Source organism: Streptomyces sp. NPDC053431, assembly GCF_044544925.1.
Classification (GTDB): domain Bacteria; phylum Actinomycetota; class Actinomycetes; order Streptomycetales; family Streptomycetaceae; genus Streptomyces.
In genome coordinates, this window is the sequence record NZ_JBITXX010000007.1 from 252,710 (window position 1) to 347,861 (window position 95,152).

General features: G+C 73.5%; 88 protein-coding genes and 1 pseudogene (1 of these 89 only partly in view). 46 read left to right on the forward strand and 43 right to left on the reverse strand.

Features of this window, described 5'->3' with window-relative positions; translation table 11 throughout:
* The 3 genes in view from ACIGXE_RS19475 to ACIGXE_RS19485 are tightly spaced (at most 53 nt apart) and all read right to left on the reverse strand, a layout consistent with a single transcriptional unit that may run on beyond the window.
* On the reverse strand, window positions 1–1,182 hold the 5' portion of the coding sequence (locus ACIGXE_RS19475) for a CpaE family protein (protein ID WP_399748935.1). It extends 72 nt beyond the left edge of the window; the window shows 1,182 of its 1,254 coding nt (coding positions 1–1,182); its start codon is at window positions 1,180–1,182; its stop codon lies off the left edge, out of view.
* A gap of 6 nt (window positions 1,183–1,188) precedes the next feature.
* Window positions 1,189–1,896: a Flp pilus assembly protein CpaB gene (cpaB, locus tag ACIGXE_RS19480; RefSeq protein WP_399748937.1), complete on the reverse strand. Its 708-nt coding sequence runs from the start codon at window positions 1,894–1,896 to the stop codon at window positions 1,189–1,191.
* Between the two features lie 53 nt (window positions 1,897–1,949).
* Window positions 1,950–2,807, reverse strand: a complete 858-nt coding sequence (locus ACIGXE_RS19485; protein WP_399748939.1) for a hypothetical protein — start codon at window positions 2,805–2,807, stop codon at window positions 1,950–1,952.
* A 273-nt stretch (window positions 2,808–3,080) separates the two neighbouring features.
* Between ACIGXE_RS19485 and ACIGXE_RS19490 the strand changes: the two genes are divergently transcribed.
* Together ACIGXE_RS19490 and ACIGXE_RS19495 are read left to right on the forward strand one after the other, a co-directional pair.
* On the forward strand, window positions 3,081–4,781 hold the full coding sequence (locus ACIGXE_RS19490) for a chitinase (protein WP_399748941.1): 1,701 nt from the start codon (window positions 3,081–3,083) through the stop codon (window positions 4,779–4,781).
* Window positions 4,782–4,998: 217 nt separating this feature from the next.
* Window positions 4,999–6,357, forward strand: a complete 1,359-nt coding sequence (locus tag ACIGXE_RS19495; protein WP_399748943.1) for a M14 family metallopeptidase — start codon at window positions 4,999–5,001, stop codon at window positions 6,355–6,357.
* 52 nt (window positions 6,358–6,409) lie between these two features.
* On the opposite strand, the gene ACIGXE_RS19500 is transcribed toward ACIGXE_RS19495, so the two are convergent.
* The 4 genes from ACIGXE_RS19500 to ACIGXE_RS19515 are packed head-to-tail and all read right to left on the reverse strand — an operon-like array spanning window position 6,410 to window position 9,265.
* Complete coding sequence (locus tag ACIGXE_RS19500) at window positions 6,410–6,973, reverse strand: hypothetical protein (protein WP_399748945.1); 564 nt, start codon at window positions 6,971–6,973, stop codon at window positions 6,410–6,412.
* Window positions 6,974–7,029: 56 nt separating this feature from the next.
* A complete protein-coding gene (locus ACIGXE_RS19505) occupies window positions 7,030–7,440 on the reverse strand; it encodes a RidA family protein (protein WP_399748947.1) in 411 nt (136 codons plus the stop codon).
* Entirely contained in the window at window positions 7,437–8,216 is a 780-nt protein-coding gene (locus tag ACIGXE_RS19510; protein ID WP_399748949.1) for an IclR family transcriptional regulator, read from the reverse strand. Before ACIGXE_RS19510 ends, ACIGXE_RS19505 begins: the two co-directional genes overlap by 4 nt.
* Window positions 8,213–9,265: a sugar kinase gene (locus tag ACIGXE_RS19515; RefSeq protein ID WP_399748951.1), complete on the reverse strand. Its 1,053-nt coding sequence runs from the start codon at window positions 9,263–9,265 to the stop codon at window positions 8,213–8,215. Before ACIGXE_RS19515 ends, ACIGXE_RS19510 begins: the two co-directional genes overlap by 4 nt.
* A 150-nt stretch (window positions 9,266–9,415) precedes the next feature.
* Between ACIGXE_RS19515 and ACIGXE_RS19520 the strand changes: the two genes are divergently transcribed.
* Both ACIGXE_RS19520 and ACIGXE_RS19525 read left to right on the forward strand, forming a co-directional pair.
* Window positions 9,416–10,702, forward strand: a complete 1,287-nt coding sequence (locus tag ACIGXE_RS19520; protein WP_399748953.1) for an amino acid deaminase — start codon at window positions 9,416–9,418, stop codon at window positions 10,700–10,702.
* A 20-nt stretch (window positions 10,703–10,722) separates the two neighbouring features.
* Window positions 10,723–12,330, forward strand: coding sequence for an amidohydrolase family protein (locus tag ACIGXE_RS19525; protein WP_399748955.1), 1,608 nt, complete (start codon window positions 10,723–10,725; stop codon window positions 12,328–12,330).
* Window positions 12,331–12,420: 90 nt separating this feature from the next.
* On the opposite strand, the gene mptB is transcribed toward ACIGXE_RS19525, so the two are convergent.
* Window positions 12,421–13,815 carry a polyprenol phosphomannose-dependent alpha 1,6 mannosyltransferase MptB gene (mptB, locus tag ACIGXE_RS19530; protein ID WP_399748957.1) on the reverse strand — a complete coding sequence of 465 codons (1,395 nt, stop codon included), beginning with the start codon at window positions 13,813–13,815 and terminating at the stop codon, window positions 12,421–12,423.
* A gap of 46 nt (window positions 13,816–13,861) precedes the next feature.
* Window positions 13,862–14,290: a hypothetical protein gene (locus tag ACIGXE_RS19535; RefSeq protein WP_399748959.1), complete on the reverse strand. Its 429-nt coding sequence runs from the start codon at window positions 14,288–14,290 to the stop codon at window positions 13,862–13,864.
* A gap of 114 nt (window positions 14,291–14,404) precedes the next feature.
* Between ACIGXE_RS19535 and ACIGXE_RS19540 the strand changes: the two genes are divergently transcribed.
* From ACIGXE_RS19540 to ACIGXE_RS19565, 6 genes are all read left to right on the forward strand, one after another.
* Window positions 14,405–15,616, forward strand: a complete 1,212-nt coding sequence (locus tag ACIGXE_RS19540; RefSeq protein WP_399748961.1) for a pyridoxal phosphate-dependent aminotransferase — start codon at window positions 14,405–14,407, stop codon at window positions 15,614–15,616.
* A gap of 124 nt (window positions 15,617–15,740) precedes the next feature.
* Entirely contained in the window at window positions 15,741–16,133 is a 393-nt protein-coding gene (locus ACIGXE_RS19545) for a hypothetical protein (protein WP_399748963.1), read from the forward strand.
* A 171-nt stretch (window positions 16,134–16,304) separates the two neighbouring features.
* The gene (locus ACIGXE_RS19550; RefSeq protein ID WP_399748965.1) at window positions 16,305–17,426 is read left to right on the forward strand and encodes a hypothetical protein; all 1,122 of its coding nucleotides are present in this window, start codon (window positions 16,305–16,307) and stop codon (window positions 17,424–17,426) included.
* The gene (locus ACIGXE_RS19555; protein ID WP_399748967.1) at window positions 17,423–18,646 is read left to right on the forward strand and encodes a toxic anion resistance protein; all 1,224 of its coding nucleotides are present in this window, start codon (window positions 17,423–17,425) and stop codon (window positions 18,644–18,646) included. Before ACIGXE_RS19550 ends, ACIGXE_RS19555 begins: the two co-directional genes overlap by 4 nt.
* Window positions 18,643–20,301, forward strand: a complete 1,659-nt coding sequence (locus ACIGXE_RS19560; protein WP_399748968.1) for a substrate-binding domain-containing protein — start codon at window positions 18,643–18,645, stop codon at window positions 20,299–20,301. The genes ACIGXE_RS19555 and ACIGXE_RS19560 overlap by 4 nt, the downstream gene beginning before the upstream one ends.
* Entirely contained in the window at window positions 20,288–20,878 is a 591-nt protein-coding gene (locus ACIGXE_RS19565) for a hypothetical protein (protein WP_399748970.1), read from the forward strand. Before ACIGXE_RS19560 ends, ACIGXE_RS19565 begins: the two co-directional genes overlap by 14 nt.
* A 168-nt stretch (window positions 20,879–21,046) precedes the next feature.
* Here ACIGXE_RS19565 and ACIGXE_RS19570 read toward each other — a convergent pair whose 3' ends face one another.
* Window positions 21,047–22,870 carry a phosphoenolpyruvate carboxykinase (GTP) gene (locus ACIGXE_RS19570; RefSeq protein ID WP_399748972.1) on the reverse strand — a complete coding sequence of 608 codons (1,824 nt, stop codon included), beginning with the start codon at window positions 22,868–22,870 and terminating at the stop codon, window positions 21,047–21,049.
* 197 nt (window positions 22,871–23,067) lie between these two features.
* Between ACIGXE_RS19570 and ACIGXE_RS19575 the strand changes: the two genes are divergently transcribed.
* On the forward strand, window positions 23,068–23,760 hold the full coding sequence (locus ACIGXE_RS19575; protein ID WP_399748974.1) for a hemolysin III family protein: 693 nt from the start codon (window positions 23,068–23,070) through the stop codon (window positions 23,758–23,760).
* A gap of 17 nt (window positions 23,761–23,777) precedes the next feature.
* A complete protein-coding gene (locus ACIGXE_RS19580; protein WP_399748976.1) occupies window positions 23,778–24,413 on the forward strand; it encodes a TetR family transcriptional regulator in 636 nt (211 codons plus the stop codon).
* Here ACIGXE_RS19580 and ACIGXE_RS19585 read toward each other — a convergent pair.
* From ACIGXE_RS19585 to ACIGXE_RS19595, 3 genes are read right to left on the reverse strand one after another with little or no spacing between them, the layout of a single operon-like run.
* Window positions 24,367–25,410: a glycoside hydrolase family 26 protein gene (locus ACIGXE_RS19585; protein ID WP_399748978.1), complete on the reverse strand. Its 1,044-nt coding sequence runs from the start codon at window positions 25,408–25,410 to the stop codon at window positions 24,367–24,369. The two genes, ACIGXE_RS19580 and ACIGXE_RS19585, sit on opposite strands and share 47 nt — an antisense overlap.
* 1 nt (window position 25,411) lies before the next feature.
* Entirely contained in the window at window positions 25,412–26,059 is a 648-nt protein-coding gene (locus ACIGXE_RS19590) for a vitamin K epoxide reductase family protein (RefSeq protein WP_399748980.1), read from the reverse strand.
* A gap of 17 nt (window positions 26,060–26,076) precedes the next feature.
* Window positions 26,077–26,580 (reverse strand): DUF5949 family protein, encoded by a 504-nt coding sequence (locus tag ACIGXE_RS19595; RefSeq protein ID WP_399748982.1) that lies wholly within the window; start codon window positions 26,578–26,580, stop codon window positions 26,077–26,079.
* A 149-nt stretch (window positions 26,581–26,729) separates the two neighbouring features.
* Here ACIGXE_RS19595 and ACIGXE_RS19600 point away from each other — a divergent pair, with 149 nt between their 5' ends.
* Together ACIGXE_RS19600 and ACIGXE_RS19605 are read left to right on the forward strand one after the other, a co-directional pair.
* On the forward strand, window positions 26,730–27,116 hold the full coding sequence (locus ACIGXE_RS19600; protein ID WP_399748983.1) for a tyrosinase family oxidase copper chaperone: 387 nt from the start codon (window positions 26,730–26,732) through the stop codon (window positions 27,114–27,116).
* Window positions 27,100–27,966, forward strand: coding sequence for a tyrosinase family protein (locus tag ACIGXE_RS19605; RefSeq protein ID WP_399748984.1), 867 nt, complete (start codon window positions 27,100–27,102; stop codon window positions 27,964–27,966). Before ACIGXE_RS19600 ends, ACIGXE_RS19605 begins: the two co-directional genes overlap by 17 nt.
* A 58-nt stretch (window positions 27,967–28,024) precedes the next feature.
* Here the strand turns inward: ACIGXE_RS19605 and ACIGXE_RS19610 are convergent, their stop codons facing one another.
* From ACIGXE_RS19610 to ACIGXE_RS19635, 6 genes are all read right to left on the reverse strand, one after another.
* Entirely contained in the window at window positions 28,025–28,297 is a 273-nt protein-coding gene (locus tag ACIGXE_RS19610; RefSeq protein WP_399748985.1) for a chaplin, read from the reverse strand.
* A 299-nt stretch (window positions 28,298–28,596) separates the two neighbouring features.
* Window positions 28,597–29,097 carry a hypothetical protein gene (locus tag ACIGXE_RS19615; protein WP_399748987.1) on the reverse strand — a complete coding sequence of 167 codons (501 nt, stop codon included), beginning with the start codon at window positions 29,095–29,097 and terminating at the stop codon, window positions 28,597–28,599.
* 136 nt (window positions 29,098–29,233) lie between these two features.
* Window positions 29,234–30,217, reverse strand: a complete 984-nt coding sequence (locus tag ACIGXE_RS19620; RefSeq protein WP_399748989.1) for an LPXTG cell wall anchor domain-containing protein — start codon at window positions 30,215–30,217, stop codon at window positions 29,234–29,236.
* Window positions 30,218–30,471: 254 nt separating this feature from the next.
* Entirely contained in the window at window positions 30,472–30,753 is a 282-nt protein-coding gene (locus ACIGXE_RS19625) for a hypothetical protein (RefSeq protein WP_399748991.1), read from the reverse strand.
* Window positions 30,754–31,009: 256 nt separating this feature from the next.
* Window positions 31,010–32,662 carry a hypothetical protein gene (locus ACIGXE_RS19630; protein ID WP_399748993.1) on the reverse strand — a complete coding sequence of 551 codons (1,653 nt, stop codon included), beginning with the start codon at window positions 32,660–32,662 and terminating at the stop codon, window positions 31,010–31,012.
* 276 nt (window positions 32,663–32,938) lie between these two features.
* The gene (locus ACIGXE_RS19635; protein WP_399748995.1) at window positions 32,939–33,184 is read right to left on the reverse strand and encodes a chaplin; all 246 of its coding nucleotides are present in this window, start codon (window positions 33,182–33,184) and stop codon (window positions 32,939–32,941) included.
* 379 nt (window positions 33,185–33,563) lie between these two features.
* On the opposite strand from ACIGXE_RS19635, the gene ACIGXE_RS19640 reads away from it, so the two are divergent.
* The 9 genes from ACIGXE_RS19640 to ACIGXE_RS19680 all read left to right on the forward strand — a co-directional run bounded on the left by ACIGXE_RS19640 (window position 33,564) and on the right by ACIGXE_RS19680 (window position 45,143).
* The gene (locus tag ACIGXE_RS19640) at window positions 33,564–34,664 is read left to right on the forward strand and encodes a DUF3344 domain-containing protein (RefSeq protein ID WP_399748996.1); all 1,101 of its coding nucleotides are present in this window, start codon (window positions 33,564–33,566) and stop codon (window positions 34,662–34,664) included.
* Between the two features lies 1 nt (window position 34,665).
* Window positions 34,666–35,949: a glycosyltransferase gene (locus tag ACIGXE_RS19645; RefSeq protein ID WP_399748998.1), complete on the forward strand. Its 1,284-nt coding sequence runs from the start codon at window positions 34,666–34,668 to the stop codon at window positions 35,947–35,949.
* A complete protein-coding gene (locus tag ACIGXE_RS19650) occupies window positions 35,946–37,379 on the forward strand; it encodes a sugar transferase (RefSeq protein WP_399748999.1) in 1,434 nt (477 codons plus the stop codon). The genes ACIGXE_RS19645 and ACIGXE_RS19650 overlap by 4 nt, the downstream gene beginning before the upstream one ends.
* A gap of 2 nt (window positions 37,380–37,381) precedes the next feature.
* Entirely contained in the window at window positions 37,382–38,707 is a 1,326-nt protein-coding gene (locus ACIGXE_RS19655; RefSeq protein WP_399749001.1) for an O-antigen ligase family protein, read from the forward strand.
* A gap of 967 nt (window positions 38,708–39,674) precedes the next feature.
* Complete coding sequence (locus tag ACIGXE_RS19660) at window positions 39,675–41,414, forward strand: lipid II flippase MurJ (RefSeq protein ID WP_399749100.1); 1,740 nt, start codon at window positions 39,675–39,677, stop codon at window positions 41,412–41,414.
* The gene (locus ACIGXE_RS19665) at window positions 41,326–42,111 is read left to right on the forward strand and encodes a polysaccharide deacetylase family protein (RefSeq protein WP_399749003.1); all 786 of its coding nucleotides are present in this window, start codon (window positions 41,326–41,328) and stop codon (window positions 42,109–42,111) included. Before ACIGXE_RS19660 ends, ACIGXE_RS19665 begins: the two co-directional genes overlap by 89 nt.
* Window positions 42,108–43,274 (forward strand): glycosyltransferase, encoded by a 1,167-nt coding sequence (locus tag ACIGXE_RS19670; RefSeq protein WP_399749005.1) that lies wholly within the window; start codon window positions 42,108–42,110, stop codon window positions 43,272–43,274. The genes ACIGXE_RS19665 and ACIGXE_RS19670 overlap by 4 nt, the downstream gene beginning before the upstream one ends.
* Before the next feature lie 10 nt (window positions 43,275–43,284).
* The gene (locus ACIGXE_RS19675; protein WP_399749007.1) at window positions 43,285–43,929 is read left to right on the forward strand and encodes a lipopolysaccharide biosynthesis protein; all 645 of its coding nucleotides are present in this window, start codon (window positions 43,285–43,287) and stop codon (window positions 43,927–43,929) included.
* On the forward strand, window positions 43,926–45,143 hold the full coding sequence (locus ACIGXE_RS19680) for a GNAT family N-acetyltransferase (RefSeq protein ID WP_399749008.1): 1,218 nt from the start codon (window positions 43,926–43,928) through the stop codon (window positions 45,141–45,143). The genes ACIGXE_RS19675 and ACIGXE_RS19680 overlap by 4 nt, the downstream gene beginning before the upstream one ends.
* 671 nt (window positions 45,144–45,814) lie before the next feature.
* On the opposite strand, the pseudogene ACIGXE_RS19685 reads toward ACIGXE_RS19680, so the two are convergent.
* Window positions 45,815–46,978: pseudogene (locus ACIGXE_RS19685) on the reverse strand (glycoside hydrolase family 26 protein); the annotation flags it as partial.
* A gap of 158 nt (window positions 46,979–47,136) precedes the next feature.
* Between ACIGXE_RS19685 and ACIGXE_RS19690 the strand changes: the two are divergent.
* Window positions 47,137–48,429, forward strand: coding sequence for an ATP-grasp domain-containing protein (locus ACIGXE_RS19690; protein ID WP_399749009.1), 1,293 nt, complete (start codon window positions 47,137–47,139; stop codon window positions 48,427–48,429).
* 83 nt (window positions 48,430–48,512) lie between these two features.
* Complete coding sequence (locus ACIGXE_RS19695) at window positions 48,513–49,778, forward strand: FAD-dependent oxidoreductase (RefSeq protein ID WP_399749011.1); 1,266 nt, start codon at window positions 48,513–48,515, stop codon at window positions 49,776–49,778.
* 82 nt (window positions 49,779–49,860) lie between these two features.
* Here ACIGXE_RS19695 and ACIGXE_RS19700 read toward each other — a convergent pair whose 3' ends face one another.
* Window positions 49,861–50,094 (reverse strand): chaplin, encoded by a 234-nt coding sequence (locus ACIGXE_RS19700; protein ID WP_399749014.1) that lies wholly within the window; start codon window positions 50,092–50,094, stop codon window positions 49,861–49,863.
* A gap of 169 nt (window positions 50,095–50,263) precedes the next feature.
* The gene (locus ACIGXE_RS19705; protein ID WP_399749015.1) at window positions 50,264–50,467 is read right to left on the reverse strand and encodes a hypothetical protein; all 204 of its coding nucleotides are present in this window, start codon (window positions 50,465–50,467) and stop codon (window positions 50,264–50,266) included.
* A gap of 118 nt (window positions 50,468–50,585) precedes the next feature.
* Between ACIGXE_RS19705 and ACIGXE_RS19710 the strand changes: the two genes are divergently transcribed.
* Window positions 50,586–51,659, forward strand: coding sequence for an LCP family protein (locus ACIGXE_RS19710; protein ID WP_399749017.1), 1,074 nt, complete (start codon window positions 50,586–50,588; stop codon window positions 51,657–51,659).
* Between the two features lie 103 nt (window positions 51,660–51,762).
* Here the strand turns inward: ACIGXE_RS19710 and ACIGXE_RS19715 are convergent, their stop codons facing one another.
* Window positions 51,763–53,790: a thioredoxin domain-containing protein gene (locus ACIGXE_RS19715; RefSeq protein ID WP_399749019.1), complete on the reverse strand. Its 2,028-nt coding sequence runs from the start codon at window positions 53,788–53,790 to the stop codon at window positions 51,763–51,765.
* A gap of 156 nt (window positions 53,791–53,946) precedes the next feature.
* Window positions 53,947–54,342, reverse strand: a complete 396-nt coding sequence (locus ACIGXE_RS19720) for a rodlin (protein ID WP_399749021.1) — start codon at window positions 54,340–54,342, stop codon at window positions 53,947–53,949.
* A 328-nt stretch (window positions 54,343–54,670) separates the two neighbouring features.
* Between ACIGXE_RS19720 and ACIGXE_RS19725 the strand changes: the two genes are divergently transcribed.
* Window positions 54,671–57,835, forward strand: coding sequence for a tetratricopeptide repeat protein (locus ACIGXE_RS19725; protein WP_399749023.1), 3,165 nt, complete (start codon window positions 54,671–54,673; stop codon window positions 57,833–57,835).
* Window positions 57,836–58,180: 345 nt separating this feature from the next.
* Here the strand turns inward: ACIGXE_RS19725 and ACIGXE_RS19730 are convergent, their stop codons facing one another.
* The gene (locus ACIGXE_RS19730; protein ID WP_399749024.1) at window positions 58,181–58,414 is read right to left on the reverse strand and encodes a hypothetical protein; all 234 of its coding nucleotides are present in this window, start codon (window positions 58,412–58,414) and stop codon (window positions 58,181–58,183) included.
* Window positions 58,407–59,288: a mycothiol conjugate amidase Mca gene (gene mca, locus ACIGXE_RS19735; protein ID WP_399749025.1), complete on the reverse strand. Its 882-nt coding sequence runs from the start codon at window positions 59,286–59,288 to the stop codon at window positions 58,407–58,409. The genes ACIGXE_RS19730 and mca overlap by 8 nt, the downstream gene beginning before the upstream one ends.
* Window positions 59,289–59,384: 96 nt before the next feature.
* Between mca and ACIGXE_RS19740 the strand changes: the two genes are divergently transcribed.
* The 4 genes from ACIGXE_RS19740 to ACIGXE_RS19755 all read left to right on the forward strand — a co-directional run bounded on the left by ACIGXE_RS19740 (window position 59,385) and on the right by ACIGXE_RS19755 (window position 65,309).
* Entirely contained in the window at window positions 59,385–59,786 is a 402-nt protein-coding gene (locus tag ACIGXE_RS19740) for a DUF4307 domain-containing protein (protein ID WP_399749026.1), read from the forward strand.
* A gap of 201 nt (window positions 59,787–59,987) precedes the next feature.
* Window positions 59,988–60,485 carry a transcription elongation factor GreA gene (gene greA / locus ACIGXE_RS19745; protein WP_365347918.1) on the forward strand — a complete coding sequence of 166 codons (498 nt, stop codon included), beginning with the start codon at window positions 59,988–59,990 and terminating at the stop codon, window positions 60,483–60,485.
* Window positions 60,486–60,606: 121 nt separating this feature from the next.
* Entirely contained in the window at window positions 60,607–63,000 is a 2,394-nt protein-coding gene (locus ACIGXE_RS19750) for a PQQ-binding-like beta-propeller repeat protein (protein ID WP_399749027.1), read from the forward strand.
* A 14-nt stretch (window positions 63,001–63,014) separates the two neighbouring features.
* A complete protein-coding gene (locus tag ACIGXE_RS19755) occupies window positions 63,015–65,309 on the forward strand; it encodes a protein kinase (protein ID WP_399749028.1) in 2,295 nt (764 codons plus the stop codon).
* Window positions 65,310–65,325: 16 nt separating this feature from the next.
* On the opposite strand, the gene ACIGXE_RS19760 is transcribed toward ACIGXE_RS19755, so the two are convergent.
* The 3 genes from ACIGXE_RS19760 to ilvA form a co-directional block, all read right to left on the reverse strand.
* A complete protein-coding gene (locus ACIGXE_RS19760; RefSeq protein ID WP_399749029.1) occupies window positions 65,326–66,183 on the reverse strand; it encodes an ABC transporter permease in 858 nt (285 codons plus the stop codon).
* A complete protein-coding gene (locus tag ACIGXE_RS19765; RefSeq protein WP_399749030.1) occupies window positions 66,180–67,286 on the reverse strand; it encodes an ATP-binding cassette domain-containing protein in 1,107 nt (368 codons plus the stop codon). Before ACIGXE_RS19765 ends, ACIGXE_RS19760 begins: the two co-directional genes overlap by 4 nt.
* Before the next feature lie 152 nt (window positions 67,287–67,438).
* Window positions 67,439–68,674 (reverse strand): threonine ammonia-lyase, encoded by a 1,236-nt coding sequence (gene ilvA, locus ACIGXE_RS19770; RefSeq protein WP_399749031.1) that lies wholly within the window; start codon window positions 68,672–68,674, stop codon window positions 67,439–67,441.
* 180 nt (window positions 68,675–68,854) lie between these two features.
* On the opposite strand from ilvA, the gene ACIGXE_RS19775 reads away from it, so the two are divergent.
* From ACIGXE_RS19775 to ACIGXE_RS19785, 3 genes are read left to right on the forward strand one after another with little or no spacing between them, the layout of a single operon-like run.
* Window positions 68,855–69,367 carry a MarR family winged helix-turn-helix transcriptional regulator gene (locus ACIGXE_RS19775; RefSeq protein WP_399749032.1) on the forward strand — a complete coding sequence of 171 codons (513 nt, stop codon included), beginning with the start codon at window positions 68,855–68,857 and terminating at the stop codon, window positions 69,365–69,367.
* A 57-nt stretch (window positions 69,368–69,424) separates the two neighbouring features.
* The gene (locus tag ACIGXE_RS19780) at window positions 69,425–69,871 is read left to right on the forward strand and encodes a sigma factor-like helix-turn-helix DNA-binding protein (protein ID WP_399749033.1); all 447 of its coding nucleotides are present in this window, start codon (window positions 69,425–69,427) and stop codon (window positions 69,869–69,871) included.
* Window positions 69,868–70,119 carry a hypothetical protein gene (locus ACIGXE_RS19785; protein WP_399749035.1) on the forward strand — a complete coding sequence of 84 codons (252 nt, stop codon included), beginning with the start codon at window positions 69,868–69,870 and terminating at the stop codon, window positions 70,117–70,119. Before ACIGXE_RS19780 ends, ACIGXE_RS19785 begins: the two co-directional genes overlap by 4 nt.
* A gap of 57 nt (window positions 70,120–70,176) precedes the next feature.
* On the opposite strand, the gene ACIGXE_RS19790 is transcribed toward ACIGXE_RS19785, so the two are convergent.
* On the reverse strand, window positions 70,177–71,331 hold the full coding sequence (locus tag ACIGXE_RS19790) for a cystathionine gamma-synthase (protein ID WP_399749037.1): 1,155 nt from the start codon (window positions 71,329–71,331) through the stop codon (window positions 70,177–70,179).
* Window positions 71,332–71,414: 83 nt separating this feature from the next.
* On the opposite strand from ACIGXE_RS19790, the gene ACIGXE_RS19795 reads away from it, so the two are divergent.
* Both ACIGXE_RS19795 and msrA read left to right on the forward strand, forming a co-directional pair.
* On the forward strand, window positions 71,415–72,521 hold the full coding sequence (locus ACIGXE_RS19795; protein WP_399749038.1) for a hypothetical protein: 1,107 nt from the start codon (window positions 71,415–71,417) through the stop codon (window positions 72,519–72,521).
* A gap of 61 nt (window positions 72,522–72,582) precedes the next feature.
* On the forward strand, window positions 72,583–73,242 hold the full coding sequence (gene msrA / locus ACIGXE_RS19800) for a peptide-methionine (S)-S-oxide reductase MsrA (RefSeq protein ID WP_399749040.1): 660 nt from the start codon (window positions 72,583–72,585) through the stop codon (window positions 73,240–73,242).
* A 5-nt stretch (window positions 73,243–73,247) separates the two neighbouring features.
* On the opposite strand, the gene ACIGXE_RS19805 is transcribed toward msrA, so the two are convergent.
* Window positions 73,248–73,784 (reverse strand): hypothetical protein, encoded by a 537-nt coding sequence (locus tag ACIGXE_RS19805; protein WP_399749042.1) that lies wholly within the window; start codon window positions 73,782–73,784, stop codon window positions 73,248–73,250.
* A 107-nt stretch (window positions 73,785–73,891) separates the two neighbouring features.
* Window positions 73,892–75,217, reverse strand: coding sequence for a BTAD domain-containing putative transcriptional regulator (locus tag ACIGXE_RS19810; protein WP_399749044.1), 1,326 nt, complete (start codon window positions 75,215–75,217; stop codon window positions 73,892–73,894).
* 220 nt (window positions 75,218–75,437) lie between these two features.
* Between ACIGXE_RS19810 and ACIGXE_RS19815 the strand changes: the two genes are divergently transcribed.
* Both ACIGXE_RS19815 and ACIGXE_RS19820 read left to right on the forward strand, forming a co-directional pair.
* Entirely contained in the window at window positions 75,438–76,409 is a 972-nt protein-coding gene (locus ACIGXE_RS19815; protein ID WP_399749046.1) for an RNA polymerase sigma-70 factor, read from the forward strand.
* Window positions 76,410–76,533: 124 nt separating this feature from the next.
* Window positions 76,534–77,043 carry a hypothetical protein gene (locus tag ACIGXE_RS19820; RefSeq protein WP_399749048.1) on the forward strand — a complete coding sequence of 170 codons (510 nt, stop codon included), beginning with the start codon at window positions 76,534–76,536 and terminating at the stop codon, window positions 77,041–77,043.
* 36 nt (window positions 77,044–77,079) lie between these two features.
* On the opposite strand, the gene ACIGXE_RS19825 is transcribed toward ACIGXE_RS19820, so the two are convergent.
* Together ACIGXE_RS19825 and ACIGXE_RS19830 are read right to left on the reverse strand one after the other, a co-directional pair.
* Entirely contained in the window at window positions 77,080–77,427 is a 348-nt protein-coding gene (locus ACIGXE_RS19825) for a DUF1330 domain-containing protein (protein ID WP_399749050.1), read from the reverse strand.
* 78 nt (window positions 77,428–77,505) lie between these two features.
* A complete protein-coding gene (locus ACIGXE_RS19830; RefSeq protein ID WP_399749051.1) occupies window positions 77,506–78,549 on the reverse strand; it encodes an NAD(P)-dependent alcohol dehydrogenase in 1,044 nt (347 codons plus the stop codon).
* 129 nt (window positions 78,550–78,678) lie between these two features.
* On the opposite strand from ACIGXE_RS19830, the gene ACIGXE_RS19835 reads away from it, so the two are divergent.
* Window positions 78,679–79,545 (forward strand): helix-turn-helix transcriptional regulator, encoded by an 867-nt coding sequence (locus ACIGXE_RS19835; RefSeq protein WP_399749053.1) that lies wholly within the window; start codon window positions 78,679–78,681, stop codon window positions 79,543–79,545.
* A gap of 100 nt (window positions 79,546–79,645) precedes the next feature.
* On the opposite strand, the gene ACIGXE_RS19840 is transcribed toward ACIGXE_RS19835, so the two are convergent.
* Window positions 79,646–80,908, reverse strand: a complete 1,263-nt coding sequence (locus ACIGXE_RS19840) for an Ig-like domain-containing protein (RefSeq protein ID WP_399749054.1) — start codon at window positions 80,906–80,908, stop codon at window positions 79,646–79,648.
* Window positions 80,909–81,100: 192 nt separating this feature from the next.
* Window positions 81,101–81,445, reverse strand: a complete 345-nt coding sequence (locus ACIGXE_RS19845) for a hypothetical protein (protein ID WP_399749056.1) — start codon at window positions 81,443–81,445, stop codon at window positions 81,101–81,103.
* Between the two features lie 109 nt (window positions 81,446–81,554).
* On the opposite strand from ACIGXE_RS19845, the gene ACIGXE_RS19850 reads away from it, so the two are divergent.
* Window positions 81,555–81,821, forward strand: coding sequence for a hypothetical protein (locus ACIGXE_RS19850; RefSeq protein WP_399749058.1), 267 nt, complete (start codon window positions 81,555–81,557; stop codon window positions 81,819–81,821).
* Window positions 81,822–81,992: 171 nt separating this feature from the next.
* On the opposite strand, the gene hutH is transcribed toward ACIGXE_RS19850, so the two are convergent.
* From hutH to ACIGXE_RS19875, 5 genes are all read right to left on the reverse strand, one after another.
* Entirely contained in the window at window positions 81,993–83,534 is a 1,542-nt protein-coding gene (gene hutH / locus ACIGXE_RS19855; protein WP_399749102.1) for a histidine ammonia-lyase, read from the reverse strand.
* A gap of 782 nt (window positions 83,535–84,316) precedes the next feature.
* Window positions 84,317–85,432: a diguanylate cyclase domain-containing protein gene (locus tag ACIGXE_RS19860; RefSeq protein ID WP_399749060.1), complete on the reverse strand. Its 1,116-nt coding sequence runs from the start codon at window positions 85,430–85,432 to the stop codon at window positions 84,317–84,319.
* 129 nt (window positions 85,433–85,561) lie between these two features.
* Complete coding sequence (locus tag ACIGXE_RS19865) at window positions 85,562–86,356, reverse strand: enoyl-CoA hydratase/isomerase family protein (RefSeq protein WP_399749062.1); 795 nt, start codon at window positions 86,354–86,356, stop codon at window positions 85,562–85,564.
* A gap of 60 nt (window positions 86,357–86,416) precedes the next feature.
* Complete coding sequence (locus ACIGXE_RS19870; protein WP_399749064.1) at window positions 86,417–87,568, reverse strand: adenylate/guanylate cyclase domain-containing protein; 1,152 nt, start codon at window positions 87,566–87,568, stop codon at window positions 86,417–86,419.
* Between the two features lie 172 nt (window positions 87,569–87,740).
* Window positions 87,741–88,592 (reverse strand): biotin--[acetyl-CoA-carboxylase] ligase, encoded by an 852-nt coding sequence (locus ACIGXE_RS19875; RefSeq protein ID WP_399749066.1) that lies wholly within the window; start codon window positions 88,590–88,592, stop codon window positions 87,741–87,743.
* A 134-nt stretch (window positions 88,593–88,726) separates the two neighbouring features.
* On the opposite strand from ACIGXE_RS19875, the gene ACIGXE_RS19880 reads away from it, so the two are divergent.
* The gene (locus ACIGXE_RS19880; protein ID WP_399749068.1) at window positions 88,727–90,331 is read left to right on the forward strand and encodes an acyl-CoA carboxylase subunit beta; all 1,605 of its coding nucleotides are present in this window, start codon (window positions 88,727–88,729) and stop codon (window positions 90,329–90,331) included.
* A 20-nt stretch (window positions 90,332–90,351) separates the two neighbouring features.
* Window positions 90,352–90,564, forward strand: coding sequence for an acyl-CoA carboxylase subunit epsilon (locus ACIGXE_RS19885; protein ID WP_399749070.1), 213 nt, complete (start codon window positions 90,352–90,354; stop codon window positions 90,562–90,564).
* Window positions 90,565–90,689: 125 nt separating this feature from the next.
* Here ACIGXE_RS19885 and ACIGXE_RS19890 read toward each other — a convergent pair whose 3' ends face one another.
* Entirely contained in the window at window positions 90,690–92,138 is a 1,449-nt protein-coding gene (locus tag ACIGXE_RS19890) for an MFS transporter (protein ID WP_399749072.1), read from the reverse strand.
* A 69-nt stretch (window positions 92,139–92,207) separates the two neighbouring features.
* Here ACIGXE_RS19890 and ACIGXE_RS19895 point away from each other — a divergent pair, with 69 nt between their 5' ends.
* The 3 genes from ACIGXE_RS19895 to ACIGXE_RS19905 all read left to right on the forward strand — a co-directional run bounded on the left by ACIGXE_RS19895 (window position 92,208) and on the right by ACIGXE_RS19905 (window position 93,700).
* Complete coding sequence (locus tag ACIGXE_RS19895; RefSeq protein ID WP_399749074.1) at window positions 92,208–92,855, forward strand: TetR/AcrR family transcriptional regulator C-terminal ligand-binding domain-containing protein; 648 nt, start codon at window positions 92,208–92,210, stop codon at window positions 92,853–92,855.
* A gap of 71 nt (window positions 92,856–92,926) precedes the next feature.
* On the forward strand, window positions 92,927–93,055 hold the full coding sequence (gene mmpB, locus ACIGXE_RS19900) for a morphogenic membrane protein MmpB (protein ID WP_399749076.1): 129 nt from the start codon (window positions 92,927–92,929) through the stop codon (window positions 93,053–93,055).
* Window positions 93,056–93,094: 39 nt separating this feature from the next.
* Complete coding sequence (locus tag ACIGXE_RS19905) at window positions 93,095–93,700, forward strand: Maf family protein (protein ID WP_399749078.1); 606 nt, start codon at window positions 93,095–93,097, stop codon at window positions 93,698–93,700.
* An 18-nt stretch (window positions 93,701–93,718) separates the two neighbouring features.
* Here the strand turns inward: ACIGXE_RS19905 and ACIGXE_RS19910 are convergent, their stop codons facing one another.
* Window positions 93,719–94,144, reverse strand: a complete 426-nt coding sequence (locus ACIGXE_RS19910; protein ID WP_399749080.1) for a hypothetical protein — start codon at window positions 94,142–94,144, stop codon at window positions 93,719–93,721.
* 385 nt (window positions 94,145–94,529) lie between these two features.
* Between ACIGXE_RS19910 and ACIGXE_RS19915 the strand changes: the two genes are divergently transcribed.
* A partial coding sequence (locus tag ACIGXE_RS19915) for a biotin carboxylase N-terminal domain-containing protein (RefSeq protein ID WP_399749082.1) occupies window positions 94,530–95,152 on the forward strand: 623 nt, incomplete at its 3' end.

Below are 95,152 nucleotides of genomic sequence, written 5' to 3' on the forward strand. Positions count from 1 at the left end.
GCCGCCCGCCGTGGCCTTGACCAGGCCGAGCTCTCCGGCGAGCGCCCACAGGGCCTGCTTGACCGTGGACCGGGCGTCCAGGTCGTGCAGCCGGCCGGCGTCGACGACGGCCGCGAGTTCCTTGAAGTTGGCGGGGACGGCGACCGCGGCCATCCGGGTGCCGGTGATCTTCTGGACGAGGCCCGGCTGGATCTCGGTGGAGCGGTGGTGGCGGTTGACGAGGACCGTGGTCTCCTCCGGCTTGCGGACCTGGAGCCGGTCCCACATCCGGACGACGCGCTTGGCGGCGCGTACCGCGACGACGTCGGGGGTCGTGACGAGCAGCGCCGCGTCCGCCATCTCGACGGCGGCGGCGCCGGCCGCGTCGAGGTGGGTGCCGCAGTCGACGACGACGACCTCGTGGCGGCTGCGCAGGGCGCTGACGATCTGGCGGGCGGAGCGGTCGGTGACCTCCTCGCCGCGTTCGCCCTCGCCGGGGGCGAGGAGCAGCGACAGGCCGGTCTCGTGGACGTACACGGCGTCCTGCAGGACGCGTGGCGTGATGTCGTTGATGGCGGCGAGGTCGGCGAGCGAGCGGCGGAACTGCACGTCGAGGTACGAGGCGATGTCGCCGCCCTGGAGGTCCATGTCGACGAGGGCCACGGTGCGGCCGGAGGCGCGGGCGGCGAGGGCGAGGTGGACGGCGGTGACGGTGGTGCCGACGCCGCCCTTGGCCCCGCTGACGGTGACGACGGTGCCGCCGGGCCCGGTGGGCGTCTCGGCCCCGGCGCCGAGGTGGCGGCGGACCCCGGCGGACCACTGGGCGGCGGCCTGGACGCGGCTGGCGAGCTCCTCGTAGCCGAGCGGGAGGGTGACCAGGCCGCGGGCGCCGGAGTCCATGGCGGCGGAGAACAGCACGGGGCTGGCGTCGGCGGTGATGAGGACGACGCCGACGGCGGGGAAGCGGAGGGCGACCTCGCGGACGAGTTCGAGGGCCGGCACCGGGCCGATCCGCTCGTGGACGAGGACGACCTCGGGGAGTTCGTCGAGGGACTCGGCGGCCAGCCGGGCGAGGGTGTCGAGGAGCTGGGTGGAGTCGGTGACGGGCCCGGCGGGTTCGGCGTCGGGCAGCTGGCCGATGAGGGTGGTGACGGCGCGGGCCGCGTCCGGGTCGCCGACCGCCGGCAGGATCCTGGTGGTCATACGGCCTCACTTGTCCTTGTCGAGCGTGTAGGTGCGGTCGCGCGGGTCGGGCGGGGTGGTGCTGCCGGGGGCGACGAGGGCGAGGCGGACGTGCTCGGCGAAGGACTCGGCGTAGGCGACGCGCTGGGCGTCGACCGTGGACAGCGCGAAGGTGATCGGGACGGCCTCGGTGGCGCGGCTGCCGCGTTCCTCGCGGCCGGCGCCGATGGGGGTCAGGGGGCCGACGTCGAGGACGCGGGCGCCGGCCACGATGAGCTTCGACTGGGCGGCCTGGCCGCCGCGTTCGCCGGCGAAGGTGGCGTACATGTTGACGGTCGAGCCGGGGGTGATCTTGCCGGCGACGCCGGTGGCGGCGTCGATCATGATGGCGATCTCCTGCTGGCCGGCGGCGAGCGCGGGCCGGTCGACGATCATGTCCTTCTGCAGGAGCGAGCCCTTCTTGAGGGTGGTCACCGCGATCTTGCCCTCGGTCTGGCCGAGGTCGGTGACGGCGGTGGCCGGGAGCCAGCGCTCGGGCATCGTGATCTTCTCGAACTGGCCGGGGCCGAGCGCCTTGTAGGGCGCGATGTCGCTCTTGATCCGGTACGCCGTCACCTCGGGCCCGACCTTGGAGTTCACGTCGCTGATCACCGAGAGGACGCCGGCGAAGGCGCCGAGCGCGCACAGGACGGAGAGCAGCAGCAGGATGACGCCGCGGCGCTGGCGGGAGTTCATGGCTGTACTACCTCGATCGTGGACGGGTGACGCGGCGGACGGGTGGGGCGGGGCTAGCCGGCCGCGGTGGCGGGCCGGGCCGTGGGCAGGGGCGCGGCGCAGAAGCCGCAGCGGTCGCCGATGAGCTCCATCCGGCACCAGTGGCAGGTCTCGCGCCGTACGGAGGAGACCAGGTGGTGCAGGACGGGCAGGTCGGGCAGGTAGGCGGCGAACTCGACGAGCCTGCCGGTGCCCCACCAGCGGGCCGACGACTCGGGCAGGGCGGCCTCCTGGACGGCGCGGACCTGCCAGCGGGGGGCCAGCGAGGCGGTGGGCCAGTCGGTCTGGAGCTGCCCGCGGGCGAGGACGAGGTCGGTGGTGAACTCGGGCCCGGCGAGCTCCTCCGGTCCGCCGGAACCGCCCGAGCCGATCCGTACGAGCTGGGGGGCGGGCCCCGCGAGCACGGCGAAGTGCGCCCCGGGCAGCCAGCCCTTGACATGGGAGGTGAGGCCGACGGGGACGTGGTCGAGCCTGGCCACGGAGCCGAGGACGGCGCCGGCGTACACGTAGTGGGTGAGCAGCCGGGCGGCGGAGGCGAGGACGCCGGGGCTGAAGTCGCAGGCGGAGAGCTGCCGCAGCTGCCGGACGAGCACGGCGGCGCCGAGCGGGGGCAGGGCGGTGCGGACGATCGCGATCCGGTCCGATTCGAGCAGGGACCGTACGGAATGCAGCCGTTGGGCGGTCGCGGGCGGTACGGAGCTCGGGCAGACGACGATCAGATGTCCGTGCTGGTCGAGCAGCCGGCGGACGTCGGCGAGGGCGGCGTCGAGCGGCCGGGTGTCGGGGCCGGGCAGGACGGCGGCGGGGGGCGTCTGCGGGTCGGTCGGCGGCAGCACCAGGTCGGCGCTGGTGACCGCAATCGCTGTCGGCACGTCGGGCTCCCCCGATCCCTCACTGATCACTAGCTGCGTTCGGAGCGTTACCGCGACTGCACCTTATCCAGGCCACTGGAGTGGTGAACACACAATCCTTCAAGCTCCGTCATTTTCGTGACGGGCTCGGTCGGCTCTGAACTGCGGTTCCTGTGACAGGTCTTGACAACCCAATTGGTCTGGACCAACTTGTTCCCCCAGCGGTGGGCCCCCTCCCCTCGTCGTACGAAGGCGTACGGCCTCCCCTTCCCCCACTCCTCCCGGAGGCATCACGTGGACCGCACCACCACCAGAGCCGCGAGCACCAGAGCGGCGCTCGCGCTCGCCCTGAGCACCGGGCTCGTCCTCGTCGGCGGCGCCGGCACCGCCCAGGCCGCGGACGTCAACGTCGCCAGGAACGCGGGATTCGAGAACGGCCTCGCCAACTGGTCCTGTTCCGCAGGCAGCGGCGCGGTCGTCTCCTCGCCGGTCCGCACCGGAGCGGGCGCCCTGCGGGCCACCCCGGCCGGCCTCGACAACGCCAAGTGCGTGCAGACCGTGGCCGTGAAGCCGAGTTCCACGTACACCCTGAGCGCCTGGGTGCAGGGCGGCTACGCGTACCTCGGCGCGAGCGGCACCGGCACCACCGACGTGTCCACCTGGACCCCGGACAGCGCGGGCTGGAAGCAGCTGACGACCACCTTCACCACCGGAGCGGGCACCACCTCGGTGCAGATCTACACCCACGGCTGGTACGGCACCGCCCCCTACTCCGTCGACGACGTGAACGTCTTCGGCCCCGACGGGGGCGGCGGCACCGACCCGGCCCCCACGGTCCCGGCCGCGCCGACCGGTCTCGCCGCGGGCACCGTCACCTCGTCCTCGGTCTCCCTCGGCTGGGGCGCGGTCTCCAACGCGACCGGCTACAAGGTCTACAAGGACGGGGCCCTCGCCGCCACGGTCAGCGGCACCTCGGCCACCGTCACCGGGCTGACCGCGAACACCACCTACCAGTTCCAGGTCGCGGCGACCAACGCCGCGGGCGAGTCGCCCAAGTCGGCCGCCGTCGCCGCGAAGACCGCCGAGGTCACCGACCCGGGCCCCGGTCCGGCCGTGCCCCGGCACGCGCTGACCGGCTACTGGCAGAACTTCGACAACGGCGCCACCGTGCAGAAGCTGCGGGACGTCCAGGCGCAGTACGACATCATCGCCGTCTCCTTCGCGGACGCCACCGCCACGCCCGGCCAGATCACCTTCACCCTCGACCCGGCCGTCGGCTACGCCTCCGTCGCCGACTTCAAGGCCGACATCGCGGCCAAGAAGGCGGCCGGCAAGTCCGTGATCCTCTCGGTCGGCGGCGAGAAGGGCAACGTCACCATCAACAGTGACGCCTCCGCCACGGCCTTCGCCGACAGCGCCTACGCGCTGATGCGGGACTACGGCTTCAGCGGTGTGGACATCGACCTGGAGCACGGCATCAACTTCACGTACCTGACCAAGGCGCTGCGCCAGCTCTCCGCCAAGGCAGGTTCGTCGCTGGTGCTGACGATGGCCCCGCAGACCATCGACATGCAGTCCACCGGGACCGAGTACTTCAAGACCGCGCTCGCCGTTAAGGACATCCTCACGGTGGTCAACATGCAGTACTACAACAGCGGTTCGATGCTGGGCTGCGACGGCAAGGTCTACAGCCAGGGCTCGGTGGACTTCCTCACCGCGCTCGCCTGCATCCAGCTCCAGGGCGGCCTGGACGCCTCCCAGATCGGCCTGGGCGTGCCCGCCTCGACGCGGGGCGCGGGCAGCGGCTACGTCGACCCGCAGATCGTGAAGAACGCGCTCGACTGCCTCGCCAGGGGCACCGGCTGCGGCACCTTCAAGCCCGCGCGGACGTACCCGGGCATCCGCGGCGCGATGACCTGGTCGACCAACTGGGACGCGACGGCCGGCAACGCCTGGTCGAACGCGGTCGGCCCGCACGTCCACAACCTGCCGTAACTACGCTCTTCGGGGGAATTCCGTACGCAGCGCCGCCGCTCCCCCGGCGGCGCTGCGCCGTTTCCGGGGTGCGGGGGCGTAAGAATGTGGCCGAACTTGACTGCTTGACCCGTTCATGTCACACCCCCACCATGTCAGCACCGTACGACGTCCGACGTCCGATGTCCGACGAACGACCGTCTGTCGCACTCCCCACACTCCCCACCCAGGAGACAGCATGCGACTTCGTACCCGAGGCACCCCCGGATCCCGGGGATCCCGCGGACGGAGGTCCGCCGTCCTGGCGGCCCTCCTGGCGCTCGCCCTCGCGGCGCCGATCACCGCCCTCACCACCCCCGCCGGGGCCGACCCGGCGCCGACCGCCGCCGCCGACGAGGTGATCCGGCAGTACGAGATCGCCGGACCCGCCACCGCCGCCGAACGCTCCGCCCTGACCGCCACCGGCGTCTCCATCGACGAGGTCGACGCCCGCGCGGTGGTCGTCAGCGCCAACGCGACCCAGATCGCGCACCTCAAGGCGCTCGGCTACAAGGTCAGCGCGCTGCCCGGCCCGCCGCAGCGCAACATCCCCGGCCTCACCACCGGCCCGCTCGACTTCCCCTCCGCCGACGCGAAGTACCACAACTACGCGGAGGCGAACGCGGAGATCGACCAGCGTCTCGCCGCCTACCCGTCCATCATGAACAAGCGGGTCATCGGCAAGACGTACCAGGGCCGCGACATCGTCGCCATCAAGATCAGCGACAACGTCGGTACCGACGAGAACGAGCCCGAGGTCCTCTTCACCCACCACCAGCACGCCCGCGAGCACCTCACCGTCGAGATGGCGCTCTACCTGCTGCGCGAGCTCGGCGCCGGCTACGGCACCGACTCACGGATCACCAACATGGTGAACGGCCGCGAGATCTGGATCGTGCCGGACCTCAACCCGGACGGCGGCGAGTACGACATCGCCAGCGGCTCCTACCGCAGCTGGCGCAAGAACCGCCAGCCCAACTCCGGCTCCTCGTACGTCGGCACGGACCTCAACCGAAACTGGGACTACAAGTGGGGCTGCTGCGGCGGCTCCTCCGGCTCCAAGAGCTCCGAGACCTACCGCGGCGCGGCTGCCGAGTCCGCTCCCGAGGTGAAGGTCGTCGCCGACTTCGTCCGCTCCCGCGTGGTGGGCGGCAAGCAGCAGATCAAGGCGGCCATCGACTTCCACACGTACAGCGAGCTGGTCCTGTGGCCCTTCGGCTGGACCAACGCCGACACCGCTCCCGGCATGACCCAGGACGACCGTGACGCGTTCGCCACGGTCGGCGGGAAGATGGCGTCGAGCAACGGCTACACCGCCGAGCAGTCCAGCGACCTCTACATCACCGACGGGTCGATCGACGACTACCTCTGGGGCGCCCAGAAGATCTTCGCGTACACCTTCGAGATGTACCCGACCTCGTCCTGGAACGGCGGCTTCTACCCGCCCGACGAGGTGATCGAGCGGGAGACCGCCCGCAACCGGGACGCCGTCCTGCAGCTCCTGGAGAACGCGGACTGCATGTACCGCTCGATCGGCAAGGCGGCGCAGTACTGCTAGGGCGTGTCGTCGAACTCCCGTCGTCACGGGACAGGCGGGTTGACGACAGGACCTAGGCGTTCTCGTCGAAGTACACGTCCAGCACCGCGTCCAGGAGTGACTCCCACTCCTGGACGCGGCCCCTGGCCGGCGCCTCGATCTCGATCGGGTACCAGCGCCGGTCAGGGGTGTGCACGACCACCCTGAGCCGCTTGCCGAAGCGCGGCGACGCGGTCTCCACCGCGCCGATCTCGTCCCAGCGGAACTCGCAGCTCTCCTCGTCGAGGCTCAACCGCACCCCCGCCGCGTCGGCCACGATCCGGGCGCGCCGGTCGGCGGCCTCGAAGACGGGCCCGCCGGACACCGCGTCCTCGGCGGCGTCCTGGACGTCGTCGCCCTCGGAGGTCTCGACGGAGTCCTCGGCGGAGTCCCCGACGGAGTGCTCGGCCACGGCGTCCTCGGCGACGGCCTTCCCGCGGCTCGCGGCCTGCTCGGCGGACGCGACGCGAGCGTCCTCCGGCGCCGCCGGTCCCTCCCCCGCTTCCGCGGGGCGGGGGCCCGTGATGCCCGGGACGGACGCCGGGTCGGTCGCGACACCGGGCACGGTCTGGATGCTGGGTCCTGTGCGCTGCTCCACACCGGGAGTATGGCCGACGATCCTGTGCGGGCGGCAGCCGCCCCGGTGTTCGGGGCTCAGCCCAGGACGGCGAGGGCGTCGATCTCGATGAGCAGCCCCTCGGGCAGGCCGACGTAGACCGTCGTCCGGGCCGACGCGGGCGCCTTGAGGCCCTGCTCGTCGAAGTACGCGTTGTAGATCTCGTTCATCTCGGCGAAGTGGTCGACGTCGGTGAGGTACACGCGCATCATCATCACGTCGTCCCAGGTGGCGCCGCCCTCCTCCAGGATCGCCTTGATGTTGGCGAAGGTCTGGAGGGTCTGCTCGCGCAGGGTCGGGCCGGCCGGCGTCGGGGGCCGGCCCTCGACGGCGGGGAGGAAGCCGACCTGGCCGGCGACCTGGAGGATGTTCCCCTTCTTCACGCCGTGGGAGAACCTCGCGGGCGGGGCGGCGTGAGTGGCGGGGGTGAGGGCGGTCTTCTCGGTCATGTGCGGTCCTCTTCCTCGGTGTCGGCGCGGGGAGTTCCCGAACCGGAGTATTCACGGCTGATGTCGTCGGCGGTGCGCCGCACCAGCGGGAGCAGGCCGAGGAGTTCCTCGGCGGTGACGACGACGTTGGGCGCGGACACCGACATGGCGGCGACCACCCGGCCGTCGGCACCGCGGATGGGCGCGGCGACACAGTTGATGGACTCCTCGTGGCCGCCGAGGTCGGTGGCCCAGCCCTGTTCGCGCACGGTCGCCAGCTCCTTGAGGAAGGCGGCGGCGTGGGGGGTCGAACGGGACGTGTAGAGGGGGTAGTCGAGCTTGGCGGCGAGGGCCCGGCGCTCGGGCTCGGGCAGGTCGGCGAGGAGCAGCTTGGCGACGGCGGCGACGGTGATGGCGACGGGCTTGCCGATCCGGGAGTACATGCGGACCGGGTAGCGGCTCTCGACCTTGTCGATGTAGAGCACCTCGCCCTCCTCGTGCACGGCGAGGTGGACGGTGTGCCCGATCCGCTCGTTGAGAGCGACGAGGTGGGGGTGGGCGATCTCGCGGACGTCGAGGTTCTCGACGGCCTCCTGCGCGAGGGCGAAGAGACGGGCGCCGAGGCGGTAACGCTGGTCCTGCTGGCGGTAGACGAGACCGTGCTCGTGCAGCGTGCGCAGCAGCCGCAGGGCGGTGGACTTGTGCACGCCGAGCCGCTCGGCGACCTGCCCGAGGTCGGCGGGGCCCTGTGCGAGCAGCGGCAGGATGCTGAGCGCCCGGTCGACGGTCTGGCTCATGGCGTGCGTACCTCCTGGTCGTCCCCCGTCCAGCCGGGGCCGAGGTGAAGTGTCCCCCAGGCCTCGTCGTCCAGTGCGACGAGCCGGTCCGTGCGGGCGCGTCCCGGTGGCACGGCGAGATCCCCGGGCACGGTGAGCGCGGCGGCCGCCATCAGATGCCCGTGCCGCACCCGCGCCCGGACGCCGAGCCCGCGCAGGGTCCCGACGAGGAAGCCGGCGGCGAAGGCGTCCCCGGCGCCGACGGGGGAGACGACGTCGACCCGGGGGGCTGGCACGTGGGTGACGGCGTCGCGCGGCACCGGCCCGTCGGCGCCGGTCGCGCGGCGCTCGAAGACCGTCGCGCCCTTCGCTCCGCCTTTCACCACCAGCAGCCCCGGCTCGGGCAGCGCCGCGCGGATCGCGTACGGGTCGCCGGTGCCCCAGGCCGCCTCCGCCTCGTCCGCGCCGACGAAGACGAGGTCCGCGCCGCGGGCGAGTTCGAGAAGGGTCCGGCCCCCGGCCGCCGCGTCGGCCCACAGGCGGGGGCGGAAGTTGACGTCGAAGGAGAGCAGCGGACGCCGGGGCCGGCCGTGTCGCGCGGTGAGGGCGCGCATGAGGGCGAGACACGAGTCGGACAGGGCGGCGGTGACGCCGGAGACGTGCAGGACGCGGGCGCCGGCGAACGTCCCGTGCGGCACCGTCTCGGGCGACATCGCGGAAGCCGCCGACCCCGCCCGGTAGTAGGCGACCTCGTGCGCCTCGGTGGCCCGGTCGGTCGCGGTGCGGAAGTAGACGCCGGTCGGCCGCGCGGGGTCGCGGACGACCGCGGACACGTCGACGCCGTACGCCCCGATCGCCTCCGTCAGGTGGTCCCCGAAGCCGTCGCACCCCACCCGGCCCACCCACTTCGCCCGGTAGCCCGCCGCGGCGAGCGCGCACGCCACGTTCGACTCGGCGCCGCCGATGGCCCGGTCGAAGGAGGGAACATCGGCGAGGCGGCCCGGCCGGGTGGGCAGGAAGGTGACCATGGACTCGCCGAGGCAGACGACGTCCGGCGGGGTTCCGGTCACCTTCGGGCTCCTTCGCGGCGTCGCGGTGCGCGGGGCCGTTGACCCCGCCTCGGGCCGGATGTTAGACAGCCGTAAGCGTCATACGCAATGAGCGTTGCACGATGCGCAACAAGCGGGCCGCGCATCGCGACCGCTCGACGAGGAGGAAGCATGTCCGCCGCCACCGCCCCCACCCCCGATCTGGCGCAGGAGCGCGTCGACCACCGCTTCAAGGCCCTCCCCCCGGACGCCGAGGGCCTCACCGTCGGCGAGCTCGCCGCCCAGCGCCGCAACCTCTTCACCGGCGGCTTCACCACCCCCGTCCTCGCCCTCTCCGCCGAGTCCGTCGAGCACAACCTCCGGCTCCTGGAGACCTACGCCGAACGCCACGGCCTCGCCTTCGCCCCGCACGGCAAGACCTCCATGGCCCCGCAGCTGTTCGACCGCCAGATCGCCTACGGGGCCTGGGGGATCACCGCCGCCGTCCCCCACCAGGCCCGCGTCTACCGCGCCCACGGCATCGCCCGGATCTTCCTCGCCAACGAACTCGTCGACCCCGTCGCGCTGCGCTGGCTCGCCGCCGAGCTCGACGCCGACCCGGACTTCCGCTTCGTCTGCTACGTCGACTCCGTCCGCGGCGTCGAGCTCATGGACGCGGCCCTGACCGAGGCGGGCGCCCGCCGCCCCGTCGACGTCGTCGTCGAGCTCGGCGCCGGCGAGGGCGCCCGGACCGGCGCCCGGACGGAGGCCGACTGCACCGCCGTCGCCGACGCCGTCGCCGCCACCCGCACGCTCCGGCTCGTCGGCGTCGCCGGCTACGAGGGCGAGGTGCCGCGGGCGGACGAGGAGCGGGTACGGGCCTGGCTGCGCCGGCTCACCGCGCTCGCCGCCGACTTCGACAAGGCGGGCCGGTTCGACCCGTCCGCCGGCGAGATCGTCGTCAGCGCGGGCGGCAGCGCCTGGTTCGACACCGTGGCCGAGGTCTTCGCCGAGCTCCCGGAGTTCTCGCTGCCCGTCCTGAAGCTGCTCCGCTCCGGCGCGTACGTGTCCCACGACAGCGGCCACTACCGCACGCTGACGCCCTTCAACCGGATCCCCGAGGAGGGCGCCCTGGAGCCCGCGTTCCGGCTCTGGACGCAGGTCGTCTCCCGTCCCACCCCCGAGCAGGCCTTCACCAACGCCGGCAAGCGCGACGCCGCCCACGACCTCCACCTCCCCGAGGCCCAGGTCGTGCGCGACGCCCGCACCGGCGAGATCCGGCCCGCCGACGGCATCACCGTCACCGGACTGTCCGACCAGCACACCTGGGTGCGCACCGAGGAGGGCGCCGACCTGGAGGTCGGCGACTGGCTCGGCATGGGCCTGTCCCACCCGTGCACGTCCTTCGACAAGTGGCAGCTGATCCCGCTGGTCGAGGCGGACGGCACGGTCGTCGACTACATCCGCACCTTCTTCTAGGAGAGGCAGGGCAGCAGCCCATGGACCTGGTCTTCCGCGACGCGGAGGTCGTCGACGGCAGCGGCGGCCCGTCCTACCGGGCCGACGTCGCCGTCCACGACGGCCGCATCGCCGCGATCGTCAAGGAGGGCGCGGCGGCCGGCTGCCAGCGCCCCACCGCACGGCGGGTCCTGGACGTCGAGGGCCTCGTCCTGTCGCCCGGCTTCATCGACATGCACGCCCACAGCGACCTCGCGCTGCTCCGCGACCCGGACCACAGCGCGAAGGCCGCGCAGGGCGTGACGCTGGAGGTCCTCGGCCAGGACGGCCTGTCGTACGCGCCGGTCGACGACCGCACCCTCGACGAGGTGCGCCGGGCGATCACCGGCTGGAACGGCGGCGGGCCCGGGGACACGACCGTCGATTTCGACTGGCGGACGGTCGGCGAGTACCTGGACCGCCTGGACGGCGCGCACGGCGGCCGGGGCATCGCCGTCAACGCGGCCTACCTGGTCCCGCAGGGCACGGTCCGGATGTACGCGACGGGCTGGGCGGACCGCCCCGCGACGGAGTCCGAGCTGGACCACATGCGGCGACTGGTCGCCGAGGGCCTGGAGCAGGGCGCGGTCGGCATGTCCTCGGGCCTGACCTACACCCCGGGGATGTACGCCACCGACGCCGAGCTCACCGAGCTGTGCCGGGTGGTGGCGCGCTACGGCGGCTACTACTGCCCGCACCACCGCTCGTACGGGGCGGGGGCGCTGGAGGCGTACGCGGAGATGGTGCGGCTCGCCCGGGACGCGGGCTGCGCGCTGCACCTGGCGCACGCCACGATGAACTTCGGCGTGAACGAGGGCAGGGCCCCGGACCTGCTGTCCCTCCTGGACGAGGCCCTGGCGGCCGGCGCCGACATCACCCTGGACACGTACCCCTACACCCCGGGCTGCACGACCCTGGCGGCCGTGCTGCCGGGCTGGGCGCACGAGGGCGGCCCGGAGGCGCTGCTGGCCCGGCTGCGGGACGCCGGCACGGCGGAGCGCATCCGGCACGACCTGGAGGAGACCGGCTCGGACGGCTGCCACGGGGTGCCGGTCGAGTGGCACACGATCGAGGTCTCGGGCGTGACGGCCCCGGCCCTGCGGGAGTGGGTCGGCCGCCGGGTCCCCGACTGGCCGACGGCCCGCCGCCTGCTCCTGGAGGACCGCCTCGGTCCGACGATCCTCCAGCACGTGGGCCACGAGGAGAACGTCCGCGCGATCATGCGCCACCGGGTCCACACGGGCGGCTCCGACGGCATCCTGCAGGGCGCGAAGCCGCACCCGCGCGCGTACGGCACGTTCCCGGAGTACCTGGGCCGCTACGTCCGCGAGGAGTCCGTGCTCGGTCTGGAGGAGTGCGTCGCCCACCTGACCTCCCGGCCCGCCCGCCGTCTCCGTCTCCCGGACCGCGGCCTGGTCCGCGAGGGGCATGTGGCGGACCTGGTGCTCTTCGACCCGGCGACGGTCGCGTCGGCGGCGACGTACGAGACCCCGAGGGCCCTCCCCGTGGGCATCCCGCACGTGCTGGTCGACGGCCGGTTCGTCATCGAGGACGGCCACCGCACACAGGCCCTCCCGGGCCGAACCGTCCGCCGAACCCCGGTCGCCTGACACCGGGGCCCGCTCCCCCTCCCCCGCCGCGAGCGCTCGCGCCGCCCGGGTCCCCGTCGTGGGCAGGAGGCGACGGAACACGCGCCTCGCCTAGGCCCCCACCGCCCTGACGCTCCCCACGGGGTCGCGCCACCGCAGCCACCCGGTCCCCGCCACCAGGACGACCCCCATCAGCGCGAAACCGTAGGCCGGCGTGTGCCCCGACGGAGCCGTCTCGTACGTCAGCGCCGCGCACAGCACGGCGAGGAACCACCCCAGGCGCCCGTCCCACGCCACCGCGGCCACCACGCACGCCCCCCACAGCACGTACCACGGCTGCACCATCGGCGACAGCGCGACCAGCACGAGCAGGGAGAGCCCGAGGCCCAGGACGGGGTCGACGCGGCCCTTCCAGGCGCGCCACCCCAGAAGCGCGATGATCCCCAGCGCGACCAGCAGGCCGGCCGTCCGGACCGCCCCCTTGACCGCCTCCGGGTCGTCCCCGGCCAGCAGCCCCAGCCCCAGCCCCAGGTCGCTCGTGAGCGACAGCGCCGTGTGGATGGTGCCGGCCACGCTCTGGGTACGGAGCCAGCCGAAGCCGGTGCCCGCGACGAGCGTCGCGGCCGCCGCGACAGCCGCCGCGACGGCGCCCGGCAGCAGGCCCCTGAGGACACCGCGGGCCCCGCCCGTCCGTCGGGCGACGAGGACGCCGACGAAGAGCAGCGCCACCGCCGCCGGCGACTTGACCATGACCGCGAGGCCGATGAGCACGCTCCCGGCCACCCACCGTCCCCGCACGGCGAGCAGCACGCCCGCGAGGACGAGGCCGATCATGAGGCCGTCGTTGTGCATGCCGCCGACGACGTGGACGAGGAGCAGCGGGTTCAGCGCCGCGAGCCACAGCGCGCCCGGCCGACCGCCGCTCAGTCCGTGGACCGCCCACACGATCAGGGCGAGCGCGGCGAGCGCGAGCAGCCTCATGCCGAGCACGGCCGGAACGACGGCTCCGCCCGTGAGCTTGACGACCGCCTGGGCCAGGACGAGGAAGACGGGCCCGTACGGCGCGGGGGTGTGCGTCCAGTGCCCGCCGACGCTCGCGGCCGCGTCGGCCCCGAGGTCGCCGGGACCGAGGACGGCCGGCCCCTCCCCGTACACGTCGTGGCCTTCGAGGACCATCGCGCCCTGGGCGATGTAGCTGTACACGTCGGCGCTGTAGAGGGGCGGGGCCAGGACGAGGGGCGCGACCCAGCAGGCGAGCGTGGTCCCGGCCCGGTCGGCCGCTCCGGCGGCCAGCAGCCGCCCGTACCGCCACCAGGCCGCGATCAGCAGCGTGAGGCCGAGGTACGCGAGCACCGCGCCGGCCGCCGTCAGGCCCGGGCCGCGCGGCTCCCACAGGCCCTGGCCGCCGCGCACGGGCAGGGTTCCGGCGGCCCAGCCGCCGACGGTGACGGCGAGCGATCCGATCGCGCCGAGCCACCGGCATCCGGCGGTGCTGAAAACCCACATGACGGGACAACCTATCCTGCGGCCCCGCCCGGCCCCGTTCCCCCGCTCACTCCCGCTTCTTCTTGCCGGGCGCGATGCCGGACTTCCCCGGACGCTCCGCGGACGGGGTGGCGGTGGCCGCGGTGGCGGTGGCCGAGGCGGACGCCGTGGCCGAGGTCGTGGCCGACGCGGTGCCCGTGGCGCCGGACGGCTGGGTGGAGGGCGCCGTCGGCCCGCCGGACTCCTCGGCTCCGGCCGAGTCCTGGTCGGACGACCCGTCGCGCTGGATCAGCGCGGGCATCCCCGGTTGCCCGCCGTCCACGGCGGGGGCCCGGCCGGCCGGTCCGGAGTCGAGGGCGGTCACGGCGGCGAGGACGCCGGCCAGGACGACGACACCGCTGCCGATCATCCAGAGCGGGCCGGGACCGCGCCGCTTCGGCGCGTGCCGGCGGCGGGCTCTGGGGGGCTCCGCGTCCCCTGTGTCGTAGTGGCTCACGAGCCGTGATTGTAGGGAGCACGACAGCGGGCGAGCGACGTGGGTCACACCGCGGGTGCCCGACGTGTCACAAAACACGAAGCGTCGGACACGTCACCGCCGTAAGCTCTCGTCATGCAGGTGATCCAGTCCACGAAGCTCGCCAACGTCTGTTACGAAATCCGGGGTCCGGTGCTCGAGGAGGCGATGCGGCTGGAGGCTGCCGGTCACCGCATCCTCAAGCTCAACACCGGCAACCCGGCCGCCTTCGGCTTCGAGTGTCCGCCGGCCATCCTCGAGGACGTGCTGCGCAATCTCGCCGAGGCCCACGGCTACGGCGACGCCAAGGGCCTGCTGTCGGCCCGGCGCGCGGTGATGAGCCACTACGAGACCAAGGGCATCCCCCTGTCGGTCGAGGACATCTACCTCGGCAACGGCGTCTCCGAGCTGATCCAGATGGCGATGCAGGCGCTGCTCGACGACGGCGACGAGGTGCTCGTCCCGGCGCCCGACTATCCGCTGTGGACGGCCTCGGTGTCGCTGGCGGGCGGTACGGCCGTGCACTACCGCTGCGACGAGCAGGCGGACTGGATGCCGGACCTGGCCGACATCGAGCGGAAGATCACCGATCGGACCAAGGCGATCGTGATCATCAACCCGAACAACCCCACCGGCGCCGTCTACGACGACGAGATGCTGCGCGCGCTGACGGAGATCGCCCGCCGGCACAATCTGGTGGTCTGCTCGGACGAGATCTACGACAAGATCCTCTACGACGGCACGACCCACACCCCCACCGCCGCCATCGCCCCCGATCTGCTCGTGCTCACCTTCAACGGGATGAGCAAGAACTACCGGGTCGCCGGCTTCCGCTCCGGCTGGCTCGCGGTCTGCGGCCCGAAGACGCACGCCTCCTCGTACATCGAGGGCCTGACGATCCTGGCCAACATGCGCCTGTGCGCGAACATGCCGGCCCAGCACGCGGTGGCCGCCGCCCTGCAGGGGCGCCAGTCGATCGAGGACCTGGTGCTGCCGGGCGGGCGGCTCCTGGAGCAGCGGGACGTGGCCTACGACCTGCTGACCCGGATCCCGGGCGTGACCTGCGTGAAGCCGAAGGGCGCGCTGTACCTCTTCCCGCGCCTCGACCCGAGCGTCTACAAGATCAAGGACGACCGGCAGATGGTCCTGGACCTGCTGCGGGCCGAAAAGATCATGGTCGTGCACGGCACGGGCTTCAACTGGCACGAGCCGGACCACTTCCGGATCGTGACCCTGCCCAACGCCACCGACCTGGCCGACGCGGTCACCCGGATCGGGACCTTCCTGGACGGCTACAGCCAGCACTGAGCCCGCCGAGTCGCCCCCCTCACGCCGTTCTGTCGAATTCTTGACCCGCACTTTCCGGACGGCGCACAAATTTAGATTGAATCCAAGCTAGGATGCCTCCAGAGCTACCGCAGGAGGCCATCCCATGTACGAACCGATCCGCACCAAGTCGGTCCACCGGATGGCCGACGACGACCAGCACTCGTTCCCGCACCGCTCCCGTGAGGAAGAGCTGGACATCCAGCTCGCCGGTCACCTCGCCGCCCTGCTCGCCGTCACCGACGAGCTCGGCGACACCGAGGCCGGCGAGCTCATCGCCCGGCAGGTCGCACGACTGCGTGGCGCGCCGCCGGCCCGCCACGCGGGGCTGAGCGGCTCCTCCGCCGAGGCACTGCACCGCAGGGCGCACGCGCTCGCGGGCCGCGCCCTGGTCGTCGCCGCCTCCCGGGCCGACACCGCCGCCGCGATCCTCGCCGCCGAGCGCATGGACGCCCACACGGCGGCCCTCTCCGGCGACTCGCTGGTCGGCACCCCCTGACGGCCCCGGTCCGCGCGGCCACGACACCGCGCGGACCGGGCGCCACCCACTGCTGATCCACCACGGCCCGGCCGTGGCCCCTCCGTGGCCGAGCCGGTGACGGTACCCCGCGCTCCGGTTCCCTACCGGGATCGCCGCTTCACCGTCCGTACACCCAACTCCCCCTGGAATGTGGGTTTCCGCGAGCACGCTGCCCGCGTGAGACGCATTCTGGGAATCGTCCTCGCCGTCCTGCTCCTGGGCGGCGTGGCCGCCGCCCTCGTGGTGGGCGGCGACCAGGACGACAGTGGCACGGCAACGAAGACCGTGCGAGGAGTGATCGGGTCGGAGAAGGCGGAGTTCTTCGCCGATCCCGAGGTCGTGAAGGCCCTGGCAGCCAGGGGCCTCACCGTACGGACGGAGACCTCCGGGTCCTGGGACATGGAGCAACTGCCCCTCAAGGGCTACGACTTCGCGTTCCCGTCCGCCAAGGCGCCCGCCGACGAGCTGAGGACCAGGACGAAGGTGACCGCCGCCCCGCTGCGGCCCTTCTACTCGCCGCTCGTGGTCGTCGCGCACAGCGCCGCCGCCAAGGTGCTCGCCGGCAACGGCCTGGCCACCCTCGGCGCCGGCGGCCGCACCGGCACCCTGCAGATGGGGGCCTATCTCGCGGCGGCCCGCGACGACCGCACCTGGCAGCAGCTCAAGGGATCCGCCGGGCACCCCGAGCTGAGCGGAACGCTCTTCATCACCTCGACCGACCCCGTCGCCTCCAACTCCGGCGCGCTCTACCTCGCCGCCGCGAGCTATGTCGCCGACGGCGGCCGGGTCGCCGGGGACCAGGCGGCCGTGGAGCGCACCGCACCGCTGCTGCGCAAGCTCATCCAGGTGCAGGGCGCCCAGCAGTCGAGCTCGGACGCGCCCTTCCGGGACTTCGTCAGCGGCGTGGGGAACCCGCTGGTCCTGGTGTACGAGTCGCAGGTCGCCGCGCAGCTCCTCGCCCGGCAGGAGATGGGTGACCTCGTGGTCCTCTACCCGGACACCACGGTCAACAGCGACCACACCCTCGTTCCGCTCACCGAGGCCGGCCGCACCCTCGGCGAACTCCTGTCCTCCGACCCGGAGCTGCGCAAGCTCGCGGTCCGGCACGGCTTCCGCCCGCAGGGCGCCGCCGCCGAGTTCACCGCCGCCACCGCCGGCCACACCGGCTACCTCAACCAGACGCTCGGCGGGGTCCGCCAGGCGCCCGTGCCCACCTCCAAGGTGCTGCACGCCATGGCGCTGAAGGCCCGCGACCAGGGGGGCACCGCATGACCACACCCACGAACACCCCGCTCGGCCCGGACAGCCCGCTCGTGCTCACCCCGCCCGAGCCGGTCGCCCCGGTCCGCGCCGAGCAGGCCGCCACGCTCGTCCCGCTCGACGACGCCGTCCGTACGGAGATGGCCCGGCGCGCCGCCGAATACGTCGCCTCGCTCGCCGGTCTCGACGCCCGCTCCCCCGAGTTCGCCGGGCGGGTCGGCGAGATCACGGCGCTCGGCGAGGGCGAGATGCGCACCGCCGCCCAGCAGTCCAACCGGATGCTGGACCGCACCGTCCGCTCGCTCGGCGACGCGGGCGGCGACGCGACCACCCGGGTCGGGGGCTCGCTCGTCGAGCTGCGCCGCACCGTCGAGGACCTCGACCCGCGCGACGCCCCCGCCAAGGGGATGCGCGGCCTGCTGTCCAGGCTGCCGGGCGGCAACAGGCTGCGCGACCACATCGCGAAGTACGCCTCCTCGCAGGCCACCATCAACCGGATCCTCGACGCGCTGCGCGGCGGCCAGGACGAACTCCGCCGCGACAACGCCGCCTTGCAGACCGAGCGGGCCCGGCTCTGGGACACCATGGGCAGGCTCCAGGAGTACGCCGTGCTGGCCGAGGCCCTCGACGCGGCCGTCGAGCGGCGGCTCGCCGGCACCGCGGACCCGGCGCAGGCCGACGCGCTGCGCGCCGACGTGCTCTTCCCGGTGCGGCAGAAGCACCAGGACCTGCTGACCCAGCTCGCCGTGTGCGCCCAGGGCTATCTGGCGATGGACGTGGTGCGCCGCAACAACGACGAGCTGATCAAGGGCGTCGACCGGGCCGCCACGACGACCGTGACCGCGCTGCGGATCGCGGTGATGCTGGCCTCCGCGCTCGACCACCAGAAGAAGGTCGTCGAGCAGGTCGAGGCCCTGCGCGGGACGACCGAGACCCTCGTCCAGGGCAACGCGGCCGCGCTCGCCGGCCAGTCCGGGGACATCCAGCGGCTCGCCGCCGAGCCAGCGGTGGGCCTGGAGACCGTGCGCACCGCCTTCCAGCAGATCTACACCACGCTCGACGCGATCGACACCTACAAGATCCGTGCGACCGAGTCGATGGCACAGACGGTCGACTCGCTCACCGCCGAACTGCGCACCGCGAGCGCCTACCTGGAGCGCACCCGGGAGGACCGCGGCGGCACCGGCGACGGCGCCCGGGGCCGGGGCCTCCTCGAAGGAGGCCGTGGATGAGCACCGTACGCGCCGCCCGATCCGTACGCGCCACCGGATCCGTACGCGCCACCCGATCCGTACGCGCCCGCCTGGCCGCGGCCGCCTTCGCCGCCCTGCTCGCCCTCACCGGCACGGCCTGCGACACCGCCGGCGACGGCGACGGCGGGACGAGGGACGACGACAGCGGCAGGAAGGCGCGGAGCCAGGAGTACCGCCCCGGCACCCTGCGGGTCCTCGCCTCCTCCGAGCTCGCCGACCTGGCGCCCGTCCTGGAGGAGGCCCGCAAGGCGACCGGCGTCACCGTGGCGCCGACCTACGCGGGGACCCTGGACGCCGTCGAGCGGATCGCCTCGGGCGAGGCCGACCAGCGGTTCGACGCGGTCTGGCTGTCGTCCAACGACTACCTGCGGCTGCGCCCGGACACCGCCCGGAAGATCACCGGCGAGACCCCGATCATGACCTCCCCGGTCGCGTTCGGCGTCCGGCCCGCCGTCGTGAGGGCGCTGAACTGGGACCCGGAGAAGGTCACCTGGGCCCAGATCCACCAGGCCGTCGCGTCGAAGAAGCTGAGGTACGGGATGACGGACCCGCTCCGCTCCCACTCCGGCTTCTCCGCGCTGGTCTCGGTCGCCTCGGGGCTGTCGGGCGCGCAGTCCGCGCTCACCGACCAGGACGTGCGGACGGCCACGCCGAAGCTGAAGGAGTTCTTCGCCGGCCAGACGCTGACCTCCGGTTCCTCGGGCTGGCTCGCCACCGCGTTCTCGCGCCGCTCCGACGTCGACGCGCTCGTCAACTACGAGTCGGTGCTGCTGTCGATACCGGGCGAGCTGACCGTGATCCGCCCGGCGGACGGGGTGGTCACGGCGGACTATCCGCTGACCTCGCTCACCGCCGCCCGCCCCGAGGCGAAGGACGCGGCCCGTCGGCTCGCCGCCCATCTGCGCACCCCGGACGTGCAGCGCCGCATCACCGACACGACCCTGCGGCGCCCGGTCGTGCCCGGGGTCGCCCCTGCGGCGCGGCTCGCGAAGGACCCCCGGCGCGAACTGCCCTTCCCCGGCAGCCGCTCCGTCGCCGACGGGCTGCTCGACTCGTACGACAACAAGCTGCGGCGTCCGTCCCGCACGGTCTACGTCCTCGACACCTCCGGTTCGATGGCGGGCGAGCGGCTCGACCGGCTGAAGGCGGCGCTCGTGCAGCTCACCGGGGACTTCCGGGACCGCGAGGAGGTGACGCTGATGCCGTTCGGCTCCTCGGTGAAGAGCGCCGAGGTCCGCACCCACACCGTCGATCCGGCCTCGCCGAAGGCCGCGCTCGACGCGATCCGGTCCGACGCGGCCGGGCTCTCCGCCTCCGGCGGCACCGCGATCTACTCCAGCCTCCAGGAGGCGTACGCGCGGCTCGGCGACGACCCCTCGGGCGGGACGTTCCGGTCGATCGTCCTGATGACGGACGGCGCGAACACCGACGGCGACCCGGCCTCCGCCTTCGACGACTTCCACGCCACGTCGCTGACCCCGGCCGGTCGGCGCATCCCGGTCTTCCCGATCCTCTTCGGGGACTCCGACCGGGCCGCGCTCGAGCACATCGCCCAGCTCACCGGCGGGCGCCTGTTCGACGCGACCCGGGGCTCGCTCGACGGGGCCTTCGAGGAGATCCGTGGCTACCAGTAACCCGGTCCTGAGGTACGTCGAGTCCCGCAAGAACCTCGCGGGCTGCGCCTGCGGCCTGGCCGGGGTGGGGATCGCCCTGACCGGCGCCGCGGGCTCGCTGTGGCCGGTGGTGGTCGCCGGCCTGTACGGGGCGGGGGCGCTGATCGCCCCGCCCGAGCGCACCGCGCCCCCGCCCTTCCCGGACCCGGCCGAGCAGCTGGACGCGCTGCGCGCCGACCTGGCGAGGCTGCGCGGCTATCTCGCCGAGGTGGAGCTGCCGCCGGCCGCGCGGGACCGGCTGACGGAGTGGGACGCCCTGGTGGAGGCGCTGCTCGAACCGGGCTGGGTGAGCGATCCCGAGCAGCTGCGGGTGCTGGCTCGGGCGGTGCGCCAGGACGTTCCGGAGGCGGTCGACGCGTTCGTACGGAGCCGCTGGTGGTCCCGGGTCGTACCCGGATCGGAGCCGCCGGAGCGCCATCTGGAGCGCCAGTTGACGGCCTTGTACGGGGAGGCCGCGGCGATCGCGGACGTGCTGCGCGAGGCGGAGGTGCGCCGGCAGGAGACGCACACGCGCTATCTGGAGGACCGGGGGCGGTGAGGGTCCCGGGGCCGTCCGGGGTTCCGGCGGGCGGGCGGACGTGCGCCGGCCCCCGGAGCCGTGAGGGGGCTCCGGGGGCCGGATGCGTCGTGGCGGGCCGTCGTGACCCCAGCTGGTCAGGGCGGAAATCGGGGCAACCCGCCACGAGTTCGTGGTGCTGTCAGGGGATCAGCCCAGGCGCTCGACCAGCGCGCGGTACTCGTCCCACAGCTCCTTCGGGGTGTGCTCGCCGAAGGTCTCCAGGTGCGCGGGGACCAGGGCGGCCTCCTCGCGCCAGACCTCCTTGTCGACGGTGAGCAGGAAGTCCAGGTCCGAGTCGGCCAGTTCCAGGCCGTCGGTGTCCAGGGCCTCCTTCGTCGGCAGGATGCCGATGGGGGTCTCGACGCCCTCGGCCTTGCCGTCGAGGCGCTCGACGATCCACTTCAGGACGCGGCTGTTCTCGCCGAAGCCGGGCCAGACGAACTTGCCCTCGTCGTTCTTGCGGAACCAGTTGACGTAGTAGATCTTCGGCAGCTTCGTGGCGTCCGCGGAGGCGCCGACCTTGACCCAGTGGGCCATGTAGTCGCCCATGTTGTAGCCGCAGAAGGGCAGCATGGCGAAGGGGTCGCGGCGCAGCTCGCCGACCTTCCCCTCGGCGGCGGCGGTCTTCTCGGAGGCCACGTTGGCGCCGAGGAAGACGCCGTGGTTCCAGTCGAAGGACTCGGTGACCAGCGGCACGGCGGAGGCGCGGCGGCCGCCGAAGAGGATCGCGGAGATCGGGACGCCCTTGGTGTCCTCCCACTCCGGGGCGATCGTCGGACACTGCGCGGCCGGCACGGTGAAGCGGGCGTTGGGGTGGGCGGCCGGGGTCTCGGACTCCGGCGTCCAGTCGTTGCCCTTCCAGTCGGTGAGGTGCGCGGGCGCCTTCTCGGTCATGCCCTCCCACCACACGTCGCCGTCGTCGGTGAGCGCGACGTTGGTGAAGACCGAGTTGCCCCAGAGGGTCTTCATGGCGTTGGCGTTGGTGTGCTCGCCGGTGCCGGGGGCGACGCCGAAGAAGCCGGCCTCGGGGTTGATCGCGTAGAGGCGGCCGTCCTCGCCGAAGCGCATCCAGGCGATGTCGTCACCGATGGTCTCGACCGTCCAGCCGGAGATCGTGGGCTCCAGCATGGCGAGGTTGGTCTTGCCACAGGCCGACGGGAAGGCGGCGGCGACGTACTTCGCCTCGCCCTGCGGCGGCGTCAGCTTGAGGATGAGCATGTGCTCGGCGAGCCAGCCCTCGTCCCGCGCCATGACGGAGGCGATGCGCAGGGCGTAGCACTTCTTGCCGAGCAGGGCGTTGCCGCCGTAGCCCGAGCCGTACGACCAGATCTCGCGGCTCTCGGGGAAGTGCGAGATGTACTTGGTGGAGTTGCACGGCCACGGAACGTCCTCCTGGCCCTCGTCCAGAGGGGCGCCCAGGGTGTGGACGGCCTTGACGAAGAAGCCGTCGGTGCCGAGCTCGTCGAGGACGGCCTGTCCCATGCGGGTCATGGTGCGCATGGAGACGGCGACGTACGCGGAGTCGGTGATCTCGACGCCGATGGCGGAGAGCGGGGAGCCGACCGGGCCCATGCAGAAGGGCACCACGTACATGGTGCGGCCCTTCATGGAGCCACGGAAGATGCCCTTCTCGCCGGCGAAGATCTCCTTCATCTCCGCGGGGGCCTTCCAGTGGTTGGTCGGGCCCGCGTCCTCCTCCTTCTCGGAGCAGATGAAGGTCCGGTCCTCGACCCGCGCGACATCGGTCGGGTCGGAGGCGGCGTAGTACGAGTTCGGGCGCTTGACCGGGTCGAGCTTCTTGAAGGTCCCCTTGGCGACGAGCTCCTCGCAGAGGCGCTCGTACTCGGCCTCGGACCCGTCGCACCAGACGATGCTGTCGGGCTGGGTGATCTCGGCGATCTCGTTGACCCAGGACACGAGTTCCTGGTGCTGGGTGGGGACGGTGGAGGGAGCCGCGTTGTCGCGCGCCACGATTGCTCCTTGAAGAGGGGTTTTTTAGATGTATGCCCCTTGGGGGCTGCGACCCGGATGCGTCGTAGGCGCTCATCCGGTGCCGACCGCACTCATTTGATCATCCGATGCTATCGCCCATCTGTCCAGAGGGCCTCACACGTGAGCATCGCCACTCATATCCGGTACTTACGATCGCGTAGGTAGCATGCGGGTCCATGACTGCAGCCACGCCGGACCTCATCGCCACGGAGCAGCGCGCGGCGCTGCCGCTCCCGCTGAAGCCCAGACTCAGAGGCTGGCTGCACGCCGGAATGTTCCCCGCGGTGATCGTCGCGGGGATTGTTCTGGTCGCCCTGGCGGACTCGCCCCGGGCCCGCATCGCCTGCGGGATCTACGCCCTCACCGCCTGCCTGCTGTTCGGCATCAGCGCGCTCTACCACCGCGGCGACTGGGGCCCGCGCGGCGAGGCGGTGCTGCGGCGCCTCGACCACGCCAACATCTTCCTGATCATCGCGGGCACCTACACCCCGCTGACCCTGCTGCTCCTCCCCGACTCCACCGGCCGACCGCTCATGTGGGCGGTGTGGGCGGCGGCGGTCGCGGGCATCGCCTTCCGGGTCTTCTGGGTCGGCGCCCCTCGCTGGCTGTACACCCCCTGCTACATCGCGATGGGCTGGGCCGCCGTCTTCTTCCTGCCCGACTTCATGCGGACCGGCGGCATCGCCGTCCTGGTCCTCGTGATCGTCGGCGGCCTGCTCTACAGCGCGGGCGGGGTCGTCTACGGCATCAAGCGCCCCAACCCCTCACCCCGCTGGTTCGGCTTCCACGAGGTCTTCCACTCCCTGACCCTCGCCGCGTTCACCGTTCACTACGTGGGCATCTCGATCGTCGCCTACCAGCACGCCTGACGGTCTGACCAGGCACAATGACGGGCATGCCCGTCCCGTCCGAGCGCCCCGGCCTGCGTGAGCGCAAGAAGCTGAAGACCCGCGCCGCGATCCGGAAGGCCACCTACCGGCTGGTGGCCGCCCAGGGCTACGAGGCGACCACGATCGAGCAGATCGCGGCGGCGGCCGAGGTCTCCCCCTCCACCGTGGTGCGCTACTTCCCGGCCAAGGAGGACATCCTCCTCACCGACGACCAGGACGAGCTGCTGCTCGCCCGGCTGCGGGCCCGCCCCGCCGGCGAGGAGCCGCTCGAATCGCTGCGGGCCGTCGTCCTCGACGCCGTCACCGCCTCCCTGGCCCGCGAGCCGGAGGAGACCCGGCTGCGCGCCCGCCTCGTCGTGGAGACCCCCGCAGTCCGCGCCCGCCTCACCGAGACCACCGCCGAGACCGGCCGGCTGCTCTCCGCCGCCGTCGCCGAGCGCACCGGCCGCGCCCCCGACGACCTGGAGGTGCGGGTCTTCACCGCGGCCGTCCTCGGCGCGCTGCGCGAGGCCACCGTGCACTGGGCCGAGCACGGCGGCGGCGACGACGCCCTCGTCCCGCTGCTCGACCGGACCGTCGACATCCTCAAGGCCGGTCTGACGCTCCGCTCCCCCGGCCCAGACCGGCCCTGACCACCTCGCTCGACCGCGGGTTCTCCACGCACCCCCACACGCCGTGCGGGCAGTAGTCGGTGAAGGTCTGGTACACCGGGCGGTGCCGCGCGAACCACTCCAGCATCCCGCGGACGTAGTCCGGGTTGTCCCCGTTGCGGAACAGCCCCCACTCCGGGAACGACACCGGCTTCCCGTGCGCCGCCGCGAACCGGGCGTGGAAGGCCAGCCCGTACGCCTCCGTCACCTGCTCCTCGAACGGGACGCCCGCGGGCTGGTCGTAGGCGTCGAGCCCGATGACGTCCACCACGTCGTCGCCCGGGTAACAGCGCGGCCAGGCGACGGCGTCGAGACCGCGGCTCGGCGTGAAGTCGAAGCGGAAGCGCTGCCCAGGCACCTCGCGCAGCACCGACACCACCCGCCGCCAGTACGCCTTCCAGGCCTCCGGGTCCGGCCCGCAGCGGTGGCTGTACGTGGTGCCGTTCATCTCCCAGCCGAGCACCAGGACCGCGTCCGCGAGCCGGTGCTCCACGAGCCGGGCGCCGAGCGTCCGGAAGTGCCGGTCGTACTCCCCGGCCGCCCCGCGCCGCAGCCCCGCCCGCACCCGGGCGTCGTCCAGGCCCTCCTCGTTGCGGTCGAGCAGCGGCACGTTGAGGACGAACAGCCGCCCCGGCCGCTGCTCCTTCCACCGCGCCCACGGCTCGAACAGGGCCCGGTGCCCCTCGATGTTGGACCAGCGGTCGCCCGGCAGATACGTGTGCCCGACGGTCAGCGGCTCCCCGCCGAGCCACTTCTCCACCTCGGCGATCCGCCGCACCCCCGCCTCGTCGGAGCCCGTGAAGAACCCCGACGGCACCCCCGGCACCGGTACCGGCGGCGACGGCGGACCGAACGGCGCCGTCGGCTCCTCGCCCTGCCCTCCGCCCGGCGCCAGCCGCTCGTACGCCAGCAGCAACACGAGAACGGCCGCGAGCAGCACGGCCAGTGCCACCCGCGGCCAGGTCAGGAAGGAGCGCACGTCAGCTGGTCCAGAACTCCCACCAACGGGTCAGGACGAGCATCCCGATGATCCCGATGTGGAGCACCGGCAGCGCGAAGGTGAAGTCGCCGAGGAAGGTCCGCACGCCGGCCGGCGCGGGCAGCAGCCCGTTCCGCACGTTGTGCGCGGTGACGTACCAGAACATGGTGATCGTGGCGGCCCAGGCCAGGCAGCACCACAGGCACAGCGCGTTGATCTCGTACAGCGACTGCTGCATCAGCCAGGTGCAGAAGCCCACGCCGAACAGCATCCCGGCGTTCAGCCCCAGCCAGAACCAGCCGCGGTAGCGGGCGCCGGCCAGGATTCCGGCGCCCACGGCGACGACGACGGCGTACGTCACGAGACCGAGCATCGGGTTCGGGAAGCCGAACACCGCGGCCTGCTCGCTCTTCATGACGCTGCCGCAGGAGACCACCGGGTTGAGACTGCACCCCGGCTGGAAGCCCGGGTCCTCCAGGAGCCTGAACTTGTCGATCGTGATGACCCAGCCGGCCAGCACACCGGCCGCTCCCGTCACGACCAGCATCCAGGCGAAGGCCCGGCTCGCGCCGGTCCCCGCTCCGCCCGCAGGCCCGTCCTCCTGCTGCCGCTGACCCGGCACTCCGCCCCGTACGTTGACCGTCGCCATGAGGCCGCCCCCGTCCGTCAGCCCTGGATCCGGCTCACCGGCACCGCGATGTGGCCCGTGTTCCGCACTACGTCGTCGGCGGAGATGAACGCCTTGAGGCGGTCCTCGTCGACCGGCGCCCCCGGCGCCGCGTCCGGCCACGGAACGACCGGGACCTTCACGATGACGTGGCCGGTCGCGTACGCCGCCTCCTGCCACTCCACCGGCACCTGGCACTGCGCGTTCATGAACGGCAGGGTGAGCACGGCCCGCTCCGCCTCGACGAGCAGGTGCGCGCCGATCCCCCGGTCCTGGCCGGCGTCGACGACGATGCCGCCGATCGGCACGCCCATGCCCTCCAGGGTCTCCCGGAGCTCCGCCTCGCCCGCCTCGGGGCCGTGCAGGCCGTCGCCGATCGAATACACCATCAGAAAGGGGGTGGCGGGCATGTCGTCGGTGGGCCCGAGGGTCCACGAGATGACGGTGAGCGTTCCCATCGAATGGGCGCTGTGCGCCGAGGACAGGACGTTGGAAGTGGTCATGGATCCGGATGCTAGGGGACGAACACCCGGCACCCTCCGCCGAATTCACTCGTTCGGCCGACATTCCGTCCGCCGGTATTTCCGCCGCAACGAACCGGGGCTTTCCTCGTTGTGCCCAGAGGGCATCAGTCGACCCCAGGAGATCACTCATGATCGTCCCTCGCCGCGTGGCCTTGCGTTCCCTTTTCGCCGCTGCCGTCGGCGCGTTCACGGGCGGCGCGCTGACCCGTATCGCGGCCGCACCGTCGGCTCCCGAGGACCCGTCGGTCTTCGACGAGATGTACGGCGGGCGACACGTCCGGGGCATGCGCGGGCCTTCCGGCGAGCCCGTCGTCCTCGTCGACGGCCGGCCCCTGCACCTGATGCGCTGCGCCGACGGCGGCTGGGTCAGCCCGATCGACCACTACGAGTCCTGTCCGACGCCGCTGGCGGCCGCCCGCGCGGCCGTGGACGGGCTGGGCCCCGCCCCGCTGAGCCGCTTCGCCGCCGGCCACGGCGTCCACCCGGGAGGGAGCCCCCGTGGCGTACACGCGTAAGAACCAGCGCGATCTGACCAGCGCGGAGAAGAAGCGCTTCGTCTCCGCCGTCCTCGAACTCAAACGGACCGGGACGTACGACGACTTCGTCCGCACCCACATCGACCACTACGTCGCCGACGGCGAGGGCAAGCTGCGGGTCGCCCACATGTGCCCCAGCTTCCTGCCCTGGCACCGCAAGTTCCTGCTGGAGTTCGAACGGGCGCTGCGCCGGATCGACCCGTCGGTGACCGTGCCGTACTGGGACTGGACCCTGGACAGAACCCCGGCCGCCTCGCTGTGGAGCGAGGACTTCATGGGCGGCAACGGCCGCCCCGGCGACTTCCAGGTCATGACCGGCCCCTTCGCGTACGCGAGCGGGCGCTGGACCCTGCGCTACGGCATGACGGAACAGCGGTTCCTGAGCCGGGACTTCGGACGCCCCCGCGATCCGCTCGACCTGCCGACGTCCGCCCAGGTCGACGAGGCCCTGCGGGAGCGGACCTACGACTCGGCGCCGTGGAACTCCACCAGCCGCTCCGGCTTCCGCAACCGACTGGAGGGCTGGGCGCAGGGGCAGGGCAACACCCGCTTCCAGCTGCACAACCGGGTGCACCGCTGGGTCGGCGGCCTGATGCTCGGCGGCGGCTCCGTCAACGACCCCGTCTTCTGGCTGCACCACGCCTACGTCGACCTGCTGTGGTCGCGCTGGCAGGCCCGCAACCCGGGCGCCGGCTATCTCCCCAAGGACCCGCCGCCGCTCGGCGACCCGCAGTACCGCAAGGTCGCCGCGCTGCACGAGCGGATGGGTCCGTGGAACGTGACCCCGGCGGAGCTGCTCGACCACAGCGGCATCTACCGCTACGCATGAGAGCGTCCCCCCGGCCCGCGCGGGCCGGGGGGACGCTCCGTTCAGCGGGGGCCGAGGATCAGCCGCCGTAGCCGCCGTCGTCGTGGCCACCGTCGACGTTCGCGCACTGGTTGCCGAAGGCCGGGTTGATCAGGCCGACGAGGTTGACGGTGTTGCCGCAGAGGTTGATCGGCACGTGGACCGGAACCTGCACGACGTTGCCGGAACCGACGCCGGGCGAGTGGGCGGCGACGGCCTCGGCGCCCGAGTCGGCGACGGCCAGGCCGGCTCCGCTGAGGGCAACGGCACCGGTGCCGGCGATGACAGCGGCAGCCTTCGCGATGCGAGACATCAGGAACTCCTTGAACGTGGAAAGCGACCGCGAGCATCACGGTCACATGTGTCCTTCAACGGCGCGGCGGCCCAGGGGTCACGGCCGTTGCGCCGAACGGGACGGAGAAATGGGAAAAGGAGAGGGAATGGCCCGCGGACCACCCGTTCCACCCGCCGTCGGATACGACGGAGCGGTCGGGGATCCGCGGGCCGCGGCCATGCGACAAGCCTTCTGTTGCAACGAGCCGTGACCCTGCGAGTGGCGGGAAGAATCGTGTCTTCACCCGCCGGCTCATTGGTCGTACAAAAGCTCGTACGTTACGGGGCCAGGCCCAGCTGCGGGTCGAGCGCACCGGTTACCGCGGGCGTGAGGACACCGACCTCCGGCACAGCGAGCTTCGGCAGGCCGGCCAGCCCGTCGCCCTGCGGGGTGAGCAGCGCGTTGCCCACGGTGGCGCCCGGGGTGACGGCCTTCATCTCCGAACGGGGGCTGGTCACCTCGGCCGTGCCCGGCTCGCTGCCCTTGAGCAGCTCGGGGAGCGGGGCCGCGATGTCGGTCTCCGAGAGGGTGCTGTCGAGCGGGACGCGGGGGAGGGTGAGGTCGGGCAGCGCGCCGGCGCCCTCGTGGAAGCCGGTGGGCGCGCCGGGGACCGGCGTGGGGACGCCGGTCTCGATCGACGGGGCGTCCATCGGGAGGACCGGCTCGAGACCCTGCAGCGGAACGACCACCGGGGCGTCCGCGGCGGCGGAGGGCGCCAGGGCCGCGGAGGCGAGGGCGGCGGCGAGGAGACCCAGGCCGGCGTGAGATCGCAGATTCATGTCCTGCAAACGAGTTGCGGCCCGGTTTCGTGACGGGTTTCGCCTGAGTGCAGCAACGCGAGGCCCCCACCGGTGAGGGCGGGGGCCTTGGTTGACGCGGCATCAGTGCGGGGCGCCGGTGGGCGCTTCCGCGGCGTCAGTGGTTGCGGTTGCGCACCACGCGTCCACCGCGCAGGTACATCACGGAACCGCCGATGAGGAGCGCGGCGCTGATCGCGGCGGCTCCCATGAGCGCGGCCGAGTCGCTACCGGTGTCGGGCAGGTGGGGGTGCTCGCTCGGGTGACCGGGGTGACTGGGGTGCCCGGGCGGCGTGGTCCCACCGGGCCCCTCGCAGCCGTAGCCCTCACAGGGGGGCTGGGAGGTGGTGGGGGGCTGCGAGGTGGTCGGGGGCTGCGAGGTGGTCGGAGGCTGCGACGTCGTCGGAGGCTGAGAGGTGGTCGGGGGCTGGGAGGTGGTGGGCGGCTGCGACGTCGTGGGGGGCTGAGAGGTGGTCGGAGGCTGCGAGGTGGTCGGAGGCTGCGACGTCGTGGGGGGCTGAGAGGTGGTCGGGGGCTGCGACGTCGTGGGCGGCTGGGAGGTGGTCGGGGGCTGCGACGTCGTCGGAGGCTGGGAGGTGGTCGGAGGCTGCGACGTCGTCGGAGGCTGGGAGGTGGTCGGAGGCTGCGACGTCGTGGGGGGCTGCGAGGTGGTCGGAGGCTGGGACGTCGGAGGCGACGTCGTCTCGCAGCCGTAGCCGCCCTCCTCACAACCCGGGTGAGTCGGGTGGGTCGGGTGGGTCGGGTGACCGCCGGGCGGCGTACCGCCCTCGTCGCCGTAGCCGCCGGGGCCGTCGTCCCCGTAGCCGCCGGGCGTGTCGTGATCGGCACCGCCGCCGACGGCGGACTGGACCGCCTGGTGGCAGATGTCGGCGACCGCGGCGGAGACGAGATCCCCCAGCTGTCCGTGGATCCCACACACATTGCCCGGCAGGGGCCCCTGCATGTGCTGTCCGCCGTCCGGTCCGGGCGAGTTCCCCGTGGCGGCCACGGAGCTCATGGTCAGGGCGAAGCCGCCGGTGAGCGACAGGATGCCGGTCGCCGCGGCGGTGATGAGCACTTTGCTGCTGATGTTGGATCGCATACCGCTCTTCCTCTGGGACAGGGAGAAACCGGCGAGGATCCCCCCTCGCTCCGACGACCGGCCCGTTTCCGCGCACGCCGTCCGGGCGCGTGCGGATGGCGTGAGCGTAGGAAGACGAAAGGGCCGAAGGGCCGAGGCAACACGGCAGACAATCCGAAAATCATTCAATCGGACGTCAGGAAAGGGCAAGAGTGTGGCCCTGGCAAAGGGGGAGTCCGCCAGGGCCTTTCACAGCAGGGTGGTCCGACCGGCCGTCAGCCGCCGAGCGGGTTGGCGGCACCGAGCGGGAGACCGCCGAGGAGCGAGCCGTCCTTGCCGGTCTGGTTCAGCTGGTTCGCGGTGTCGGAGACGGTCTTGACGGGCGAGCCGTCCGTGGTGCTGCTGAGCGCGTCCGTCGTCAGCCCGCTGCTGGTGAGCCCGCCGAGTCCACCGTCCAGGCTGGTGGGCACCAGCGATCCTGCGGCCATCGCGGGCGCGGCGACGCCCAGGGCCATCACAGAACCGGCGAGGGCCGCGGCAACCTTGGTGGGCTTCATGAAGAGGTTCCTTCCCATAGTGTGCAACTCGCTTGCCGTACAGGGGTGTTGGGGATTCCCGGTACGCCGTTCCACTTCCTGTAACGAGACGTCCGCTCCCCGGAAACTCCGGGATCGGGGATTTCTCGACACTGCACCCGAACGATGAGGACCGGTGCTATTTGCCGATCGAATGCGCGGAGGAGGCGTGCGAGGGGCGCGAAAAGGGGCGTGCCCGCCCAGGAGTCCTGGACGGGCACGACCCGGGTGCGGTCGGCTAGCGGACCGGCAGCGGCGACTTCACCGGCAGGCCGCTCGTGGAGACGGGCGCCGTGACCGCGAGGTCGTCCGTGGAGGGCGGCGTGACCGGAAGGGCGTCCGTGGACGGCGGCTTGACCGCCGACAGGTCCGGAACACCGGGCAGGCTCGCCAGGTCCGTGCTCGGCAGCACGCCGCCGAGGGTGGCCGTGACCAGGTTGACCAGCGAGGACAGGGTCGAGGTCACCTGGGAGAGGAGACCGGTGGGGCTGGCGGAGGTGACGGTCGCGAGGAGGTCGGCGACCGCCTTCTGCACCGCGGCGAGCGTGTCGCCGATGAGGTCGGCGGGCGCGGCCGCCGCCTTGGTGCCGGCCGGCAGGGGCAGGCCGGCGGGCGTGGTCGAGCTCAGCGCGGACGGCGTCACGGCCGGCGCCTCGGCGGCGGGCGGCACCACTGCGGGGGCCTCCACCTCGGACGGCTTGGCGGCCGGGACCTCGGCGGCCGGCGGGGTCACGACGGACGTGTCCGCGGCAGGCGGCTTCACGGCGGAGGTGTCCGCGGCGGGCGGCTTCACCGCGTCCGCGTCAGCGGCCGGCGGAATCACAGCGGACGTGTCCGCGACAGGCGGCTTCACCGCCGAGGCGTCAGCAGCCGGCGGAGACACGACGGACGTATCCACGGCGGGCGGCTTCACCGCTTCCGCAACCGGCGGCTTCACAGCGTCCGCGTCCGCAGCCGGCGGCTTCACGGCGTCCGCGGCAGGCGGCTTCACCGCCGAGGCGTCAGCAGCCGGCGGAGAAACGACGGACGTATCCGCAGCGGGCGGCTTCACCGCTTCCGCGACCGGCGGCTTCACCGCGTCCGCCTCCGCAGCCGGCGGAGCTACGACGGGCGTGTCCGCAACCGGCGGCTTCACCGTGCCCGCGTCAGCAGCCGGCGGCGTCACGACGGACGTATCCGAGGCGGGCGGCTTCACAGCGTCTGCGGCGGGCGGCTTCACTGCGTCAGCGTCCGCAGCCGGAGGCTTCACCGCGTCCGCGTCAGCAGCAGGCGGAGTCACAGCAGACGTGTCCGCGGCCGGCGGCTTCACCGTGTCCGCGTCCGCAGCCGGCGGCTTCACCGCAGAAGCGTCAGCTGCCGGCGGAGTCACGACGGACCCGTCCGCGACCGGCGGCTTCACCGCCCCCGCGTCCGCGGCCGGCGGAGTCACAGCGGGCGTGTCCGCAGCCGGCGGCTTCACCGCGTCGGCGTCGGCAGCCGGCGGCTTCACCGTCTCCGCGTCCGCTGCCGGCGGCTTCACCGCCGACGTGTCCGCGGCCGGGTCGGTCGGGGGGTCGGGGACGCGGGCGGGGGCCGCGGCCTTCGCCGCGTCGACGGCGGTCTTGATCTTGGCCCTGAACGCGTCGGCGGTGGCGACGGGCAGTCGCCCGTCGTGGGCCTTGAGGGCGGCGGTGACCAGCTCGGCCACCGGGGCGCTCACGGGGCCGAGTTCGCCGAGGGCCTCGGCCTGGGCCAGGAGGGCGGCCCGGTCGGGAAGGGGGGCTCGGGTGCCGGCGTGGGGTGCCGGGCGGGACGGGCGGAGTTCGTCGGCGCAGGCGGGACCCGCCGTACCGAGGGTGACGGCGGCGGATATCGCCAGGACGGTGATGCGGCGTGAGACCAGGGGACGCATATGTGTTCCTTTTCCTTATGCGCCGGACAACTTCTCCGCCACCGTGCCTGCGGGTATAGCGCTCCGCAACCGGAGAACTACTGAGCGCCACGTCTCCGTTCGAGTGAATCCACCCTCCTGACCTGCCTCTCCGGAGGGCGTACGCCGTTGCACCCCACGGCGCACGGGGTGCGCCCGAACGAGTCACCACGGTGAGCAGACGGCGAAAGGCCGGCGCGCCGCCCCTGGACGGGGCGGCGCGCCGGCCTCGGAAGGACCACGATCCGGCGTGCGAGATCAGAAGTCGGCGTTCACGCAGGTGTTGCCGAAGGCGGGGTTCAGCGCGCCGATGATGTTGACGGTGTTGCCGCACAGGTTGATCGGGATGTGGATCGGGACCTGGACGGCGTTGCCGGACAGGACGCCCGGGGAGTGCACGGCCGCGCCCTCGGCACCGGAGTTGGCGGCGGCGACACCGGCGGCGCCGGCGACAGCGGCGGCGGCACCCACGGACAGGGCGACAGCCTTGGCGATACGCGACATGGAGAACGTCTCCTCGATCGATTCACTACTCGGACGGCGCGGACGGTATTGCCCGGCTGCTTCAACAACGCCCTGGGATTTCATCGGTTGCTCTCCCGAACGGGTGACGTTCAACCGATCTTTGGGCCATAAGAGGGTCATTCGAGTGACCGGCCCCAGAAAGGCGCAACACGCTCAACGAGGAACCTGCCGCTTGGGTACGGAAGTTAGCGTTTGTGAGCATCTAATGCTTACTATCGCCCGCCGTGGGGGTTATAACGTTCCCGAACGTTGCTTCCGGTCCCCTCGCGCGTTCATCCATTTCGCGCGGACGACTCCTTCCTCGCCCCCGGTCTCCACGGGTCTTCCTCTCCTTCTCTCATCTCAGCGGAGAACCTGTATGCGGAATTCAGCGGTTGATGCCGTTCATGCCGTACGTCGGGGCCTGGTGTGCGCCGTGTCGTGCGCGGCACTGTCCGCCGTGCTCCCGGCCGCCTCCGCCGTCGCGCCCCGGCCTGGGGAGGCCGCGCGCGTTCCCTTCGCGCCGCGGTACACGGCCGTCCAGCACGGTGGGATCGTGCGGGCCGCCAACACCTCGGCGACCGGTGCCAAGGGCACCGAGAAGGCCAACGACGGCGCCACCGTCGCGTACGTCGACGTCGACAGCGACCCCAACACCTACAACTCCAGCCGGGCCGAACTGCGGGTACCCGCCGGGGCCCGGGTCAGCTGGGCCCGCCTGTACTGGGGCGGGAACCTGCGCGTCGGCGAGCAGAAGCCGCCCAAGGACAACGGGCGGGTGCTGATCGCCGAGCCCGGCGGCCGGTACAAGGCCGTGCTCGCCGACTCCACGGTCGGGCACCGCACCGCGGACGGCGCGGACGCCTTCCAGGCCTCCGCCGACGTCACGCAACTGGTCCGTTCGGCCCGGCCGGGGCTGTGGACCGTCGCCCAGGTGAACGTGGCGAAGGGCCGTTCGGCGGTCGGCGGCTGGGGCGGCTGGACGCTGGTCGCGGCGTACGAGAAAGCCGCCGAGCCGCTGCGCCGACTGGCCGTGTGGGACGGTTTCGAGACGCTCGGTCCGAAGAACGCGGAGCTCGGAATCCCGCTCGCGCTCGGCAAGGACCGCATTCCCCGGGCCGCGAACGGCCGGCTCGGACTCGTCGCCTACGACGGCGACCGGGGGACTTCCGGGGATTACCTCGCCGTGGAAACCGGTCTGGCGACCGGCGTCACGCGCAGCCTGATCTCCGATTCCGCGAATTCCGCGGACGACGTGATGAACTCCAGCATCACGGATTCGGGAACAAGTCGGATGAAACGACAGCCCGTTCGTCAGAACACCCTGGGGTACGACTCCGACGTCTTCGATCTGCGGGGGGCGCTGCGCCATGGGGCCGATCGTTTCCACATCCGCCTCGGAAGCCGGAAGGACGCCGTCTGGCTCGGCGCGCTCTTCCTCCAGGCGGACGTCGTCCGACGGGCGGACGCCCGGCGGTGACGTGCGCCCGGACGTGCTGCACGCGGTCCAGCCGGGCGACGGCGGCGTCGCCCGGGTCGTCACCGATCTGGTCCGGGCACAGCTCGCGGCGGGGCTGCGGGTGGCCGTGGCCTGCCCGCCCGGCACCGAACTCGCCGCGTCGGTACGGGCCGAGGGGGCCGACACCTACGCCTGGCGGGCCGGCCGCGAGCCGGGCCCGCGCCTGTTCCGCGAGACCCGTGAGCTCGCCCGGCTGATCCGTACGACGCGCCCCGCCCTGGTGCACGCGCACAGCGCCAAGGCCGGGCTCTGCGCCCGGCTCGCGCTGCGCGGCCGGATCCCGACCGTGTACCAGCCGCACGCCTGGTCCTTCGAGGCGGTCGACGGCACGACGGCGGCCCTCGCCCGCCGCTGGGAACGCGCCGCCGCGCGCTGGACGGCCCGCGTGGTCTGCGTCAGCGAGGCGGAGCGGCACACCGGCGAGAGCGCCGGGGTCCGGGCGCCCTGGTCCGTGATCCACAACGGCGTGGACACGAACCGCTTCACCCCGAGGCCGGCGGCGGCCGACGTCCCGGCACCCGGTGGCGGGACCGCGTACGTCCCGGCGCCCGGCGGCGACCCGACCGCCCCGGCGGCCGGCGCCCGGACGCCGACCGTGCCGGAGGCGGTGCCGTCGGGCGCCCCCACCGCCGTGGGACCCGCCGTGCCCGGACAGGGCCCGGCCGCCCAGGAGGCGGCCGGCGCCGGCCCCGTCGTCGTCTGCGTCGGGCGGCTCTGCCGGCAGAAGGGACAGGACGTGCTGCTCGCCGCGTGGCCCGAGGTGGTCGCGCGGGTCCCGGGCGCGCGGCTCGTGCTGGTCGGCGACGGGCCGGACGCGGAGCCGCTGCGGGCCGCCGCCGGCGCCTCCGTGACCTTCGTCGGGGCGGTGGCCGACACGGCGCCCTGGTACCGGGCCGCCGACGTCGTCGTCCTCCCCTCCCGCTGGGAGGGCATGGCGCTCGCGCCGCTGGAGGCGATGGCGAGCGGCCGGCCCGTGGTCGTCGGTGACGTGGACGGGGCGCGCGAGAGCCTGCCGCCCGGCCACGAGGAGCTGTGCCTGGTCCCGCCCGAGGACCCGGCCGCCCTCGCCGCAGCAATCGGCCGGCTTCTGGCCCGGCCCGAGCTGCGGCACTCGCTGGGCCGGGAGGCCCGCGAGCACGTACTCAGCAGATTCGATGTGCGGCGCACCGGCGCGGCCGTCGCGGAGCTCTACCGCGAACTGGCCGGAGTGCGGTGCACGGAGCACAGAGAGCCGATCGCACAGTGACTACGGAAAGCACCAGCGTCCCTCCTTCGCCGGGCCCCTGGCCCGCCGCGGGCCCTTTCACGGGGCTCGCCTCCCTCACGTCGCCGCGCGGCGGTTCCGACCGCCTCGCGCTGCCGCCGCGCCGGCCGGGGCGGCAGCGCCTCGCCGCGCTGCCGATGGTCGTCGCCGACGCGCTCGCCGTACTGCTCGCGGTCTGTCTGCTGTCCGAGGCGCACCGGCGCTGGGAGCCGGCGCTGCTCGTGGCCGGTCTCGTCGTGCTGCTCGACGGCCGGGCCGGTCTGTACCGGCGGGCCGGCGTGCCCGTGGGCGTCCTGGACGAGGTGCCCGCGCTCGCCGCCCGCGCCGGGGTCGCCTGGTGCGTGACGGCCGCCGCGGCCGCCGCGTACGCCCCCGCGCTCGCGATCGGGCCGCTGCGGCTGAGCGTCGCGTACGCGGCGCACGTCGTGGCGGTGACCGCGCTGCGCGGGCTCGTGCACGGGCGCCGGCGCCGCGTGGCGCGGGCGCACCCCCGGTCGGCGCTGGTGGTCGGCCCCCTGGGGCCGGCGCGCCGGTTCGCGGCCGCGCTCGGGCAGCACCCGGAGTACGGCATCCGGCCGGTCGGCGTCGTCGGCGCCCGCCCGGACGGCGAGCGGGGGCTCCCGGTGCTGACGACCACGGAGGAGATCCACCGGGCGGTCATCCAGAACACGGTCCGCGACGCGATCTTCCTGACCGAGGACGCCGGGCTCGTGACGCTCTTCCAGCACTACGGCTGTACGACCTGGCGGATCGGCGGCGACTTCGCCGACGAGCCGATGGGCGACCACCTGTGGGGCTACGGCTGCCGGCGCCTGGTGCCGATCGGCGAGCGGCGCGGCCTGACCGCGAAGCGGGCCCTGGACGTGGCGCTCGCCGCCCCCGCGCTGGCGTGCGCGCTGCCGGTGCTGCTGCTGTGCGCCCTGGCGGTGCGCCTCTCGGACGGTCCCGGGGTGCTCTTCCGGCAGGAGCGGGTGGGGCAGAACGGGCGCCTGTTCACGCTGCTGAAGTTCCGTACGCTGAAGCCGGTCGACGAGACGGAGTCGGCGACCCGGTGGAGCGTCGCCGACGACCACCGGATGAGCGCCGCCGGGCACTTCCTGCGGAAGACCTCGCTCGACGAGCTGCCGCAGCTGTGGAACGTGCTGCGCGGGGACATGAGCCTGGTCGGGCCGCGGCCCGAACGCCCGTACTTCGTCGCGCAGTTCAGCCGGGTGCACGCCGGTTACGCGGCGCGGCACCGGATGCCGGTGGGGCTCACCGGGCTCGCCCAGGTGCACGGCCTGCGCGGCGACACCTCGATCGAGGACCGCTGCCGCTTCGACAACCACTACATCGACCACTGGTCGCTCTGGCAGGACGTGTGCATCCTGCTGCGCACGGCGGCCGGCCTCGTGCGACCGACAGGAAGCTGAGGATGGCGACGATGACGACGGCGGCCGTGGCGGTACCGGAGTCCGGCCCGGGCGTCCGGGAGTGGGCGCGCAGGACGGGGGCGCTCTCCCCGGTCCTGGCCGTGATCGCGCTGCTGCTCGTGCCGGGCGGCGGGGGCGGCGCGCAGGGCGGTACGGGCGGCACCGGCACCGTCGCTGACGCCGCGTCAGGGCTGCTGGTGCTGATCTGCCTGGTGCGGCTGCTACGGAGCGGGGCCCGTCCGCTGACCCGGGCGGCGGCCGTCGTGCTCGGCCTGCCGGTGCTCGGCGTCTGCCTGGCCGCGATCACCTCCAACGACCCGGGCGCGAGCCTGCCGGGCGTCGCCCGTTACGTGCAGATCTTCGTGCTGGTCCCGGCGGCGGTCCTGCTGTCGATCCGCGACCGCCGGGACTTCGCCGTGCTGGCCTGGGCCCTCGTCGGCCTCGCCCTGCTCCAGGGCGCGGTGGGCGTGCTCCAGTTCCTGACGGGGACGGGCGCGTCGTACCAGGGCGAGGACATCCGGGCGGTCGGCACCTTCGGGGCGACCGACGTGATGGGCATGGCGACGGTCGTCGCGTACGGCCTCGTCATCGCGGCCGGTCTGGCGCTCGGCGGCACGGCGGGCCGTGCCAGGACCGTCGCGCTGGCGTGCGCCGCCGCGCTGTTCGTCCCGCTGGTGCTGTCCTTCAGCCGGGGGGCGTGGATCGCCACGCTCCTCACCTGCGGACTCCAGCTGCTCCTGTCCGGGCTGCGCCGGGCCGGCCGGGTGGCGCTCGTCGTGGCCGCACTGGGGGTCGTGCTGGTCGGCGGCTTCGGCATCGGCTCGGACATGGTGAAGGAGCGGGTCACCAGCATCACGCAGGTGACGGCCGCGCCCGACCAGTCGGTCACGGACCGGTACACGATGTGGGCGGCGGCGGGCCGCATGTGGCGCAGCGAGCCGCTCACGGGCGTGGGCCTGAAGGGCTTCCCCGCGTACCGCGACTCCAACGCCTCCCTGGCGCTGTCCTCGGGCAGCGACACGGCCGGCGCGGGCGCCGCCTTCGCGCGGCAGCCGCTGCTGTCCCCGCACAACATGTACCTCCTCGTCCTCAGCGAGCAGGGCCTCGTCGGCCTTCTCGCCCTCGCCGGCAGCTGGGCCGCCCTCCTGGTCGCCGCCCTGCGCCGGCGAGGGCTCGGCGCGGACTGCGCGCTGGTCGCGACCGGCCTGCTCGCCTGGCAGCTCATCGACTTCTTCTACGCGGACATCGGCGGCCCCTCGACGGTGCTGATGTCCGTCGTCCTCGGCCTGGCGGCCTGGTGGTCGCTGGCGGAGGTGCGGCGTGCGTGACCCCTGGTCCCCCCTCCAGCCCCCGACGGACGCCCCCGGCCCCCCGGGGGCTTCGGCCGAGCGGGTCGCGGCGCAGGGCGGGCGGCGCGACGGCGGGCCGGGCGACGGCCGGGCCCCGGACCTCGGCGCCGGGCCGCCGAACGTCTCGCCGCCCGCGGCCCCTTGGGCGCCACCGCCGCCCCCGCCGCTGCCGCCGTCACTGCCGCCGCCGCCCGTCGAGAACACCGTCCCGTCCGCCGTCCGGTCCGGCGGGCGGGACGGCGTCATGCCCTTCGCGCCCGGCGGACCACCGGCGTCCCCCTGGCCCGGCCGCCGTGCCGCGGACGCACCGGAGTCCGGCGCCGGCGGTGCCTCCGCCTTCACCGGCCCGTCGCCGACGGCCGCCCCGGCCGGGCCCGGTGACCCCTGGTCGACGCTTCCTCCGGCGGACGCGCTGTGCGGCCTCCCGCCGCTGACCGACGCACACCCCCTCCAGCCCGCGCCCACCGGCGAGCGGAGCGCACACGGCGAGGCACCCCGCCCGACGGCCTCCCTGGCCGACCCCTGGTCGCCCCTTCCCCCGGGGGACGCCCTCTGCGGGCTGCCCCCGGCCGGGGCCGGCGGGCGGCCCGACGGGTCTGCCGGAGCACCCCCCTTCCCCGAGACCGCCGTTCCCGGGTTCGGGCCGACGGACGTGCCGGTGGATCTGCTCGTCGCCGATCCGTGGGCGGACCTCGTGCCGACGGACACGCGGTGCGAGGCGGGCGTGCGACGGGCGGCGCGGCCGGCCCTGCGGACCGCGCGGCCGCCGGCCGGGGCCCGGGCCGTGCGGCGGGTCGCGCACGAGCGGGCGCCGCGCTTCGACGACCCCGAGCTGCACGCGCTGCTGGACGCCACGGAGCTCACCGCGCCCCGGCCCCCGCTGCTCGGCGGGCGGCCGCTCGGGCTCGGGGCGCGGCCGGTCGCGAGCGGTGACGTGCGCGCGCCGCTGCTCGGGACGCGCGCCGCGCCGCACCCGCAGACCCGGCCGCCCGCCGGCGGCGGCGCCGCGGTCGGCCGCGGGCGGCACGCACGCCGTAAGGGGGGATGGTCGCCGTCGGGGCGGTTCCTGCTGCGGGCCGCCGTGGTGACGGCGGCGCTCACGGCCGTCGGGGCGGTGCTCGGGCTCGTACGGGACCAGATCCTCGCCGGGTACTTCGGGGCGGGCGCCGAGACGGACGCGTTCCTGGTGGCGTGGACGGTGCCGGAGTTCGCGTCGACGCTGCTCATCGAGGACGCGATGGCGCTGATCCTCGTGCCCGCGTTCTCACGGGCGCTCGCGCGCCGGGCCGGGACGCTGTTCGGGGATCCGGTCCGGGCGCTCGTCCGGACCACGCTGCCCCGGCTGGTGCTGACGGTCGCCGCGGTCGCCGCGCTCCTCGTCGCCCTCGCGCCGCTCCTCGTCTCCGCGCTCGCGCCCGGCCTGCCCGATCCGCAGCTCGCGGTGGACTGCACCCGGCTGACGGCCACCTGCGTGCTGTCGTTCGCGCTCGCCGGGTACTGCTCGGCGGCGCTGCGCGCGCACGGCTCGTTCCTGCCACCGGCGGCGATCTACGTGGCGTACAACGTCGGCATCATCGGGACGACCCTGGTGCTGCGGGAGCCGTTCGGGGTGCGGTCGGCCGCCGCCGGAGTGGCCGTCGGCGGGGTGCTGATGGTGCTCGTCCAGGCGCCGTCGCTGCTGCGGGAGCTGCGCACCCGGCCGGTGCCGAAGGAGGAGCCGCGGTCCGTGCCGGCGGGCGACGGGCGGCTGCTGGTGCTCGGGATGATCGCGCCGGTCGTGGTGTTCGCGCTGTCCCGTCAGTCGCAGATCCTGGTCGAGCGCTTCCTGGCCTCGCCGCTGCCGGCCGGTGCCATCTCGCATCTGAACTACGCGCAGAAGGTCGCGCAGATGCCGATGATCCTGTCCCTGATGCTGTGCACGGTCAGCTTCCCCGTGGTCGCCCGCGCCCTCGCCGCGGGTGACGCGGAGGCCGCCCGCCGCCGGGTGGAGCGGGACCTGCTGCTGGCGGCGGTCGTCGTCCTGATCGGCGCGTCGACGGTGATCGCCGCCGCCCCGCAGATCGTCGAGATCCTTTTCCAGCGCGGCGCGTTCGACCGGGCCGACACGGCCGCGACGGCCGCCGTCATGCGGGTGTACGCGCTCGGGCTGCTCGGCCAGACGATGGTGGGCGCCCTGGTCCGCTGCTACTTCTCCGCCGCCCGCCCGCTCTGGTACCCGGCCGCCGCGATGGGCGCCGGACTCGCCGCGACCGCCGTCACGGGCGCGGTCGGCGCCCGGGTGTGGGGCGCCGCCGGCATCGCGGGAGCCAACGCGCTCGGCATCACCCTGACCGCCGTGCTGCTGCTGAGCGGTGCCCACCGCCAGACCGTCCCGGTCGACGCGCGGCGGCTCGGCGAGGGCCTGCTGCGGCTCGCCACCGCCGGCGCCTGGGCCACGGGCGCGGGCTGGCTGTGCTCGGTTCTCGTCGGCACGCCCGTGCTCTCCCTCGCCGTCGCCGCCGTGGTGGTCGTCTGCGTGTTCGTGCTGTTCGTCGCGTGTGCCGCCAAGGCGCCCGAGATCCCGCCCCTGCCCCGCTCCCCCCGCCGAAGGACCCCCCATGCCCGCACCGGCCGTGCTGCGTCGTCTGCTGCCGAAGCCTCCCCTGTGGGTGGCGATGTACCACTCGATCGCCGACGCCTCCGATGACCCGTACAAGGTGACCGTCTCCCCCGTGCGCTTCGCCCGGCAGCTGCACTGGCTGGGCGACCGCGGGCTGCGCGGGGTGTCCGTACGGGAGCTGCTGGCGGCGGCGGCCGAGGGGCGGGAACGCGGTCTGGTCGGGCTGACCTTCGACGACGGGTACGCCGACTTCCTGGAGTCGGCGGTGCCCCTGCTGCGCCGGCACGGCTTCACGGCGACGGTGTACGTGCTGCCGGGACGCCTCGGCGGTGACAACACCTGGGACCCGGGGGGCCCGCGCAAACCGCTCCTCGACGAGGACGGCATCCGGCGGGCGGCGGCCGCGGGCATGGAGATCGGCTCGCACGGCCTGCACCACGTGTCCCTCACGGACGCCGACGACGCCACGCTCGCCGCCGAGACCCGGCAGAGCCGGGAGCTGATCGAGGAGATCAGCGGCGGTTCGGTGGACGGCTTCTGCTACCCGTACGGGACGGTCGACGCGCGGGTCGTCCGGGCCGTCCGCAAGGCCGGTTACACGTACGCCTGCGCGATCGACCCGGGCCCGCTGTCCGGCGCCTACGCCCTGCCCCGCCTCCACGTCGGCGAGGAGGACACCTCCTGGCGGCTCACCGCGAAGTGGCTGCTGCACCCGCTGCGGCGGCGCCGCCCCGCCGATCTCGTCCCCGCGCGCAGCAGCCCGGCCCGGTCGGTCCTGTCATGAAGGTGCTGCACGTCATCACGGGGCTCGGGATCGGCGGCGCCGAGCAGCAGCTGCGTCTGCTGCTCCGTCATCTGCCGGTGCGCGGCCGGGTGGTGACCCTGACCAATCCGGGCCCGGTCGCCGACGGCATCGAGGCGGACGGCACCCCGGTCACCCACCTCGGCATGACCGGCAACCGGGACGTGGGCGCGCTGCCGCGGCTCACCCGGCTGATCCGGCAGGGCGGTTACGACCTGGTCCACACGCACCTGTACCGGGCCTGCGTGTACGGCAGGCCGGCCGCCCGGCTCGCCGGGGTGCGGCCCGTCATCGCGACCGAGCACTCCCTCGGCGACGTCCAGATCGAGGGCCGTCCGCTGTCCGCGGGCACCCGGGCGCTGTACCTGGCGACCGAACGCCTCGGCACCTCCACGGTGGCCGTGTCGCCGAGCGTGGCGCGCCGGCTCGCCGACTGGGGCGTGGCCCCGTCCCGTATCCGGGTGGTGCCGAACGGCATCGAGACGGACCGCTTCGCCTTCGACCCGCGCGCCCGCGCGCAGACCCGGGCGGCGCTCGGGCTGCCCGCCGGCGCGTTCGTGGTCGGCGGGGTGGGGCGGCTCGCCGCCGGGAAGCGCTTCGACCGGCTGGTCCGGGCGGTGGCGTCGGTCCCGGAGGCGCGGCTGCTGCTCGTCGGCGAGGGCGACCGGCGCGCGGAACTGCTGCGGCTGGCCCGGGAGTGCGGGGCCGCCGACCGGGTGCTGCTCGCGGGCGCGTTCCCGGACCCGCCGACCGGCCCGGCGGGCGGGCGGCCCGACCTGCCGTCGCTGCTCGCCGCGATGGACGTCTTCGTCTCCACCTCCCCCGACGAGACCTTCGGTCTCGCCGTCGTCGAGGCGCTGGCCGCGGGTCTGCCTGCGCTGTACGTGGCCTGCCCCGCGATCGACGACCTGCCCGCCGGATCGGCGCCCGGCGCGCGCCGGATCGGCCCGTCCGTGCCCGAGCTGATCGGCGCCCTGCGCGAGCTCCTCACGGTGCGGGGCGCCCGGGGCGCCGGGGATCCGTCCCCGCCGGACCGGCTGCCGCCGCCCGAGGCCGTCCGCCGCTACGACATCGCGCACAGCGCCCGGCAGTTGCTGACCCTCTACCACCAGGCCGTCCACGGCCCCCGTCCTCCCGTGAAGTGAGAGCTGCACCATGACCACGACACCGCCACGTCCCTTCCTCCTCACCCCCGCCCGCTGGATGGTGCTGCCGGCCGCCGTGCTGGCCGGCGCGGCCCTCGGCGGCGGCTACGGCGCCGTGAAGACCCCGCAGTACGCGGCGACCAGCTACGTCATCGTCGTGCCGGCCGAGAAGTCCGACCCGTCGGCCGCGCTCGGCTTCGCACAGGCCTACGGCCGGGTCGCCACGGACATCGCGGTGACCGGTGACGCCCAGGTGTGGGCCGGGGTCTCGGCCGACACGCTGCGCTCCCACGTACAGGCCGCGACCTCGCCGGACGCGCCGATGATCTCGATCACCGCGCGTTCGGCCAAGCCGTCGACGGCGGTGTCGATGGCCGACGGGGTGGCCCGCGCTCTGGTCCTCAACAGCGCGCACGTCGCCGGGAACACGGGCGTGAAGGTCGTCCAGTTCTCCCGGGCGACCAAGCCGGTCGCCCCGGTCTCGCCGTCGGCGACCCTGTCGGCGCTGGTCGGGGCGTGCGGCGGCGGGCTGCTCGGCGGGCTCGCGCTGCTCGTCCGGCCGAAGCGGGCCGCGCGGGCCGAGGCCCGGCACTCGCGGCAGGCGGCGGTACCGGGTCCGGCGACGGCCGCGCGGCCGGAACCGGAGGCGGTGTGACCGGCGGTTCCTCCGTCACCGGCACGGTCGCCGGACTGCGCACCGAGGTGTGCCGGGACGGCGCTGAGTTCGGGCGGCTCGGCGCCGAGTGGACGGGGCTGTACGCCCGCTGCGCCACCGCGACGCCGTTCCAGTCCCACTCGTGGCTGCACTCGTGGTGGCTGTCGTACGGGCGCCCCGGCGCGCTGCGGGTGGTGCTCGTGCGGCGGGCGGACGGCACGCTCGTCGCGGCGGCGCCGCTGATGCGGGCGGCGGGCCCGCTGCCGGTGCTCACCCAGCTCGGCGGCGCCATCACCGACTTCACCGACGTGCTGCTCGACGACGCCTGCCCCGAGGCGGCGCCCGCGCTCGCCGCGGCCCTCGCCGGGGCGGCGCGCGGCGCGGTCGTCGACCTGCGCGAGGTACGGCCGGGGGCCGCCGCCGAGCGGGTCTACGAGGCCTGGCCCGGCCCGCGGCGACGGCTCCCGGACTCCCTGTGCCTGGAGCTGCCCGCCGTACCGATGGAGGTCCTGCTCGAACGGATCCCCTCGGGCAAGGCCCAGCGGGTCCGGGCGAAGCTGCGGAAGCTGGACGCCCTCGGCATCGACGAGCGCGTCGTCCCGGGGCCCGAGGTGCCGGCCGCCCTGGAGCGCCTGCTGGCCCTCCACCAACTGCAGTGGCGCGGCCGGGGGGTGACGGCCGAGCACACCAGCGAGCGGTTCGCCCAGCACCTGGCGCGGGCGGTACGGCCGATGGTCGAGCGCGGCGACGCGATGGTCACCGAGTTCCGCCTCGACGGCGACGTGGTGTGCGCGGACCTCACCCTGATGTCCCCGCGGCTCGCGGGCGGCTATCTGTACGGCGCCGATCCGGCGCTGCGGGCCCGCAAGGTGGACGTGGCGGCGATGCTGCTGCGGCACGGCGCGCGGGAGACCAGCGCGAGCGGCCGGGCCACGCTGAGCATGTTGCGCGGCACCGAGCCGTACAAGCACCACTGGCGGCCCGAGACGGTGCCCAACCAGCGCCTCATGCTCGCGGGGCGGGCCGCGGGCCCGCTGCTGCGGCTGCGGGCGGGCGCGGCGGACGGACGGCGCTGGGCGGCCCGGCAGGCACGGGAACGGGAGTGGCTGGGCCGGGCGCTCGGCCGCCGACCAGGGGCGTCGGGGACAGCGGGGACAACGGGGACGACGGCGGTGTCGGGGAGGCCGGGGACACCGAACGGCGGCGGAGGATGAACTCCTCCGCCGCCGTGGGGGACGTCAGGGCCCGGTCAGAAGGGCCAGACTCCGTTCAGCGCGCCCTGCCAGTCGACGGTCAGAGTCTCCTTCCAGCTGGTGCCTGCCTCCTGGGCGGGCTCGGTCAACTGCTGGGTCACGGACTCCTTCACGGACTCCTTCACGGGGTCCGTCCAGGAGTCCTTCCAGGAGTCGTCCTTGGGGACGCAGATCGGACCGCCGATCCAGCTCTCGACCCATGAACCGAGGTTCAGGGTCCAGCAGGTGGGCTTGGGCTCGGGCTTCGGCTCGGGCTTCGGCTCCGGCTTGGGCTCCGGCTTCGGCTCCGGCTTCGGTTCCGGCTTCGGCTCGGGCTTCGGTTCCGGCTTCGGTTCCGGCTTGGGCTCGGGCTTCGGTTCCGGCTTCGGCTCCGGCTTCGGCTCCGGCTTCGGCTTCGGCTCGGGCTTCGGCTCCGGCTTCGGCTCCGGCTTCGGCTCCGGCTTGGGCTCGGGCTTCGGTTCCGGCTTCGGCTCGGGCTTCGGTTCCGGCTTCGGCTCCGGCTTCGGCTCGGGCTTCGGTTCCGGCTTCGGCTCAGGCTTCGGTTCCGGCTTGGGCAGCGGGACCGTCGGATCGGTCGGGTCCACCGGGTCGACAGGATCGACCGGGTCAACAGGATCCGTCGGGTCCACCGGGTCCACCGGGTCGACAGGGTCGACCGGGTCCGTCGGGTCGACCGGATCCGTGGGCTCGACCGGGTCCGTCGGGTCCACCGGGTCCGTGGGCTCGGTCGGGTCCGTCGGGTCGACCGGGTCCGTCGGGATCTGCGGCTCCGCGCCGTACAGCATCTGGCGGAACACCTCGGACGACCGCGGGTTGTCGTCGCACTGCCAGACGCCGTGCGGGCAGTAGTCGGTGATCGTGTGGTACAGCGGCGGGTGCTGCTTCATCCATTCGAGCATGCGCCGCATGTACACGGGGTTGTCCCCGTTCCGGAACAGGCCCCATTCCGGGTAGGAGATCCGCTTCTTGTGCTCGGCCGCGAAATCGACCTGCGCCTGCAGTCCGTACGGCTCGCGCACGTGTTCGTCGAAACTGGATCCCGGGGGCTGGTCGTAGGAATCCATGCCGATGATGTCGACGACGTCGTCACCGGGATAGCACTCCGTCCACGGAATGGCGTCCCGGCCCCGGCTCGGATTGAAGTCGAAGCGGAATTTCTGCCCCGGGACGGAACGCATCGCGGTCACGATGCGCGTCCAGTACCTCTTCCAGGCGGTCGGATGCGGCGCGCACCGGTGGGTGTACGTCGTGCCGTTCATCTCCCAGCCGAGGACGATCACGGTGTCCGTGGCGTCGAGGTCGACCAGGCGCTGGGCGAGCCGCTGGAAGTGGTGGTCGTAGTAGCCGGCCGCGCCCAGCTGGAGCTGGCGGCGGACCTCGTAGTCGGAGACCCCGGCCTCGTTCCGCTCCAGCATCGGCACGTTCAGGACGAACATGCGGTCCGTCCGCTCGTTCCGCCAGGACGCCCAGGCGTCCAGGAAACCGGGCGGGCCCTCGATGTTCGACCAGCGGTCGCCGGGCAGATAGGTGTGGCCGACGCGCAGCTGGTGACCGCCGAGCCAGCGCTCCAGCCGGCTGATCCGGGCCACCCCGAGGGGTCCGGACTCAAGGAAGGCCCCCATGGCGCTCGAGAGAGCCGGTTGGGGGGCCTTGGTCGTTACGGATTCGGATTCGGCGGCGTGAGGCTGAGTCTGGGCGTGTGCGGGAGACGACAACGCGACAGAACCTGAGGCGAGGAGACCGGCGGTGAACACCCCCAGCCATCTTCTCGAAGTTCTCTTCTTTCGGTTGACCATGGCAGCTCCTTCTCTCTCGCGCCGCGTGAGGGTCCGTCAGTCTGATCTTCCGAAAGTATTCCTAATAAGCCGACCGGGAACTCGGCTTGGATCTGATCAATCGTCCGTTAGAGGATTCTTCATCGCCCAATTGGGGCACCCGAGACGAAGGACATGCCGTGCCGAGTTTTGACACCAGCGTCCCCGCTGTCCTTGTGCGGCTCGACCGGAACCCCTTCCACCACGGCACGCTCGGCGCCGTGCGGTCGCTCGGCCGGGCGGGCATCCCGGTGCACGCGGTGGTCGAATCGCTCTCCAGCCCGGTCGTCCGCTCCCGCTACCTCCGCGGCGCCCACCCGCGCCCCACCGCGCCCTCGCCGGCCGAACTCACCCGGCTGCTGCTGCGCGTCGCCGAGGAGCTGTCCGGCACCACGTCCCGTCCGGCGCTGCTCATCCCCCTCGACGACATCACCGCCCTGTACCTGGCCGAGTGCCGGCCCGAGCTCGCCGGGCGCTTCCTGCTGCCCGACCAGTCGCCCGAGCAGCTCGCGCGCGTGGCGGACAAGGCGCAGCTCGCCGAGACCTGCCGGGCGCTCGGCCTCCCCCATCCCCGTACCGAACTGCCCACCAGCGCCGACGAGGCCGCCGCCATGGCCTGGCGGCTCGGCCTGCCGGTGATCGCCAAGTGGAGCCGGCCCTGGCTGCTGCCGGCCGGCGGCGGGCTGCGCAGCACCACGATCGTCGGCTCGCTCGCACAGGTCCGCGAGCTGTACACACGCACCCCGCAGGCCGGCAGCCGGCTGCTGCTCCAGGAACTCCTGCCCGCCGGGCCCGAGCTCGACTGGTTCTTCCACGGGTACGTGGACTCCGCCGGGCACTGCTCGACCGGGGCCACCGGCCGCAAGGAGCGCTCCTGGCCGGACGGAGCCGGACTCACGGCGGTGGGCCGCTGGGCCGCGAACCCGGCGGTGGACACCCTGGCCCGGGAGATGCTCTCGGCGCTCCGCTACCGGGGCGTGTGCGACCTGGACTTCCGGCTCGACCGGGCGACCGGCGCGTACCACCTGCTCGACTTCAACCCGCGGCCCGGCGCCCAGTTCCGGCTCTTCGCCGACCGGGACGGCCTCGACGTGGTCCGGGCCATGCACCTGGACCTCACCGGTCGCGCCGTGCCCGTGCACCTTCCCGCGTACGGCCGCCGGTTCGTCGTGGAGAACTACGCGGCCCTGTCGCACCTCGCCTCGCCGGGCCGCCGGTACGCGGCGCGGCGCCGCGGCGGCGAGACGGCCTGGTTCGCCGCCGACGACCTCGGGCCCGCGCTCGCGATGCTGCGCTCCTGGTGCGTCCACGCCCTGCGCAGGGGGCTGCTGACGTTGCGTCGGCTGCTGCGCGCCGGGCGCCCGCCCGGCCGGCCGGGCCCCACGGCACCGCCGGCGGCCCGCGGCCCCTCCGGCCGCGTGAACCCACGATGAGCCCCCGCGTCCCCCGCGTCCCGAGCCGTCGAACCCCCGGCCCGAGATCCGTGACTCCGAGACCTGTGAAGGCGGAACGCACGATGTACGACCTGGTGATTGTGGGAGCGGGCCCGTACGGCCTGTCCGTCGCCGCCCACGCGGCGGCCCACGGTCTCTCCCTGCGCACCTTCGGCCGGCCCATGGAGTCCTGGCACGCCATGCCCTCGGCGATGTTCCTCAAGTCCGGGCCGTGGGCCTCGCACCTCTCGGACCCGGAGGGCGCCTACGGGCTCGACGCCTACGCGGCCGGCCGGGGCGTCCGCGCCGAGCACGGCGTGCCGCTGCCGGTCGGCTTCTTCGCCGCGTACGGCGACTGGTTCGCCCGCCAGGCGGTGCCCGCGCTCGACGAGCGGCTCGTCACCACCGTCGCGCCCGCCGGGAGCGGCGGCTTCACGGTCACCACGGAGGACGGCGAGACCTGCCGCAGCCGCACCGTCGCGCTCGCCGTGGGCGTGCTGCCCTTCCTGGAGATCCCCGGGCCGCTGCGCGGGCTGCCCCGCCGCCATGTCACCCACTCCAGCCACCACGGCGAGCTCGACGGCTTCGCCGGCCGCGACGTCACGGTGATCGGCGCGGGCCAGGCCGCCCTGGAGACGGCCGCGATCCTCACCGAGAAGGGCGCGACGGTCCGGATCCTGGCCCGGGCCGGCCGGCTGAGGTGGAACACCGTGCCGCCGGCCCTCGACCGCGGCCCGTGGCGGTCGCTGCGCGCCCCGCACACGGGCCTCGGCTGCGGCTGGCAGAACCGGCTGTACGCCGACACCCCGGGGATCTTCCGGCGGCTGCCGGCCCCGACCCGGGAGCGGCTCTTCGACTCGGCGCTCGGCCCGGCCGGCGCCTGGTGGCTGCGGGAACGGTTCGCTGCGGTCGAGGACGTGCGCCTCGGGCAGCGCGTCACGGCGGCCACGGTGACCGCCGACGACCGGCTGCGGCTCGACGTGACGGCGGCGGACGGGACGGCGGACGTCGTGGAGACCGATCACGTCGTCGCGGCCACCGGCTTCGTACCGAGTCTGGACCGGGCGGACGTGCTCGCACCCGAGCTGCGGGACGGACTGCGCCGGGTGGGCCCGGGCGGGGCGCCGGAGGTGGGGGCGCTGTTCGAGTCCTCGTGGCCGGGGCTGTTCCTGGCCGGACTGCTCACGGCGCCTTCGTACGGGCCCTCGATGCGCTTCGTGTTCGGCGCGGGCTACACGGCCGGGCGGCTGGTGAAGGGGGTGCGGCAGCGGCTGCGGGCCCCGGGTCGCGGCAGTGCGCCGGGCCGGCCGCGCGCGGGCGGGCGGCGGGTGACGGCCGGCGCCCCCTGACACGCCGGAGGCCGGCCCCGGGAAGCGTGGTGGTCACTCCCCGGGACCGGCCCCCTCCGACAGGGGTCGGAGCACCGGAACGTCAGGCGTTGACGCAGGTGTTGAACGCCGCCGGGTTCAGCGCGGCGAGGAGGTTCACGGAGTTGCCGCAGATGTTGATCGGGGCGTGGATCGGAACCTGGACCAGGTTGCCGGAGAGAACGCCCGGCGAACCGATGGCGTAACCGTCGGCGTACGAGTCGGCCATCGCGGGGGCGGCGGCACCCAGGGCCATGAGCAGACCGGCGACGGCGACCGCAGCCTTCTTGCACTTCATTTCGTCTGGATCCTTTCTGCGGCGGAAGAGAATTCACGGCTTTCGTGATGCACGGGTGCGCCAGCGCCCCCGCCTTCCATCGCACACTTCACAACGACCCTGCCACGAAAAGGAAACCGTCCGGCGCGCCGAAGGGCGTTGTTCACCCCATTGGATTGCCCGGTGCCGGTCAATGCGGCCAGATAGGTGTTCTCATGAGCCGCTCCCACTCCCGGTCCGGCATGCCGGGCACGGCCCGTCCGGCCAGCATCCACTGGTGGGCCAGCAGGGAATAGACCGGAAACGGCTCCCTGTCGGCGGGCTGCGGGTCGGACACATATCGGCTCTTCGGAATGAAGGCCATCCGCTCCCATTTCCCGGGATCGGGCGCCATTTTCGCTCCTTCCGCTAGGGTTCCGGCATCATGGCACAGCGCCAGCAGGAGAGTGATTCGGCCTGTCCATGTCGCGTCGCGTACCTGTGTGCGAGACGGCCGGAATTAGCGTTCCGCCATGAATTCCCCCCACCCTCACCCCGACCTCCGCTCCCGGCCGCGGCCCCGTCCTCGCTCCGGCTTCCGCGGACGCCGCCTGCTGGTCCTGACCACCGCGCTCGTCGCCCTCGGTTCGGGCGCGTTCGCCGCAGCGCCGGATCCGCTGCCGTCGCCGCCGAAGGGTCTCAACATCCTGCTCGTCGGCGTCGACTCCCGGGCCGGGGTCACCCCCGAGGAGCGGAAGCGCTACTACCTCGGCAACAAGGACTGCGGCTGCAGCGACGTGATGATGCTCGTCCACGTCTCCGCCCGGAACGACCGGGTGAGCGTGGTGAGCCTGCCCCGTGACTCGCTCAGCGAGTTCCCCGAGCACGTCGACCGGAACACCGGCGAGATGCTCGCCCCGCACCAGGCGAAGCTCAACGCCGCCTGGAAGGAGGGCGGCCCGTCCTTCGCCATCGAGATGGTGGAGGCGATGACGAACGTTCCCGTCGACCGCTACCTCGAGATCGACTTCCGCCGGTTCATGGACACGGTGAACGTCGTCCACGACGGCGTGCCCATCTGCACGGACCGGCACCTGAAGGACCCGAGCACCGGTCTCGACCTCGCGCCCGGCACCCGCAGGGTCCTCGGCGGCGAAGCACTCCAGTACGTCCGCTCGCGCAAGGCGGACGGTCAGGCGGACTTCGGGCGGATCAAGAAGCAGCAGCGGTTCGTCGTCAACACGCTGCGCGAGATCCGCGACGACCTCTTCCACGGCACGGCCGGGCTGCGCCGGTTCGTCGCGACCCTGCGCGGCACGCAGCAGACCGAGCGCGGCATCAGCACGTCGGAGCTGCTGACGCTCGCGGCTCGGCTGCGGCACCTCTCGCCCGAGCAGACGGAGTTCGCCACCGTGCCGATCCGGACCATCAACCCGCTCATCCCGGGCGTCGGCGCGACGATCTCGTGGGACGAGGAGTACGCCGACGAGGTCTTCGGCCACCTGCGGGAGGACGAGGGCCTGCCGGAGCCCCGGCCCGTCCCGCAGAGCGAGACCCCGCTGGGCGAGTACGAGCCCTACGGCGGGGACTCGGTCCTCTGCCCCTAGGGTCTCCGGGTACGCCGATTGCGGGGGGGGCGGGGCCGTCCGCGTACGGGCGGGCCCGCCCCCGCCCGGCGCGGTGACGGGCCCGCCGACGGCCCGCCGCCGGTCAGTGGCCGAGCTTGCGGGCCAGGAGCTCCGGGTCCGTCGTCGGCGCGTCGCAGACGAAGTGCCGGCAGACGTAGGCGGTGGCCATGCCGTCGACCAGCGGACGGTCCCGGAGCAGCGGGAACTCCTCGCCGTCGGGCAGCCCGGCGGCGAGGACCGCGCCGGGGCTGCCGGCGTGCAGCGCGGTACGGCGCAGGGCGCGGAAGCCCTCGTCGTCGGGGGCGCCGACCACGGCGATCTCGCGCGGGCCGTCCAGCAGGGCCTCGGCGACGGCGAGGCCCCAGCCGATGAAGCGGGGCGCGCGCGGTCCGAGCGCCTTGACCACGCCGAGGGCCGCCTCGGCGGCGTTCCGGTGGGGTTCCGAGCCGGTGTGCGCCGCGTAGGAGAGGAGCGCGCCCGCGGCGGCGCTCCAGCCTGAGGGGGTGGCGTTGTCGGTCGGGTCCTGAGGGCGGCGGATCAGCGGCTCGGCGTCGTGGGCGGTGTCGTAGAGCGCGCCGCCCTCGGCCGTGAACTGGTCGAGGACGATGTCGAGGAGGAAGCCGGAGAACTCCAGCCACACGCCCTCGCCGGTGACGGACGCGAGGGCGAGGAAGCCCTCGGCGACGTCGGCGTAGTCCTCCAGGACCCCGGCGTTGGCGCCCGCGTGGCCGTCCTTGGAGGTGCGGGTGAGCCGCGCGGAGTCGTCGAGGTGAAGGCGTACGAGCAGGTCGGCGGCCTCCGTGGCGCGCTCGACGAGGTCGGGGCGGTCGAGCAGGGCGCCGGTCTCGGCCAGGGCCGCGATCGCGAGACCGTTCCAGGCGGCGACGATCTTGTCGTCCCGGCCCGGCCGCTCTCGCTCGTCGCGGGCGGCCAGCAGGCGCCGCTTGATCGACGCGATCCTCTCGGCGTCGGCGACCCCGGCGTCCTGCGGCAGCTGGAGCACGGAGGAACCGTGCTCGAAGGTGCCCTCCTCGGTGACGCCGAAGTACCGGGCGGCGTAGGCGGCGTCGTCCCGGCCGAGGACGGCGGTCAGCTGCTCGGGGGTCCACACGTAGTAGGCGCCCTCGACGTGCCGGCCGGTGCCGTCGTCGCTGTCGGCGTCCAGCGCGGAGGCGAAACCGCCCTCGGCGGTGCGCAGTTCACGCACCATGAAGTCGGCGGTCTCCAGAGCGACCCGGCGGGCCAGCTCACTGCCGGTGACTCGCCACAGGTGCGCGTACACCCGGCACAGCAGCGCGTTGTCGTACAGCATCTTCTCGAAGTGCGGCACGACCCACGCGCGGTCCACGGCGTAGCGGGCGAAGCCGCCGCCGAGCTGGTCGTAGATGCCGCCGCGGGCCATCGCCTCGCAGGTGTCGGCGGCCATCTGGAGGGCGCCCTCGGCCCCCGTACGGGCGTGGTGGCGCAGCAGGAACTCCAGCACCATCGACGGCGGGAACTTGGGCGCGCCGCCGAAGCCGCCGTGCGTGGCGTCATAGTCGCGGGTGAGGCCGAGCAGGGCCTGCCCGAGCTCGGTCTCGCCGGGGAACCCGTCGCCGCCGAACGCGAGGGAGCGGGCCGACAGGTCCTTGACGATCTTCCCCGCGACCTCGCCGACCTCGTCACGGCGTTCGGTCCAGGCGCGGGCGACGCCGTCGAGGACGTCGGAGAAGGCCGGCATGCCGTGCCGGGCCTCGGGCGGGAAGTAGGTACCGAAGTAGAAGGGTTCGGCGTCCGGGGTGAGGAACACGGTCATCGGCCAGCCGCCCTGGCCGGTGGCGGCCTGCACGGCCTCCATGTACACGGCGTCGACGTCGGGGCGCTCCTCGCGGTCGACCTTGACGGCCACGAAGTGCTCGTTGACCAGGGCCGCGGTGGTGTCGTCCTCGAAGGACTCGTGGGCCATCACATGGCACCAGTGGCACGAGCTGTATCCGACGCTGAGCAGCACCGGGACGTCTCGACGCCGGGCCTCCTCGAAGGCCTGGGCCGACCAGGGCCACCAGTCGACCGGGTTGTCGGCGTGCTGGAGGAGGTAGGGGGAGGTCTCATGGGCCAGTCTGTTCGGCATGCTTCCATCCTCCCGCACGCGGGATCCCCGCGTCCGGCGGAAACACCGCCCGTACGCCGCGGGTGGACCGGGCGCCGGCGGGGCACGGATACGGGGAAGGCCCCGTTCCTCGCACTGGCTCTGCGAGGAACGGGGCCGCCCGATGGGCCGCGGAGATCAGCCGCCCGCGTTGCCGTTCTGGGAGAGGACCTCGCCCAGGATGTGCGACAGCGCGTCGTCGCCCTTCTGCTGCACGGAGTTCTGGGTGCAGGTCTGGTTCGCCATCGGGTTGCCGAGGACGTCCTGGACGGCGATCGGGACACCGATGAGGGCGCCGATCGGAACCTGGGCCTCGACCTTCTGGACGTCGAAGCAGTGCAGGACGCCACCGTTGACGAGACCGAAGTTCGGGCTCATGTAGCCACCGGTGGAGTTGCTGCCGATGGACTGCTTCGACTGGTTGCCGATGATGTTGGCGCTGCCGCCGTCGTTACCGGCCGCCATCGCCGTGGTCGCGGACATGCCGGCGACGGTGGCCGCAACAGCAGCGGTAGCAAGAACCTTCTTGATCACGAGTCTTCCTTCTTGAGCTCGATGGCCCGGAACTGCTCCGTTGACCGAAGCGCCCTGATCAACTGCCCGGCGAAGGATTGGTTCCGGGGCATCACCCGGACGCGGTATTCGGCACATGAACGCCATCGGACGGGAGGTCGACGGGCAGTCGTTCGGCCCGTTGCCCGCCGGGGCGGGATCCCTTGGGATCACTGGCCCGTGGCGCCGATCCCTCGCCTCGGCGCGCGTCCCGCAGCACACTGGGGGCCGGACTGTTCGAGCCGGGAGCGAGCCGGAGCGCGCCACGGGCGCGACCCGGGAGCGGCCGGCGAGCGGAGGGGGAACGCGGATGCGGGACAGCCACCGGGCCGAGGCCGAGCGGCTGTTGGCACGGGCCGTCGAGGAAGAGGCAGGGCGCTCGGGGGGCCGCGTGGACGCGGCGGTGCTCCTGTCGCGCGGCCGGGCCGCGCTCGACGCGATCGCGGAACCGGCGGCCGAGGAGTACGCGGCCTATCTGCGGGCCGTGGAGGCGGCGGAGGCCGGGCCGGCCGCGCCGGCCGATCTGACGACGCCCGCCGTGGTGACGGCCGTCGCGGCCGCCGCGGCGGTCGGCGGGGACCTGGTCCTGGGTACGGCGACGGGCACGGCGTTCGGCGCGGGCGCGGTGGTCGCGGTGGCCGGCGCGGCGGCGGCCGCGCTGAAGGCCGGGGCCGGGCGCCGGACGGCCGCGCACCGCAGGGCCGGCGCGGCCGGCCGGCCCGGCGGGGTCGAGCAGCTGCGGCTGGGCTGGCTGACCGCTCTGGAGGTGCGGGGGGTGCGCCCGTTCCTGGAGCAGCAGCGGGTGCTGCTCGGCGCGGCGGGGCAGTCGCCGCAGAAGGTGGTGGACCGGCTGCGGGGGACGGACCGCAGTGCGGCGGCCCGGCGGCGTGCGGTGCTGGAGCAGTCCTTCGGTCATCTGCCGGAGCCGGACGGCCCCTTCGCGGGGCGGCGGGCGGAGCTGGCGCGGATCACCCGGTGGGTCCAGGCGGGCCGGGCTGCGACGACGACCCGGCCGACGGTGGTCATGCTGTCCGGGGCGGCCGGCTCGGGCCGTACGGCGCTGGCGGTGCGGGCGGCGCACGCGCTCCGGGACCAGTTCCGCGGGGCGTGCGTGGTGGACCTGCGGGGCGGAGCGAGCGAGAAGCCGCTGGCGACGCGGGAGGCGCTGCTGCACCTGCTGAACCGGCTGGGCGCGCCGCGCGACCAGTTGCTGTTCCGGGAGCGGACGTCGGCGGAGCAGCAGGTGCGCCGCCTCGCCGAGCTGTACCACCGGCATCTGACGGGGCTCGCGGTGACGCTGATCCTGGACGACGCGGTGGACGCCGAGCAGGTGCGGACGCTGCTGCCGGAGCGTTCGGACAGCCTGGTCCTGGTGACCTGCCGGGAGCCGCTCGACCTGGGCGCGGACGTGCCGGCCGCGGTGCACGTGCTGCCGGTGACGGCGCTGGACGCGACGGGCGCGGCGGAGCTGCTCGGGGCGGCGGAGGGCGTCGAGGAGCTGTCCGGCGCGGCCGGCCTCGACCGGGTGCGCGAGCTGTGCGGGGGTCTGCCGCTGGCGCTGCGGGCGGCGGGCGCGCTGCTGGGCGGGCGCACCGTGGCGGAGGTCGGCGCCTTCCTGGACGCGGCCGGGGAGACGGATCCGGTGGAGCGGGCGCTCGCGGTGGGCTACGCGCAGGTGCTCGACGAGGACGGGCGGCGGCTGCTGCGCCGGCTCTCGCTCGCCGGCCGGGCCTCGCTGGGCGCGGCCGCGGCGGCGGCGCTGCTGGGCGGCACGGGCGCGGAAGGGGCGCGGCTCCTCGAGGAGCTGGCGCGGGCGGGGCTGCTCGACCACGTCCGGGGGAAGCGGTATCGGCTGCACGACGCGGTGCGGGGCTTCGCCGCGGCGCGGCTGGCCGAGGAGGAGGACGCGGCGGAGGTCGCGGCGGCGCAGGAGCGTCTGATCCGGAACTACGCCGAGCTGGCGGACGCGGTGATCCGGATGGTCGACGGGAAGATGTCGACCCGCGTCAACCGCGCCGCCCGCTTCGACGGGCACGGTTTCGGTTCGCTGGAGGCGGCGCTGCGCTGGCTCGACGAGGAGTCGAGCTTCATCACGGCGGCGCTGCGGCACGCGGAGGGCGTGGACCAGCAGACGGTGCTCGATCTGCTCGGCGCGCTGTGCGACTACTGCCTGCTGCGCGGCGACCTGTACCGGCTGGGCGAGATCGACGAGCTGACGGACCAGGTGGGGCAGGGGCTGCTGTCCCGGTCCGTGCAGTGGCGGACGGGTATCGCGGCCCGGCAGCTGGGCGAGCTGGACAAGGCGCGGACGACGCTGACCTCGGTGGTCTCGCTCTACCAGGAGGCCCACCAGGACGCGGGCGCGGCCCTCGCGCTCTGCTCGCTGGGGATCACCCTGCACCACCAGGGCCATCTCACGGAGGCGGCGGCGCGGCTGCGGGAGGCGCTGGCGCTCCAGGAGCCGGAGTCGCTGGCGGCCGACCGTGGCTGGACCCTGCACGCCCTGGCGGCCGTGGAGCGGGACCGCTCGCGTCTGGCGGAGGCCCTGGCGCTGCTCGACCGGGCGCTCGCGCTGCACCGGGAGCACGAGTCGCTGCACGGGGAGGCCTGGGCGCACTTCCAGCGGGGCCAGGTGTGGCTCCGGACCGGCGAGGTGGCACGGGCCGAGGAGGGCCTGCGGCGGGCGCTCGACCTGTACGGGCGCACGCACGACGGCCGGGGCGAGGCGTGGGCGCTGACCCAGCTGGCCCGGGCCCGGCTGGTGGACGGGGACGCGGAGGCGGCGGTGGACGGACTGCGGCAGGCGCTGTCCCGGCACCGGGAGCAGGAGGACGCGCGGGGCGAGGCGTGGACGCTGTACTACCTGGGGCACGCCCTGGAGGAGCGGGGCGACCGGGACCAGGCGGTCCGGGAGCTGGAGCGGGCCCGGAGCATGTTCTCGCGGATGCGTGACGTCTACGGCTTGGCATGCGCCCGCCATCACGCGGGCCGGGTGACCCGCGACCAGCGGGCCGCCCGGACCGGCAACCTGCGCAACTCCGGCTTCGCCCGCCAGCTCCTGATGGACGCCCGGGCCGACTTCCACCGCATCGGGGTGGCCCACGGCGAGGCCTGGACCTGCCTGGAGCTGGCGATCGTCGACGCCGGCAACGGGCGCACCGGCCAGGCCCGGGAGCTGTGCGCGGAGGCGGACCGGCTCTTCGGCGCGTACGGCGACCGCCGGGGTGCCGACTGGGCCCGCTTCCTGCGCTGCACGCTGCTGCCGGACCCGGTCGCCGCCCACGAGGAGCTCGCGGCCCTGGCCGAGTCCCGCCACCCGGCCCGTGACCCCCGTCTGGAGGACTGCGCGGAGGCGTACGCCCTGGTCCTGGACCACGGCGCCTCTCCGGACGCCGACTGGCAGGCCTGGTCCCTGGGCATGGTGCCGGGACGGCAGGCCCGGGAGGTGCTGGGCGTGCCGGTGGAGGTGGCGTAGGACCACGCCGCGGGCGCCGGGTCGCGAGGCGCGGGTGCCGCGCGCGGAGGGCGGGCGCCCCGGGCACGCGAAAGCCGGGGACCCCGGACACGCGAAAGGCGGGCGTCGGACCCGCGAGAACGCGGCCCCGGACACACGAAGGGCGGGCGCCGGACACGCGAGAGCCGGGGACCCCGGACACGCGAAAGGCCGGCGTCGGACCCGCGAGCGTGCGGCCCCCGGACACGCGAAAGGCGGGCGTCAGACCCGCGGCCCCCGGGCACGCGAAGAGGCGGCCCGGACCCGCTCCGGCACGGCGCGCGTACGGGCCCCGGGTCGTCCCGGGGCCCGTGGGCGCGGGTGCCGCTACTTCTGCGGGGCCTCCGGGGCCGCGCCGGCGGTGGCGGGGTCCGGGGCCTCGGCGAAGTCGATCTTGTGCATGTGGCGGTTCATCGACTTCATCAGGCCCCAGACGGCCAGCGCCAGGACGGCGAAGACGACGAACCCGAGGACGCCGGGCGTCACCTTGTTCTCGTCCAGCTCCTTGGCGGCGAGAGGGGCGAGCTGGGTCAGTGCGAGGTGTGCGCTCATGCTAGGCATTGTCCCGGATGCCCGCGAAGAGGTCGCTCTCGGGGAGGCTGCTGGCGACGAGGGACTTGCTGAGCTCGTACTCCTCGGTCGGCCAGACCTCCTTCTGGATCTCCATGGGCACCCGGAACCAGCCGCCGTCGGGGTCGATCTGGGTGCGGTGGGCGATCAGCGCCTTGTCGCGGATCTCGAAGAACTCCGAGCAGGGCACGAAGGTCGTGAGCGTGCGCTCCTTGCGCTCGAACTCGTCCCAGCGCTTCAGCCAGTCCGCGTACGGGGACTCCAGGCCCCGGTCGAGGAGGGCCTGGTGCAGGGCCTCGGTGCGGGGGCGGTTGAAGCCCTGGTTGTAGTAGAGCTTCTGCGGCTGGAAGGCCGGGCCGAACTCGGCCTCCGGGTACTTCTCGGTGTCGGTCGCCCCGTCGAAGGCCACCATCGTGATCTTGTGGGTCATGATGTGGTCCGGGTGCGGATAGCCGCCGTTCTCGTCGTAGGTCGTGATGACCTGGGGACGGAACGCGCGGATCTTGCGGACCAGCTCGCCGGCGGCGGTGTCCACGTCCTCCAGGGCGAAGCAGCCCTCGGGGAGCGGGGGCAGCGGGTCGCCCTCGGGCAGGCCGGAGTCGACGAAGCCCAGCCACTCCTGCCGGACACCGAGGATCTCGCGGGCCTCGTCCATCTCCTTGCGGCGCACCTCGTGGATGTTCGCCTCGATGTAGGGGTCGCCCTGGAGCTTCGGGTTGAGGATGGAGCCGCGTTCGCCGCCCGTGCAGGTCACGACCAGGACCTCCACCCCCTCGGACACATACTTGGCCATCGTCGCCGCGCCCTTGCTCGACTCGTCGTCGGGGTGGGCGTGAACGGCCATCAGTCGCAGCTGCTCAGTCAAGACTCATCCTCAGTGATTCGTCGCCTAGGGAGGTCTCTATAGTGACGGAATCGGGGGTGGGAAAATTCCGGCACCCCTGCGGCGAGAGGAACGATCATGAGCGCGGTGCGCGAGGGCCTGCCCGAGGGGCGCTACGGGCGCTCCGCGGACGAGCGCGCCGATCGCACGCTGAAGATCGTCGGCGCCGTGCTCGGCGTGGTCCTCCTCGCCCTGATGGGCTGGTTCGGCTGGTACTACGTCGTCGACAACAAGATCAGCGCCGAGATGATCAAGTTCGACGTGGTGAGCGACAGCGAGGTCCAGGTCCATCTGGAGATCCGCAAGGACGCCGACGCCAAGGGCGTCTGCACGCTGCGCTCGCGCTCCGAGGACGGGGCCGAGGTGGGCCGCAAGGACGTCCGGATCGACGAGCCGGGCGTCCGCCTCGACCGGGTCTACTCCATCCGCACCACCGCGAAGGCCACGAGCGCCGAACTGATCGGGTGTACGGCCCGGTAGCGGTGGGTAGGGAGCCGGGGACGAGCTCCGGCGGGTCACCCCGGTGACCTGGGGTGACGCGAATCCCGTGGTTTATGTCCTCCCGCTTTTCGCCACTCATTGTTAGGCTCGTGGTTTCGCCCGCTCGAAAGGCGCATGCTGAAGAGGCAGCTTTTCGCGCAGGGCGATGCTTTGTATCCCCAGTACCTACGAGGAGCACCTGTGACCCAGACCAGCGACAACGTCACCTGGCTCACCCAGGAGGCGTACAACAAGCTCAAGGACGAGCTTGAGTACCTGTCTGGTCCCGCGCGTACCGAGATCGCCGCCAAGATCGCCGCGGCGCGCGAGGAGGGCGACCTGCGGGAGAACGGCGGGTACCACGCGGCCAAGGAGGAGCAGGGCAAGCAGGAGCTCCGGGTCCGCCAGCTCACCCAGCTCCTGCAGAACGCCAAGGTCGGCGAGGCGCCGGCGGACGACGGCGTCGTCGAGCCGGGCATGGTCGTGACGATCGCCTTCGACGGCGACGAGGACGACACGATGACCTTCCTGCTCGCCTCCCGTGAGTACGCGAGCGGCGACATCGAGACCTACTCGCCGCAGTCTCCGCTGGGCGTCGGGGTCAACGGCAAGAAGGCCGGCGACGACGCCGAGTACGAGCTGCCCAACGGCAAGATGGCCATGGTGAAGATCCTCAGCGCGAAGCCGTACACCGGCTGAGCCGTCTTCCACCCGGGTCTTCCTGATCCGAGGAGAAGGGCCGGATCCCGCGAAGGGGTCCGGCCCTTCGGCATGCCCATGCAATGATCATCCGCATCGGCCGGTGAAGGGGGACGGGCAGATGCTGGGACCACTGCGCGAGGGAGCGCCGCGACGGATCGGACCCTACGAGGTCCTGGCCCGGCTCGGGGCCGGTGGCATGGGCGAGGTGTACCTGGCCCGCCGCGACGCCTCCGGCGAGTTCTTCGCCGTCAAGACCGTACGGCGTGACGTGGCGGGCGACCCCGCCTTCCGCGACCGCTTCCGCCGCGAGATCCGGGTCGCCGGCCTGGTCGACAGCGCGTACGCCGCCGCGCCCGTCGGCGGGGACGCCGACGCCGAGCCGCCGTGGCTGGCCACCGCGTACGTGCCCGGCCCCAGCCTCTCCCAGGCCGTGCGCCGCTCGGGCCCGCTGCCGGTCCCGGCCGTCCGGGCGCTCGGGGCGCGGATCGCCCGCGCCCTCGCGGACCTGCACGCGACCGGCGTCCTGCACCGCGACCTCAAGCCCGGCAACGTCATGCTCGCCGCCGACGGGCCGCGCCTGATCGACTTCGGCATCGCGCGGGCGACCGGCGCCACGACCATGACGGCGACCGGCCTCATGGTCGGCACCCCTTCCTTCATGTCGCCCGAGCACGTGGCCGGGGCGCGGAAGGTGACGGGCGCGTCGGACGTCTTCTGTCTGGGCTCCCTCCTCTGTTACGCGGCGACCGGCGAGGACCCGTTCGGCGACGGCCCGGTGGCGGCCGTCCTCTACCGCGTCTCGCAGGCGGAGGCGGACCTGGCCCGGGTCCCGGAGGACCTCCTGCCGGTGATCTCCGCGTGCCTGTCGCCCGACCCGGAGGCCCGCCCGGCGCCGGAGACCCTGGTCGATCTCCTGGGCGGCACCGACGGGCGCCTCCCCGCCTGGCCGGAGCCGGTCCGGGAGCACATCGGCGAGTACGGCCGGGAGCTCGCCCAACTGGTGGCGGCGGGCGGCCCGCTCCTGGAGGTCCCGCCCCCGGCGCCGGTGGTGACCTCCGGCCCTCCGGGCCTGCACTTCGCGCCGACGATCGCGCCGGCCGTTCCCCCGCCGCCCGTCCGGAAGCGCCGGCGCGGGGGCCTGGTCGCCGCCGCGGTGACCCTCGCCCTCCTGGGCGGCGGCCTCGGCGCGTACCTGCTGTGGCCGGAGCCGGCCACCCCGAAGAAACCGGTGACCGCCGCCCCGCCCGCCGGCCCCCGCGTCCCCGGCGTCGACGACCGCGGCCTCGCCGACGCCTCCGGCGTCGTCCCGCAGAACGCCGCCCAGCGCCCGGCGGGCTGGAAGCCGTGGCGGGCGAAGCTGCCGGCACCCGCGTTCGGCTGTTCGGCGAACGAGCGGGTGCTGGTGTGCCGGACGACGGACGGGCGCTTCGAGGCGCTGGACCCGGCGAACGGAACGAAGCTGTGGGAGGCGAAGCCGAACGTCAAGGACGCCCCGCAGATGAGCTACGTGGGCCCCACGGGCGGCATCTTCATCGCCCAGGAGGCGGCCCGGCCCCTCGTCCACGACGGCTTCGTCGTGCTCGCGTACGGCGAGCGGGTCCAGGTCCGGGACGCGCGCACGGGCGCGGTGAAGTGGGAGAAGGACGCCTGGGCCCAGCAGGGCGAGGGCAGCCGCCCGGTCGTCGCCGACGGCATGCTCTTCGTCGCGGCGCCGACCGAGAAGGGCCAGGAGAACGCCATCGACCACGTCAGCATGTTCGCCTACTCCCTGGCCGACGGCCGCAAGCTGTGGAACAAGGCGCTCACCAACGCCGACCTCGCCCGCTCCGACTACAAGGACTTCGAGCCCGTCGCCTACGCCAAGGGGCTCGTGTACGCGCTCAGCGACGGCGGGATCATCGCGTACGACGCGAAGACCGGCGCGGTGCGCGGACAGGTCGACGACGACGCGCGCACCTGCGAGGAGATCAAGGTGTTCGGCGCGTACGCCTACTGCGTCGACGTCTCCCACAGCTCCGGCACCCCGCTCCGCGCCCACCTGCTCGACTCGGCGACCCTCGCCTCGCTGAAGTCCCTCCCGGTGCCCGACCCGGGCGGGAGCCCGGCGGTCGTCACCGAGCGGACGGCGGCTCGGCTCGACGGCGAGAAGGGCGGGCTGACGGTCTTCGACCCGCGCGACGGCAGGCAGCTCGGCACGTACGCGGCGAAGGCCGCGCCCGCCGGGCTCTCCCAGGCCTGGTCGGCGCCGCTGCTCGCGGGCGACCAGCTCGTGTACGCCGACTACGCCTCGCTGTACACCGTGCGGCTCGGCGCGGACGGGAAGCCCGCGGGGCTGAAGGTCACGCCGGTGCCGGGGGCGCCGGGGCCGCGCGCCCAGGGGGACCCGTACGACCCGAACTGGGGCACCACCTACGACCGGATGCTGCGCGCCCCCGAGGCGCTCCCCGTCGGCGGCATCGCCTACCTCGTGTACGACCAGGGTGTCGTCGCCTCCGTCGAACTCCCCCGCTAGAAAGGCGCGTTCCCGTGCTGGAAGCACTCCCCGCCGGGCCCCCGCGGCTCGTCGGTCCCTACCGGCTGCTCGCCCGGCTCGGAGCGGGCGGCATGGGCGAGGTCCATCTGGCCTGCCGGGCGGACCGGCCGACGGCCGATCCGTACCGGATGGTCGCGGTGAAGACCGTGCGGGAGGACCTGGAGGTCGACGGGGACTTCCGGACCCGGTTCCGGCGCGAGATCACGGCGGCGCGGGCGGTCGACAGCCCGTACGCGGCGCGGCTCGTGGACGCGGACGCCGACGCGGCGGCGCCGTGGCTGGCGACCGAGTACGTGCCCGGCCCCTCGCTCGCGGAGGCGGTCGTACGGTCCGGGGCGCTGCCCGTGGCGGCGGTGCGGGCGCTCGGGGCCGCGCTGGCGCGGGCGTTGGCCGCGGTGCACGGCGCGGAGGTGCTGCACCGGGACCTGAAGCCGGCGAACGTGCTGCTCGGCGCGGGCGGGCCGAAGCTGATCGACTTCGGCATCGCGCAGGCCTTCGAGGCGACGGCGCTGACCTCGACGGGTCTGGTGGTCGGCTCGCCCGGGTTCATGGCGCCGGAGCACCTGATCGGCAGCCGGGCGGTGGTGCCGGCATCGGACGTGTTCTGTCTGGGCGCGGTGCTCGCGTTCGCGGCGAGCGGGCGGGGGCCGTTCCACGACGACGAGATGGCGGCGGTGATCTACCGCATCAGCCGGGCCGAGGCCGAACTGGACGGCGTCCCGGCGGAGTTGCGGCCGGTCGTGGAGCGGTGCCTGCGGCTCGATCCGGCGGAGCGGCCGTCGGCCGCGGAGCTGGTGGGGCTGCTGGGCGGCGCGGAGGTGCCGGAGGCGTTCCCGTGGCCGGGCGGGGTGCTGTCGCTGCTCGCCGAGTACGGGGAGGCCGCGCGGCGGGTCGGGGAGGAGGCCGCGTCGGGCGTGGGCGTGTCGGATCTGCCGACGCTCGCGCCGGTCGTGCCGTACTCCCCCACGGCGGTGGGGTACCGGCCGCCGGCCGAGGCGGCGGGACCCGGTGAGCGGCGGCGGCCGTGGGGGCGGATCGCGGCGGCCGTGGCGGCGGTGGCCCTGGTGGGGGCGGCGGGGATCGTGTTCCTCGACAGGGACGGCGAGCAGGGCGGCTCGGTCGGCCAGGGGCCCTCCGGGAGCACCTCGCCGTCGGCGGGCACGTCCGGTCCCGCGGCCCCGCGCACGCTGAGCCAGGTCGTCCTGCCGTACGGCGGGGAGGGCCACGGCGGCGACTACGGGACGGTCGGCACCGGGCGCTCCTCACGGCCCGCGGGCTGGTCCCCGTGGACGCGGCGGCTCGGCGTGGAGGCGGGGGCCTGCGCGCTCTCTCCCGAGGTGCTGGTCTGCTCGGGCCCGGGCGGCGCGGTGTCGGCGCTGGCCGCGGCCGACGGCACGGTGCTCTGGTCGAAGCCGGGGCGGGGCGCGGCGCCGCGCCCCGCCCCGCAGTACCCGGCGGTCGTCGGCGACCTGGTGGCCGTCACCGGCGGGGACGGGGTCACCGCGTACGGCCTGAAGGACGGGGCCGAGCGGTGGAAGCGCGGGCTGCCGGAGGGCGGCTGGGCGGTGAAGGGCACCGACCTGCACGACGGGGTGCTCTACACCTCGTACCTCGGCGTGACCGACGAGAGCGCGGGCCTCGTCACGGCCGTGAAGCCGGGCGACGGGGGCAAGGAGCTGTGGCGGCGACGTCTCGACGTGACGCCGGAGTACCCCGTGGCGTCGGGCGGCTCCGTCTACGTGCCGGGCAACGGCCGGGTGCTCGCGCTGGACGCCGGCGACGGCAAGGAGACCGCGCGCGGCTCGGACGCCTACGGCTGCTACGCGGTCACCGCGCATCGGGACGGCGTCCTGTGCGAGGGCTCGGGTGCCGGGGTGACGGTGCTCGACGCGCGGACGCTGGAGCGGACGCGGACCCTCGGCGAGGGGGTGCGGACGGTCTCGGCCCCGGCGGTGAGCGCGAAGGGGCTCGTGGCCCTGACCGACGGCAAGGAGCTGTACGTCTACGAGCTGGGGACGGGGGCCGAGCGGTGGCGGCGGCCCGCCTTCGACCGGGGCGAGCGCGTCTTCTTCGCGGGGGACCGGCTGCTCTCGGTGAGCGGCACCCAGTTCGCGGCGCTGCCCTTGGAGAAGCCGCCGACCGACTGGCCCGACTACGCGGTGACCCAGTTCACCGAGCCGCAGGAGCAACTCCCGGCCTCCAGCGGCGCGTCGAGCGTCCTGGCCGCCGGAGGAGCGCTCTTCGTCGCCCTCTCCGACGGCCTCGTCGCCTCCGGTTACGCCCCCTGATCCGGTCCGCTCGGGCTCAGGCCGTCGCCGACCGGTACTTCCGCACCGACAGCGTCCGGAAGATGACGACGATCAGGATCGAGTAGATCAGTGACGCCCAGACCGGGTACTTCATCGGCCAGGCGTCGGACGGGGACAGGCCGGGGTCGCCGAAGAGTTTGCGGCAGGCCTGCACGGTCGCGCTGAACGGGTTCCACTCGGCGATGGGCTGGAGCCAGCCGGGCAGGTTGCCGGAGTCCACGAAGGCGTTCGAGATGAACGTGACCGGGAACAGCCAGATCAGTCCGCCCGAGGTGGCCGCCTCCGGTGTCCGCACGGAGAGGCCGATGAGGGCGCCGATCCAGGTGAAGGCGTATCCGAGGAGGAGCAGCAGGCCGAAGCCGGCCATGATCTTCGCGAAGTTGGTCGGCGCCGCGTAACCGGGGCGCCAGCCGACGAGCAGCGCGACGAGCGCCAGGACGGTGAGCGTCAGCGCCGTCTGCACGAGGTCGGCCAGGGTGCGTCCGGTCAGGACCGCGCCGCGGGCCATCGGGAGGGACCGGAAGCGGTCGATGAGGCCCTTGTGCATGTCGTCGGCGATGCCCGCGCCCGCGCCGGCCGTGGCGAAGGTGACCGTCTGGGCGAAGATGCCGGCCATCAGGAAGTTCTTGTAGACGTCCGGGTCGGTGGAGTTGCCGATCTGCATGGAGCCGCCGAAGACGTACGTGAAGAGGATCACGAACATCACCGGCTGGATGAGTCCGAAGATGACCATCTCCGGGATGCGGCTCATCCGGATGAGGTTGCGCTTGGTGACGACCAGCGAGTCGCCGATCGACTGGGCGATGGCGCCGCGCTTGCGGGGCCGGGGGACGGCGTCGGTCAGTGTGGTCATTTCGCCGCCTCCTCGGCCTGCTCCCGCTCCCGGGCCTGTGCCTGCTCCCGCTCCGCCCGTGCCGGATCCTGGGCCCTCTCCGGCTGCTCCGCCTTCGTGCTCCTGCCGCGCGGGTCCCGCGTGCCCTCGCCGTTCTCGTCCTCCGCGCGCTCGGCCGTGTGGCCGGTGAGGGAGAGGAAGACGTCGTCGAGGGTGGGGCGGCGCAGTCCGATGTCGTCGATCTCGACGCCGACGGCGTCCAGGTCGCGGATGACCTCGGCGAGGAGCTTGGCGCCGCCGGTGACCGGGACGGTCAGCTTGCGGGTGTGGTCCTCGACGCTGATGTCGCCCTCGCCGACGCCGGGCATCCCGTAGCGGTGCAGGACCTCGCGGGCCGGCGGGATCATCTCGCGTTCGTGGACGACGACTTCGACCCGCTCGCCGCCGGTCTGCGCCTTGAGCTGGTCGGAGGTGCCGCGGGCGATGACCCTGCCGTGGTCGACGACGCAGATGTCGTGGGCCAGGTGGTCGGCCTCCTCCAGGTACTGCGTGGTGAGGAGCAGGGTCGTGCCGGCGGCGACGAGTTCCTGGATGACCTCCCACAGCGCCTGGCGGTTGCGGGGGTCCAGGCCGGTGGTGGGCTCGTCCATGAACATGACCGGCGGCGAGACCACGAGGGCCGCGGCGAGGTCGAGCCGGCGGCGCATGCCGCCCGAGTAGGTCTTGGCCTGGCGGTCGGCGGCGTCCGCCAGGTTGAACCGCTCCAGGAGCTCGGCCGCGCGGGCCTTCGCGCCGCGCGCGTTCATCTGATAGAGCTGCCCGACCATCTGCAGGTTCTCGCGGCCGGTCAGATACTCGTCGACGGCGGCGAACTGGCCGGACAGGCCGATGGAGCGGCGCACCTCGTCGGGGTGCCGGAGCACGTCGATCCCCGCGACCGTGGCGCGGCCGCTGTCGGGTCGAAGCAGGGTGGTGAGCACGCGGACGGCGGTGGTCTTCCCCGCGCCGTTCGGACCGAGGAGGCCCAGAACGGTGCCCTCGGGCACGTCGAGGTCCACGCCGTCCAGAGCTCGTACGTCGCCGAAGGTCTTCACCAGACCTTCGGCGTGGATCGCGCCTGGCATGTGGGTTCTCCCAGCAGTTTCGGGCGTTTCCGGACAAGTCTAGATACGCCGGACCCACCTCGCCCGGCACTCCGCCACCACGACCTCATGCTGACGCGATACATCGCGACACGCAACCGATTCGTGCCGGCCGGGCCTGCCGGAGGCGGCGGTCAGCCCAGCACCTTGTATCCGGCGTCCCGCAGCGCCTCCGCGACCTCCCGGCAGTGCTCCGGCCCCTTCGTCTCCAGGTGCAGCTCGACCTCCGCCTCCGTCAGGCCCAGCCGGGGATCGGTCCGGACATGGCTCACGTCGAGCACGTTCGCGTCCACCACCGTCAGCACCGCGAGCAGCGTCGCCAGCGTGCCCGGCCGGTCCGTGACCTTCAGCCGCAGGCTCAGATAGCGCCCGGCGGCCGCCATGCCGTGCCGCAGCACCCGCTGCATCAGGAGCGGGTCGAGGTTCCCGCCGGACAGCACCGCCACCACCGGCCCCCGGCCGCGGAACGCCTCCGGGTCCGAGAGGAGCGCCGCGACCGGGCTCACGCCGGCCGGCTCCACCACCAGCTTCGCCCGCTCCAGGCAGAGCAGCAGCGCCGAGGAGAGCGCGTCCTCCGAGACGGTGCGGACCTCGTCCACGTACTCCCGGACGATCCCGAACGGCACGTCGCCCGGTCGCCCCACCTTGATCCCGTCCGCCATCGTCACCGGCGAGTCGATCGCCACCGGATGCCCCGCCGCGAGCGAGGGCGGATACGCGGCCGCGCCCTCCGCCTGCACGCCGACCACCCGCACGTCGGGCCGTACCGACTTCACCGCGAGACCGATCCCGGCCACCAGACCGCCGCCGCCGACCCCCACCAGGATCGTCCGCACCTCCGGGCACTGCTCCAGGATCTCCAGGCCGACCGTCCCCTGGCCCGCGATGATGTCCGGATGGTCGAAGGGGTGGATGAACACCGCGCCGGTCTCCCGGGCGTACTCCTCGGCCGCCGCGAGCGTCTCGTCCACGACGTGGCCGTGCAGCCGCACCTCCGCCCCGTACTCACGGGTCGCCGCCACCTTCGGCAGCGGCGCGCCCACCGGCATGAACACCGTCGCGTGCACCCCGAGCACGGCGGAGGCCAGCGCCACGCCCTGCGCGTGGTTTCCGGCCGACGCCGCGACCACGCCGGCCGCGCGCTGCTCGGGCCGCAGCCCCGCGATCCGCACGTACGCGCCGCGCAGCTTGAACGAGCCGGTCCGCTGCAGGTTCTCGCACTTGAGGTGGACCGGCGCCCCGACCATCGAGGACAGGTGCCGGCTCCCCTCCATCGGGGTCATCCGGGCGACCCCGGCGAGCATCTTCTGCGCCCCGCGCACGTCGTCGAGCATGAGGCGGTGCAAGGGGTCTGGCGTACGGAAGCTCATGACCGCAAGTCTCGCAGCTCACAGGGGCACCGGCCGCCGGAGGCACGGTGCGCCACCCGTTCCGCGGCCCTGTCGCACCCGGGTTCGCAGCGGGTTCTCGCAGCGCCGGTACGGACCCCGGCAGGTCCGCGTACTCTGTCCCCCACCAACCGCCCACCGCACGAGAGAGCCACCACAGCCATGCCCACATCTCAGGACATGACGACTGAGCTTGACCCCGGTCTCCTCGACGCCCTCCAGCACCAGGTGGCCGTCTTCGCGAGACGGGCCGAGCAGACCCGGCTCGGCGGCACCGGGCAGCTCCGCAACTCCATGGACCGCGCCGCGTACCTGCTGCTCAACCGGCTCGACCAGGAGGGCCCGATGGGTGTGAAGGCGCTCGCCGCCGGCATGGGCATCGACTCCTCCACGGTCACCCGCCAGGTCGCCCCGCTCGTCGACACCGGCCTGGTCAAGCGCACCTCGCACCCCGAGGACGGCCGGGCCGTCGTGCTCCAGCTCTCCCCGCGCGGCCAGGCCCGCCTGGAGGAGGTCCGCACCTCGCGGCGCCGGCTGATGGCCGAGGTCACGGACGGCTGGACGCCCGCCGAGCGCGAGTCCTTCTGCACCCTGCTCACCCGCTTCAACTCGGCCCTGTCGGCCCGCCAGTCGGGGCTGCCCGCCGCTGCGGACGACGCCGCGCCCAAGTCGTGACCCCGGGGCTCCCGCACGGGTCTTGACCCGCGGCGCGCGCTGTCCTCATATGAGGACGTGCGCGAGTCGAATCACGGCCACTCCGGCGAAAACACCGCCCGCACCCGGGAGTTCAACGCGTTCGTGGCCGGGGCGTCGGGCCGGCTGCTGCATGCGGCGACCCTGCTCACCACCGAGCCCGCGCACCGCAACCCGCTCGCCCAGGCCCTGTTGACGGCCTCCCTCGCCCACACCTACGCCCACTGGGACCGGCTGCGCGGCGAGGACCCGTACGACGTCACCCGGGCCGACCTCGCCACCCGCTTCGCGCGCACCGCCTGGCGCTACCACCGCGGCCGCGGCGGAGTGCTCTCCGCGCTCACCCCGCAGGAACGCCTCGTCGTCGTGCTCCGGCTGTACGAGGGGGTGGCCGAGGAGCAGACCGGCGCGCTCCTCGGGCTGCCCGAGGAGCGCGTCCGGGCCGTCTGCGCCCGCTCCGTGAGCGCCCTGCGGGCCGCCTCGTGAACCGGCACGAGGACAAGGAGGACGAGGTCCGGCGGATGATGGACACCGCCCGTCCGCACGTCCCCGGCGACCTCGCCGCGAGGGCCGCCGCCCGCGGCACCCGGCTGCTGCACCGGGACCGGGTGGTGCGGCGGATCGGCTGGACGCTGCTCGCGCTCGCGGTCGCCGCCTTCGTCGTCTGGGCCTCGGTCGCCCGCCCCTGGGAGGTCCCCCCGGCGGGGACGACACCGCCGCTCGAAGGCTGGTGAGCCCGGGCCGGACGCCGGCGCGGGCCGGGCCCCGAGGGGACCCGGCCCCGGGGCGTACTAGCCCAGCGCCTGGCGCAGGTCGGCGAGCAGGTCGTCGACGTTCTCGATGCCGACGGAGAGGCGGACCAGGTCGGCCGGGACCTCCAGGGCCGAGCCCGCGACGCTCGCGTGCGTCATCCGGCCCGGGTGCTCGATCAGCGACTCGACACCGCCCAGGGACTCGCCCAGGGTGAAGAGCTGGGCGCGGTTGCAGACCTCGACGGCCGCCTCCTCGCCGCCCTGCACGCGGAACGAGATCATGCCGCCGAAGGAGCGCATCTGCTTGGCGGCGACCTCGTGGCCCGGGTGCTCCGGCAGGCCCGGGTAGAGGACCTGGGTGACCTTCGGGTGCTGGGTCAGCATCTCGACGATCTTGCCGGCGTTCTCGCTGTGCCGGTCCATGCGGACGGCGAGCGTCTTGATGCCGCGCAGCACGATCCAGGAGTCGAAGGGGCCGGCGACGGCGCCCATCGCGTTCTGGTGGTACGCCAGTTCCTCACCGAGCTCCGCGTCGGCCGTCACCAGGGCGCCGCCGACGACGTCGGAGTGGCCGCCCATGTACTTGGTCAGCGAGTGGACGACGACGTCCGCGCCCAGCGACAGCGGCTGCTGGAGGTACGGCGAGGCGAAGGTGTTGTCGACGACCAGCTTCACGCCGGCCTGGCGGGCGACGCCCGCGACGGCCTCGATGTCGGTGATGCCGAGCAGCGGGTTCGACGGGGTCTCGACCCAGATCAGCTTGGTGCGGTCGTTGATCGCGCCGCGCACCGACTCGACGTCGGAGGTGTTCGCGACGGAGAAGTCGACGCCCCAGCGCTCGACGACCTTCGCGAAGAGGCGGAAGGTGCCGCCGTAGGCGTCGTTGGGGATGACCACGTGGTCGCCCGGGACCAGGAGGGTGCGCAGCAGGCAGTCCTCGGCGGCGAGTCCGGAGGCGAAGGCGAGGCCGCGCCGGCCGCCCTCCAGGGCCGCCAGGTTCTCCTCCAGGGCGGTCCGGGTCGGGTTGGCGCTGCGGCTGTACTCGTAGCCGCCGCGGAGCCCGCCCACGCCGTCCTGCTTGTAGGTGGACACCTGGTAGATGGGCGGGACGACCGCGCCGGTCAGCGGGTCTGCGGTGTTGCCCGCGTGGATGGCGCGGGTCTCGAAGCTCTGGTGGGTGTGCTGGTCGCTCATGAGGCAGGAGCGTAGTCCCGTGGGGGCCCGGTCGCCGCCCTCCGTCTCAGCAGGCGTTCGCCGGTGTCCTGGACAATGGACACATGGAGATTCTCTGGTTCCTGATCGCGCTCGGGCTGATCTTCGGCGTCCTGGGCCCCTTCGTGTTCCGCCGGCGTGGCGGCGGCATCCGGCAGGTGGCCCCCGGCGCCCCCGACGCGGCGGACCCCGCGGCCTACGGATTCCTGCGCCAGGAGGAGCAGGACGTGCGGCTGCCGGGGCCGGACCGGGACCTCCTCGACGTGCTCGACGTCGTCCAGGCGACCCAGGACTGGCGGGCCGCCTCGCAGCTGCTGAAGGGCACCGGGCAGGAGGGCGAGATCCGCTGGCAGCGGGTCCAGGCCTTCGCGGGCGCCGCCTCCCTGGAGCTGGCCGAGCGGCCGGGCGTGGGCGGCGCGTGGCTGCGCGCGTGGAAGGCCGAGGCGCCCGAGGACGCGGGGGGCGCCCAGGTGTACGCGGAGTTCCTGGTGCAGCGGGCCTGGCGGTCCTCGACGGCCGGGAGCGACGACTTCCGGGTCATCCTGGAGGAGGCGCGCAAGGCCTGCGAGGAGGCGGCCGTCCTCGCACCGGGCGACCCCGTGCCGTACATCTCCGAGCTGGCCGTGGCCCGCGGACTCGGGTACGCCCCCGAGCAGTTCGACCTGCTGTGGGCGAAGGTCATCGACCGCGCGCCCACGCACATGGGGGCGCATCTGGCGGCCCTGCTCTACTGGTGCGGGAAGTGGCACGGCTCGCGCGAGGAGGCCGACCACTTCGCGACGACGGCCGCGGCCCGCGCGCCGCGGGGCTCGCTGCTCGCCGCGCTGCCGCTGTTCGCGGTCTTCGAGAACCGGCCGGAGATCGTCGTCGGCGTGGACTTCCACCGCACGGCCGTCGTCACCAAGGCCGTGTCCGGCGCCCTGTACGCGGTGCACTCGGCGCGCCCCGACGACCCGATGCTCGCGCACGTACGCCATCTGCTGGTGTCCTTCCTGATCGGGGCGGAGCGCTGGGCCGAGGCGATGGCCCTGCTCGTACACGTCGACGGGTACGTGGGCGCGCTGCCGTGGACGCTGAACGAGGACCCGGCGGCCGCGTACACGGCGTGCCGGAACATCGCCGTGGCCGGCTACGAGGCGAACGGCGGCAGCCCGGCGACGCTGCCGCGGTAGGGGAATCCCCGGGGTGCGGGGAACGTTGTGCCGAGAGCCCACCGTCGAGGAGAGATGCAGCATGTTCCTGTCCCGCACCCCCGTCCTCCCCACTCCCGACCAGGCCCTGCGCGGGCGCCCCGAGCCCGAGTTCCCGGTCCCGGAGCGCCACACCGTCCTCGGCACCCCGCTCCTCGGCCCGTACCCGGAGGGCCTGGAGGTCGCGGACTTCGCCCTGGGCTGCTTCTGGGGCGCCGAGCGCAAGTTCTGGCAGACCGAGGGCGTGTACACGACCCTCGTCGGATACCAGGGCGGCTACACGGAGAACCCGCACTACGAGGAGGTCTGCTCGGGCCTCACCGGCCACACGGAGGTCGTGCGCGTGGTCTTCGACCCGGCGAAGGTCTCCTACGAGCGCCTCCTGAAGCTGTTCTGGGAGTCCCACGACCCGACCCAGGGCTTCCGCCAGGGCAACGACGTCGGCACCCAGTACCGCTCGGCCGTCTACACCCACTCCCCCGAGCAGGCCACCACGGCCGAGGCCTCCCGCGCGGCCTACCAGCAGGTCCTGACCGGCTCCGGCTACGGCACCATCACCACCGAGATCCTCCCGGCCCAGGACCGCACCTTCTACCCGGCCGAGGCCTACCACCAGCAGTACCTGGACAAGAACCCGGCGGGCTACTGCGGCATCGGCGGCACGGGCGTCTCGTGCCCGATCGGGGTGGCGAAGGCGGACTAGGCCCGTCAGCGCGTGGGGCCGGCGCCCGGCCGGCCCCGCTCCTCGGCAGGGTCCTCCAGGAGCAGCAGGATCAGGCCGGCGGCGCCACCGAGCAGCCAGCTCACCAGCATCACGATCTGCTGCCCGAAACCGAGCCCGAGGGCGAAGCCGATCCACGTCAGCGCGGTCACGGCCGCGGCGCCCTGCCGCAGGACGCCGCCGGCGGCCCATGCACGGCGCACCCAGCCCCCCGGACGCCACATGGTCCACAGGGCCACGGCGACGGCGAAGGCCCTGAACAGGAGGAACGGCACGGGCAGCCGGGGCATGTCCCCGCCGACCGCCTTCCCCCGCATCAACTCGCGCACCCCCACGACCAGGACGACCGGCCCCACCAGCGCGAACACCGCCGCGACGACACGCTGGAAACGGACGCTCGTGCCCCTGGAGCGCGCCGCGGCGTGCGCCGCGCCCCGGAAGTCCGTGGCGACGATCGTGCCGAGGCCCGTCGCGAAGACCCCCCACGCGAGGGTGAACAGCCCGCCCGTACCGCTCCCCGCCATCCCGGCCCCTCCCCCTCGTCCCGGGTGACCGTACGCCCCGCCACCGGCCCGCGTCGTTGCCGGGTGCGGGCAGTCTTGGGGGCCTCTCGGCTTCCGCGCCCCGTCCCTCACGCCCCGCAGGTCGCCAGTGAGCACCAGCGGCGGCGGCCGGACTCGTCGAGGAAGAGCCAGCCGCAGTCGGCGCTCGGGCAGGCGCGGAGGGTGAGGCGGCGCGGGTCGGCGAGGAGCTCGGCGGCGGCGCGGGCGGTGGCGTGGAGGGGGAGGTCGAGGCCCGCGGAGGGGGCGAGGCGCCATTGGGCGAGGCCGTCGGGGCCGAGGGTGAGGACGGCGGAGCGGGCGGCCTGCTGGGCGACGGCGGCGACGGTGTGGAAGGCGCGGACGTCGGCGGGGTCGGTGAGGCAGGCGTAGAGAGCCGTGCGGAAGGCCCTGGCCTCGGCGAGGGCGGCGGCGGCCGCGTCGGGGCGGGCGGCGGCCTCCCTGAGGAGGCGGTCCACCTGGGGGTCGTCGGCGAGGTCGTGGTGGCCGGCCCAGACGGCGAGGGTCTCGTAGGCGCGCAGCCAGTCGGAGCCGGGGACCTCGGGGGTGTGGTGCCAGCCGGCGAACGTGTTGCAGAACTCCAGGGCGGGGTGGCCGCTGGTGGTCCAGGGCAGCCACTGGTCGCGGACGCGGACCGCGTAGAGCGGGGCCGGGGGGCGGTCGAGGCGCGGGTCGCCGGCCAGGATGCGGTCGTGGAGGGTGGTGAGGGCGGGGCCGGGGTCGATGCCGAGTTCGGTGACCAGGTGGCGCCGCGTGGTCCGGTACAGCGCGAGCGCCTCCGCCTGCCGGCCGGCGCGGTAGAGGGCGGTCATGAGGGCGGCCACCAGCCTTTCCCTGCCGGGGAGTTCGGCGGCGAGCGGGCCCAGGTCGGCGAGGACACGGGCGTGCAGGCCCATGGTGAGCCGGGTCTCGGCGCGCTGCTCCAGGGCGGTGAGGCGCAGTTCGGCGAGCCGCCCGCCGAGCCGGTCGCGCAGGGCCTCGTCGACGGTGCCGTCGAGCAGCGGGCCGCGCCAGAGGGCGAGCGCCCGGTCGTAGCAGCGCACCTGCTCGCCGGGGTCGCCGGCCACGGCCGCCTGACCGGCGAGGTCGAGGAACTCCCGTACGTCCACGGTGTGCCCGGAGAGGTCGACCGCGTAGCCGTCGTGCCGGGTGGCCACGGTCACCCCGTACGGCTTGAGGGCGGCCCGCACCCGGCCGACGTAGGTGTGCACCGTGCCGCGCGCGGAGTCCGGCGGGGCGCCGTTCCACAGCAGGTCGGCGATGCGGGGCACGGACACGACCCGGCCCGCGTCGAGCAGCAGGATCGCCAGCAGGCACCGCTCCTGCCGGCGGATGCCCAGGTCGACGCGTATGCCCTCGTGGCGGGCCTCGAAGGGGCCGAGCAGGCTGAAGTCCATGGGATCGGAGCGTACGGCGGTGCGGTGGCGGTGCGGTGGGGGTACGCCGGGCCGGCGGGCGGGTAGGGGCTCACGCGGGGGCCACCGCTCCGCCTTCGGCACCCGGTCGAGCCGGGTTCCCGGCAGGGAAACGGCCGTTCCGCCCGCTCGCGGGCGATCCGGCGTTGATCATGATGGTCGAGGGGCGCGGTCCGACGGGCGCGCCGCCCGTCATGACGGCATGATCCGAGGAGGAGTTGGCGTGAACGCGATCGACACGGACCGAGCGGACAGGACCGAGGAGTTCCAGGAACTACGGCCGCTGCTGTTCTCGATCTCGTACCGGATCCTCGGCAGCGTCAGCGAGGCCGAGGACGCGGTCCAGGAGGCCTGGCTGCGCTACGCGGCCACCCCGACCCGGCCGGTCTCGCCGAAGGCCTTCCTGTCGGCGACCGTCACCCGGATCTCGATCGACGTGCTGCGTTCGGCGCGGGTCCGCCGGGAGGAGTACGTCGGTCAGTGGCTGCCCGAGCCGCTGCTCTCCGACCCGTACGAGGACCCGGCGCGCGCGGCCGAGCTCGCCGACTCGGTGTCGACGGCGGCCCTGTTGCTGCTCGAACGGCTCAGCCCGCTGGAGCGCGCGGTGTTCGTGCTGCGGGAGGTGTTCGCGTTCGGCTTCCCGGAGGTCGCCGAGGCGGTGGGGCGCTCGGAGGCGGCCTGCCGCCAGCTCGCCGTCCGGGCCCGCAAGCACATGGAGGAGGGCCGCCCCCGCTACGAGGCGGACCGCGAGGAACGGGAGGAGCTCGCGGCCCGCTTCTTCCAGGCCCTGCGCGAGGGCGAGGTCGCGGAGCTGCGCGACCTGCTGTCCGCCGACGCCCAGCTGGTCGGCGACGGCGGCGGCAAGGCGCCGCAGCTGGCCCGGGTGATCGTCGGGGCGGACAACGTGGCCCGCCTCATCGCCTCGTACTTCGCCGCGCTCGGGGGGATCGAGGTCACGATGGACCCGCAGGAGGTCAACGGCGGGCCGGGTGCCGTCTTCCGCGACCGCGACGGCAAGGTGATCACCACCTGGGCGCTCGACATGGCCGACGGACACGTCCGGTCGATCCACACCGTGGTCAACCCCGACAAGCTCGGGCACCTGGGGCCGGTGGCGGACAGCTGGGCGATCGCCGAGGAGGTGAAGAAGGCGCGCCGGGCGGCCCGCGGCTGACCGCGGCGGACCGGCGGTTCCCGGGCCTGGTCAGGATGTGGTCAGAGCCCGGCGGGAGGGTGAGGGACGACGGCGCCGCCGAGGCGCCGTCACCTTCAACCACCCCTCCCACCCAGGAGTTTCCATGCGACGCACGCTCGTCCCGCTCGTGGCGGCCGGAGCCGCCCTGCTCGCCACGGCGGCCCCCGCGGGTGCCCAGGACCCGGTCGGCGACTGGACGCCCGCTCCCTCCCCCGCCTGGGCCTATCCGGCCGGTGCGCGCTGCGACTTCGCGGTCCAGGGCTCACCCGTGGTCGACGAGGTCGTGCGGCGGACGGTCGCGACCTACCCGGACGGCACGCGGGTGGTGGAGTACAAGGGCGATCTGGTGGTCCGGGTGGTCAACTCCGCCACCGGCGCTTCGTACGACGCCGACGCGAGCGGCCGGGCGCTGGTCGAGACGCGGCCGGACCGCTCGCAGCGCTGGTACGTGGTCGGGCCGATCCTGGCGGGCTTCGGCGAGGGCGGCGGCAACGTGGGGCGCGGTCTGTACACCGTGGACGGCGCCTTCACGCTGGACGTCTCCCCCACCGGCTTCAAGACGCTGACCCTGCTGTACGGCTCGACCGAGTCCCTCTGCGACAAGGTGGCCTGACCGGGGTCGGTCTGCGGCAAGGTGGCCTGACCGGGGTCAGCGGGTCGCCGCGCGCAGGGCCGCCGCGGTGGCGGCCGCCTCGTACCCCTCGGGGACGCCGTCGATCAGCAGGACGTCGCCGTTCATGTGCCGGGTGCGGAGCGGGACGAGGGCCTGGTAGGGCGCGGAGTCGTACCAGGCGCGGGCGTCCTCGAAGCTCGGGAAGCCGATGATGACGACGGCGCCCGGCCAGGCGCCCTCGCGGACCTCGCGGGTGGGGGCGCCGTGGACCAGGAAGCGCCCGCCGAACGGGTCGAGGGTGTCCTGGATGCGCTCCATGTAGACGAAGACCTCCTCGTCGAGGACGGGCTTCGGGTGCAGGTTTCCGATGGCGTAGGCGGTCATGGGAACAGCGTGCCGGGGCATGGCGTACGGGTCGATTACCTCGCACGTCATGCCCCGGCGGGCCGGTGCGGCGGGGCGTCAGATCGTCGACGCGTCGATCACGAAGCGGTAGCGCACGTCGGACGCCTCGACCCGCGCGTAGGCCTCGTTGACCTGGTCGGCGGTGATCAGCTCGATCTCGGCGCCCAGGCCGTGGGCGGCGCAGAAGTCCAGCATCTCCTGGGTCTCCTTGATGCCGCCGATCATCGAGCCGGCCAGCGTCTTGCGGCCGCCGATGAGGGAGAACAGGCCGACCTTGACCGGCTCCTCGGGGGCGCCGACGTTCACCAGCGCGCCGTCGGTCCTGACCAGGCTCAGGTAGGCGTCGAAGTCCAGCGGCGCGGAGACCGTGGAGATCACCAGGTCGAAGCTGCCGCGGAGGGCGGCGAAGGTCTCCGGGTCGCTGGTGGCGTAGTAGTGGTCGGCGCCCAGCTTGAGGGCGTCCTCCTGCTTCTTCAGGGACTGGCTGAGCACGGTCACCTCGGCGCCGAGCGCGTGGGCGATCTTCACGCCCATGTGGCCGAGGCCGCCGAGGCCGACGACGGCGACCTTCTTGCCGGGGCCGGCCTGCCAGTGGGCGAGCGGCGAGTAGAGGGTGATGCCGGCGCACAGCAGCGGGGCCGCGACGTCGAGCGAGATGCCCTCGGGGATGCGCAGGGTGTAGTTCTCGTCGACGACGATGTGGGTGGAGTAGCCGCCGTAGGTCGGCTCCCCGTTCTTGTCGAGGGCGTTGTACGTGCCGGTCATGCCCTTGACGCAGTACTGCTCCAGGCCCTGCCGGCAGTACTCGCACTCCCGGCAGGAGTCCACGAAACAGCCGACGCCGACGCGGTCGCCGAGCTGGTGCCTGGTGACACCCGGGCCGACCTCGGTGACGATGCCAGCGATCTCGTGGCCGGGCACCATCGGGAAGATGCCCTCGCCCCAGCCGTTGTGGGCCTGGTGGATGTCGGAGTGGCAGATGCCGGCGTACTTGATCTCGATGAGCACGTCGTGCTCGCCCACGGCCCGGCGGGGGATGGTGGTGCGCTCCAGCGGGGCGTCGGGGGCGGGTGCGGCGATGGCGGAAACGGTCGTGGTCATGGCTGAAAGCTTGCCGGACGGATCCGGCCGCACCCAGTGCCCTGGTCTGCCTACGACCGGCGTGCCTACCACTGGCAGGGTCAGGAACGTACGTCCGGCACCGCTCCCGACCGGGAATACTGGGGAGGTATGGACCTCAGTGCCGAACTCAGCGAATTCCTCCGGACCCGCAGGGCGCGCCTGAAGCCGCAGGACGTGGGGCTGCCCGAGTTCGGGCGGCACCGCCGGGTGCCCGGCCTGCGCCGCGAGGAGCTGGCCCAGCTGGCCGGGGTCTCCGTGGCCTACTACACGCGTCTCGAACAGGGCAACGGCAAGAACGTGTCCACGGAGGTCCTGGACTCGATCGCGCGGGCACTGCGGCTCAGCGACACCGAGCGGGCGCATCTGACGCACCTGGCGAAGCCGACGGTCAAGAAGCGGCAGCGGGCGGCGATCACCCGCCCGCAGAAGGTGCGGCCCGGCCTCACGCACCTGCTGGACGCCATGGAGGGCGTGCCGGCCTTCGTGCTGGGCCGCCGGGGCGACATCCTGGCCTGGAACCGGATGGCGCGGGCCCTGCTGGGCGACTTCACCACCTGGGAGCCGCGCGAGCGGAACATGGCCCGGATGATCTTCCTCGACCCGAACGCGCGTGATCTGTACGTCGACTGGGAGTGCAAGGCGACCGAGGTCGTGAGCGTGCTGCGGCTGTACGCCGGCATGTACCCGGACGACCAGGAACTGCTGTCCCTGGTGGGTGAACTGTCGGTCAGGAGCGAGGAGTTCCGCTCGCTGTGGGCGGCGCACACGGTGACCGACAAGGGGCACGGAACGAAGCGGCTGCGGCATCCGCTGGTGGGCGAGATGACGCTGGCGTACGAGTCCCTGAAGGTGTCCGGCGACGACCCGGACCTGATCCTGGTGACGTACCACGCGGAGCCGGGCTCGCCCTCGGCGGACGCGCTGCGGCTGCTCGCGCAGTGGGGCGTGGACGAGCCCGTGGACGTACGGGAGTAGGCCCGGGGGCCGGGCCGGGAGGAAACGGCCTGACGGGGCGACATGACGCGACGGCCCCCTCGCCTTCGGGCGAGGGGGCCGTTCACGTGGTGCGGACGGGTCAGACGGCGGAGCCGGCCTTCCACTCGGACCAGCTCAGGTTCCAGCCGTTGAGGCCGTTGTCGGGAGCGATCGTCTTGTCCTTGGAGTTCTTGACGATGACCACGTCGCCGATGATCGAGTGGTCGTAGAACCACGCGGCCTGCTGGTTGGGGTCGCCGGCGCCCTTGACGTCGGCGAGGCCCACGCAGCCGTGGCTGGTGTTGACGCTGCCGAAGATGGAGCGCGAGCCCCAGTAGTTGCCGTGGATGAACGTGCCCGACGTGGACAGGCGCATGGCGTGCGGCACGTCCTTGATGTCGTACTCGCCCTTGCCGTCGGAGTCGGTGAAGCCGACGGTGGCGCCGTTCATCCGGGTCTCCTTGAACTTCTCGGAGATCACCATCTCACCGTTGTAGGTGGTGTTCTCCGGGGAGCCCGCCGAGATCGGGATGGTCTTGATCGTGCGGCCGTCCTGCTTCACCGTCATGGTCTTGGCGGACACGTCGACGACGGAGACCTGGTTGCGGCCGATCTTGAAGGTGACCGTCTTCTTCTGGACACCGAAGACGCCGTTGGCACCCTCGACGCCGTCGAGGTCCAGCTTCATGGTGACCGTGGAGCCCTCGGTCCAGTACTTCTCGGGACGGAAGTCGAGCCGCTGGGCGTTGAACCAGTGGCCGACGACCTCCTGGCCGGAGCTGGAGGTGACCGAGATGCCGCTCTGGACGGCCTTCTTGTCGGTGATCGACTTGTTGAAGGTGATCGAGACCGGCATGCCGACGCCGACCGTGGAACCGTCCTCCGGCGTGAAGTTGCCGATGAAGCTGTTGGCCTTCGAGACGGTGGTGAAGGAGGCGTTCTCGTGCGCCTCGAGACCGTCGGCGTCCTTGGCGGTCGCGGCGATCTTGTAGACGGTGCCGCGCTTGAGCTGCCCGCTCGGCGTCCAGCTCAGGCCGTCCGCGGCTATCTCGCCCTTGACGGTCTCGCCCTCGGCGGAGGTCATGGTGACCTCGGTGAGCTTGCCGTCGGCGACGGTGACCTTGGCGTCGTCGTTGATCGAGGCGTTCTGGGAGCCGTTCTTCGGCGAGATGGTGATCTGCGCCTTCGAGGTCTTCTGCGCGGCGGCCTCGTCGACCTGAGCCTGTGACTGCTGCGAGGCGTCGGCGGCGCCGCCCTTGTCGCTGTCGTTGCACGCCGAGAGCACCAGCACGCCGCCGAGCACCGCGGCGGCCGCCGCCAGGCTCTTACGGCGCTTGCCGTACGTCATCACACGCTTCTCCATCGTCGCCGATTACCTGCCACTTCCCACTGAAACACCCATGAGCACCCGTCCGGTTCCGTAACCGGAAGGTTTGTGGGGAACACCACTCATCGACACGCACCGGCGGAGCGTTCGGTTCCGTCCGGGTCTCCCGCGCCACGGGCGAGGGCCCCGGGACGACACCGTCCCGAGGCCCTCCGGGGGCTCGTGGGCTCAGGTGCGCTCGTCCTCGTCGTCTTCCCGCACACCATCTTCGTCGTCGAGGTCCCACTCCATCGCATCGGGGTCGTACTCGATCTCCTCGCTGCTCCAGGAGGCCTGCACCATCTCGACGCCGGGGACGGTGGTGACCAGGTCGAACGGCTCGACGAGGTAGGCCAGGGCCTCGGCGCTGTCCTCGGCGACGGCGGCTCGGGCGTGCACCCGCTCCTCCTCCGGCATGAACTCGTCGGCGTCGATCCGGCCGACGGCGGCCTCGGCGAGTTCGGCGGGCCCGTCGACCTCCAGGACCAGATCGACACGAAGGCGCACATAGCGTGATGTCTCGGAAGTGCTCATGGGCGGAGCGTAGAACGCGGGGAGGCCTCGGCTTTCCCGCGACCCGCTGTGTTCACTAGCATCGGCGCACCTACCAATTAGCGGTTTCCGCAAGGGGGATCAGAAACACGTGTCCGTCGCCCGACGCCCGCTGCTCACCGCCACCGCCGCGGGGACCCTGCTCTGCGCGCTGTGGTTCGTGCCGTCCGCGAACGCCACCGGAGACGGCAGAGCGGATCAGTCGCAGTCGGTCGTCTCGGATCCCCAGGACGACGGGCGGCTCGCGGAGACCGGCGGCGTGGACACCACGCCGTACCTGCTCGGCGGGACGCTGTTCCTGGGCGTGGGCGCGGGCTTCGTGACCCTGGCGATGCGCCGCGGGGGCCGGGCCTCCTGAGGGCTGCGGGACGCAGCCGCGGGTCAACGACCGCGGGACAGCGGCCACGGGACTACGGCCACGGGACAGCGGCCGGGGCACAACAGCCGCGAGACAGCGGCCGTGGACACGGAACATGCGGAAGGGCCGCCCCCGGGATCGGGGGCGGCCCTTCCGCCGTGGCGACGCGGGTTACGCCAGCGGGCCGGTGACCGGCTCGACGGCGGCGACCAGCCGGCCCTCGCGCACGAAGGCGTCGGCGGCGGCCAGGTCAGGGGCGAGGAAACGATCCGGCCCGGGACCCTCGACGCCGGCCGCGCGCAGCGCCGCGATGGCGGCGGCGGAGGCCGGGGCCGGGCTCAGGCCGTGGCGGAGCTCGATGCCGCGGGTGGCGGCGTAGAGCTCGACGGCGATGATCCGGTTGAGGTTGTCGATCGCGGTGCGCAGCTTGCGGGCGGCGGACCAGCCCATGGAGACGTGGTCCTCCTGCATCGCCGAGGACGGGATGGAGTCGGCGGAGGCCGGGACGGCGAGCCGCTTCATCTCGCTGACCAGCGCGGCCTGCGTGTACTGGGCGATCATCAGGCCGGAGTCGACGCCCGCGTCGTCGGCGAGGAACGGCGGCAGGCCGTGCGAGCGGTTCTTGTCGAGGAGCCGGTCGGTGCGGCGCTCGGCGATGGAGCCGAGGTCAGCGGCGGCGATCGCGAGGAAGTCGAGGACGTACGCGACGGGGGCGCCGTGGAAGTTGCCGTTGGAGCGGACCTCTCCGCCGGGCAGCACCACCGGGTTGTCGACGGCGGCGGCCAGCTCGCGCTCCGCGACGAGCCGGGCGTGCGTCATGGTGTCGCGGCCGGCGCCGGCGACCTGCGGGGCACAGCGGACCGAGTAGGCGTCCTGGACGCGCGGGGCCTCGCCGCTCTGGAAGTGACCGGTGAGCTCGGAGCCCTTGAGGACGGCCAGCATGTTGGCGGCGGAGGCGGCCTGGCCCGGGTGCGGGCGGATGGCGTGCAGCTCGGGCTCGAGGACCTTCTCGGTGCCGAGCAGGGCCTCCAGGGAGAGCGCGGCGGTGATGTCGGCCGACTTGTAGAGGTTGTCGAGGTCGGCGAGGGCCATGATCAGCATGCCGAGCATGCCGTCGGTGCCGTTCAGGAGGGCGAGGCCCTCCTTCTCGCGGAGCTCGACGGGCTCGATGCCGGCGGCGGCGAGCAGCTCGCCGGCCGGCTTGACCACGCCGTCGGCGCCTTCGGCGTCGCCCTCGCCCATGAGCGCCAGGGCGCAGTGGGAGAGCGGGGCGAGGTCGCCGGAGCAGCCGAGGGAGCCGTACTCGTGGACGACCGGGGTGATCCCGGCGTTGAGCAGGTCGGCCATGGTCTGCGCGACCTCGGGGCGGACACCGGTGTGACCGGAGCACACGGTCTTGAGGCGCAGGAACATCAGCGCGCGCACGACCTCGCGCTCGACGCGCGGGCCCATGCCGGCCGCGTGCGAGCGGACGATGTTGCGCTGGAGCTGGGTGCGCAACTCGTGGCCGATGTGCCGGGTGGCGAGGGCGCCGAAACCGGTGGAGACGCCGTAGACCGGCTCCGGCTTGGCGGCGAGCGCGTCCACGGTGGCGCGGGCGGCGGCCAGCGCCTGGACGGCCTCGGATGACAGCTCGACGCGCGCGCCGTGGCGGGCGACGTCGATGAGGTCCTGCGGGGTGGTGCCGGACGTCCCAAGGACGACAGTCTGCATATCCATATTCAGCACCCTACGGACTGAAGAGCGACCTGTCACTAGATGGCCGGCGTGAGGCTCTCGTTCTCAGTCTGCGCGAGCGGCGCGGCCCGGTCCTGGGCGGCGGCCCGGCGACGCGGGCGCGGGGGGGCCGGCCTCGGGGACGCGGGGCGCGGACCGGCGACGGACGGCGCGGGGGCCGGCCCCGGGGTACGCGGAGCGCGGACCGGCGACGGACGGCGCGGGGGCCGGCCCCGGGGTACGCGGGGCGCGGACCGGCGACGGACGGCGCGGGGGCCGGCCCCGGGGGACGCGGAGCGCGGACCGGCGACGGACGGCGCGGGGCCAGCCCCGGGGGACGCGGAGCGCGGACCGGCGACGGACGGCGCGGGGCCAGCCCCGGGGGACGCGGGGCGCGGACCGGCGACGGGGGCGCGGGGGGGCCGGCCCCGGGGGACGCGGGGCGCGGACCGGCGACGGACGGCGCGGGGCCAGCCCCGGGGTACGCGGAGCGCGGACCGGCGACGTCGGCGCCGCGGCCGGCCGGCGACGCACGCGAATTGACCCGAGGCCGGCCGGCGGCGGACGCGAACTGGACAGCGCGGCCGGCCGGCGACGCACGCGAGCTGGACGGCGAGGCCGGCGGACGACATACGCGAGCTGGACGGCGAGGTCGGCGGAAGGCCGGCGCACGTGGTCGGGCGGCACCTCGGAGCGGCGGGCGACGGGGCGACGGGGCACCCCGGAGGCGTCCTTCGACGGGCCACCGGCCACCCCGGCGGCCGGAGCCCCGCCGCGCCCTACACCGGCGGCGCGTCCCGGAAGCGGCGCCTGTCGCGGGCTCCCGGAGGGGCGTCGGCGAGGCGGATGACGCCGCCGTCGCGGCCGGCCACCACCGGCTTCGCCGAGCGGGCGGCCTTGGCCTGGTACTGCGCCGCGTCGGCGAGGCGGAAGAGCCGGCGGGCCGACTTCAGCGGGCCGATGGGGTCGCCGGTGGACGCCACCCCGCACGCGACGCCCTCGCCGAGCTCCAGCTCCGCGGCGCGGACGCACAGCTCCTCCGCGACCGCCACCACCTCGTCGGCGGTCGGGCCGACCGTGAGGAGGCAGAACTCGTCGCCGCCGAGCCGGGCCGCGAGGGCGCCCGGCAGCATCGCCCCGCAGCGGGACAGCACGGAGCCGAACCGTTCCAGCAGCCGGTCGCCGACCGCGTGGCCGTGCGTGTCGTTGACCCGCTTGAGGCCGTTCAGGTCGCACACCATGAGGCTCACCACGGAGCCGTCGACCCGGTAGCGCTCGATCGCCTGGTCGAGCCGGGTGTCGACGGCCCGGCGGTTGGCGAGCCCGGTCAGCGGGTCGGTGAAGGCCAGCTTGCGGACCTCCTCCAGGCGCTCGGCCTGGGCGATCCCCGCGGCGACGACCGCCGCGAGCACCGTGGCGAAGTCGGCCTCGTCCCGGTCGAAGGGCACCGCCCCGCCCGGCCTGGCGACGTACAGCTCGCCCCAGGCCCGCCCGTGCAGCACGATCGGCGCGACCACGCAGCAGCCGCGCCCGCGCCGCCGCAGGCCGGTGACCCGGCCGGTCGGGACCCGGTCCGCCGCCGTCTCCACCCAGGCGTCCGGCTCGCCCCCGCCCGCCCACTGCTCGTGCAGGAACTCGGTGATCTCCGGGAACTGGTGGACCGGGTAGGTCTCGGAGTCCGGGAACTCCTCCTCCCCCACCGCCCGCTCCCCGGCGTTCACCAGGACCTTCAGGCGGCCGTGGTCCCGTTCCCAGACGGAGAGCGCCGCGAAGCTGCCGCCGAGCGCCTCGCAGGCGCCCAGCGCCGCGGCCCGCCAGAACTCGCGCGGGGTGTGCGCCGCCGCCATCGCCTGCGCCAGCGCCACTACGGCCCGCAACCGCACGTCCTCACCCATTCCTCCAGCTTAGGGAGGTTTGATCCGTTTTCCCTTCTGGGACGTCACAGAAAGTTACACATAGTGAGAATTGGGACGATTTGGATACGAAATCCCCGGGGCGGCCGCCCCGGCGTCACGCGCGGTCGGCTACTCGCCCGGCCACTCCGGCTTCCGCTTCTCGTTGAACGCCGCCACACCCTCCGCCCGGTCGCCCGAGAAGGCCACCGAGCGCCAGGCCGCGTCCTCGACCTCCAGGCCCGCCCGCAGGTCCAGGCCCTGGCCGAGCCGCATGGCCTTCTTGGCCGCGCGCAGGCCGACCGGCGAGTTCGCGGCGATCCGGCCGGCCAGCTCCAGGGCGGCCGTCCGGGCGTCCTCCTCCAGGAGGTCGACGAGCCCGAGCTCGCGGGCCTCGGCGGCCTCCACGCGGCGGGCCGTGAAGACCAGCTCGGCGGCGCGTGCCGCGCCCACGCGGCGCGGCAGCAGCTGCGTACCGCCGCCGCCGGGGATGACGCCCACGGAGACCTCCGGGAGCCCCACCACGGCGGTCCCGTCGGCCACGATGACGTCACAGGCCAGCGCCAGCTCGAAGCCGCCGCCGAGGGCGAAGCCGTGCACGGCGGCGACGGTCGGCATGGGCAGCTCCAGGACCCCGGTGTACGCGGCGCGGGCGACCGGCCGCTGGCGGACCAGCTCGGCGTCGGTGAAGGAGTTGCGCTCCTTGAGGTCGGCGCCGACGCAGAAGGCCCGGTCGTTGGAGGAGGTCAGCACCGTGACCCGCACGGACGGGTCGGCGGCCAGCGCGTCGCAGGCGGCACCGAGCGAGCGGGCCATCTCCGAGGAGACCGCGTTCATCGCCTTGGGCCGGTCGAGCACCAGCTCGGCGACATGCCCGGCCCCCTCCTTGCGGACCACCACGAACTCACCAAAACGCTGCTCGGACATGCTGAGAGCCCTCCCGGTCGACGCCTGTTAACGGGTGTTAACGGCTGTTCACCGGAGATCCTAGGTCGGGCGGCGGCTCAGCAGCCAGGGCTCCACGACGCCGAGTCCCCGGACCGGGCGCTGCCACATCGGCTGGAGCGCGAAGCGGTACGCCGGAGGCCGCTCGCCCTCCTTCTCGGCGTGCGCGGCCTCCTCCGCCGCCTTCGTCTCGGAGACGGGCGCCTCGCCGGTCCTGGTGAGCTCCTCGGCGAGGGCGCTGTCGACCAGGACGGCGTCCTTGGGCGCTATCGAGGTGAGCCGGCTGGCCAGGTTGACGGTGGTGCCGAAGACGTCGCCCATCCGGGTCGTGACGGTGCCGAAGGACAGGCCGACGCGCAGCGCCGGCATGGTCTCGTCGTGGCCGAGGGTCTCGATGAGCCGGAGGCCGATCTCGGCGGCGGTGCCGGCGTCGTCGGCCGCGTACAGGACCTCGTCGCCGAGGGTCTTGATGAGCCGGCCGCCGTGCGCGGCGACCAGGTCGGCGCACGTGGTCTCGAAGGCCTCGACGAGCTCGCCGAGCTCCTCCTCCTCCAGGCGCCGGGTGAGCCGGGTGAAGCCGACGAGGTCCGCGAAGCCGACCGCGAGCCGCCGGTCGACCATCTCCTCGTCGTCCGCGGCCTGCACGACCCGGCCGGTGGCGGCGGCGAGCTGGCGGCGCCACACGTAGATCAGGAACTCCTCCAGCTCGGGCAGCAGCAGCTCGACCAGGGGGTAGGTGACCTCGGTGCGGGTCATGCCGGGCTCGGGCGGCTCGGTGAGGCCCTCCAGGAAGGAGTCGATCTGCCATTCGGCCAGCCGGGCGGTGGTCTGTCCGGTGGAGCGGGCGACCTGCACGGCCATCGGCTCGCTGAGCAGTCCGGCCTCGACGAGACCGGCGAGGCGACGCAGGGCGAGCACGTCGGCCTCGGTGAGGGCCTTGGCCTGCCCGATGTCGGCGAAGCCCATGGCCCGCCAGAAGCGGGAGGCGAGCTCCATGGAGACGCCGGCGGTGCGGGCGGCCTGGAAGGGGGTGTAGCGGCGGTCGGCGCCGAGGATGAGCTGTTCGAGGCGGATCGCCAGCGGGTCGTCGGTCGGCTCGGCCGTGTGGTCGACGACATGGTGGGGTGTGGGATAGGTGGGGTTCGTGGCTGGCTGTTCGGCCCCGGCGCCGTTGTTCGCGTCGTCGACGGTCACCGGCCGCCTCCTGCCCGTTCCCTGCCCACTGTCCTGCCGATCTGTCGCGTGGATGACCCTTCACGCGTCGCGCTCCACGAATCGCGCTCCACGATACGACAGGTGTGTGCTGGCTCACGCCCGAACCGGTCGCGCGCGCGGCACCCGACCGGTTCGGACGCTTCGGGCCGGGTCAGTCGGCCGCCCGCAGGTGGACGATGTCGCCGGCCGCGACGGCCTCGGTGCCGCCGCCCTCGGTCGCGACGACGAGCCGTCCGTCGCCGTCGACGGCGACGGCGTCGCCTTCCAGCATGCGCTCGCCGGGCAGGTCCGCGCGGACCCGGCGCCCGAGGGTCGCGCAGCCGGCCGTGTAGGCCTCGTGGAGCCCGGAGGCGGCCGGATCGCCGTCGGCGCGGACCCAGTCGCCGTACCACTGCTCCAGGGAGCGCAGGACGGCCCTCAGGAGCGTGTCGCGGTCGGTGGAGACGGCGTCGGCGAGCAGGAGGGAGCCGGCCCCGGGGACCGGGAGCTCCTCCTCGCGCAGGGTGACGTTGATGCCGAGACCGATGACGATGCCGTTCGCGCCGGCCCGCTCGGCGAGGATGCCGCCGGTCTTGCGTTCCTCGCCGCCGATGCGTACGAGAAGGTCGTTGGGCCATTTGAGGGACAGGCCGACACCCGCGGCCTTGGCGAGGCCGCCGGCGGCGGCGACGCCGGTGAGCAGCGGCAGCCAGCCCCAGCGGTGCACGGGCGCCGCGGGCTTGAGGAGGACGGAGACGAAGATGCCGGAGCGGGCCGGGGCGCTCCAGGTGCGGTCGAGGCGGCCGCGCCCGGAGGTCTGTTCCTCGGCGACGAGGACGGCGCCTTCGGGGAGTTCGTCGGCGCGGGCGGCGAGGTCGGAGTTGGTGGAGCCGGTGGACTCGACGACGTCGAGGGAGGTCCAGAGTCCGTCGGGGAGCACGAGCGCGTGGCGCAGCGCGGCAGCGTTGAGGGGCGGGCGGTCGAGGTCCGACCAGCGTCCCGCTGAGCCTTGGGAGGACGTCATGCAAGCCAGCGTAGGTGTGGCAAACGCCGCACTGCCGAACCGTATCGACGCCGATACGCTACGGGTCAGTAGCCAAGGGCTAGCCCATTCGTAGTCAACGAACCCCCCGTGACCAGGCAGGGAGCCGCATCCCGATGTCCGAGCCGGCAGAGCACAACGAGATCGACATTCACACGACCGCGGGCAAGATCGCGGACCTGCAGCGCCGGATCGGCGAGGCCACGCACGCCGGTTCCGAACGGGCGGTCGAGAAGCAGCACGCGAAGGGCAAGCTGACCGCGCGCGAGCGGATCGCACTGCTGCTCGACGAAGGTTCTTTCGTGGAGCTGGACGAGCTGGCCCGGCACCGGTCGACCAACTTCGGCCTGGAGAAGAACCGCCCCTACGGCGACGGCGTCGTGACCGGCTACGGCACGGTCGACGGCCGCCCGGTCGCGGTCTTCTCGCAGGACTTCACCGTCTTCGGCGGCGCGCTCGGCGAGGTCTTCGGCCAGAAGATCATCAAGGTGATGGACTTCGCCCTGAAGACCGGCTGCCCCGTCGTCGGCATCAACGACTCCGGCGGCGCCCGCATCCAGGAGGGCGTGAGCGCCCTCGGCATGTACGGCGAGATCTTCCGCCGCAACACCCACGCGTCCGGCGTGATCCCGCAGATCTCGCTGGTCGTCGGCCCGTGCGCGGGCGGCGCGGTGTACTCGCCCGCGATCACCGACTTCACGGTGATGGTCGACCAGACCTCGCACATGTTCATCACGGGCCCGGACGTCATCAAGACGGTGACCGGCGAGGACGTCGGCTTCGAGGAGCTGGGCGGCGCCCGCACCCACAACTCGACCTCGGGTGTGGCCCACCACATGTCGGGCGACGAGAAGGACGCGATCGAGTACGTCAAGTCCCTTCTGTCCTACCTGCCGTCGAACAACCTCTCCGAGCCGCCGGCCTTCCCGGAGGTCGCCGACACGGAGGCGACGGACGAGGACCGCGAGCTGGACACGCTGATCCCGGACTCCGCGAACCAGCCGTACGACATGCACACCGTGATCGAACACGTCCTCGACGACGGTGAGTTCCTGGAGACCCAGGCCCTGTTCGCGCCGAACATCCTCACCGGCTTCGGCCGCGTCGAGGGCTTCCCGGTCGGCGTGGTCGCCAACCAGCCGATGCAGTTCGCGGGTTGCCTCGACATCGACGCCTCCGAGAAGGCCGCGCGGTTCGTGCGCACCTGCGACGCGTTCAACATCCCGGTGCTGACCTTCGTCGACGTCCCCGGCTTCCTGCCCGGCGTCGGCCAGGAGCACGAGGGCATCATCCGGCGCGGCGCGAAGCTCATCTACGCGTACGCCGAGGCCACCGTCCCGCTGATCACGGTCATCACCCGCAAGGCCTTCGGCGGCGCGTACGACGTCATGGGCTCCAAGCACCTGGGCGCCGACCTCAACCTGGCCTGGCCGACCGCGCAGATCGCGGTCATGGGCGCGCAGGGCGCGGTCAACATCCTGCACCGCCGCACCCTGGCCGAGGCCGAGCACAACGGCGAGGATCTGGAGGCGGTGCGCGCCCGGCTGATCCAGGAGTACGAGGACACGCTGCTCAACCCGTACATCGCGGCCGAGCGCGGTTACATCGACGGGGTGATCCTGCCGTCCGACACGCGCCCGCAGATCGTGAAGGGTCTGCGTCAGCTGCGGACGAAGCGGGAATCCCTGCCTCCGAAGAAGCACGGCAACATCCCGCTCTAGCCCTCGGGAGGGACAGCACGATGATCAAGGTCGTACGAGGGAACCCGACCCCGGAGGAGCTGGCCGCCGCACTGGCGGTGGTCCAGGCCCGGGCCGCCGCGACGGCGGCGGCTGCCGCCGAGGGCGGCGGCCCGCAGGCACCCGAGGGCTGGTCGGACCCGGCACGCATCGCCCGCGGCGTCCGCCACCGCCCGGGCCCGCGCTCCTGGGCGCGGTCCTACTGGCCCGTCTAGACACGTTCGCACGCCGAAGGCCGGATCCCTTGTGCGGGGGGTCCGGCCTTCGGCGTGGAGCGGGGGCGCCGACGCCCGCGTACGCGCGCCTGGTCGCGCTCGGGACGACCGAAAGGGCTCGGTCGTCACGCCCGGTCGGCCACCGCGTCCTGCCGAGCCGGCGTTTCGCCGCGGCGCAGGAAGAGCGCCGAGGCGAGGACGGCGGCGATGACGACGGCCGCGTTGACCAGTACCGCCCGGCCGATGCCCGCGGGGAGCGTCGCGGCGGTGACGACGACGGCGCTCATCACGGGGGTGCCGAGGGTGATGCCGACCTGCTGGGTCATGGTGGCGATGCCGGTGGCCATGCCCTGCTCGGCGTCCGGGAGCCCCGAGGTGGCGGTGACCATGAAGCCGACGATGGCGAGCATGTTGCCGACGCCGCCGGCGAAGGTGCCGGCGAGGAGCAGCCCGTACGTGCTCCGCTCGTCGCCCAGGGCGGTCAGCGAGAGCGTGGCGAGGGCCTGGAGCGCGCCGCCCGCGACGAGGGCGGTGCGGGCGGAGAAGCGCCCGATGAAGCGCGGGGCGAGCAGCCCGCCGAGGACCGTGCCGGCGCCCAGGACGCCGAAGGAGAGGCCGGCGGCGAGCGGGGAGAAGCCGAGCACGTCCTGGAGGTGCAGGGTCATCAGGAAGACCAGTGAGGTCTCGGTGGCGAAGGCGACGAGCCCGGCGGCGTTCCCCCAGACGACCGTACGGCGCCGGAGCACCCGGACCGGTACGAGCGGGGCGGGCGAGCGGCGCTCGACGAAGGGGAAGGCGGCCAGCAGGACGGCGGCCGTGGCGAGGGCCACGAGGACGGCGGGGTCGGTCCAGCCGGCCTCGCCGGCGGCGGTGAGCCCGTAGACGAGGGCGAGCAGGCCGCCGGTGACGGTGACGGCGCCGGGGACGTCGAGCCGGGGACGGTCGGCCGGGCGGCTCTCCTTGATGACGGCGGGGGCGACGAGCAGCACCGCGAGGGCGACGGGCACGTTGACGAAGAACGCCCACCGCCAGGACAGCAGGTCGGTCAGCACCCCGCCGAGCACGGCGCCGGTGGTGAACCCGGCGGACATCAGCGCGCCGTTGAGACCGAGCGCCCGGTCGCGCAGCGGGCCCTCGGGGAAGGCGGAGGTGAGCAGGGAGAGTCCGGCCGGGGTGACCGCGGCGGTGGCGAGGCCCTGGGCGACCCGGGCGGCCATCAGCATCTCGGGCCCGGTGGCGAGTCCGCCGGCCAGGGAGGCGGCACCGAGGACCGCCATGCCGCCGAGGAAGATCCGGCGGCGGCCGACGAGGTCGGCGACGCGCCCGAAGAGCAGGGTGAATCCGGCCGCCGCGAGGGCGAAGGCGGTGGCGATCCACTGGAGGCCGCCGAGGGTGAAGCCGAGTCCCTGACCGATGACGGGCAGGGCGACGTTCAGGATCGAGAAGTCCACGGCGAGCATGAACTGGGCGACGAGGAGGACGACGAGGACGAGCCGCAGGCGTCCGTCCATCCGGGTGGTTCCCTGGGGGGACTCCGTGGCGGACGGAGCGGGCGAGACGTCGAGCGCGACCATGACGGGACTCCTTAATGGGAGACTGGTTCCGTTAAGATGTCCGAGACGGTAGCAGACCGAGGAGCGTTAATGGAACAGGAGACCCGTTTGAGCGAGAGCCCGTCGGCCGTGCCCGGCACCGTGCGCCCCGGAGGCCGTACCGCGAAGGTGCGCCGGGCGGTCCTCGACGCCACCGAGGAGGCCCTCGCCACGGCCGCCTTCCACACCCTGAACATGGACCAGATCGCCGCGCGCGCGGGCGTCGGCAAGACCACCGTCTACCGCCGCTGGGGCTCCCCCGTCGGCCTGGTCGCCGACCTCCTGCACGACATGGCCGAGCAGTCCCTGCCGGCCGCCGACACCGGCGACCTCGCGGGCGACCTGCGGGCCAACGCCGCCCTCGTCCACCGCACGCTCACCGACCCGCGGATGGGCGCCGTCTTCCGCGCCGTGATCGCCGCGGCGGCCTGCGACGAGGAGTGCGCCCGCGCCCTGAACGGCTTCTACCGCACCCGCCTGGCGGAATGGGCCCCCGTGGTGACCAGGGCGGTGGCCCGCGGCGAGGTCCCCGCCGGCACCGACCCGCTCGAACTGCTGCGCGCGGTCTCGGCGCCGCTCTACTACCGCTTCGCGATCACCCGCGAGGAGCTGACGGAGGCGGACGCCGAACGCGCCGTCACGGCGGCCCTGGCGGCGGCGCGGGCGGGCTCCTTCACACGGAGCCCGGACGCGGAATAGTCCCTCGGTGCGAAGCGCCTGAGTACCCGTACTCAGGCGCCCACCCCCCTTCCGCCCCCAGCATCGAGAGCATGCTGTGGTCCGACCCCGACAACGAGCCGCCCGAGGAACTGCGCGACATGCAGTTCATGGTGTGGCGCGCGGGCGTCGTCCTCGGCGTCGCCATGGTGGTCTTAATGCTCGTGGTCGGCGCACGCTGAGGGGCTGAGGACGAGCCACGGGCTCGCTACGCTGCCCCCATGACTGCTGATCGCCGCCGTGTCGTACTCGCCTCCGCCTCCCCCGCCCGGCTCGGACTGCTCCGGCAGGCCGGCCTCGCCCCGGAGGTCATCGTGAGCGGCGTCGACGAGGACAGGGTGCACGCCCCGACCCCCGCCGAGCTGGCCCTCGCCCTCGCCGAGGCCAAGGCCGCCCACGTCGCCGCCCGGCCGGAGGCCTTCGGCGCGCTCGTCATCGGCTGCGACTCGGTCCTGGAGCTGGACAAGCAGGCCCTCGGCAAGCCCGCCGACGCCGAGGAGGCCACGGCCCGCTGGCAGGCGATGCGCGGCCGGGTCGGCATCCTCCAGACGGGTCACTGCGTCTACGACACGGCGGCCAAGCGCTACGAGTCGGCCACCGCGTCCACCGTGGTCCGCTTCGGCGAGCCGACCGACGCCGAGATCGCCGCGTACGTCGCCAGCGGCGAACCCCTCCACGTGGCGGGCGCGTTCACCCTGGACGGGCGCTCGGCCCCCTTCATCGAGGGCATCGACGGCGACCCGGGCAACGTGATCGGCCTGTCCCTGCCCCTGCTGCGCACCCTGCTCGGCAAGCTCGGGGTCTCGATCACCGACCTCTGGACCTGAGCCCTCCCGAGCGCCCGCTCACGCGGCGGCCGGCGCCTCCCGGGCGTCGGCGCGGGTCTCCCCGTACGCCACGAGGGTGAGCACGATCAGGCCCAGGACGACCATCATGAACGCGAAGGCGCCCCACCCGAGCAGACCGACCGTCACGGCGCCGAGGACGCCGTGGACGACGGCGCAGCCGATGAGCAGCGCCCGGCCGGCGCGCCCGGGGCGGCGGTCGCGTATCGCGGCGACCAGCGGCACCAGGCCGCACAGGAGCAGGAGCGCGCCGGAGGCGAGGCCGAGGGCCCAGGTGCCGGTGTACATGGCCTCGGGGTCGAGTCCGTCGAGGGACATCGACTGGGCCTTCACGAACCGGGCCATCACGGCGTTGATCGCCACGATGCCGGGTGCTTCGAGGAAGAGCACCGCCGCCGTCACGAGTGCTATCGGTCTGCGGGCCACCTCGGCCACCCCCTGAATGCGGCTGTTACCTCCGGTACGTACGTCAGTCCGAAGGCTACTGGCCGGTAAAACCCTGGACAAGGGTCAGGAACGGGAAGGGGAACGAGCACAGGTCGACGGCGTGCGGGCAAAGAATGATGGAGCCATTCGTAGGGACTCCACAAAGAAACCCGTTTGGCGACTGGTCGCGCGAACAGAGACCTGCGCCACACCTCGGAGCTACTGTGCCGTAAAGAATCCCTGCGTACCGTGGTGCGACAAGGGATTTCACGACCCGAGCAAGCCTCGAATCACGCTCCGTGTGGGCAAGCTCACCACTGGGGACGGGTCGAAAGGCCGTGTCGGCAGTCCCTAAACTCAGCTTGTTTCAAGGAGGGAGCCAATCGTGCGCAAGGTGCTCATCGCCAACCGTGGCGAAATCGCTGTCCGCGTCGCCCGGGCCTGCCGGGACGCCGGGATCGCCAGCGTAGCCGTCTACGCCGATCCGGACCGGGACGCTCTGCACGTCCGCGCGGCCGACGAGGCGTTCGCCCTGGGCGGTGACACTCCGGCCACCAGTTACCTGGACATGGCCAAGGTGCTCCAGGCCGCCAAGGATTCGGGTGCGGACGCGGTCCACCCGGGTTACGGCTTCCTCTCGGAGAACGCGGAGTTCGCGCAGGCCGTGCTGGACGCCGGTCTGACCTGGATCGGCCCGCCGCCGCAGGCCATCCGGGACCTCGGCGACAAGGTCGCCGCCCGCCACATCGCCCAGCGCGCCGGCGCGCCCCTGGTCGCCGGCACCCCCGACCCGGTCTCCGGCGCCGACGAGGTCGTCGCCTTCGCCCGGGAACACGGCCTGCCGATCGCCATCAAGGCCGCCTTCGGCGGCGGCGGCCGCGGCCTGAAGGTCGCCCGCACCCTCGAAGAGGTCCCCGAGCTCTACGACTCCGCCGTCCGCGAGGCCGTCGCCGCCTTCGGCCGCGGCGAATGCTTCGTCGAGCGCTACCTCGACAAGCCCCGCCACGT

Excerpts from the sequence above, each read along its gene's own strand:
- cpaB (WP_399748937.1), bottom strand. The coding sequence starts at position 1,896 with ATGAACTCCCGCCAGCGCCGCGGCGTCATCCTGCTGCTGCTCTCCGTC.
- ACIGXE_RS19495 (WP_399748943.1), top strand. The coding sequence starts at position 4,999 with ATGCGACTTCGTACCCGAGGCACCCCCGGATCCCGGGGATCCCGCGGA.
- ACIGXE_RS19505 (WP_399748947.1), bottom strand. The coding sequence starts at position 7,440 with ATGACCGAGAAGACCGCCCTCACCCCCGCCACTCACGCCGCCCCGCCC.
- ACIGXE_RS19510 (WP_399748949.1), bottom strand. The coding sequence starts at position 8,216 with ATGAGCCAGACCGTCGACCGGGCGCTCAGCATCCTGCCGCTGCTCGCA.
- ACIGXE_RS19520 (WP_399748953.1), top strand. The coding sequence starts at position 9,416 with ATGTCCGCCGCCACCGCCCCCACCCCCGATCTGGCGCAGGAGCGCGTC.
- ACIGXE_RS19525 (WP_399748955.1), top strand. The coding sequence starts at position 10,723 with ATGGACCTGGTCTTCCGCGACGCGGAGGTCGTCGACGGCAGCGGCGGC.
- mptB (WP_399748957.1), bottom strand. The coding sequence starts at position 13,815 with ATGTGGGTTTTCAGCACCGCCGGATGCCGGTGGCTCGGCGCGATCGGA.
- ACIGXE_RS19540 (WP_399748961.1), top strand. The coding sequence starts at position 14,405 with ATGCAGGTGATCCAGTCCACGAAGCTCGCCAACGTCTGTTACGAAATC.
- ACIGXE_RS19545 (WP_399748963.1), top strand. The coding sequence starts at position 15,741 with ATGTACGAACCGATCCGCACCAAGTCGGTCCACCGGATGGCCGACGAC.
- ACIGXE_RS19555 (WP_399748967.1), top strand. The coding sequence starts at position 17,423 with ATGACCACACCCACGAACACCCCGCTCGGCCCGGACAGCCCGCTCGTG.
- ACIGXE_RS19560 (WP_399748968.1), top strand. The coding sequence starts at position 18,643 with ATGAGCACCGTACGCGCCGCCCGATCCGTACGCGCCACCGGATCCGTA.
- ACIGXE_RS19575 (WP_399748974.1), top strand. The coding sequence starts at position 23,068 with ATGACTGCAGCCACGCCGGACCTCATCGCCACGGAGCAGCGCGCGGCG.
- ACIGXE_RS19580 (WP_399748976.1), top strand. The coding sequence starts at position 23,778 with ATGACGGGCATGCCCGTCCCGTCCGAGCGCCCCGGCCTGCGTGAGCGC.
- ACIGXE_RS19590 (WP_399748980.1), bottom strand. The coding sequence starts at position 26,059 with ATGGCGACGGTCAACGTACGGGGCGGAGTGCCGGGTCAGCGGCAGCAG.
- ACIGXE_RS19595 (WP_399748982.1), bottom strand. The coding sequence starts at position 26,580 with ATGACCACTTCCAACGTCCTGTCCTCGGCGCACAGCGCCCATTCGATG.
- ACIGXE_RS19600 (WP_399748983.1), top strand. The coding sequence starts at position 26,730 with ATGATCGTCCCTCGCCGCGTGGCCTTGCGTTCCCTTTTCGCCGCTGCC.
- ACIGXE_RS19610 (WP_399748985.1), bottom strand. The coding sequence starts at position 28,297 with ATGTCTCGCATCGCGAAGGCTGCCGCTGTCATCGCCGGCACCGGTGCC.
- ACIGXE_RS19615 (WP_399748987.1), bottom strand. The coding sequence starts at position 29,097 with ATGAATCTGCGATCTCACGCCGGCCTGGGTCTCCTCGCCGCCGCCCTC.
- ACIGXE_RS19620 (WP_399748989.1), bottom strand. The coding sequence starts at position 30,217 with ATGCGATCCAACATCAGCAGCAAAGTGCTCATCACCGCCGCGGCGACC.
- ACIGXE_RS19625 (WP_399748991.1), bottom strand. The coding sequence starts at position 30,753 with ATGAAGCCCACCAAGGTTGCCGCGGCCCTCGCCGGTTCTGTGATGGCC.
- ACIGXE_RS19630 (WP_399748993.1), bottom strand. The coding sequence starts at position 32,662 with ATGCGTCCCCTGGTCTCACGCCGCATCACCGTCCTGGCGATATCCGCC.
- ACIGXE_RS19635 (WP_399748995.1), bottom strand. The coding sequence starts at position 33,184 with ATGTCGCGTATCGCCAAGGCTGTCGCCCTGTCCGTGGGTGCCGCCGCC.
- ACIGXE_RS19640 (WP_399748996.1), top strand. The coding sequence starts at position 33,564 with ATGCGGAATTCAGCGGTTGATGCCGTTCATGCCGTACGTCGGGGCCTG.
- ACIGXE_RS19655 (WP_399749001.1), top strand. The coding sequence starts at position 37,382 with ATGGCGACGATGACGACGGCGGCCGTGGCGGTACCGGAGTCCGGCCCG.
- ACIGXE_RS19665 (WP_399749003.1), top strand. The coding sequence starts at position 41,326 with ATGCCCGCACCGGCCGTGCTGCGTCGTCTGCTGCCGAAGCCTCCCCTG.
- ACIGXE_RS19670 (WP_399749005.1), top strand. The coding sequence starts at position 42,108 with ATGAAGGTGCTGCACGTCATCACGGGGCTCGGGATCGGCGGCGCCGAG.
- ACIGXE_RS19675 (WP_399749007.1), top strand. The coding sequence starts at position 43,285 with ATGACCACGACACCGCCACGTCCCTTCCTCCTCACCCCCGCCCGCTGG.
- ACIGXE_RS19695 (WP_399749011.1), top strand. The coding sequence starts at position 48,513 with ATGTACGACCTGGTGATTGTGGGAGCGGGCCCGTACGGCCTGTCCGTC.
- ACIGXE_RS19700 (WP_399749014.1), bottom strand. The coding sequence starts at position 50,094 with ATGAAGTGCAAGAAGGCTGCGGTCGCCGTCGCCGGTCTGCTCATGGCC.
- ACIGXE_RS19705 (WP_399749015.1), bottom strand. The coding sequence starts at position 50,467 with ATGGCGCCCGATCCCGGGAAATGGGAGCGGATGGCCTTCATTCCGAAG.
- ACIGXE_RS19710 (WP_399749017.1), top strand. The coding sequence starts at position 50,586 with ATGAATTCCCCCCACCCTCACCCCGACCTCCGCTCCCGGCCGCGGCCC.
- ACIGXE_RS19715 (WP_399749019.1), bottom strand. The coding sequence starts at position 53,790 with ATGCCGAACAGACTGGCCCATGAGACCTCCCCCTACCTCCTCCAGCAC.
- ACIGXE_RS19725 (WP_399749023.1), top strand. The coding sequence starts at position 54,671 with ATGCGGGACAGCCACCGGGCCGAGGCCGAGCGGCTGTTGGCACGGGCC.
- ACIGXE_RS19730 (WP_399749024.1), bottom strand. The coding sequence starts at position 58,414 with ATGCCTAGCATGAGCGCACACCTCGCACTGACCCAGCTCGCCCCTCTC.
- ACIGXE_RS19740 (WP_399749026.1), top strand. The coding sequence starts at position 59,385 with ATGAGCGCGGTGCGCGAGGGCCTGCCCGAGGGGCGCTACGGGCGCTCC.
- ACIGXE_RS19750 (WP_399749027.1), top strand. The coding sequence starts at position 60,607 with ATGCTGGGACCACTGCGCGAGGGAGCGCCGCGACGGATCGGACCCTAC.
- ACIGXE_RS19760 (WP_399749029.1), bottom strand. The coding sequence starts at position 66,183 with ATGACCACACTGACCGACGCCGTCCCCCGGCCCCGCAAGCGCGGCGCC.
- ACIGXE_RS19765 (WP_399749030.1), bottom strand. The coding sequence starts at position 67,286 with ATGCCAGGCGCGATCCACGCCGAAGGTCTGGTGAAGACCTTCGGCGAC.
- ilvA (WP_399749031.1), bottom strand. The coding sequence starts at position 68,674 with ATGAGCTTCCGTACGCCAGACCCCTTGCACCGCCTCATGCTCGACGAC.
- ACIGXE_RS19775 (WP_399749032.1), top strand. The coding sequence starts at position 68,855 with ATGCCCACATCTCAGGACATGACGACTGAGCTTGACCCCGGTCTCCTC.
- ACIGXE_RS19790 (WP_399749037.1), bottom strand. The coding sequence starts at position 71,331 with ATGAGCGACCAGCACACCCACCAGAGCTTCGAGACCCGCGCCATCCAC.
- ACIGXE_RS19795 (WP_399749038.1), top strand. The coding sequence starts at position 71,415 with ATGGAGATTCTCTGGTTCCTGATCGCGCTCGGGCTGATCTTCGGCGTC.
- msrA (WP_399749040.1), top strand. The coding sequence starts at position 72,583 with ATGTTCCTGTCCCGCACCCCCGTCCTCCCCACTCCCGACCAGGCCCTG.
- ACIGXE_RS19805 (WP_399749042.1), bottom strand. The coding sequence starts at position 73,784 with ATGGCGGGGAGCGGTACGGGCGGGCTGTTCACCCTCGCGTGGGGGGTC.
- ACIGXE_RS19810 (WP_399749044.1), bottom strand. The coding sequence starts at position 75,217 with ATGGACTTCAGCCTGCTCGGCCCCTTCGAGGCCCGCCACGAGGGCATA.
- ACIGXE_RS19815 (WP_399749046.1), top strand. The coding sequence starts at position 75,438 with ATGATCCGAGGAGGAGTTGGCGTGAACGCGATCGACACGGACCGAGCG.
- ACIGXE_RS19820 (WP_399749048.1), top strand. The coding sequence starts at position 76,534 with ATGCGACGCACGCTCGTCCCGCTCGTGGCGGCCGGAGCCGCCCTGCTC.
- ACIGXE_RS19825 (WP_399749050.1), bottom strand. The coding sequence starts at position 77,427 with ATGACCGCCTACGCCATCGGAAACCTGCACCCGAAGCCCGTCCTCGAC.
- ACIGXE_RS19830 (WP_399749051.1), bottom strand. The coding sequence starts at position 78,549 with ATGACCACGACCGTTTCCGCCATCGCCGCACCCGCCCCCGACGCCCCG.
- ACIGXE_RS19835 (WP_399749053.1), top strand. The coding sequence starts at position 78,679 with ATGGACCTCAGTGCCGAACTCAGCGAATTCCTCCGGACCCGCAGGGCG.
- ACIGXE_RS19840 (WP_399749054.1), bottom strand. The coding sequence starts at position 80,908 with ATGGAGAAGCGTGTGATGACGTACGGCAAGCGCCGTAAGAGCCTGGCG.
- ACIGXE_RS19845 (WP_399749056.1), bottom strand. The coding sequence starts at position 81,445 with ATGAGCACTTCCGAGACATCACGCTATGTGCGCCTTCGTGTCGATCTG.
- hutH (WP_399749102.1), bottom strand. The coding sequence starts at position 83,534 with ATGCAGACTGTCGTCCTTGGGACGTCCGGCACCACCCCGCAGGACCTC.
- ACIGXE_RS19860 (WP_399749060.1), bottom strand. The coding sequence starts at position 85,432 with ATGGGTGAGGACGTGCGGTTGCGGGCCGTAGTGGCGCTGGCGCAGGCG.
- ACIGXE_RS19865 (WP_399749062.1), bottom strand. The coding sequence starts at position 86,356 with ATGTCCGAGCAGCGTTTTGGTGAGTTCGTGGTGGTCCGCAAGGAGGGG.
- ACIGXE_RS19875 (WP_399749066.1), bottom strand. The coding sequence starts at position 88,592 with ATGACGTCCTCCCAAGGCTCAGCGGGACGCTGGTCGGACCTCGACCGC.
- ACIGXE_RS19880 (WP_399749068.1), top strand. The coding sequence starts at position 88,727 with ATGTCCGAGCCGGCAGAGCACAACGAGATCGACATTCACACGACCGCG.
- ACIGXE_RS19885 (WP_399749070.1), top strand. The coding sequence starts at position 90,352 with ATGATCAAGGTCGTACGAGGGAACCCGACCCCGGAGGAGCTGGCCGCC.
- ACIGXE_RS19890 (WP_399749072.1), bottom strand. The coding sequence starts at position 92,138 with ATGGTCGCGCTCGACGTCTCGCCCGCTCCGTCCGCCACGGAGTCCCCC.
- ACIGXE_RS19895 (WP_399749074.1), top strand. The coding sequence starts at position 92,208 with ATGGAACAGGAGACCCGTTTGAGCGAGAGCCCGTCGGCCGTGCCCGGC.
- mmpB (WP_399749076.1), top strand. The coding sequence starts at position 92,927 with ATGCTGTGGTCCGACCCCGACAACGAGCCGCCCGAGGAACTGCGCGAC.
- ACIGXE_RS19905 (WP_399749078.1), top strand. The coding sequence starts at position 93,095 with ATGACTGCTGATCGCCGCCGTGTCGTACTCGCCTCCGCCTCCCCCGCC.